The sequence below is a fragment of the Halosimplex rarum genome (assembly GCF_047715405.1).
In the GTDB taxonomy this organism is placed as follows: Archaea; Halobacteriota; Halobacteria; order Halobacteriales; family Haloarculaceae; genus Halosimplex; species Halosimplex rarum.
Window position 1 is genome coordinate 3688303 of the sequence record NZ_CP180412.1, and the last position, 111199, is coordinate 3799501.

The 111199-nt window shown below is 68.3% G+C and carries 110 protein-coding genes, 3 tRNA genes and 3 rRNA genes (2 of these 116 running past the window's edge); 56 read left to right on the forward strand and 60 right to left on the reverse strand.

Annotated elements, in window-relative coordinates:
• Positions 1 to 437: the final stretch of an energy-coupling factor transporter transmembrane component T family protein gene (locus tag ACMGFH_RS17610; protein WP_415379777.1), read on the forward strand. Its footprint begins 523 nt before the window's first position; 437 of the gene's 960 nt are visible here — the last part of the coding sequence; the start codon falls outside the window, past its left edge; its stop codon occupies positions 435 to 437.
• Positions 438 to 451: 14 nt separating this feature from the next.
• Here the strand turns inward: ACMGFH_RS17610 and ACMGFH_RS17615 are convergent, their stop codons facing one another.
• The 6 genes from ACMGFH_RS17615 to ACMGFH_RS17640 form a co-directional block, all read right to left on the reverse strand.
• Positions 452 to 1228 carry a PHP domain-containing protein gene (locus ACMGFH_RS17615; RefSeq protein ID WP_415379779.1) on the reverse strand — a complete coding sequence of 259 codons (777 nt, stop codon included), beginning with the start codon at positions 1226 to 1228 and terminating at the stop codon, positions 452 to 454.
• Positions 1228 to 1965 (reverse strand): 2-phosphosulfolactate phosphatase, encoded by a 738-nt coding sequence (locus tag ACMGFH_RS17620; RefSeq protein ID WP_415379780.1) that lies wholly within the window; start codon positions 1963 to 1965, stop codon positions 1228 to 1230. Before ACMGFH_RS17620 ends, ACMGFH_RS17615 begins: the two co-directional genes overlap by 1 nt.
• Before the next feature lie 108 nt (positions 1966 to 2073).
• Positions 2074 to 3003: a lipoyl synthase gene (gene lipA, locus ACMGFH_RS17625; protein ID WP_415379782.1), complete on the reverse strand. Its 930-nt coding sequence runs from the start codon at positions 3001 to 3003 to the stop codon at positions 2074 to 2076.
• A 107-nt stretch (positions 3004 to 3110) separates the two neighbouring features.
• Positions 3111 to 4736, reverse strand: a complete 1626-nt coding sequence (locus tag ACMGFH_RS17630; protein WP_415379783.1) for a potassium channel family protein — start codon at positions 4734 to 4736, stop codon at positions 3111 to 3113.
• Positions 4737 to 4846: 110 nt separating this feature from the next.
• A complete protein-coding gene (locus ACMGFH_RS17635) occupies positions 4847 to 5674 on the reverse strand; it encodes a class I SAM-dependent methyltransferase (protein WP_415379784.1) in 828 nt (275 codons plus the stop codon).
• 66 nt (positions 5675 to 5740) lie between these two features.
• Positions 5741 to 6937: a M48 family metallopeptidase gene (locus ACMGFH_RS17640; protein WP_415379786.1), complete on the reverse strand. Its 1197-nt coding sequence runs from the start codon at positions 6935 to 6937 to the stop codon at positions 5741 to 5743.
• A gap of 94 nt (positions 6938 to 7031) precedes the next feature.
• On the opposite strand from ACMGFH_RS17640, the gene ACMGFH_RS17645 reads away from it, so the two are divergent.
• The 4 genes from ACMGFH_RS17645 to ACMGFH_RS17660 all read left to right on the forward strand — a co-directional run bounded on the left by ACMGFH_RS17645 (position 7032) and on the right by ACMGFH_RS17660 (position 12266).
• Positions 7032 to 8426, forward strand: coding sequence for an MATE family efflux transporter (locus ACMGFH_RS17645; protein ID WP_415379787.1), 1395 nt, complete (start codon positions 7032 to 7034; stop codon positions 8424 to 8426).
• 92 nt (positions 8427 to 8518) lie between these two features.
• Entirely contained in the window at positions 8519 to 10864 is a 2346-nt protein-coding gene (locus ACMGFH_RS17650) for a DEAD/DEAH box helicase (RefSeq protein ID WP_415383278.1), read from the forward strand.
• Positions 10865 to 11154: 290 nt separating this feature from the next.
• Complete coding sequence (locus ACMGFH_RS17655) at positions 11155 to 11403, forward strand: hypothetical protein (protein ID WP_415379788.1); 249 nt, start codon at positions 11155 to 11157, stop codon at positions 11401 to 11403.
• Positions 11404 to 11546: 143 nt separating this feature from the next.
• On the forward strand, positions 11547 to 12266 hold the full coding sequence (locus ACMGFH_RS17660; protein ID WP_415379789.1) for a DUF91 domain-containing protein: 720 nt from the start codon (positions 11547 to 11549) through the stop codon (positions 12264 to 12266).
• A gap of 27 nt (positions 12267 to 12293) precedes the next feature.
• Here the strand turns inward: ACMGFH_RS17660 and ACMGFH_RS17665 are convergent, their stop codons facing one another.
• Positions 12294 to 12944, reverse strand: coding sequence for an HAD family hydrolase (locus tag ACMGFH_RS17665; protein WP_415379790.1), 651 nt, complete (start codon positions 12942 to 12944; stop codon positions 12294 to 12296).
• Between the two features lie 199 nt (positions 12945 to 13143).
• Between ACMGFH_RS17665 and endA the strand changes: the two genes are divergently transcribed.
• The gene (gene endA / locus ACMGFH_RS17670) at positions 13144 to 14214 is read left to right on the forward strand and encodes a tRNA-intron lyase (protein WP_415379791.1); all 1071 of its coding nucleotides are present in this window, start codon (positions 13144 to 13146) and stop codon (positions 14212 to 14214) included.
• A gap of 76 nt (positions 14215 to 14290) precedes the next feature.
• Here endA and ACMGFH_RS17675 read toward each other — a convergent pair whose 3' ends face one another.
• Together ACMGFH_RS17675 and ACMGFH_RS17680 are read right to left on the reverse strand one after the other, a co-directional pair.
• Positions 14291 to 14998 carry a class I SAM-dependent methyltransferase gene (locus ACMGFH_RS17675; protein ID WP_415379792.1) on the reverse strand — a complete coding sequence of 236 codons (708 nt, stop codon included), beginning with the start codon at positions 14996 to 14998 and terminating at the stop codon, positions 14291 to 14293.
• Between the two features lie 59 nt (positions 14999 to 15057).
• Positions 15058 to 15186: a hypothetical protein gene (locus tag ACMGFH_RS17680; protein WP_415379793.1), complete on the reverse strand. Its 129-nt coding sequence runs from the start codon at positions 15184 to 15186 to the stop codon at positions 15058 to 15060.
• Between the two features lie 271 nt (positions 15187 to 15457).
• Here ACMGFH_RS17680 and ACMGFH_RS17685 point away from each other — a divergent pair, with 271 nt between their 5' ends.
• Complete coding sequence (locus tag ACMGFH_RS17685; RefSeq protein ID WP_415379794.1) at positions 15458 to 17062, forward strand: tryptophan--tRNA ligase; 1605 nt, start codon at positions 15458 to 15460, stop codon at positions 17060 to 17062.
• A 26-nt stretch (positions 17063 to 17088) separates the two neighbouring features.
• Here ACMGFH_RS17685 and ACMGFH_RS17690 read toward each other — a convergent pair whose 3' ends face one another.
• Entirely contained in the window at positions 17089 to 17304 is a 216-nt protein-coding gene (locus ACMGFH_RS17690) for a hypothetical protein (protein ID WP_415379795.1), read from the reverse strand.
• 391 nt (positions 17305 to 17695) lie between these two features.
• Between ACMGFH_RS17690 and ACMGFH_RS17695 the strand changes: the two genes are divergently transcribed.
• On the forward strand, positions 17696 to 19225 hold the full coding sequence (locus tag ACMGFH_RS17695; RefSeq protein ID WP_415379796.1) for a phenylalanine--tRNA ligase subunit alpha: 1530 nt from the start codon (positions 17696 to 17698) through the stop codon (positions 19223 to 19225).
• Positions 19225 to 21075, forward strand: a complete 1851-nt coding sequence (locus ACMGFH_RS17700; protein WP_415379797.1) for a phenylalanine--tRNA ligase subunit beta — start codon at positions 19225 to 19227, stop codon at positions 21073 to 21075. Before ACMGFH_RS17695 ends, ACMGFH_RS17700 begins: the two co-directional genes overlap by 1 nt.
• Positions 21076 to 21803: 728 nt before the next feature.
• Here ACMGFH_RS17700 and ACMGFH_RS17705 read toward each other — a convergent pair.
• Positions 21804 to 23147 carry a bifunctional metallophosphatase/5'-nucleotidase gene (locus ACMGFH_RS17705; protein ID WP_415379798.1) on the reverse strand — a complete coding sequence of 448 codons (1344 nt, stop codon included), beginning with the start codon at positions 23145 to 23147 and terminating at the stop codon, positions 21804 to 21806.
• Between the two features lie 10 nt (positions 23148 to 23157).
• Positions 23158 to 23472, reverse strand: coding sequence for a MazG nucleotide pyrophosphohydrolase domain-containing protein (locus ACMGFH_RS17710; protein WP_415379799.1), 315 nt, complete (start codon positions 23470 to 23472; stop codon positions 23158 to 23160).
• 96 nt (positions 23473 to 23568) lie between these two features.
• Between ACMGFH_RS17710 and ACMGFH_RS17715 the strand changes: the two genes are divergently transcribed.
• Both ACMGFH_RS17715 and ACMGFH_RS17720 read left to right on the forward strand, forming a co-directional pair.
• Entirely contained in the window at positions 23569 to 24591 is a 1023-nt protein-coding gene (locus ACMGFH_RS17715; protein ID WP_415379800.1) for an ABC transporter ATP-binding protein, read from the forward strand.
• Entirely contained in the window at positions 24584 to 25378 is a 795-nt protein-coding gene (locus ACMGFH_RS17720) for an ABC transporter permease subunit (protein ID WP_415379801.1), read from the forward strand. Before ACMGFH_RS17715 ends, ACMGFH_RS17720 begins: the two co-directional genes overlap by 8 nt.
• 28 nt (positions 25379 to 25406) lie before the next feature.
• Here the strand turns inward: ACMGFH_RS17720 and ACMGFH_RS17725 are convergent, their stop codons facing one another.
• Positions 25407 to 26462 (reverse strand): quinone-dependent dihydroorotate dehydrogenase, encoded by a 1056-nt coding sequence (locus ACMGFH_RS17725; protein ID WP_415379802.1) that lies wholly within the window; start codon positions 26460 to 26462, stop codon positions 25407 to 25409.
• A 39-nt stretch (positions 26463 to 26501) separates the two neighbouring features.
• On the reverse strand, positions 26502 to 26699 hold the full coding sequence (locus ACMGFH_RS17730; protein WP_006882158.1) for a hypothetical protein: 198 nt from the start codon (positions 26697 to 26699) through the stop codon (positions 26502 to 26504).
• Positions 26700 to 26966: 267 nt separating this feature from the next.
• On the opposite strand from ACMGFH_RS17730, the gene ACMGFH_RS17735 reads away from it, so the two are divergent.
• The 6 genes from ACMGFH_RS17735 (at position 26967) to ACMGFH_RS17760 (ending at position 33284) form a co-directional block, all read left to right on the forward strand.
• Positions 26967 to 27314: a non-histone chromosomal MC1 family protein gene (locus ACMGFH_RS17735; protein ID WP_415379803.1), complete on the forward strand. Its 348-nt coding sequence runs from the start codon at positions 26967 to 26969 to the stop codon at positions 27312 to 27314.
• 633 nt (positions 27315 to 27947) lie between these two features.
• Positions 27948 to 29422: ribosomal RNA gene (locus ACMGFH_RS17740) — 16S ribosomal RNA — on the forward strand.
• Positions 29423 to 29513: 91 nt separating this feature from the next.
• Positions 29514 to 29585, forward strand: a tRNA-Ala gene (locus ACMGFH_RS17745).
• A gap of 286 nt (positions 29586 to 29871) precedes the next feature.
• Positions 29872 to 32794 (forward strand): 23S ribosomal RNA (locus tag ACMGFH_RS17750).
• A gap of 116 nt (positions 32795 to 32910) precedes the next feature.
• Positions 32911 to 33032, forward strand: a 5S ribosomal RNA gene (gene rrf, locus ACMGFH_RS17755).
• Together the 16S, 23S and 5S rRNA genes with 2 tRNA genes alongside form the textbook arrangement of a ribosomal RNA operon.
• 176 nt (positions 33033 to 33208) lie before the next feature.
• Positions 33209 to 33284: transfer RNA gene (locus ACMGFH_RS17760), tRNA-Cys, on the forward strand.
• Between the two features lie 297 nt (positions 33285 to 33581).
• Here ACMGFH_RS17760 and ACMGFH_RS17765 read toward each other — a convergent pair.
• Entirely contained in the window at positions 33582 to 34583 is a 1002-nt protein-coding gene (locus ACMGFH_RS17765) for a linear amide C-N hydrolase (protein WP_415379804.1), read from the reverse strand.
• 456 nt (positions 34584 to 35039) lie between these two features.
• Between ACMGFH_RS17765 and ACMGFH_RS17770 the strand changes: the two genes are divergently transcribed.
• Positions 35040 to 36098 (forward strand): hypothetical protein, encoded by a 1059-nt coding sequence (locus ACMGFH_RS17770; RefSeq protein WP_415379805.1) that lies wholly within the window; start codon positions 35040 to 35042, stop codon positions 36096 to 36098.
• A gap of 146 nt (positions 36099 to 36244) precedes the next feature.
• Here ACMGFH_RS17770 and ACMGFH_RS17775 read toward each other — a convergent pair whose 3' ends face one another.
• The 6 genes from ACMGFH_RS17775 to ACMGFH_RS17800 form a co-directional block, all read right to left on the reverse strand.
• Complete coding sequence (locus ACMGFH_RS17775) at positions 36245 to 36451, reverse strand: hypothetical protein (RefSeq protein ID WP_415379806.1); 207 nt, start codon at positions 36449 to 36451, stop codon at positions 36245 to 36247.
• A gap of 51 nt (positions 36452 to 36502) precedes the next feature.
• Positions 36503 to 37108, reverse strand: a complete 606-nt coding sequence (locus tag ACMGFH_RS17780) for a hypothetical protein (protein ID WP_415379807.1) — start codon at positions 37106 to 37108, stop codon at positions 36503 to 36505.
• A gap of 115 nt (positions 37109 to 37223) precedes the next feature.
• Positions 37224 to 37652, reverse strand: a complete 429-nt coding sequence (locus ACMGFH_RS17785) for a group I intron-associated PD-(D/E)XK endonuclease (protein ID WP_415379808.1) — start codon at positions 37650 to 37652, stop codon at positions 37224 to 37226.
• Between the two features lie 301 nt (positions 37653 to 37953).
• A tRNA-Lys gene (locus ACMGFH_RS17790) sits at positions 37954 to 38065 on the reverse strand.
• Between the two features lie 41 nt (positions 38066 to 38106).
• Complete coding sequence (locus ACMGFH_RS17795) at positions 38107 to 38778, reverse strand: hypothetical protein (RefSeq protein ID WP_415379809.1); 672 nt, start codon at positions 38776 to 38778, stop codon at positions 38107 to 38109.
• Positions 38779 to 38883: 105 nt separating this feature from the next.
• A complete protein-coding gene (locus ACMGFH_RS17800) occupies positions 38884 to 39021 on the reverse strand; it encodes a hypothetical protein (protein WP_274321743.1) in 138 nt (45 codons plus the stop codon).
• 197 nt (positions 39022 to 39218) lie between these two features.
• Here ACMGFH_RS17800 and ACMGFH_RS17805 point away from each other — a divergent pair, with 197 nt between their 5' ends.
• The 9 genes from ACMGFH_RS17805 (at position 39219) to ACMGFH_RS17845 (ending at position 47545) form a co-directional block, all read left to right on the forward strand.
• Positions 39219 to 39557, forward strand: a complete 339-nt coding sequence (locus ACMGFH_RS17805; protein ID WP_415379811.1) for a hypothetical protein — start codon at positions 39219 to 39221, stop codon at positions 39555 to 39557.
• Between the two features lie 90 nt (positions 39558 to 39647).
• Entirely contained in the window at positions 39648 to 41423 is a 1776-nt protein-coding gene (locus tag ACMGFH_RS17810; protein WP_415379812.1) for a nitrite/sulfite reductase, read from the forward strand.
• 103 nt (positions 41424 to 41526) lie between these two features.
• Positions 41527 to 41814, forward strand: coding sequence for a DUF6360 family protein (locus ACMGFH_RS17815; protein WP_415379813.1), 288 nt, complete (start codon positions 41527 to 41529; stop codon positions 41812 to 41814).
• 446 nt (positions 41815 to 42260) lie between these two features.
• On the forward strand, positions 42261 to 43067 hold the full coding sequence (pheA, locus tag ACMGFH_RS17820; protein ID WP_415379814.1) for a prephenate dehydratase: 807 nt from the start codon (positions 42261 to 42263) through the stop codon (positions 43065 to 43067).
• Between the two features lie 121 nt (positions 43068 to 43188).
• Positions 43189 to 43593, forward strand: a complete 405-nt coding sequence (locus ACMGFH_RS17825) for an Hsp20/alpha crystallin family protein (RefSeq protein WP_415379815.1) — start codon at positions 43189 to 43191, stop codon at positions 43591 to 43593.
• A gap of 118 nt (positions 43594 to 43711) precedes the next feature.
• Positions 43712 to 44167: a peroxiredoxin gene (locus ACMGFH_RS17830; protein WP_415379816.1), complete on the forward strand. Its 456-nt coding sequence runs from the start codon at positions 43712 to 43714 to the stop codon at positions 44165 to 44167.
• A gap of 137 nt (positions 44168 to 44304) precedes the next feature.
• Positions 44305 to 44940, forward strand: coding sequence for a protein sorting system archaetidylserine decarboxylase (locus ACMGFH_RS17835; protein ID WP_415379817.1), 636 nt, complete (start codon positions 44305 to 44307; stop codon positions 44938 to 44940).
• Positions 44941 to 45083: 143 nt separating this feature from the next.
• Positions 45084 to 47162 (forward strand): bacterio-opsin activator domain-containing protein, encoded by a 2079-nt coding sequence (locus tag ACMGFH_RS17840; RefSeq protein ID WP_415379818.1) that lies wholly within the window; start codon positions 45084 to 45086, stop codon positions 47160 to 47162.
• 41 nt (positions 47163 to 47203) lie between these two features.
• On the forward strand, positions 47204 to 47545 hold the full coding sequence (locus ACMGFH_RS17845) for a hypothetical protein (protein ID WP_415379819.1): 342 nt from the start codon (positions 47204 to 47206) through the stop codon (positions 47543 to 47545).
• A 77-nt stretch (positions 47546 to 47622) separates the two neighbouring features.
• Here ACMGFH_RS17845 and leuS read toward each other — a convergent pair whose 3' ends face one another.
• A complete protein-coding gene (leuS, locus tag ACMGFH_RS17850; RefSeq protein WP_415379820.1) occupies positions 47623 to 50322 on the reverse strand; it encodes a leucine--tRNA ligase in 2700 nt (899 codons plus the stop codon).
• 136 nt (positions 50323 to 50458) lie between these two features.
• On the opposite strand from leuS, the gene ACMGFH_RS17855 reads away from it, so the two are divergent.
• The gene (locus tag ACMGFH_RS17855; RefSeq protein WP_415379822.1) at positions 50459 to 51400 is read left to right on the forward strand and encodes an ABC transporter substrate-binding protein; all 942 of its coding nucleotides are present in this window, start codon (positions 50459 to 50461) and stop codon (positions 51398 to 51400) included.
• Between the two features lie 49 nt (positions 51401 to 51449).
• Entirely contained in the window at positions 51450 to 51722 is a 273-nt protein-coding gene (locus tag ACMGFH_RS17860) for a hypothetical protein (RefSeq protein WP_415379823.1), read from the forward strand.
• A gap of 233 nt (positions 51723 to 51955) precedes the next feature.
• Here ACMGFH_RS17860 and ACMGFH_RS17865 read toward each other — a convergent pair whose 3' ends face one another.
• A complete protein-coding gene (locus ACMGFH_RS17865; RefSeq protein ID WP_415379824.1) occupies positions 51956 to 52333 on the reverse strand; it encodes a hypothetical protein in 378 nt (125 codons plus the stop codon).
• 168 nt (positions 52334 to 52501) lie between these two features.
• On the reverse strand, positions 52502 to 53317 hold the full coding sequence (gene ubaA / locus ACMGFH_RS17870) for an SAMP-activating enzyme E1 (RefSeq protein ID WP_415379826.1): 816 nt from the start codon (positions 53315 to 53317) through the stop codon (positions 52502 to 52504).
• A gap of 92 nt (positions 53318 to 53409) precedes the next feature.
• On the opposite strand from ubaA, the gene ACMGFH_RS17875 reads away from it, so the two are divergent.
• Positions 53410 to 54015 carry a YIP1 family protein gene (locus tag ACMGFH_RS17875; protein ID WP_415379827.1) on the forward strand — a complete coding sequence of 202 codons (606 nt, stop codon included), beginning with the start codon at positions 53410 to 53412 and terminating at the stop codon, positions 54013 to 54015.
• A gap of 41 nt (positions 54016 to 54056) precedes the next feature.
• Here the strand turns inward: ACMGFH_RS17875 and ACMGFH_RS17880 are convergent, their stop codons facing one another.
• From ACMGFH_RS17880 to ACMGFH_RS17900, 5 genes are all read right to left on the reverse strand, one after another.
• On the reverse strand, positions 54057 to 55034 hold the full coding sequence (locus tag ACMGFH_RS17880) for a methyl-accepting chemotaxis protein (RefSeq protein WP_415379828.1): 978 nt from the start codon (positions 55032 to 55034) through the stop codon (positions 54057 to 54059).
• A gap of 74 nt (positions 55035 to 55108) precedes the next feature.
• Positions 55109 to 56629, reverse strand: a complete 1521-nt coding sequence (locus ACMGFH_RS17885) for a carboxypeptidase M32 (RefSeq protein WP_415379829.1) — start codon at positions 56627 to 56629, stop codon at positions 55109 to 55111.
• Positions 56630 to 56798: 169 nt separating this feature from the next.
• Positions 56799 to 57005: a cold-shock protein gene (locus ACMGFH_RS17890; RefSeq protein ID WP_415379830.1), complete on the reverse strand. Its 207-nt coding sequence runs from the start codon at positions 57003 to 57005 to the stop codon at positions 56799 to 56801.
• Positions 57006 to 57102: 97 nt separating this feature from the next.
• Entirely contained in the window at positions 57103 to 57738 is a 636-nt protein-coding gene (locus tag ACMGFH_RS17895) for a DUF192 domain-containing protein (protein WP_415379831.1), read from the reverse strand.
• A gap of 83 nt (positions 57739 to 57821) precedes the next feature.
• Positions 57822 to 58952: a M20 family metallopeptidase gene (locus tag ACMGFH_RS17900; RefSeq protein ID WP_415379833.1), complete on the reverse strand. Its 1131-nt coding sequence runs from the start codon at positions 58950 to 58952 to the stop codon at positions 57822 to 57824.
• Positions 58953 to 59516: 564 nt separating this feature from the next.
• On the opposite strand from ACMGFH_RS17900, the gene ACMGFH_RS17905 reads away from it, so the two are divergent.
• The 3 genes from ACMGFH_RS17905 to ACMGFH_RS17915 all read left to right on the forward strand — a co-directional run bounded on the left by ACMGFH_RS17905 (position 59517) and on the right by ACMGFH_RS17915 (position 61880).
• On the forward strand, positions 59517 to 60530 hold the full coding sequence (locus ACMGFH_RS17905; protein ID WP_415379834.1) for a DUF368 domain-containing protein: 1014 nt from the start codon (positions 59517 to 59519) through the stop codon (positions 60528 to 60530).
• A gap of 102 nt (positions 60531 to 60632) precedes the next feature.
• Positions 60633 to 61193 carry a DUF6438 domain-containing protein gene (locus ACMGFH_RS17910; RefSeq protein WP_415379835.1) on the forward strand — a complete coding sequence of 187 codons (561 nt, stop codon included), beginning with the start codon at positions 60633 to 60635 and terminating at the stop codon, positions 61191 to 61193.
• An 81-nt stretch (positions 61194 to 61274) separates the two neighbouring features.
• Positions 61275 to 61880, forward strand: coding sequence for a DUF6438 domain-containing protein (locus ACMGFH_RS17915; protein WP_415379836.1), 606 nt, complete (start codon positions 61275 to 61277; stop codon positions 61878 to 61880).
• Between the two features lie 7 nt (positions 61881 to 61887).
• Here the strand turns inward: ACMGFH_RS17915 and ACMGFH_RS17920 are convergent, their stop codons facing one another.
• The 11 genes from ACMGFH_RS17920 to ACMGFH_RS17970 form a co-directional block, all read right to left on the reverse strand.
• The gene (locus ACMGFH_RS17920; RefSeq protein WP_415379837.1) at positions 61888 to 62577 is read right to left on the reverse strand and encodes an urease accessory protein UreF; all 690 of its coding nucleotides are present in this window, start codon (positions 62575 to 62577) and stop codon (positions 61888 to 61890) included.
• Positions 62574 to 63194, reverse strand: a complete 621-nt coding sequence (locus ACMGFH_RS17925) for an urease accessory protein UreE (RefSeq protein ID WP_415379839.1) — start codon at positions 63192 to 63194, stop codon at positions 62574 to 62576. The genes ACMGFH_RS17920 and ACMGFH_RS17925 overlap by 4 nt, the downstream gene beginning before the upstream one ends.
• Positions 63194 to 64186 (reverse strand): urease accessory protein UreD, encoded by a 993-nt coding sequence (locus tag ACMGFH_RS17930; protein WP_415379840.1) that lies wholly within the window; start codon positions 64184 to 64186, stop codon positions 63194 to 63196. Before ACMGFH_RS17930 ends, ACMGFH_RS17925 begins: the two co-directional genes overlap by 1 nt.
• Before the next feature lies 1 nt (position 64187).
• A complete protein-coding gene (gene ureG, locus ACMGFH_RS17935) occupies positions 64188 to 64811 on the reverse strand; it encodes an urease accessory protein UreG (protein WP_415379841.1) in 624 nt (207 codons plus the stop codon).
• A complete protein-coding gene (locus ACMGFH_RS17940; RefSeq protein ID WP_415379842.1) occupies positions 64808 to 65164 on the reverse strand; it encodes an urease subunit gamma in 357 nt (118 codons plus the stop codon). The genes ureG and ACMGFH_RS17940 overlap by 4 nt, the downstream gene beginning before the upstream one ends.
• Positions 65165 to 65174: 10 nt before the next feature.
• Positions 65175 to 66893, reverse strand: a complete 1719-nt coding sequence (ureC, locus tag ACMGFH_RS17945; RefSeq protein WP_415379843.1) for an urease subunit alpha — start codon at positions 66891 to 66893, stop codon at positions 65175 to 65177.
• Positions 66890 to 67333: an urease subunit beta gene (locus ACMGFH_RS17950; RefSeq protein WP_415379844.1), complete on the reverse strand. Its 444-nt coding sequence runs from the start codon at positions 67331 to 67333 to the stop codon at positions 66890 to 66892. Before ACMGFH_RS17950 ends, ureC begins: the two co-directional genes overlap by 4 nt.
• A gap of 159 nt (positions 67334 to 67492) precedes the next feature.
• On the reverse strand, positions 67493 to 68317 hold the full coding sequence (locus ACMGFH_RS17955; RefSeq protein WP_415379845.1) for an energy-coupling factor ABC transporter ATP-binding protein: 825 nt from the start codon (positions 68315 to 68317) through the stop codon (positions 67493 to 67495).
• Entirely contained in the window at positions 68314 to 69108 is a 795-nt protein-coding gene (cbiQ, locus tag ACMGFH_RS17960) for a cobalt ECF transporter T component CbiQ (protein WP_415379846.1), read from the reverse strand. The genes ACMGFH_RS17955 and cbiQ overlap by 4 nt, the downstream gene beginning before the upstream one ends.
• Before the next feature lie 15 nt (positions 69109 to 69123).
• Entirely contained in the window at positions 69124 to 69441 is a 318-nt protein-coding gene (locus ACMGFH_RS17965; protein WP_415379847.1) for a PDGLE domain-containing protein, read from the reverse strand.
• Positions 69441 to 70079, reverse strand: coding sequence for an energy-coupling factor ABC transporter permease (locus tag ACMGFH_RS17970; RefSeq protein ID WP_415379848.1), 639 nt, complete (start codon positions 70077 to 70079; stop codon positions 69441 to 69443). Before ACMGFH_RS17970 ends, ACMGFH_RS17965 begins: the two co-directional genes overlap by 1 nt.
• 151 nt (positions 70080 to 70230) lie before the next feature.
• On the opposite strand from ACMGFH_RS17970, the gene nikR reads away from it, so the two are divergent.
• From nikR to ACMGFH_RS18020, 10 genes are all read left to right on the forward strand, one after another.
• On the forward strand, positions 70231 to 70641 hold the full coding sequence (gene nikR / locus ACMGFH_RS17975) for a nickel-responsive transcriptional regulator NikR (RefSeq protein WP_415379849.1): 411 nt from the start codon (positions 70231 to 70233) through the stop codon (positions 70639 to 70641).
• Between the two features lie 379 nt (positions 70642 to 71020).
• The gene (locus ACMGFH_RS17980) at positions 71021 to 72328 is read left to right on the forward strand and encodes an urea ABC transporter substrate-binding protein (RefSeq protein ID WP_415379850.1); all 1308 of its coding nucleotides are present in this window, start codon (positions 71021 to 71023) and stop codon (positions 72326 to 72328) included.
• A gap of 2 nt (positions 72329 to 72330) precedes the next feature.
• Positions 72331 to 73281, forward strand: a complete 951-nt coding sequence (gene urtB, locus ACMGFH_RS17985) for an urea ABC transporter, permease protein UrtB (protein WP_415379851.1) — start codon at positions 72331 to 72333, stop codon at positions 73279 to 73281.
• Positions 73271 to 74416, forward strand: a complete 1146-nt coding sequence (locus tag ACMGFH_RS17990) for an ABC transporter permease subunit (protein WP_415379852.1) — start codon at positions 73271 to 73273, stop codon at positions 74414 to 74416. The genes urtB and ACMGFH_RS17990 overlap by 11 nt, the downstream gene beginning before the upstream one ends.
• Complete coding sequence (locus ACMGFH_RS17995) at positions 74413 to 75261, forward strand: ABC transporter ATP-binding protein (RefSeq protein ID WP_415379853.1); 849 nt, start codon at positions 74413 to 74415, stop codon at positions 75259 to 75261. Before ACMGFH_RS17990 ends, ACMGFH_RS17995 begins: the two co-directional genes overlap by 4 nt.
• Entirely contained in the window at positions 75258 to 75959 is a 702-nt protein-coding gene (locus ACMGFH_RS18000; RefSeq protein ID WP_415379854.1) for an ABC transporter ATP-binding protein, read from the forward strand. The genes ACMGFH_RS17995 and ACMGFH_RS18000 overlap by 4 nt, the downstream gene beginning before the upstream one ends.
• Before the next feature lie 159 nt (positions 75960 to 76118).
• Positions 76119 to 76340 (forward strand): phage terminase large subunit family protein, encoded by a 222-nt coding sequence (locus ACMGFH_RS18005; protein ID WP_415379855.1) that lies wholly within the window; start codon positions 76119 to 76121, stop codon positions 76338 to 76340.
• An 88-nt stretch (positions 76341 to 76428) separates the two neighbouring features.
• Positions 76429 to 78354, forward strand: a complete 1926-nt coding sequence (locus ACMGFH_RS18010) for a PINc/VapC family ATPase (RefSeq protein WP_415379856.1) — start codon at positions 76429 to 76431, stop codon at positions 78352 to 78354.
• Positions 78355 to 78500: 146 nt separating this feature from the next.
• Entirely contained in the window at positions 78501 to 79436 is a 936-nt protein-coding gene (locus tag ACMGFH_RS18015) for an acyl-CoA thioester hydrolase/BAAT C-terminal domain-containing protein (RefSeq protein WP_415379857.1), read from the forward strand.
• 81 nt (positions 79437 to 79517) lie between these two features.
• Positions 79518 to 80663 (forward strand): AI-2E family transporter, encoded by a 1146-nt coding sequence (locus ACMGFH_RS18020; protein ID WP_415379859.1) that lies wholly within the window; start codon positions 79518 to 79520, stop codon positions 80661 to 80663.
• A gap of 34 nt (positions 80664 to 80697) precedes the next feature.
• Here ACMGFH_RS18020 and ACMGFH_RS18025 read toward each other — a convergent pair whose 3' ends face one another.
• The gene (locus ACMGFH_RS18025) at positions 80698 to 82824 is read right to left on the reverse strand and encodes a PQQ-dependent sugar dehydrogenase (RefSeq protein ID WP_415379860.1); all 2127 of its coding nucleotides are present in this window, start codon (positions 82822 to 82824) and stop codon (positions 80698 to 80700) included.
• Positions 82825 to 83244: 420 nt separating this feature from the next.
• Positions 83245 to 83511 carry a winged helix-turn-helix transcriptional regulator gene (locus tag ACMGFH_RS18030; RefSeq protein ID WP_415379862.1) on the reverse strand — a complete coding sequence of 89 codons (267 nt, stop codon included), beginning with the start codon at positions 83509 to 83511 and terminating at the stop codon, positions 83245 to 83247.
• A 204-nt stretch (positions 83512 to 83715) separates the two neighbouring features.
• On the opposite strand from ACMGFH_RS18030, the gene ACMGFH_RS18035 reads away from it, so the two are divergent.
• Positions 83716 to 84018, forward strand: coding sequence for a hypothetical protein (locus ACMGFH_RS18035; protein ID WP_415379864.1), 303 nt, complete (start codon positions 83716 to 83718; stop codon positions 84016 to 84018).
• Between the two features lie 2 nt (positions 84019 to 84020).
• A complete protein-coding gene (locus ACMGFH_RS18040; RefSeq protein ID WP_415379865.1) occupies positions 84021 to 85853 on the forward strand; it encodes a ribosome biogenesis/translation initiation ATPase RLI in 1833 nt (610 codons plus the stop codon).
• 405 nt (positions 85854 to 86258) lie between these two features.
• Here ACMGFH_RS18040 and ACMGFH_RS18045 read toward each other — a convergent pair whose 3' ends face one another.
• Complete coding sequence (locus ACMGFH_RS18045) at positions 86259 to 86900, reverse strand: hypothetical protein (RefSeq protein WP_415379866.1); 642 nt, start codon at positions 86898 to 86900, stop codon at positions 86259 to 86261.
• Between the two features lie 219 nt (positions 86901 to 87119).
• On the opposite strand from ACMGFH_RS18045, the gene ACMGFH_RS18050 reads away from it, so the two are divergent.
• From ACMGFH_RS18050 to ACMGFH_RS18060, 3 genes are all read left to right on the forward strand, one after another.
• Positions 87120 to 88076: a TIGR03557 family F420-dependent LLM class oxidoreductase gene (locus ACMGFH_RS18050; protein ID WP_415379867.1), complete on the forward strand. Its 957-nt coding sequence runs from the start codon at positions 87120 to 87122 to the stop codon at positions 88074 to 88076.
• A gap of 108 nt (positions 88077 to 88184) precedes the next feature.
• Complete coding sequence (locus tag ACMGFH_RS18055; RefSeq protein WP_415379868.1) at positions 88185 to 88982, forward strand: SDR family NAD(P)-dependent oxidoreductase; 798 nt, start codon at positions 88185 to 88187, stop codon at positions 88980 to 88982.
• Positions 88983 to 89063: 81 nt separating this feature from the next.
• The gene (locus ACMGFH_RS18060; protein WP_415379869.1) at positions 89064 to 90029 is read left to right on the forward strand and encodes a WD40/YVTN/BNR-like repeat-containing protein; all 966 of its coding nucleotides are present in this window, start codon (positions 89064 to 89066) and stop codon (positions 90027 to 90029) included.
• 18 nt (positions 90030 to 90047) lie between these two features.
• On the opposite strand, the gene ACMGFH_RS18065 is transcribed toward ACMGFH_RS18060, so the two are convergent.
• Positions 90048 to 91415, reverse strand: coding sequence for an aspartate aminotransferase family protein (locus ACMGFH_RS18065; protein WP_415379870.1), 1368 nt, complete (start codon positions 91413 to 91415; stop codon positions 90048 to 90050).
• A gap of 202 nt (positions 91416 to 91617) precedes the next feature.
• On the opposite strand from ACMGFH_RS18065, the gene ACMGFH_RS18070 reads away from it, so the two are divergent.
• Positions 91618 to 92385 (forward strand): PHP domain-containing protein, encoded by a 768-nt coding sequence (locus tag ACMGFH_RS18070; RefSeq protein WP_415379871.1) that lies wholly within the window; start codon positions 91618 to 91620, stop codon positions 92383 to 92385.
• A gap of 9 nt (positions 92386 to 92394) precedes the next feature.
• On the opposite strand, the gene ACMGFH_RS18075 is transcribed toward ACMGFH_RS18070, so the two are convergent.
• A complete protein-coding gene (locus ACMGFH_RS18075; RefSeq protein ID WP_415379872.1) occupies positions 92395 to 92595 on the reverse strand; it encodes a hypothetical protein in 201 nt (66 codons plus the stop codon).
• 135 nt (positions 92596 to 92730) lie between these two features.
• Positions 92731 to 93252 (reverse strand): archaemetzincin family Zn-dependent metalloprotease, encoded by a 522-nt coding sequence (locus ACMGFH_RS18080; protein WP_415379874.1) that lies wholly within the window; start codon positions 93250 to 93252, stop codon positions 92731 to 92733.
• 40 nt (positions 93253 to 93292) lie between these two features.
• Here ACMGFH_RS18080 and ACMGFH_RS18085 point away from each other — a divergent pair, with 40 nt between their 5' ends.
• From ACMGFH_RS18085 to npdG, 3 genes are all read left to right on the forward strand, one after another.
• A complete protein-coding gene (locus ACMGFH_RS18085) occupies positions 93293 to 93682 on the forward strand; it encodes a UPF0146 family protein (protein WP_415379875.1) in 390 nt (129 codons plus the stop codon).
• A gap of 117 nt (positions 93683 to 93799) precedes the next feature.
• A complete protein-coding gene (locus ACMGFH_RS18090) occupies positions 93800 to 94699 on the forward strand; it encodes a TIGR01548 family HAD-type hydrolase (protein ID WP_415379876.1) in 900 nt (299 codons plus the stop codon).
• 80 nt (positions 94700 to 94779) lie between these two features.
• Positions 94780 to 95448, forward strand: coding sequence for an NADPH-dependent F420 reductase (gene npdG, locus ACMGFH_RS18095; RefSeq protein ID WP_415379877.1), 669 nt, complete (start codon positions 94780 to 94782; stop codon positions 95446 to 95448).
• Between the two features lie 28 nt (positions 95449 to 95476).
• Here npdG and ribH read toward each other — a convergent pair whose 3' ends face one another.
• Both ribH and ACMGFH_RS18105 read right to left on the reverse strand, forming a co-directional pair.
• Entirely contained in the window at positions 95477 to 95881 is a 405-nt protein-coding gene (gene ribH, locus ACMGFH_RS18100) for a 6,7-dimethyl-8-ribityllumazine synthase (RefSeq protein WP_415379879.1), read from the reverse strand.
• Between the two features lie 145 nt (positions 95882 to 96026).
• A complete protein-coding gene (locus tag ACMGFH_RS18105) occupies positions 96027 to 96293 on the reverse strand; it encodes a thioredoxin family protein (RefSeq protein ID WP_415379880.1) in 267 nt (88 codons plus the stop codon).
• Positions 96294 to 96436: 143 nt separating this feature from the next.
• On the opposite strand from ACMGFH_RS18105, the gene ACMGFH_RS18110 reads away from it, so the two are divergent.
• From ACMGFH_RS18110 to ACMGFH_RS18120, 3 genes are all read left to right on the forward strand, one after another.
• Positions 96437 to 96595 carry a preprotein translocase subunit Sec61beta gene (locus ACMGFH_RS18110; RefSeq protein ID WP_415379881.1) on the forward strand — a complete coding sequence of 53 codons (159 nt, stop codon included), beginning with the start codon at positions 96437 to 96439 and terminating at the stop codon, positions 96593 to 96595.
• 101 nt (positions 96596 to 96696) lie between these two features.
• A complete protein-coding gene (locus ACMGFH_RS18115) occupies positions 96697 to 97071 on the forward strand; it encodes a hypothetical protein (protein WP_415379882.1) in 375 nt (124 codons plus the stop codon).
• A complete protein-coding gene (locus tag ACMGFH_RS18120; RefSeq protein ID WP_415379883.1) occupies positions 97068 to 98612 on the forward strand; it encodes a DUF402 domain-containing protein in 1545 nt (514 codons plus the stop codon). Before ACMGFH_RS18115 ends, ACMGFH_RS18120 begins: the two co-directional genes overlap by 4 nt.
• Before the next feature lie 9 nt (positions 98613 to 98621).
• Here ACMGFH_RS18120 and ACMGFH_RS18125 read toward each other — a convergent pair whose 3' ends face one another.
• Positions 98622 to 100229, reverse strand: coding sequence for an LVIVD repeat-containing protein (locus ACMGFH_RS18125; protein ID WP_415379884.1), 1608 nt, complete (start codon positions 100227 to 100229; stop codon positions 98622 to 98624).
• A gap of 46 nt (positions 100230 to 100275) precedes the next feature.
• Entirely contained in the window at positions 100276 to 102012 is a 1737-nt protein-coding gene (locus tag ACMGFH_RS18130; RefSeq protein WP_415379885.1) for a hypothetical protein, read from the reverse strand.
• Between the two features lie 168 nt (positions 102013 to 102180).
• On the opposite strand from ACMGFH_RS18130, the gene engB reads away from it, so the two are divergent.
• Positions 102181 to 102798: a GTP-binding protein EngB gene (engB, locus tag ACMGFH_RS18135; RefSeq protein ID WP_415379886.1), complete on the forward strand. Its 618-nt coding sequence runs from the start codon at positions 102181 to 102183 to the stop codon at positions 102796 to 102798.
• A 293-nt stretch (positions 102799 to 103091) separates the two neighbouring features.
• On the opposite strand, the gene ACMGFH_RS18140 is transcribed toward engB, so the two are convergent.
• From ACMGFH_RS18140 to ACMGFH_RS18185, 10 genes are all read right to left on the reverse strand, one after another.
• The gene (locus ACMGFH_RS18140; protein WP_415379887.1) at positions 103092 to 103238 is read right to left on the reverse strand and encodes a hypothetical protein; all 147 of its coding nucleotides are present in this window, start codon (positions 103236 to 103238) and stop codon (positions 103092 to 103094) included.
• Positions 103239 to 103296: 58 nt separating this feature from the next.
• A complete protein-coding gene (gene yciH / locus ACMGFH_RS18145; protein WP_415379888.1) occupies positions 103297 to 103590 on the reverse strand; it encodes a stress response translation initiation inhibitor YciH in 294 nt (97 codons plus the stop codon).
• Positions 103591 to 103753: 163 nt separating this feature from the next.
• Complete coding sequence (locus ACMGFH_RS18150; RefSeq protein ID WP_415379889.1) at positions 103754 to 106003, reverse strand: transglutaminase TgpA family protein; 2250 nt, start codon at positions 106001 to 106003, stop codon at positions 103754 to 103756.
• The gene (locus tag ACMGFH_RS18155) at positions 106000 to 107019 is read right to left on the reverse strand and encodes a DUF58 domain-containing protein (protein ID WP_415379890.1); all 1020 of its coding nucleotides are present in this window, start codon (positions 107017 to 107019) and stop codon (positions 106000 to 106002) included. Before ACMGFH_RS18155 ends, ACMGFH_RS18150 begins: the two co-directional genes overlap by 4 nt.
• Entirely contained in the window at positions 107019 to 107987 is a 969-nt protein-coding gene (locus ACMGFH_RS18160) for an AAA family ATPase (protein ID WP_415379891.1), read from the reverse strand. The genes ACMGFH_RS18155 and ACMGFH_RS18160 overlap by 1 nt, the downstream gene beginning before the upstream one ends.
• Before the next feature lie 258 nt (positions 107988 to 108245).
• Complete coding sequence (locus ACMGFH_RS18165; protein WP_415379892.1) at positions 108246 to 109043, reverse strand: TrmB family transcriptional regulator; 798 nt, start codon at positions 109041 to 109043, stop codon at positions 108246 to 108248.
• Between the two features lie 135 nt (positions 109044 to 109178).
• On the reverse strand, positions 109179 to 109610 hold the full coding sequence (locus ACMGFH_RS18170) for a hypothetical protein (protein WP_415379893.1): 432 nt from the start codon (positions 109608 to 109610) through the stop codon (positions 109179 to 109181).
• A 25-nt stretch (positions 109611 to 109635) separates the two neighbouring features.
• Positions 109636 to 110094 (reverse strand): luciferase family protein, encoded by a 459-nt coding sequence (locus ACMGFH_RS18175; RefSeq protein WP_415379894.1) that lies wholly within the window; start codon positions 110092 to 110094, stop codon positions 109636 to 109638.
• Between the two features lie 104 nt (positions 110095 to 110198).
• Positions 110199 to 110849: a bifunctional 4-hydroxy-2-oxoglutarate aldolase/2-dehydro-3-deoxy-phosphogluconate aldolase gene (locus tag ACMGFH_RS18180; RefSeq protein ID WP_415379895.1), complete on the reverse strand. Its 651-nt coding sequence runs from the start codon at positions 110847 to 110849 to the stop codon at positions 110199 to 110201.
• Between the two features lie 46 nt (positions 110850 to 110895).
• Positions 110896 to 111199: the 3' portion of a cupin domain-containing protein gene (locus tag ACMGFH_RS18185; protein WP_415379897.1), read on the reverse strand. The gene runs 83 nt beyond the window's last position; only the last 304 of its 387 coding nucleotides appear in the window; the start codon falls outside the window, past its right edge; its stop codon occupies positions 110896 to 110898.

Genomic DNA, 111199 nt, shown 5'->3' on the forward strand with positions numbered 1-111199 from the left:
TCAGCCTCGCCGTTTTCTCGGCGATGAGCCCGCAGAAGCTGGCCAAGGGGATGCTCCGACTGGGCGTCCCGCGCCAGCTCACCTTCGCCATCGCCTACGGCTACCGGATGATGCCGCTGCTCGTCGAGGAGTACCACGCCCTGGTCAACTCCTTCCGCCTGCGCAGCCAGGTGCCCGAGAACACGGGCGTTCTCAAGTGGCGGTACTACTACTACCTGCTGAAGCTCTCGGTGAAGGCGTTCTATCCGCTGATATTCAACGTCGCCAAGCGCGCCCGGGTCACCGTCGAGGCGATGGAGACGAAGGGCTTCTCCCGGTCGCTCGGCGACGAGAAGAGTCGGGCTCTCCGGACGGAGGGGATGATGATCCGGACCCGGGACGTCTCGTTCGTCTTCGGCTCACTGTTTTTCGTCGCGGCCGTCTGGGCGTTCACCTGACGGCCGTCCGGCGGTTATTTCACGACCGCTGCCGGCTCGAACGTCGTCACCGGGATCGCCTGTTCGTCGGCGACCGTCCGGAGCGCGGGGACGCGGCGTTCGATCTCGTCTGGTGAGTGACTATCGGAGCCCAGGACGAACCGCACGTCCCGGTCCAGAAAACAGTCGAGCATCGCGGGATCCGGGTGGACGCGACCGAGCGAGTCGTGGACGCGGCCGGCGTTGATCTCCGGGACGGTCGCGGACTCGCTCAGCACTGCGGCGACGCGCTCGTAGTCTTCCTCGCGGGAGTAGCCGCGGAGCGCATCCATCCGCTCGGGCAGGTCGAGGTGACCGAGCACGTCGAACAGCCCCGATTCGACGGCCGCGACGACGGCGTCGTAGTAGCGCTCGACGACCGCCCGGCGCTCGGCGTCGGAGGCGTCGGCGTACTGCGCACTCGAAGTGTAGTCGTACTCCCCGGCGAAGTGGACGCTTCCGATCGCGTAGTCGAAGTCGGCCGCGGCGAGGAGGTCGGCCGTCTCCGCCTCGGCGCCCGCGACGTAGCTGACCTCGGCGGCGTCCCAGACCGTGAGGTCGGTCCGCGGGCGGACCCGCTCGATCGCCTCGCGTCGGCGCTCGTACGTCTCGACGAGGTCGTAGCGCTCCCGGCGGCCGAAGTCGTCGTCGACGGCGATGCAGTGGTCGGTGAAGCCGACCGCGTCGAGGCCCGCTCGCTCGGCTGCCCGGCACATCGCGGGCAGCGGCGACCCGTCGGAGTAGGTGGTGTGGGCGTGCAGGTCGGCGCGCATCACTCGCTGCCCACGTCGTAGAGCTTCTGGCCGTCGAGCTTCGGCACGACCGCGCTCTCGCTGAAGCGCAGGTCGTACTCGACAAGGTCGTTCAGCCGGATGTCGGCCTTCTGCTCGTACTTCGGCGCCTTGCCGAGCTTCGCGATCTGCCGGTAGAGGTCGCGCTCCTCGTCGGTCGGCGAGTCGCCGTAGACGTGGCGGCCGATGACGACGGCGCCGACGGTGTCCTCCGGCGAGGGCTTGCCCTTCGACCCCGCGGCGACCAGGTACGTGGGTTTCTCGGCGCCGTCGAGGTGGTCGGCGACCGCGCGGGCGTTAGCGAGGGTGCCGACGTAGACGTGGACGTCGTCGCCGCTGGCGAGTCGGAGATCCGTCACCGCCGCGCCGCCGTTGGTCGACGTGAGCGCCGTCGGTCGACCGGTGACGTCGACGTCCTGCACCCACGTCGGCGAATTGAAGAAGTCGTACCCCTCGGTGGGGGTGTACTCCTCGCTGGAGCCGCCGCCGATCTTCGCCTTGGGGTGTTCCTCGGCGAAGGCGTGCTCGTCGCCGCGCTCCTCGGTGACGTGGACGTACTCGGCGCCGTTCTCGAACAACTCGACGACGGTCGTCGAGAAGTGGGTCACGTCGATGACGACGTAGTCGCCGGCGGGCGGGTCCTCGGGGATGCGGGCGCGCGACGGCAGGATGCGGTCTGTGAGCTGTGCTTCGAGGTCGGGGTCCGCGAGCGAACGCATACGCCAGTCGGCGCGGAGCGGAGGGAAGACCCTGACTAAGAGTGCTATTGTCGGATCCCGTCCGGTAGGGAGCGATATTGACGGCTCGCGATCCGGCGGCGCGTCCGTTTAGTCGCCGGCCCGCGCCTCGGCCCGCGCCCGCTCGACGCTCTCGCCGTCCCGCAGGACGGCGTCGACGAACAGCTCGCCGGCGCGGTACGACGACCTGACCATCGGACCGGACGCGCAGTAGAGAAAGCCCAGTTCCTCCTCGGCGACGCGCTGCCAGGTGTCGAAGGCGTCGGGGTGGACGTAGTCGGCGACCTCCAGATGCGACCGGGAGGGCTGGAGGTACTGCCCGAGCGTCACCACGTCGACGCCGACGCTCCGCAGGTCCGCGAGGGTCTGGTACACCTCGTGGTCGTACTCGCCGACGCCGAGCATGAGGCTCGTCTTGACGTACGACGCCGATTCGGCGGCGGCCTGCCGCAGGACCGACAGCGACTGCTCGTAGCCCGCCCGGCGGTCCCGCACCGGCCACTGGAGCCGTTCGACCGTCTCGAGGTTGTGCGCGAACACGTCCGGTTCGGCGTCCAGCACTTGCCGGACGAGTCGCTCCTCGCCCTGGAAATCCGGGACGAGCGCCTCGACGAGGATGCCCGGGTGGCGGTCCTTGATGGCCTCGATAGTTCGAGCGAAGTGGCCGGCGCCCTGGTCCGGCAGGTCGTCCCGGTCGACGGAGGTGAGGACGACGTAGTCGAGGCCGATCTCGGCGACGGCGTCGGCGACCTGCTCGGGTTCGTCTTCGTCCAGCGGGTCCATCCCGCCGGTCTCGACGTCGCAGAAGTTACACCCCCGCGAGCAGGTGTCGCCCATCAGCATGAACGTCGCCGTGCCCGGGCCGTCGCGACCGCTCCAGCACTCTCCGAGGTTCGGGCAGTTGGCCTCCTCGCAGACCGTGTTGAGATCGCGGTCGCGGAGCGACTGCTTGATCTCCGTGAAGCGCTCGCCCGACGGTGGTCGCATCTTCAGCCACTCGGGCTTGCGGGCGCGACTCATTGGCGAGGGTTAGGTTCGGTCGCTGAAAAGGGTGCGGGAGTCCGACCGGGTATCAGACGCCGCCGACCGATACCGGATTCCCGTCCCGTCGCCACCGGCAGCTACCGTCAGACGAACGCCGCCTGGAACCGACTGATGTTCTCGTCGGTCCCGGCCACCACGAGTTCGTCACCGGGTTCGATCACGAACGACGCTTCGGGGTTGGTGACGACGCGGCCGTCCCGTTCGGCGGCGACCACGGTACAGCCGGTTCGGTTCCGAACGTCCGCGTCGGCGAGCGACTTCCCGACGGCGCCCGGGGCCGTCGTCCGGACGAGTTTGAGCTGCGTTCCCGACGAGAGGACCTCCTCGCCGAGGACGATCGACGCGAGCATCCGTCCGCTGACAGCCGAGAGCGAGAGCACGGAGTCCGCGCCGGCGCGATACAGCTTCGACACGTTCTCGTGTTCGTTCGCCTGGGCGATGATCTCGATGCCAGGGTTCAGCTCGCGGATAGCGAACGTCGCGAAGACCGTCGCCGTATCGTCCGGCAGCGCGAGGACGACGGTGGCGGCGTCGGCGATACCCGCCTCCTGGAGGATCTCTCGATCGGTCGCGTCGCCGACCACGTCGACGGTCGAGCCCGCCGCGACGTCGATAGTCGTGTACTGGAACCCGCCGTTCGAGAGCGCGGTCGTGACGGCCCGTCCGACGACGCCCATCCCCGCGACGACGACGTCTCCCCGCCGGCGACGCCCCTCGGAGAGCGTCATCTCCTTCAGTCGGTCGAGTTCGGCCTCCCCGCCGGTCGCGACGAGGACGCTCCGGGCGTCGAATCGGGCGTCCGGCGGCGGTGGACTCCGGAACTCTCCCTGGACCCACACCCCGATGACGACCGCTCCCGTTCGCTCCGCGACGTCGCTCTCGTCGATGGTCTGGCCGATCAGCTCGCTCCCGTTCTGGAGCGGGAACTCAGCGATGTCGAAGTCCTCGTCGATCTCGACGGCTTCGATGGACTCCGGATCGAACGTCCCGACCACCTTGGCCGCGAGCTGCTCACCCAGTATCTGTTTCGGCGAGAGTACGTGGTCGGCCCCCGCGTACCGGTGATAGTCCGCTGCGTCCGGGTCGTCGGCCAGGCTGACCGTCCGGACGTCGGGGCCGACCGCCCGGGCGGAGAGGAGGACGCTCGGGTTGGCCTCGTCGTCGACGTTGGCGATCAGCGTGTCGGCGTGTTCCAGCCGGGCGCGTCGGAGCGCCGCGTCCGACTCGGGGTCCCCGAACATCACCGTGTACCCCGCCGCGTACAGGTTGTTGGCGCTCGCCCGGTCGGCGTCGACGACGACGTACTCGACGCCGCGTTCGGTGAGTTCGTCGATGAGGACCTCCTCACGGGGCCCGTAGTCACAGAGGACGACGTGCTCGTCGACATCGCGAACCGACGAGGGGGCACTGGACCTGAACGCGTCCTCGAAGAGCGGCACGACGAGCACCGGGAGCGCCGCGAAGATGAGCACGAGCCCCGAGAGAGACATGAGCGAGACGAGGTAGTTCATCTGCGGGCTCGACCACGGGGCGTCGCCGCCGTATCCCACGGTGGTGACCGTCTGGACGACCGCTTCGATCGACCGATACAGCGGCTGCGGTCGTCCCTCCCACGTGGCCATCCCGTAGTTGTACAGGACCGCGAACCCGGAGAGCACGCCGACGACGAGGACGAGGTAGTAGACGGTGAGGCGCGTTCGCCGATCCATGCTATCTAACATCACGGAGCCAGCCAGTAATAGCCACCCCCACAGCGGTTCGCGATTCGCAGAAGCGACTGGCGGATCCCGTGACGGCCACGGTGCCGGACAGCGCCCTCTCACGCGCGACAGACGGCGAGCATGTGGGCGGACATATCCGCGACGGTGCGGTCGTCGCGGAGTTCGTCAACGAGTCGACGGACGCCAGCCAGTTGGCGTTCGGAGAGGTCGTCGGTCCGGTCGCGGAGCGGCCCGGCCGAGAGGACCGAGGCCAATCCCTCCAGACCCACCAATCGCTCGACGTCAAATCCGACACCCCCCAGCAGGTCCTCGAACTCGGCGGCGCGGAAGAAGTGCGTCTCGGTGAACGCCGAGTCGTAGTCGATACGGTCGACGAACGCGCGGTCGTAGTCGCCCGACTCGGCGAGTTCGGCCGCGTGCGCGAGGTGCTCCGTCCCGGCGGCCAGGTAGAGGACCAGCCAATGGAGCCGCCCCATCACCGAGGCGAAGACCGGACTTCCAGGAGCGGTCACCCGGCGGAGCTCCCGCGCGGCGGTCGCTCGCTCGTCGGCGTCGAGGACGTGTGAGAGCGGGCCGCCGAGACACAACGTCGCGTCGAAGGTGTCCCGGTCGAAGTCGAGGTCCCGGACGTCGCCGGGCCGGATGGTCACCCCGTCACCGAGGTCCCGCTCGGCGATTTTCTCGCGGGCGAGTTCGCGCTGGCCCGCGCTGGGGTCGACGAGCGTCACGTGGTAGCCTCGTTCAGCGAGCCAGACGGCGTAGCGACCGGCGCCGCCGCCGACGTCGAGAACTCGCCCGCTCTCGGGCAGTCCGTCTTCCAACTGATCGACGGACCCCTCCCACTCCAGACGACCGTGGAGGGTCGCGGTCAGCCGGTCCCACTCGGCCTCGTCGTGTTCGTCGTAGTAGGTCACCGGGTCGTCCATGGAACGGTCGGGTAGTGTCGGCTGTCGGCGATAATCTTTCTGTGGGGGCAGTCCCGGGTCCGCCGCTCACCCCGACGGTCGGCCTCGAAGCCGAGTGATCCGTTCGCCGAGCGGCGGGTGATACGAGAGCAGACGCGACGGGCCGGTCGCCTCCACGACGTAGCGGTTCTCGGCGAGCGTCTCCAGCGCGCTCGCGAGCGCCGCTCCGCTCACGGCCTCGGCGGCGTAGGCGTCCGCCTGTTCTTCGGTCCGGCGGACGACCCAGGCGAGGGCGACGGCAGCGGGCGCCGTGCCGACCACGAGCGCCCCGAGCGCGACCTCCGGCGCGACGGAGGCGACGCCGAGCGCGGCGCCCGCGGCCGTCGCGACCAGCGAGTACCGCAGGAGGACGTGCTCGCGCTCGTGGTGACCCACCTCGTGGGCGACCACGGCGCGCAGTTCCTCGTCGTCGAGCACGGCGAACAGCGACTCGGTGCAGAAGACGTACTCGGCGCCGGGGACGAACCCGGCGGCGACGGCGCTGCCGAGGCGCGTCCGGTCGTCGACGACACGCAGATGGACGCCGCGGGGGAGCACGTCGCCGACGGCGGCTCGCTCGTCGTCGGTCGGCCAGCGGGTTTGCAGGGCGACGACGAGTGCGAAGGGCGTCAGCGCCGTCGCGACTAACCCCAGGCCGACGGCCGCGAGGACGCGCGGCCACCCCGCGGGGACCAGCGCGATGGCGCCGGCGGCGAGCAGAACGCCGAGGAGTCCGACGCCGTCGCGTTCGAGTTCCCAGGCGGCTGCGTCGCGGTAACGCAGCCGAAACCCGCGGGCGGCGCGCCGGTAGGGAACCGTCGCCAGGCGGACGACGACCGCGAGGGCGACGACGGGCAGGGCGTAGACGGCGACCGCGACCAGGACGCCCCCGACCGCGCCGGCCGTCGGCGCTCCCGTCGCGTCCGCGAGCGCGTCCGCCGCGCCGGCCTGTGCCGTCCGGGCGAGACCCGTTCGGAAGGTGACGAGAGCACCGACGGCCGCGCCCACGAGTACCCCCCTGTGGCGGAGTCCCCGCAGTTCGGCGGCGGTCTCGGCGTCGCCCGCGGGCCCCTCGTACGACGTGCGAGCGCGCCGATGGACCGCGACACCGACGACCAGAACGACGACCGCGTGGGCGGCCAGGGCCGCGACATGGGGTGGCGAGAGGTCGACCGGGAAGCGGAGGGCGACCGGGAAGGAGAGGGCGTCGGGGAGGGTGAAGCGGGGGATCACTCCCGGAGCCACGGCCGGGGAGTACAAAATGTCACCGAACAGTCCTGTACTCTGCTCAAAACATCGATACAAATATTTAACATGTAGTAGGAACTGAGGATACGGCATGTTCGATGTGTCGCGCGAGGATATCGTGGGTGGGTCGCTGCCTCGGGCGCTCGTGATACTGGCCGGGCCGCTGGTCGCCCAGAACTTCGCGCTGGTCGCCCAGTCGGTGGTCGACCTCTTCTGGGTAGGTCGTCTCGGCGGGCAGGCCGTGGCGGCAGTCGGTCTCGCGACCGTGGTCGTGGCGCTGCTGACGGTCCCGCTCCGGGGTTTCTTCGCGGGGGGGCAGATCGTCACCTCCCAGCGCGTCGGGGCCGACGAGGTGGTCGCGGCCCGGCGAGTCCCGTTCACGGCCGCGGCCTGTGCGATCGCCGTCGCCGCGGTGCTCGGCGCCGGTCTCGTCGTCGCGGCCGATCCCATCGCGGCGGCGTTCGTAGACGATTCGACGGTCCAGTCGTACGCTGTCAGCTACCTCACTGCCTACGCGCTCGCGCTCGTCGCCGTCGCCGCCAGCGACACGCTGGAGAGCGGCTTCACCGGCTGGGGCGACACGCGGGCGGCGCTGTACGTCAACCTCACCGCCATCGTCGTCAACGTGATCGCCGACCCCTTCCTCATCCTCGGCTGGTGGGTGTTCCCCCGGCTGGAACTGTTCGGCGCGGCGCTCGCGACCGCCATCGGGTACGGCTGCGGCGCCCTGTTCGCGCTCGCGCTCGCCGCCCGCGGTCGACAGGGATTCGTCCTCACCCGCCAGGCGCTCCGTCCGCACCTCGACACCGCCCGTGAAGTGGTCGACGTCGGGCTTCCGATCGCCGGACAGGGTGCAGGCCGGCAGGTCGCCCGCCTCGGGATGATCGCCGTCGTCTCGGCAGTCGGCGGCTCCGCGGGGCTGGCGGCCTACCACATCGGATCGCAGGTCGCAACGATCGCGTTCGTCCCGGCCACGGGGGTCGCACAGGCCGCGACGAGCATCGTCGGCCAGAACCTCGGCGCCGAGCAGCCCTCACGCGCCCGCAGGGCCACCTGGATCGGCGTCGCCATCGCGGTGGTCGGACTCTCCGTGTTCGGCGCGGTCCAGTGGCTCGTCCCCGCGCCGATAGCGCAGGTGTTCGTCCCCGACCTGTCCGGGCAGGCGCTGGAGTACACTGTCCTCTACCTCCAGATCCTCGCTTACGGTTACTGGGCGCTGGGCGCCATCTACACCGTCGAGGCCGGGTTCAACGGCGCCGGCAACACGGACGTGAGCATGTACTCGACGCTCGCCCAGTACTGGGCGGTCCGCCTGCCGGTCGCGCTCGTCGGCGCGTACATCCTCGACCTCGGAGTCGCGGCCGTCTTCTGGGGCGTCACGCTCTCGAACGTCGCCGCGGCGCTGTGGCTGGCGGCGTACTTCTACCGCTCGGCTGACCGCGGAATGCTCCACCAGGCGGCCGACGAGGCCGCCGCCTCCGATTGACGGCGGACCACTTTCACTCCGGCATAGAAACGCATATGCCGACGGGGCCCCCGCCTCCTGTCGTGTCACGCCACGCCGACGGCGAGACGGAACTGGCGGTCGCCGAGGTGTTGCCCGACTACGCCGGCGCCTTCCCGTTCGAGCGGTTCAACGCCATGCAGTGTTCGGTGCTGCCCGCGCTGCTCGACTCGACCGAGAACGTCGTCGTCAGCGCGCCGACCGCCAGCGGCAAGACCGCCCTCGCCGAGGTCGCCATCTGCGAAGCCATCGAGGCCGACGGCACGGCCCTCTTCCTCGCGCCGCTGCGCGCTCTGACCAACGAGAAGGAGAGCGAGTGGGAGCGCTTCGAGGACCTCGGGTATTCGGTCTACGTCGTCACCGGCGAGCGCGACCTGAACCCCCGCCGCGCCGAACGGGCCGACATCCTCGTGATGACGCCCGAGAAGGCCGACTCCGCCACCCGGAAACACGACTCGCCGCGCTACTCCTTCATCACCGACGTGGACTGCTGCGTCATCGACGAGGTCCACCTGCTCGACTCGGAGAAGCGCGGCTCCGTGCTGGAAGTGACGGTGTCGCGCCTGCGCCGCCTGTGTGACCCCCGGGTCGTCGCGCTCTCGGCGACGATGCCGAACGTCGACGACGTCGCCGGGTGGCTCGACGCACCCGCCGACAACACCTTCGAGTTCGGCGACGAGTACCGCCCGGTCCCGCTCCACGCCGACGTGCGCACCTACACCCACGGCGACAACGCCTTCGCCGACAAGTACCGCCGGCTCTACCGCGCGCTCGACATCGCCGAACCGCACATCCGGGACGAGGGGCAGGCGCTCGTGTTCGTCTCCTCTCGCCAGGACACCGTCCAGGCCGCCAAGAAGGCCCGCGACGAGATCGTCGAGCGCGACATCCCGATGGGCGCCCGCGGCGACTACGACTTCCACACCGACGCTTCGGAGCTCTCGAACGACACGCTCCGCCAGTCCGTCCTCGACGGCGTCGGCTTCCACCACGCCGGCCTCTCGAAGGAGGACAAGAACCTCGTCGAGCAGTGGTTCAAGGAGGGGAAGCTCCAGTTGCTCTTCTCCACGTCGACGCTCGCCTGGGGCGTGAACCTCCCCGCCCGCTGTGTCGTCATCCGCGATACGAAACTGCACGACCCCCTGGAGGGCGAGGTAGACATGAGCCCGCTCGACGTGCTCCAGATGCTCGGCCGCGCCGGTCGGCCGGGCTACGACGACAAGGGGTACGCCTGGGTCGTCTGCGACTCCTCGGACGCCGACAAGTACCGCAAACTCCTCCGCGAGGGCAAGGAGATCGAGTCCCGCCTCGCTGAGGACCTCGACGCCCACCTCAACGCCGAGATCGCGCTGGGGACGATCGGCGACATCGAGGACGTGATGGACTGGTTAGAGACCACCTTCTACTACGTCCGCGCCCAGAGCGCCCCCGACGAGTACGCCTCCGAAGGCGCGCTCCGCGAGCGCGTGAGCGACACCCTTCGGTCGCTGGTCGCCACCGGATTCGTCGAGCGCGAGGACATGCGTCTCGAACCCACGCCGCTGGGCCGCCTCGCCTCGAAGTTCTACCTGCGGCTCGACACTGCCCGCGAGTTCGCCGATCTGGCCGAACGGGCCGACGAGGAAGGCGAGATCGACCAGGACGGGATCTTACGAGCCATCGCCACCGCCGCGGAGTTCGACAGCGTCAGCGCGCGCTCGGACGAGCGCGACGCCGTCGCGGCCGTCCTCGGACAGACCGAGGACCTGGACCCCGGCGGTCGGAAGGTGCTTGCCATCCTCGAATCGCGGATGCGCGGGACGACGCCCGGCGAACTCCAGAGCGACGCCTGGGTCATCACGCAGAACGCCCTGCGCCTGCTCGCCGCGCTGCGGGCGTTCCTCGACCGCCTCGCGGGCGCCGAAGCCGCCAACCTCGCCTGTCGCATTGAGGCTCGCATCGAGAACGGCATCAGCGACGACGCGGTCGGGCTCACGGCGATCGACGGCGTCGGCCCCGGTCGCGCGAGCAAACTCGCCGCCGAGGGCATCACGACCCCCGCCGACGTCCGCGAGGCCGGCGTCGAAGGCCTCCGATCCGCGGGGCTCTCGGAGGGCGTCGCCGAGCGCGTGATCGAGAGCGCCGGCGAACTCCCCAACGTCGTCGTCGAGTGGGGCGATTTCCCCGACACCGTGGCCGCCGGCGAGAACGACATGCAGGAGGTCACCGTCCGGAACGTCGGCGGCGACGCCCGCGCGGGCCTGCGCGTGACGGTCAACGCGGTCGAGATGACGTCCATGAACCGCTACCTCGGCGAGGCCGACCTCCCGGTCGGCGTCTTCGGCGGCGACGCCGACGAACTGGAGTACGCCATCGAGGTCGCGTTCCCCGAACTCCCGCTCCACCCGGTCGTCGAGACTCGCTCGGTCCGCGTCGAGTGACCGACCCGCGTCGAACCGGCAGTCGACGTCGGGCGTCTCCGTGCGCCCCCGTGCACCTCCGATTCGATGCCGGGGACATCTTCTCGTCCGCCTGAATGGGTTATCAGTTTAGATCCTGTTTTAAACGTTCTGTGCAGTTTTGAAACGGTTATAAAACGTTAGAAAACCAATTGAAAGGTCCGATCGGGAGTGGCTAAATCGGACGATTCGCGTCAAACGGCGCGAAATCACCCTAGCGGTCTGTCCTTTATATGGGGTAGGGGATGCAAGTGGGTAGTAGGTGACAACAGATGTCCAGTGCTTCCCCGTTCCGTCGCTCCGTCCCCGAACTCTCCACCAACCGTGGCGCACAGCGCCTCCAGTCGCTGCTGGTCGGCTCCGCCCAGTTCGCCGGCTTCTGGTCGGCCGTCGCGTTGCCCTTCGCGATGCTCGCGGTCGTCGCGTCGGGCTCGGCCGCCCAGCGGGCGCCGCTGTTCGTCGCGCTGCTGATCGCGAACGTCGTCGCGCTCCGGATCGGCCACGGCTACAACCAGGACTGACACGCGAAGGCGCGCCCTCCACCGCAGTCCCCCTCCGAACGCCCCCGCCTCGACTCCTGCCCTCCGTTTTCTCTCCCTCTCCCGTCTCCCTCCGTGCCCTCGCTCCCTGACGTTTAAGTCCGAGAGCGCGACCACGCCGGCCCATGCACGACGAGGTGCGCGTCGTCGCTGGCGACTGCACGACGACGTTCGACGGGCGCAGCGAACGCGAACATCGCGGCGACGTGGTCACGGTGGTCAAGCCGGACAACACCGTCCTTGTCCACGACGCCGACGGCTACCAGCCGGTAGCGTGGCTCACCCGGGCGGACAGCGTCCAGTTCGTCGACGGCGTGCTCGACGCCCGTGAGGGCGACCAGCGACTCCGCGTCGAGATCCACGACGAACACGGGAGCGCGCGCCACCCCGTCTCGCGGGCGGGCGTCCCCGTCGGCGACTGCCCGGTCTGCGACGGCCAGCTCGTCCTCGCCGGCGGGGCCGTGCGCTGCGGCGACTGCGACGACGAGTTCTCGGTCCCGCGGGACGCGGCCGTCCTCGACGAGACCTGTCCCGTCTGCGGGCTCCCCCTGTTGCGGGTCGAGCGCGGCGAAGCGTTCGAGGTCTGCGTGGATCGGGACTGTGAATCTATCGACGACCGCGTGACCGAGCGGTTCGACCGCGAGTGGGACTGTCCGAACTGCGACGGCGAGTTGCGTGTGCTCCGTCGGGGCGGCCTCATCGCCGGCTGCGAGCGCTATCCGGACTGCGACACCGGGTTCGGCATCCCGACCGGGGTGATCGACGGCACCTGCGACTGCGGACTGCCGGTCTTCGAGACGCCTTCGGGCCGCCGCTGTCTCGATACGGGGTGTGAGAAGACCTGAGCGGCCGCGGACCGGCGCTGTCGGCGGCTACGTGCCCTCGCCCGCGCGGGCGAGTACGTGCTCGCGCAGGTCGGCCGGCGAGTCCGCGACGTAGTCCGCGGCGCTCCGGTCGGTCTCGTCCGCGCTGCCGTGGCAGAAGCCGACGACGTGCATCCCTGCGCGGCTCGCTGATTCGATCCCGTGGACGGAGTCCTCGACGGCGACTGCGTCGGCGGGGTCGACCCCGATCTCACTCGCGGCGTGTTCGTAGACGGCGGGTTCTGGTTTGCCCGGGCCGTCCAGCGCGTCGGCGCTGATCACCGCGTCGAACTCGAGGTCGAAGCGGTCGAGGACGAGGTCGATCCAGTCGTGGGGCGACGAAGAGACGAGCGCGATGGTCACGCCGCGCTCGTCGAGCGCCGCGAGCAGGTCGTCGGCGCCGTCTAACAGGCGCACCTCCTCGCCGTAGATGGTCGTCGCGGCCTCGTCGTACCACCCGAGGAACGCCGCTCGTTCCATCTCGATCTCGTAGGTCTCGACCAGGTAGTCGTAGATCTCCCGGTAGTTCATCCCCGTGATCTCGTCGAGATCGAGGTCTTCGAGGCCGATCCGCGGGAGGAGGTCGTCCCGTTCGTGAGGGTGCCAGTAGTCTTCCGAGTCGACCAGCACTCCGTCCATGTCGAAACAGACCGCGTCCATGACTCGTGGTCTCGCGGGTCTGTGGAGTGTCTTTTGGAGGGCCGTCGCGTTCCGGCTATCACGGCGAACAGTGCCGGCCGAAACACGTGACCGGGTCCGGACGCTCCCGCGCTGTTCGCGGCGGCGGTGTTGGCGACTTAACGGCCACTTTCGACCCGTGATCGCAGGTGCTTTCAGCGCAGACGGGTACCGATGACTCATGCAAGCGACGCTCTCGGGTGACGCTGTGCGGGCGGGGGACCAGGCCCGCGAGCGATTCTACGACTCCAGCGGGTACGGCCACCCCGTCGACGCCGGCGCGCTCGAACTCGCGCCCGTCGAAGCGGCCCACCTCCTCTACCGCGGCGACCTCGACGCCGTCGAGGGGCCGGACGGCGAAGCGATGGACTTCCGCGCGTTCCTCGCTTCCGCGGCCGTCTCGGAGACCGCCTTCCTCGTCTACAAAGACCTGCGCGACCGCGGGTTCTACCTCTCGCCCGCCCGCGCGGGGTGGACCGATTCGGCGGCCGCCCGGAGCGCCATCGACGACCCCGCGGTTGACTTCGTCGTGTACCCTCGGGGCTCGGGGCCGTGGGACGACGAGGTGGCCTACCGCGTCGCCGTCGTCAGCGAGCGCGAGGACGTTCCGTCGTCAGATCTCGGCGACCTCGTCCTCGCCGTCGTCGACGAGGAGAGCGAACTCACCTATCTCGAGACCGAGCGGCGGGACGTCTCGGGGACGAGCGACGCCGATCTGCACGAAGGCGTCTCGGGCGAACTGCTGTCCGACCGCGTCCTGTTGTGGGACCCCCCGGACGCCATCTACGACCGCGGGTTCTACGGACAGCCCCTGGACGACCAGCGCGGCGACGTCATCCAGCTCTCGCTCCTCGAAGCGGCGTATCTCGCTCGCGAGGGGGTGCTGGTGGTCGACGGGGGCACCGAAGCGGTCGTCGCGCGCGGCCGCGAGGTCGAGGGCGAGCGATTCGACCGACGCCTGCGCGTCTACGAGTCGTTGCGCGACCGCGGCGTGGTCCCCAAGACCGGCTACAAGTTCGGCGCCGACTTCCGGACCTACGCCGACGTACAGTCGGTCGAGGACCTGGGCCACTCCGAGCTGTTGGTTCGGGTGTTCCCCGCCGGACACACCTTCTCGCCGCGGGACCTCGCGCTCGACGTCCGGCTGGCCCACGGCGTGCGGAAGACGATGATGTTCGCGCTCGTCGGCGACGACGGCGCGGCCGGCGGCGGCGACGTCGAGTGGCTCTCGGTGACCCGGCTGACGCCGTGAGTCCCTCGATCGGTCTGCTCTGAGTCGCCCTGTCCCGGCCGACAGCACGCGCTATCGCGGCTGAATCCTCGATCCACTACTTCGGCACGTACACCAGCGGGTGGTGACGCCACGCCCACCGCACGTCCGGCTTGTCGACGACCGACCAGACGCTCTGGGGCCAGGTGCCCAGCGCGTCGTGGATCCGCTCGTAGGACAGCAGGTTCTCGCCGTCGAGCAGGAGCCTGAATCGCTCCTCGAAGCGGTCGGCGTCGAACTGGGAGTCCTCGCCCAAGAACTCGTCGGGATTGTCGGCCATCCGCTGCCAGTGGGCGCGGGCGAGCCGGTTCTGGTAGTTGAAGACCAGATACCCGCCGGGGGCGACCGCGTCGTACATCGCGCGCAGCGCGTCCTCGATCTCGCGCACGTAACAGAGCGTGAAGTACGAGAAGACGACGCCGAACTCCCGGTCGGGGTCGAACGCCGGGAGGATCGTCCGCTCGAAGGCGACGTTCTCGACGCCGTCCTCTCGGGCGCGCTCGCAGTTTTCCTCCAGAACCGGTTCGGCGGCGTCGTAGCCGACGACGCGGGTGTCGGGATAGCGGTCGGCGACCGCGAAGGCGACGTGGCCGGGGCCACAGCCCACGTCGGCGAACGCGTCGGGGACGCCGGTCTCGTCGAGGAACGCCGCGACGGCGTCGGTCGCGTGGTGGGCGCTCGGGCCCGCGTCCGCGCGGTCGCGCGCGTCGGCGTCGGTCCAGAAACGGTGCCAGTCGATTGTATCGTCGTGAGTTGCGTCGCTCATGGAGTCGAAATCGTCCGCCAGTCGTCCGCAGCGATACCGCAGTCCGATCGGCCGTTAGGTCAGGTCGGCCCGCCCGACCGCCCGCTCTCGGCGTCGTCGAACTCTCCGCCCTCGTCTTCGGATTCGTCGGTGTCGTCCGTCTCCGATCCGTCGTCCGCCGGGAAACCGTAGGGTGCGTGCACTGTCATGTGGGGGTGCCGTGACTGGTCGCCGTGCGGTGCGTCCGTACCCGTCCGACCGAGAGACCTCGCTACTCCCGGGAAACTACCGTAGCTGGTGCTCCCGAATAAAACTTACTACTTCGATTAAGTTTACTCTTCACTTACAACTTCACACGCCCGGGATTTAAAACTTGCGGCGGTGGCGTCTCCAGGAGGGAGTCGGCGCCTCGGCGCGGACGGAGCGAGGTGGGCAAAGCGAACGGTATTAGTGCGTGTCGGCGCGAGTGTATCGCAATCGATGACAGCCGATTCGCCCGATTCTGACTTCGAAGACCTGGGGCCGGAGGGCGTCGTTACCGACGGAGGGGTCGACGCCGAGGGGGCCGACGACGTGGCGCTGGACCCGTGGGGGTCGGCCACCGTCTCGGACTACCGGAAACTGTTCGCGGAGTTCGGCATCGAGGAGTTCGACGAGTTGCTCCCCGAGGTCCCCGACCCGCACTACCTGATGCGCCGCGGTGTCATCTTCGGCCACCGAGACTACCGCCCCGTCGCCCGCGCGATGCGCGAGGGCGAGGACTTCGCCGCGCTCTCGGGCTTCATGCCCACCGGCGACCCGCACATCGGCCACAAGCTCGTCTTCGACGAGATAATCTGGCACCAGCAGCAGGGCGGGGACGCCTACGGCCTCATCGCGGACCTGGAAGCTCACAGCGCCCGCGGGCTCACCTGGGACGAAATCGACACGCACGCACGCGACTACGTCCTCTCGCTGCTCGCGCTCGGGTTCGACCCCGAGGAAGGGGAACTCTACCGACAGTCTACCAATCGCGACGTGCAGGATCTGGCCTTCGAACTCGGCGTCGAGGCGAACTTCTCCGAACTGCAGGCGATCTACGACTTCGACGGCGAGACGGACGTCTCGCACATGCAGAGCGTCGTCACGCAGATGGCCGACATCCTCTACCCACAACTCGACGAGCCCCGACCCACCGTCATCCCCGTCGGTCCCGACCAGGACCCGCACATGCGGCTCGCCCGCGACCTGGCGGCGCGGATGCGCTACTTCCGCGTCACCGAGGCCTTCGCCGGCTTCGAGGTGGGCGAGGAGGACGAGCGCGACCTGCTCGGTGCGGTGTACGAGTCGCTGGACGAACCCGCCGACGACGCGCTCCGCTGCGAGGACGCTGCCGAGGCCCTGCGCGCGGACCGCGCGGACTACGAGTCGGCGGGCTACGACGCGGCCACCGTCGAGGGGGTCCTCACCAAGCTCGAAAACGCCGGGATGGAGCCGATCCGCCGGCGGACTCGCTTCCTCGGACGTAACGCCACCGACGAGGCCTTCGACGCGCTGATCGAGGCCGTCGACGGCGAGAAGCGCGTCTACGACGAGCACGTCGACGCCTTCGACCTCTCGCGCGCCGAAGCCGAGGACCTCGCCCGCGAGATCGAGGTCGACCACGGCGGCTACGGCTTCCGCGCCCCCTCCTCCATCTACCACCGGTTCATGACCGGCCTCACCGGCGGCAAGATGTCCTCGTCCGTTCCGGCGTCGCACATCTCCCTGCTCGACGACCCCGAAGACGGCTACGACAAGGTGAAGGCGGCGACCACGGGCGGCCGCGAGACCGCCGAGGAACAGCGCGAACTCGGCGGCGAGGCCGACGAGTGCCCGGTGTACGAGCTGTACGCCTACCTGCTCGCGGGCGACGACGACGAGTTCGCGACGGAGGTCTACGAGGAGTGCGTCGGCGGCGAGCGGTTGTGTGGCGGGTGCAAGGAGCAGGCCGCCGAGCTCATGGCCGAGTTCCTCGAAGACCACCAGGACGAACGCGAGGATTGGGCCGAGAAACTCGACGACCTGGACATCGATCTGGACGTGGCCGCCGACCGCCGCGGATAAGGCGCGGGGGCCGGACGCAGGCGCGGTTATCCGTCGATCTCTATCTCGATCGGTTCGGACGTGGGTTCGACGCGGATGTCGTCGAACCGTCCGCTCAGGCGCCAGCTGGCGACGGCGCCGAGGCTCCCGAGCGCCATCCCGACGCGGACGCCGGCGTCTCGGCCTTTCAGGAGTCGACCGAGGACGTAGCCGACGAGGAAGTTCGTCGCAAACGTGAACAGGGCGCTGCGAATGCGGTCCATACCCGCCCTTTGCGGTCGGTCCCCATAGACGTTGCCACGGCGGCGCGGCGGCGAGCGTCCGAACCGTCGAGTCCGGAACGCTTTTCGGCGGCGGTGCGGATCAGTGACGTATGGCACCCGAACCCACGACGGGACGCATCGCCCGCAGACCCCCAGCGGCGCGGTCCGGGTTCGGGTTTTTCTTCGGCGCCTGACGGACGGCGGACGCCCGGGCCCGAACGGTCCGTGTCGAAGCGGACTCCGGTGGCCCCGGCGGAAACCGTCCACGCCGACCGGCGTCGATCCGCCCGATCGGCGCCGATCCGCGCTCCCCGCGCGCAGCCGTCCGTACCGACGCGCTCGGCGCAACAAGAATCGTTAACTGACGACCACGCAGATACAGCGACAACGAATGAAACTCCCGGAAACGCAGGTCGCCGTGCTCGAGGCCGCGAGCGCGGACGACCCCACACCAGTCGAACAGATCGCCGACGAGACCGGTGAGCAGGAGGCCGCCGTCCGCGGCGCCGCCTTCGACCTCGAAGAGCGAGGGCTGCTCACCGTCTCCGAGCGCACCGAGACCGATCTCGTGCTCACCGACGAAGGTGAGGAGTACGCCTACGAGGGGCTGCCCGAACACACCCTCTGGGTCGGCGCCCTCTCGAACGACGCCCACGAGGAGCCGATCGAACTCGGCCAGGCCCTCGGCCGCGGGGGCCTGGAGGACGACCAGGTCGAGATCGCCCTCTCGAACTTCGCCCGGAAGGGCATGGGCACTATCGACAGCGGGACAATCGAGGTCAACGAGGACTACGACCTCGAGGCCGACCCCGAGCGCGCGCTCCTCGAGACGCTGCGCGGCGAGGAGGGCGACGTCGACTCCGACGAGGTCGACGAGGAGGCCGTCGCCGGGCTCGAACGCCGCGGGCTCCTCGAGGAACGCGAACACACGGTCCTCGAGATCGCGCTGACCGACGAGGGCGTCACCGCCCTGATGGAGGGGCTGGAAGTCGCCGAGACCGTCGGGCAGGTGACGCCCGAACTGCTGACCTCCGGCGAGTGGGAGGAGGTCGAGTTCGCCGAGTACAACGTCGAGGCGGACGCCGAGACGGTCCACGGCGGCAAACCGCACGCGCTCCGTGAGATGTCCGAGCGCGTCAAGGACGTCCTCGTCGGGATGGGCTTCGAGGAGATGCAGGGCCCCCACGTCGACGCGGACTTCTACATCCACGACTGCCTGTTCATGCCCCAGGACCACCCGGCCCGGGACCACTGGGACCGCTTCGCGCTCGAAGAGCCCGCCCGAATGGACCGGGAGGACCTCCCCGACGACCTCGTCGAGGCCGTCGAGTCGGCCCACCGCAACGGCGTCGGCCCCGACGGCGAGGGGTACAACTCCCCCTGGGACGAGGACTTCGCCCGCGCGCTCGCCCTGCGCGGCCACACGACGAACCTCTCCGTGCGCCACCTCGCCGGCGTCGCCGAGGGCGACATCGAGCCGCCCCAGCGCTACTTCTCCATCGAGAAGGCCTACCGCAACGACACGCTCGACGCGACCCACCTGCTGGAGTTCTTCCAGATCGAGGGGTGGGTGATGGCCGAGGACCTGTCGGTCCGTGACCTCATGGGCACCTTCACCGAGTTCTACGAGCAGTTCGGCATCACCGACGTCGAGTTCAAGCCCCACTACAACCCCTACACGGAGCCGAGCTTCGAGCTGTTCGGCCGCCATCCTGAAACTGGGGAACTCATCGAGATCGGCAACTCGGGCATCTTCCGCCCGGAGATGCTCGAACCCCTGGGTGTGGAAGCCGACGTGATGGCCTGGGGGCTCGCCCTGGAGCGGCTGTTCATGCTCGCCACCGGCGCCGAGGATATCCGCGACGTCCACGGGACGCTCGTCGATCTCGACTTCCTGCGGAACGAGGAGGTGGTGTACTGATGCCCACCGTCGAGATCGATCCCGACGAGCTTCGCGAGCTGACCGGCCACGACGACAAAGACGACGACGCACTCCGCGAGGATCTCTTCGCGCTCGGCCTCGAATACGAGGGCGAGACCGACGACGGCGAGTTCGAACTGGAGTTCGCCCCCGACCGGCTGGACCGGCTGTCCGTGGAGGGCGTGGCCCGCTCGCTGCGCTACCAGTACGGCGACGACCGCGGCGTCTACGTCCCCAACACGAACGACGCCGAGTGGACGATCGAGGTCGACGCCGACGTGCCCGACGAGCGCCCGTACGTCACGGGCGCCGTCGTCCGCGGGCTCGACATGGACGAGGCCGCCCTGGAGTCGCTCATCCAGCTCCAGGAGAAGCTCCACGCGACGATGGGGCGCCAGCGCGCCAAGGGCGCCATCGGCGTCCACGACCTGACCATGCTCAAAGGCCAGGTCGCGGCCACCGGCGGCGAGAACACGCCCGAAGAGGAAGACGACCCGCGGACCGAGACCGCCTCCCCGGGCGGCAAATCCGTCAGGTACACGGGCATCGGCAAGCGCGAGGACACGTTCGTCCCGCTGGAGGAGAACCACGAGATGAACCCCCAGGAGGTGCTGATGGGCCACCACACCGCCCACAAGTTCGCCGACCTCGTCGAGAGCTACGAGCGGATGCCGGCCATCTACGACGACATCGGGCTGTTCTCGTTCCCGCCGGTGATCAACGGCAAGCGGACCGAGGTGACCACCGACTCCCGAGATCTCTTCATCGAGATGACCGGCACCGACCAGCGGACGATCGACCAGATGCTGTCGATCGTCTGCTACGCGCTCGACGCCCGCGGCGGCCGCGTCGAGGAGGTCGACGTCGAGTACGCCGACGACGCCTCCGGCGACTACGCCGGCCACACGCTCACCCGCCCGCTGTTCGAGACCAAGACCAAGACCGTCGCCCACAGCGACGTCGAGTCGACGCTCGGTATCGACCTCGACGGCGAGGAGGTCGTCGAACTGCTGGAACGGGCCGGGCTGGGCGTCGTGGCCGTCGACCCCGACACGGACACCGACGCCCTCACCTACGAGGTCGAGATCCCGCCCTACCGCGTCGACGTGCTCCACCCCGTCGACGTGATCGACGACGTGGGCCGCGCCTACGGCTTCAACGAACTCGAACCCCGTTACCCCGACGTCTCCACCGTCGGCGGTCGCCACGAGCGCTCCCGGCTGGAGCGAGCGGCCCGGACGGCTCTCGTCGGCCTCGGGTTCGAGGACCTGCTCAACTTCCACCTCATCAGCGAGGAGGCGAACTACGACCGCCTCGACGTCGAGCGGCCGGAACGGAGTTCCGGCGACGGCGCGAGCGGTGAGAACCGCGAGCGCGGCAGCGATGTGCTCGGGGCCGGCGACCCCGCCGTGATCCAGGAACCCTACAGCGAGGACTACGAGATCGTCCGGACCTGGGCGCTCCCCTCGGTGATGCTCGTCCTGGAGAACAACACCCATCGTTCCTATCCGCAGGACCTCTCTGAGGTCGGCTTCGCCGCCGAGCAGGACGGCGACGAGGCGACGAAGATGGCCGAGCGCCAGACCGTCGCCGCCGCGCTCGCCCGCCACGACGCCTCCTACGAGGACGCCAAGGGGCGCCTCCAGGCGCTCTGTCGCTCGTTCGACGTCGAACTCGCGACCCCGCCGACTGAGCACCCGTCGTTCGTCTCCGGCCGCACCGCCGACGTCGTCATCGACGGCGAGAAAGTCGGCGTCATCGGCGAAGTCCATCCGAAGGTGCTCGTCGAGTACGACCTGGAAGTGCCCGTGGCGGCCTTCGAGTTCGATCTGGACGCGCTTCGGGAGTAACTGGAACGCTTCTCGACGTTTTCGACGTTCTTTGCGGTGCGCGCTGTCGCGAGTCTTGTCTTCCTCGTGAACGAAGCGAACGAGGGTCAGCGAGAGCGGAGCTCTCGCCCGACGCGACAGTACCGTGCGAGGGATGAGTAGCGAGGAACCGAAGGTCCCTCGGGCCGTGCGGGCGACCCGCGGGTCGCCCGCACGACACCGCAATCGGTTGGGGAGGCGTGAGGCGCGGTGCAGTGGTTGATCCGGGTGGAACTGAAAGGGCTGTCCGTTCGAGGAAGGCCGGCGACGTAAGCACTGGACCGAGCGAAGCGAGGGAAGCGCGCAGCGAGCCGCCCGACTCGAACGGTCAGGGGCTTTCAACTCCTGATCAGGGATCGAAGAGCGCTGAAAGCCCCGACGTGGTCGGCGGCTGCGACTCGCTGTCTCCGAAAATCTCCGATTTTCGGGATGACGAGAGAGCTTCGCTCTCTCGAACCACGCTCCTCACTCCGTTCCGGTGCTTACGTCGTCTCGCTCGACGACCACGTCGCCCCTTTCATTCCCGGCCTGATCCACCACAGCACCGCGCCTCATGCCTCCCCAACCGACTGCGCGTCTCGCTCACTCCGTTCGCTGCGATGCTCATCCCTCGCACGGCTCCGCCTCGCGGCCCTCACGGTGTTCGGGCACGCTCGCCAGCGCGCGCCACCGCACTCGTCTCGTCACTCTCACTCATCGACTCCAGTCACTCACCCGTCCACGTACTCGATTCGGCCGTCGGGTTCGACTGTCAAATCGTCCACACCGCGGGCGTATTCGACGAACGCGCGGTACTGCAGGCCGTGAAACTCCCGAACGTCTTCGGGCCCGACGGTCTCGAACTCGTCGGTGTAGACGACGTAGCCGTTGGTCGCGAGCCGCAACTCCCGCTCCGGGCCCACCGGATCGCCGTCGAACGACACCTCCGTTTCGTCTGCGCGGCGGTCTCGCCGAATCTCGATCCCGGAAAACTGCCCGGTCCAGACCTCGCCGTCGCGGCCGTCGACGCCGTCGGGGTGGACGGATTCGTCGACAAGCGAGCGCAATTCGCTGCCCGAGACGGTGGCGACGAAGACGCCGGCCTCGAACGGGGCGATCCCCTGGAGGTCGGCGACGGTCACGTCGGGGCCGATGGGCGGGCCGTCCCGGAGTCCGCGCGTGTCGACGTGGACGACGTCGGCGTCGGCGACCCAGCGCAGGGCGTCCGTCGCGAGGGCGGCGAGCGCGCACTCGCCGCGGAGACAGCGGGCGCGCTCGCGCGACACGGGGTCGTCGACGGTCGCGACCACTTCCGCCAGGCCGGTGTCGGCCATGTGTTCGCGAACGGCGGCGGCCATCGTCTCGTCGAGTGGACCGTCGGGCACTGCGTGGCGAGTCGCGGCCGCCCCCTCGTCGGTCAGTTCCACGTCCCAGACGACGCGCCCGTTGGCGCCGGGGCGGACGAGGAGGGTACCGTCGACGCGGTCGCGGGTCACGTCGTGGACGTGGCCGGCCAGCACGGCGTCGGCGGCGGTTTCACGAGCGATTTCGCGGGCGACGGCGTCGCCGGTGTGCGCGAGGACGACCACCCAGTCCGGGTCCGCGTCGAGGTCCCCCACGGCCTCCCGGACGGCCACCACGGGATCGGTCACCTCGATAGCGCGGGAGAGCGCGAGGCCCGGGCCGCTCACGCCGACGAGGGTCACCCGCTCGCCGCCGCGCTCGACGACGGTCGCGGGGTCGACGCCGGCGAATCGCTCCCCGTCGACGCGGACGTTGGCGCTGACCCACGGGACCGCCGACTGTTCGACCACGTCGTGCGTCTCGGCCAGCGAGAAGTCGAAGTCGTGGTTGCCGAACGTCTCGGCGTCGGGTTCGACGCGCTCGAAGAACGGGAGGGTCTGACGGCCGCGCTCCTCGATGGCGAGCGCACCCGGCGCGAGTTCGTCGCCGGTGCCGACGACCAGCGTCTCCGGGCCGCGGCGGGCTTCGATCGTGCCGACGAGGCGGCCCACGCGCTCGGGACGGTCGAAGGCGTTCTCCAGATCGGAGTAGTGGAGGAGTCGCGGGGTCATCGTCGGGCTGTCACCCCGGGGGCCCCGCGGACCCCGCGTCCCCCGACTCGTCCAGCCGGCGTTCATACTTCGCCAGGGACGTCTCTAGCGCGGCCTCGGCGTCGATATCGAGGGCGTCGGCGGTCGCGAGCAGGGAGAACAGGGCGTCGCCGAGTTCGTCCTCGCTGACGGCCAGCTCGTCGGGGGCGGCGCCGTAGTCACTGGTCTTCGCGGCATCGGCGGCGATCTCGCCGATCTCGGCGGTCAGATCGAGGATCCGGTAGGCCGGGTCGGCGTCCATGTCGTGCTCGTCGACGAACGCGGCGACGCGGTCCTGGGCGTCCATGCGAGGCGGTTCGACCGTCGCTGGCATAACTCCGGTGGCGTCGGCAGGCCCGGGGCCGCCCGTAGCTATATCCCGCGACCGGGAGGATAGGGGGCCATGGCCGCAATCGAGGTCGAGGGGCTCACTAAGGACTACGGCGAGGTCCTCGCTAACGACGACGTCACCTTCTCTGTCGCGGAGGGCGAGGTGTTCGGCTACCTCGGCCCGAACGGTGCCGGGAAGACGACGACCATCCGGACGCTGATGGGGTTCCAGTCGCCCACCGACGGCGGTGCGACGGTGCTGGGCCACGACGTGACCGACGAAGCGGACCTGATCGCCGCGAAGCGGCGGATCGGCTATCTGCCCGCCAATCCCGCGTTCGACGAGGACGTGACCGGCCGGGAGATACTCGACCTCCACGGGGAGATCAAAGGCGAGCAGCGCCGTGAGGAACTCCTGGAGACCTTCGACCCGCCCGTCGACCGCAACGTCCGCGACTACTCGACGGGGAACGTCCAGAAGCTCGGCCTGGTCCAGGCGTTCATGCACGACCCCGACCTCGTCATCATGGACGAACCCACGAGCGGCCTCGACCCGCTCATGCAGCGGGCGTTCAACGAGTTCGTGGACGTCGAGAAGGAGCGAGGCCTGACGGTCTTCCTCTCCTCGCACGTCCTCAGCGAGGTCCGGCGTGTGTGCGACCGCGTCGGGATCCTCCGCGGGGGGCGCCTCGCGACGACCGAGCGTGTCGAGGACCTGCTGCACCGCACCGGAAAGTTCGTCCGTGTGCGCGTCGCGGGCGACGTCGGCGCGACCGCGTTCGACCTCGACGGCGTCCACGACGTGTCCTGCAGCACGACCGCCGAGAGATCCGCGTCCGGCGCCGACAGCGGGGATTCGACCGTCGATGCTCCGGCGGATGCCGATCCAGCGAGCGACCCTTCGGCCGGCGACGTTCCGCTGGACGGCGACCGCTCGCCGGTCGACGGCCCGGTCACGGAGTGTACCTTCACGTTCACCGGGGACGTGAACGCGCTGCTCGACCGCCTGGGCGAATTGACGCTGATCGACCTCGACGTCGAGGAGGCGCCGCTCGAAGAGGTCTTCATGCGGTTCTACGGGGGTCCCGATGCTTGAGATCGCCCGCTACGAGGGGCGCCACCGCATCCGCGGGGCAGCGGTCGCGACCGCTGCACTCAGCGCGTTCGCGCTTCTCTACATCTTCGTCTACCCCACGTTCGCCGAGAGTCTGGGATCCGACATCGATCAGTTACTCGAAGCCTATCCCGAGGCGCTCTCGAAGGCCTTCGGCGTCCAGTCGCTCGCGACCATGGAGGGGTATCTCGCCTCCGAACTCTACACCTTCGGCTGGCTGCTGATCGTCGGTCTCTACTTCGCGTACGCCGCGGCGTCGCTGATCGCCGCCGACGTCGAGCGCGAGCGGATGGACATGCTCCTCTCGCTGCCGGTTTCGCGCGCTCGCGTCGTGCTCGAACAGTTCGCCTCCCTCGCTGTGCCGCTCGTCGCGCTCTCGGCGGTCGTTCCCGTGGTGGTCGTCCTCGGGACCGCCGCGGTCGACTATCCGGTCCCCGCTGCCGACGTCGCGGTGCTGCACCTCCTCTCGCTTCCATATCTGACGACCTGCGCCGGCATCGGGCTGGTCGCCTCCGTGATCTTCGACCGCGCGAGTCTCGCCCAGCGCGCCGCAGTGGGCGTTCTCGTGGCCCTCTTCTTCGGCGAGTCGCTCCTGACCGGCACCGACTACGAGGCCGCCGGCGCCGTCTCGCCGACGCGCTACGTCGACCCCAACGCCGTCCTCCGGGAGAGCGAGTACGCGGTCGCCGACGCGCTTGTCCTCGTCGTCGCGACGCTCGCGCTCGTCGGTCTCGCAGTCGTCATTTTCCGACGGACGGACATCGAGTAAGCGGCGGCCGACGGGTCTCGCTCGCGACTCAGTCCAGGTCCGCGCCGACGGCGTCCTCGACCGAGTCGAAGCCGTCGCGCGCCAGCAGGTCGAGCAGGCCGCGGTTGATCTCGCGGGCGATCGACGGCCCGCGGTAGAGGAAGGCGGTGTACAGCTGGACGACGCTGGCGCCCGCGCGGATCTTCCGGTAGGCGTCTTCGGCGGTGGCGACGCCGCCGACACCGATCACAGGCACGTCGACCCGCTCGGCGACGAAACGCGTCGTCTCCGTCGCGCGCGCCTCGATCGGCGCGCCGGAGAGCCCGCCGGTCTCGACGCGGTTGGGGCTCCGGAGCGTGTCGGGACGCTCCGTGGACGTGTTCGTCGCGACGACGCCGTCCAGCCCGAGTTCGGTGACCAGATCGAGCGTGTCCGTGATGGCCGGCTCCGGCAGATCCGGCGAGAGCTTGACGAGCAGCGGCGCGGCCCCCGCGTCCTGGAGTTCGGTGAGGATGGCCGTCATCGCCTCGCGATTCTGCAGCTCCTCGAACCCCTGGGAGTTCGGACAGGAGACGTTGACGACGAAGAAGTCGCCCCCGGCGGCGACTTCTTCGTAGGTGGCCCGGTAGTCCGCGGGCGCGCCCGCGGTGTCGACGTGTTCCGACTTGGCGATGTTCACGCCGACGGGGACCGGCGCGTCCAGGTTCGCGAGGCGCCGACCGACGGTCGCGGCGCCGTCGTTGTTGAGACCCATGCGGTTGATGACGGCGTCGTCCTCGCGGAGTCGGAACATGCGCGGGCGCGGGTTGCCCGACTGTGGGACGGCGGTGACGCCGCCGACCTCGACAAAGCCGAAGCCCAGCGCGGCCAGCCCGCGGGCGGCTTCGGCGTTCTTGTCGAAGCCGGCGGCCACCCCGACCGGGTTGGGGAACGACTGGCCGAACGCGTCGACGCGCAGGCGGTCGTCGTCGACGGCGTAGTGGCGCGCGAGCGCCCGACCGAACGGGCGCGTTCCGGCGAGCCTGACGGCGCCGTGGCCGAGGGTGTGGGCGGTCTCGGCCGGGAGTGAGAACAACAGTGGTTTGGCGATGTCGTAGGCGTGCATGTGTGGAGGCCCCGGAAGCGGGGCTGGACCGGCCCGGGGTCAGAACTCGTGTTCCACGTCGTCCGGGTCGGCTTTCTGAATGATGATCTTGTTGTCGCGGACCCGGACGAACACCTCGTCGCCGATCTCCATCCCGGCGACTGCCAGCTCGTCCTCGTGGATGTTGATGTGGACGTTGTGGTACTCGCCGTCCTCGTCTTTGGCGCCACTCGGGCTGAGCTTCTTCTTTCGCACCATCGCGCTATCCTATTCGGCCCTTCGCCGCAGGATGCACTTAAGTCTACCGTGCGCGCCCGGGTGTCCGCCCGAACGTCGGCCGCGAGGCCTGTCGATCGGCGCGCGCGAGATTAATTCCCGTCACTCGACCCGGAAATCTGGGCCGGTTCGACCGGGTCGCGCGGTCGTTTCGGTCCGCGTATATAAACGAACCGCCAGCACGCGCCGCGATCCGGGGGTATTTTTATAATGAATCATGTGCTGGGTTCGCATGGAGCGGTCGAATCAATGGCACCCGACAGCGATAAGCGCAACTTCGCGCTCAGGACGGAGAACGGCGAGGAAGACAGCGTCTTTTCGGGGAACACACCTCGGCAGGCGGCACTGAAGGCCGCGCGGCGACTCAGCCCGGCCAGCAGCGAGGAGGCGGCGGATCGGGAGTCGATCCGGCTACGGGAGAAAGGCACCCACAAGGTGCACGTCTACGAGGGCTGGTCCTGGAAGGAATCACCGCCGGACGTCGACATGAACGAGTGGGACGCAGACGACCCCTCAGACGTCTGGATGAACGAAGTCGACGAGATCACGAAGGCCAACGTGTCGAAACAGGGCGTCGAGCACCTGGACGAGATTTGAGTCGGTCAGGCGGTCACTCCTCTCCGAGTACCCTCCTCGACGCATCGCTGCCGAGCGGCAGGTGCCGGCGCGGACACTCGTCCGCGTGCGTGAACTACATAGGGATCGGCCACCGAGCGACACACGCGTGGCTTCCACTCGGCCGGACCGAGCGCGCGACGCGCGGGATGACCGGCCGCTCTCCTTCCACGCGACATTCCGACCCGGGAGCGGTGCCGCCGTGGGCCCCGTTCTCCTGTGATCCCGTCCCATGAAACCCCGTGACGAAGCGGGTGCCGATCCGACGGCCTTAAGTAAAACACCCCCATCGAATCTGGTACGAAGCGGCGCGGGGCACACGACCCCGCCGGGCCCTCGGACGACCGAACGGCCCGGTCGGGTTGCGGTAACCCGCCCGTCGGACCCGTCTGATGCCGAAGGCGTTATATATCGCCGTCGGCTTAGATCAGGGTCCGAAGGAATGAGGATTCCACCCCTGCGGTCCGCCGTACAGATGGAATCTGATGTTAGCCCTGGTAGTTCGGTGATACCCGGTCTGTGACCGTGTGTCGCCGGACGCTACACGACGATAGCGATAGAGATCACACTCATTACGAGTGTGTTCCCGCCTAACCCCCCTGCTCTGCAGGGGACATTCCGGTTGATCCTGCCGGAGGCCATTGCTATCGGAGTCCGACTTAGCCATGCTAGTTGCACGGGTTCAGGCCCGTAGCAAATAGCTCAGTAACACGTGGCCAAACTACCCTACAGACCGCAATAACCTCGGGAAACTGAGGCTAATAGCGGATACAGCTCTCAGGCTGGAGTGCCGAGAGCTGGAAACGTTCCGGCGCTGTAGGATGTGGCTGCGGCCGATTAGGTAGATGGTGGGGTAACGGCCCACCATGCCGATAATCGGTACAGGTTGTGAGAGCAAGAGCCTGGAGACGGAATCTGAGACAAGATTCCGGGCCCTACGGGGCGCAGCAGGCGCGAAACCTTTACACTGCACGACAGTGCGATAGGGGGACTCCGAGTGCGAGGGCATACAACGCCCTCGCTTTTCTGCACCGTAAGGTGGTACAGGAACAAGTGCTGGGCAAGACCGGTGCCAGCCGCCGCGGTAATACCGGCAGCACGAGTGATGGCCGATTTTATTGGGCCTAAAGCGTCCGTAGCCGGCCGAGCAAGTCTGTTGGGAAATCCACGCGCCCAACGCGTGGGCGTCCAGCGGAAACTGTTCGGCTTGGGGCCAGAGGACTCGAGGGGTACGTTCGGGGTAGGAGTGAAATCCTGTAATCCTGAACGGACCACCGATGGCGAAAGCACCTCGAGAAGATGGACCCGACGGTGAGGGACGAAAGCTTGGGTCTCGAACCGGATTAGATACCCGGGTAGTCCAAGCTGTAAACGATGCTCGCTAGGTGTGCCGCAGGCTACGAGCCTGCGCTGCGCCGTAGGGAAGCCGAGAAGCGAGCCGCCTGGGAAGTACGTCCGCAAGGATGAAACTTAAAGGAATTGGCGGGGGAGCACTACAACCGGAGGAGCCTGCGGTTTAATTGGACTCAACGCCGGACATCTCACCAGCACCGACAATGTGCAGTGAAGATCAGGTTGATGACCTTATTGGAGCCATTGAGAGGAGGTGCATGGCCGCCGTCAGCTCGTACCGTGAGGCATCCTGTTAAGTCAGGCAACGAGCGAGACCCGCGTCCGTAATTGCCAGCAGCACCCTTGTGGTGGCTGGGTACATTACGGAGACCGCCACGGCTAACGTGGAGGAAGGAACGGGCAACGGTAGGTCAGCATGCCCCGAATGTGCTGGGCAACACGCGGGCTACAATGGCCTGGACAGTGGGTTACAACACCGAGAGGTGGCGTTAATCCCCTAAACCGGGTCGTAGTTCGGATTGAGGGCTGAAACTCGCCCTCATGAAGCTGGATTCGGTAGTAATCGCGTGTCAGAAGCGCGCGGTGAATACGTCCCTGCTCCTTGCACACACCGCCCGTCAAATCACCCGAGTGGGGTCCGGATGAGGCTCGGATACCCGAGTCGAATCTGGGCTCCGCAAGGGGGATTAAGTCGTAACAAGGTAGCCGTAGAGGAATCTGTGGCTGGATCACCTCCTACTGACCGGGACTGGGGCGACGCCCCAGCCCACACGTAGCGTCCGCCGACCGTTCGCAGTCCGGGCACCTACGAACTACCAGGGCTAACACGGGCCCATAGCTCAGCGGCAGAGCGCCGCCTTTGCAAGGCGGAGGCCCTGGGTTCAAATCCCAGTGGGTCCATGTCACGTACGGCGGTTCGAACCGTGTCCCTTAAGTGGGGCACGCCGTTCGAATCGTAGTACGAAGACCGGTGCACCATCCCGTGTGAACGCGGATGGGAAGGGTCGATGCAGACACCACCTCACTCGTGGGTGTGCAAATGAGACTGTGTGTACGTGCGATCCAGGCGTCCACTGGACTCGTTCATCGAGTCCAACGATGACGTAGGAGATCCATCCGGATCTCCACACATTCGGAGGTCCCTCACCGGACCTCCACATTGAAGGTCCTCACCGGACCTTCTCCACTAACGTGGCTGCTATGCCACCTGGTGAATAGCTCGGCTCGAGTGCCGACGAAGGACGTGCCAAGCTGCGATAAGCCTGCGGGAGCTGCATGGAAGCGAAGAACGCAGGATGTCCGAATGGGAATCCCCACCGCAATTGCTTCGCGCAATGGGGAACGCCGGGAATTGAAACATCTTAGTACCGGTCGGAAAAGAAATCAACCGAGATATCGTCAGTAACCGCGAGTGAACGCGATACAGCCCAAACTGAAGGCCTCACGGCCAATGTGGTGTATTGGGCCGGCTTGCATCGTCGGATCGTTTCTGTGAAGTCTCCTGGAACGGAGCGCGATACAGGGTGAAAGCCCCGTAACAGAAACCAGTACGACGTGTGCCGGTTCCGGAGTAGCGGGGGTTGGAAATCCCTCGTGAATACAGCAGGCATCTACTGCTAAGGCTAAATACTCCTCGAGACCGATAGCGAACAAGTAGCGCGAGCGAACGCTGAAAAGTACCCTCAGAAGGGAGGCGAAACAGGGCTTGAAATCAGGTGGCGATGGAGCGACGGGGCACGAAAGGTCCCGTGGAAAACGACCTATCCGCGAGGATACAGTAGGACCCACGGGAAGCCGGTGTTCCGTCGTACGTTTTGAAAAACGAACCAGGGAGTGTGTTTGTTTGGCGAGTCTAACCCGTTCATCGGGGAAGGCATAGGGAAACCGACATGGCCGCAGTGCTTTGCACCAGGGCCGCCGTGTTCAAGCGCGGGGAGTCAAACTGACACGACCCGAAACCGGACGATCTACGCGTGGGCAAGACGAAGCGTGCCGAAAGGCACGTGGAGGTCTGTTAGAGTTGGTGTTTTACAACACCCTCTCGTGACCTACGTGTAGGGGTGAAAGGCCCATCGAGTTCGGCAACAGCTGGTTCCGACCGAAAAATGTCGAAGCATTACCCCTGCCGAGGTAGTTCGTGGGGTAGAGAGACTGATTGCGCGGACCGCCCTCGAGAGAGGTCGGCCGTGCTGTCAAACTCCGAACCTACGAACGCTGTCGACGCAGGGAGTTCGGTGCGCGGGGTAAGCCTGTGTACCGTGAGGGAGACAACCCAGAGTCGGGTTAAGGTCCCCAAGTGTGGACTAAGTGCGATCGAAGGTGGTCTCAAGCCCTAGACAGCCGGGAGGTGAGCTTAGAAGCAGCTACCCTCCAAGAAAAGCGTAACAGCTTACCGGCCGAGGTTTGAGGCGCCCAAAATGATCGGGGCTCAAGTCCACCACCGATACCTGACCACGCCCGTAAGAGGGCGATTGTGTAGGTCGGCGTTCTGATCGGGTGGAAGCACGGCCGAGAGTTCGTGTGGACCGATTAGAAACGAAAATCCTGGTCATAGTAGCAGCGAAAGTCGGGTTGAAATCCTGACGGCCAAAAGGGCAAGGGTTCCTCAGCACTGTTCGTCAGCTGAGGGTTAGCCGGTCCTAAGATCTGTCGTAACTCGCACAGATCGAAATGGGAAACAGGTTAATATTCCTGTGCCACCGTCCACTCAAAGTCGACGCCCTGGGGTATACCGAGCCGGGCAATCGCCCGGTCGAACTGTCCAACTCCGTGGAAGCCGTAATGGCACGAAGCGGACGAACGGCGGAACAGAGAAATTCGGTTCAACCTGGGGCCCGTGAAAAGACGAGGACGGTGTCCGTACCGAGCACCGACACAGGTGCCCATGGCGGAGAAAGCCTAGGCCTGTCGGGAACAACCGGCGTTAGGGAATTCGGCAATCTAGTCCCGTAAGTTCGCGATAAGGGATGCCTGCCCCGGGAAGGGGCAGGTCGCAGTGACTCGGAGGCTCCGACTGTCTAGTAACAACATAGGTGACCGCAAATCCGCAAGGACTCGTACGGTCACTGAATCCTGCCCAGTGCGGGTATCTGAACACCTGGTACAACAGGACGAAGGACCCGTTAACGGCGGGGGTAACTATGACCCTCTTAAGGTAGCGTAGTACCTTGCCGCTTCAGTAGCGGCTTGCATGAATGGATCAACGAGAGCCTCGCTGTCCCAACGCTGGGCCCGGTGAACTGTACGTTCCAGTGCGGAGTCTGGAGACCCCCAAGGGGAAGCGAAGACCCTATAGAGCTTTACTGCAGGCTGTCGCTGGGACGTGGTCGCTACTGTGCAGAGTAGGTAGGAGCCGTTACACAGGTACCCGCGCTAGCGGGCCACCGAGGCACTCATGAAACACTACCCGGTAGTGACTGCGACCCTCACTCCTGGCGGAGGACACCGATAGCCGGGCAGTTTGACTGGGGCGGTACGCGCTTGAAAAGATATCGAGCGCGCCCCAAGTCCATCTCAGCCGTGTCGGAAACGCGGCGAAGAGTGCAAAAGCAAAAGATGGACTGACAGTGATCTTCCCAACGAGGATCGCTGACGTGAAAGCGTGGTTTAGCGAACCAATTCGCCCGCTCGATGCGGGCCATTGCTGACAGAAAAGCTACCTTAGGGATAACAGAGTCGTCACTCGCAAGAGTACATATCGACCGAGTGGCTTGCTACCTCGATGTCGGTTCCCTCCATCCTGCCCGTGCAGAAGCGGGCAAGGGTGAGGTTGTTCGCCTATTAAAGGAGGTCGTGAGCTGGGTTTAGACCGTCGCGAGACAGGTCGGCTGCTATCTATTGGGGGTGTCATTGGTATCTGACGGGAACGTCCGTATAGTACGAGAGGAACTACGGATGGTGGCCACTGGTGTACCGGTCGTCCGAGAGGGCGCTGCCGGGCAGCTACGCCACACGGGGTAACGGCTGAACGCATCTAAGCCGGAAACCCACCTGGAAAAGAGATACCGCCGAGGTCACTCGTAGAAGACGAGTTCGATAGACTCGGGGTGTACGCACCGAGGCAACGAGGTGTTTAGCCCGCGAGCACTAACTGACCGAAGCCACCAATCATAACCGCATTGTGACTCGACGGAACGAGTCCAGGCGCAATCTGGATCGCACGTATACACAGTCTCGGAGACCACCGATCGCAGGCCACGCGCGGTTCGATTCCGCGGATCGGCGTTAGGGCGGCCATAGCGGCGGGGTTACACCCGTACCCATCCCGAACACGGAAGTTAAGCCCGCCTGCGTTTCGGCGAGTACTGGAGTACGAGAGTCTCTGGGAAACCTGATTCGCCGCCTCCATTCATCTCCGGCCACATCCGGCCGGGCCCGTTACCCTCGACCAGTCTCAACGCTGGTCGAGGGTTTCTGTATTTAGTTCGGGAGTGCCGACAGTGTCGATCGGGCTCATGGGAGCGACCGACGGACGGGCCAGAATCCGATGGGCTTAAGCGACGCAGGCGGATACTGTCGAACGCGCCAAGGTGGCAGAGTCCGGCCGAACGCAGCGGCCTGCAGAGCCGCCCACCGCCGGTTCAAATCCGGCCCTTGGCTTATATTAGCGTGAAATCTGAACGGAGAGTGCCAACAGTAGACGCCTTCGCGGATTTCATAACTCCGTCTTGTGGACGTTGTTGACTCGCGTGACTCGTCCAAGAGCAATGAGGTGGTAGTTCGTGGATCACCCGATGTGTGTCGTCTACAACAGCGCGTACTGCCCATGAAGTAATTCTACCGCGGTATCGCGATTCACTGTGGCCGTTCCGGTGAACACGCCGGTAACAAATGCGTGCTCGTCGGGGCCTGATGGGTCTAGAACTGCCAACGTGCCCGTAGTGAGCCCGGGACCGGCTAAGAACAACCCGATGGAGAAGGGATGCCGAGAAACGCGAACGGTTCAGTCTCGACGAGTGCATCAGAGGCGTCGCCAGCGAAGACGTTCGCCTGGTTCTCACCGAGCGACAGTGATCGAACGTCGGAATCTGCGGCGAAGTCGATCCCATCGAAGTCCAACCAGAAGACGGTCGGTGAGAGTGCCGATTCGAAGTAATAGCGTCGGTCTCGGTGATCGGCGACCGTGCGCCAGCGCGTCGAGGAGATATGTGGTTCGTCCGGTGTACTGATGCCGTAGGGGACGGAGACGTTGCGGATCACGCCGAAAACGCTCGCCGTTGCGGTTCGTCGGTTCTGGGTCCGCGGTATCGCGTCCACGTAGAAACTCGCACGGGCGAATCGGTCGGCCGGCCGATTCGTCCCCGGTAGCATGACAGTTCCACCGATCTCCGACCAGTATTCGTCGAGCGCGAGTTGCTTGTCGAACGGTGGGGAGTTCGTCATCACCTGATACTCTCTTTCGTGATGGATCCGCAACTCGCCGTCGACGTACTCGAAGATGGCGCTGTCACCCGTAGCGTCCGAGACAGATAGGTGTAGGGTCGCGAACCGGCCTTCGTCCGGGATCTCGTCGGAGACGACGACGAAGTCTTCGTTCCGGTGGTTCTCGACGGCCTCGGCGACTGTCGCGAAGTTGTCGAGAACGTACTGTGCCCACAGGGAAATCGACAGTCCGGGCCTGTCACCGTTCCAATCGGGATAGTCGGATTCGGTGAGCCACAGGACGTTCGCAACTAGCCCCGCCTCGTTCATCCCGTCGGTTGTCGCGATGTCGTACGCAGACGCGACGACACTGCCGTACTCGGCGGTCCACTCCATCGAGGCCGAACCGACGTTGCCAGTTCGCTCCATTCCTCGTGGGAACACCCAGACGTTTGTTCCGATGTCGCTGTGCCAGTCCATCGACCGCGCAGTTAGTACGACGTCCTCGGGTCCGAGATACACCAGTCGCGTACACATCTACGGTCCCTCTCCCGGTCCCCGATCGTTGCATCGCAACGACATATTCAGATGGCACGTCGAGCAGAAGAATAAGTCCGATGTTGGAAAATTAATGCGTTCTCCCTGGGCGGCGAGTCGTCCTCCGAATTCGGAAGCGAACGTACGGCCTGATCGCCGGCGTGATCGACCTGGCCTACTTGATACACGATCTCGGGCAGAACCGATTCAGGAGGAAGGGACCGAAGAGCACGTGTCGGATACTCCGCCGGCGATCGAGGCTCGACCCACGACGACCGAGAACAGGAAGCCGATCGCCGCATGACACAGGAGATGCGGGAACGGAAGCAGCTGCAGCATCACCACGACCAGTGCGCGGAAATCCGTGGTACGCGAACACATTCGTGCGGCGGTTTCACCCCCTGGTTTCGGCGGAATTGGTAATCATTATACGCGGGGGCGCCCGACCACCCGGGTATGCAACGACGCGCCGCGGCGATATATTTCGTATTCTTCCTCGTCATCGGGGCCGGTGCGTACGGCCTGCTCCAGACGGCGGAAGAGCCGACCATCACCATGGAGGGCGACGCGTACACCGCGGGCGACACGGTGACGCTCGACGACCGCGAGTTCACCGTCGCCTCGGCGGACTCGGGGAGCGGCGAGCTCTCGTGGGTCAACGAGTCCGCGGTCATCTCGAACACGATCGACAACGGCTCTGAGGTGCCCGTGACTGACGTGCGCTGGGAGGACCAGTCCGCGCGCATGGAACAGACCTTCGAAGCCGGATCGACGGTCGAGTACAACGACAGCGAGTATCAGGTCAGCGTCAACGCGAGCGCCGGCACGTTCACCCTCACGCAGGCTGACGACGCGTCGATCAACGAGAGCTATGCCGCCGGTGACACGGTGAACTACCGTGGCAACGAGGCGACGGTGACGAGCGTCGACTCGGACGCGGCGACGATCGTCTGGGGCGGTCCGTACCAGCTTCTCGTGCAGACCGAGAACGTGTCCGACCCGACCGACGCGGTGTTCGTCGAGCAGCGTGACATCGGCGCGATGGTCGACGCGGACCCGGCACTGTACAACGAGACGATCACGCAGGACGGCATCGAGAAAGTCACCTACCGCGCGAACGACACCAACGTTCCGGTCGACGAGTACTTCCCGCCGGTCGAGCGCCACACGATCTCGGAAGGCGAGACGCTCGTCTACCAGGGCAACGAGACGGACATCGATGCGGTGTCCAACGAGAGCGTCGAACTGACGCGCCCGGGTGAGGTGACGAACTCCATCAGCTTCTCCGAGGGAGCCAACTTCACCGTCGGCGACGAGCAGTACTTCGCGCACTTCCAGGACAACTCCTCGGTCCTGCTGGAACAGACCGACGAGCGCTACCACGAGTACCGCGCGGAAGAGAACGAGATCGACTCGTACAACGACCGCGTCGTCGGCCTCTGGGGCATCGCGGAACTCAGTCTCCTGGCAGCCATCCTGCTGCTCGCGACCGCGTACCTGCCCGTTCGGGGCTGACTGCGGCGGGACGCGCGACGACTGCGGCCGATTTTCGCTGGATCTTCTTCAGAGACCGTAGCGGCGCGACTCTCGACGGTGACGCCCACAGAACTGATGACGGTGGCTGACGAGAGCGACTGACTGACGAGGAAAAGCGGCGGGACTCAGTCGGTTCGGCTGAGCCAGATCAGTAGCGCGCCGATGCCGGCGGTCGCGACGGCGCCGACAACCTGGATCGCAGAGGCGAGCATGTCGCCCTTGGTCGTCCACGGGGCGCCCGCAAGCGTTCCGAGAGCGACGAGCACCAGCAGGACGCCGACGGCGATGCCGACCGGCTCCAGCCGATCCGAGAAGCGGTTCGTGACGTTCATACTCGTCACCTCGCGGCTCACCGTGGTAAACTTCGTGGTTCGAAGTTCTCGTCAGTTCGACCGCTGGTCTCCGTCGGGCGTCCAGTCGGGAGCGTCCGCGCTCGAACCGGGTTCTGCCGTAGCATCGTCCGACTCCGACGTCTCGGCACGTTCCGAATCGCCGGCGATGTTGTCGGCGACCAGCTCGGCGAGCGGATCGATAGCGACGGAGAGGCGGGCCGCGACGACCACCAGTGGGACGAGCGCGAGCAGCAGGAACGCCACGTCGTAGGTCCAGCGGGCGCCGTCGAGCAGCGGCGTCACCGCCGGTGCCAGCCCGGCGTGGGCGACGAGGGCGGCGACGAGCACGACCAGCCAGTGGACGACTGCCGCGACGTGTTCGACGACCGCGGCCGGCCCGTCGAGCGCCAGTCGCGTCAGCGCCGCCAGTCCGGACGCCAGGTACAGCAGCAAGCCGACGACTGCCAGTGTCGCCAGCGCGCCGATGACAGCGGTCAGTGTCACGGGCGTCTCCGGGAGTAAGCGGTCCAGCCCGGGCAGCAGGGACGCGAGCAGGAGGACGAAGACGAGCGCGCCCGTCCCGAGGAGAACTTTGCTGGCCGATTCCACCGTCTCCGGTCCGACGGCGCTTCGGACGGTGTCTCTGTCGAGGTTCATGATTGCGTCCGATTCGACGCGCCGGGGCAGATTATAGGGCCCCGTTCGTGAGGCTGGATTTCGTCGAATTAAGGCGATTTAACGGCTGATTGTGGCTAATCGTTGTTGTGCACTCTCAAAATATCTGCTCGTGCCATCCGTCTATCTGGTAGTTCTCTGCCCAGTTGATGTTCGGTGACTGCTTTTCGGCTTCTTCCACACGGAGCCCCATCGTCGTCTCTGGCGCGTCAGCAACCGGGACGATGAACGTCTCTTCCATGTCAGGAGAGTACACTGCAAAATAATCGATGTCTCCGCTGTATCCCTCTTTCTCGACCTTTCGGGTAAGCGTTCCCGAACTCCGGGTCTCGAACTGAATCCGTCCATCTTCAAGTCGCCCAGTCTTGATCTGAATTCGGTGGAAGGTTCCATCTATTTCCACTACTACATCGTATCTTTCGTTGTCTCCGAAAGGCTCTAAGACGGTGATATCTCGCCGAATCAATTCATAGATGACAGCGGCTTCGCTTTTTTCGCCCCTTTCTTTCGGATCTGCGTCAGCCATGTCGCTTGGTTGATTGGATGCCTTTTAATGTTGGTCTTTACAGGTCCCATCGAAACAATGAGGACACGGGCGCCCGGTCTCTTCGTCCTCAACGTCCGTTCAGCGGGCAGCCACTCTAAGCCGTCGCTCGTACCGTTCGTGACGATTCCGCAAAAACGGGCCGGGAGGGAGTTGAACCGGAGCCAGAGGGTCCGGGCCTGCGGCCTCGCTCCGCTCGGCCGTTCCGGGCTGGCCCTGGCAGGGTTCAACTCCTTCCTGCCGGTTCACTCACCACCTCGTTATAACTCGGTGGCTCGTTACACGGGCCGGGAGGGAGTTGAACCCCCGACCATCTGGTCTCTCCCGCGGCCACGCGGATCGAACGCGTAGCCACGATAAAAGCCAGACGCTCTGCCTAACTGAGCTACCGGCCCTTCGTCTGTGATTGAGAGAGACTCGGGTTAAGACCTTACGATCACCCGCGCTCGAAGCGCCGTTCGAGCGCCGTCGCGACGATGTCGTCGGGCTCGACGTCTTCCAGCGCGGCGCGTCGGCGGAGTTCCCGGTAGATCTCCGGCGGGAGTTCCATCGTCAGTTCGCCGAGGGTGATCCCCTCCGCGGCGAGCGCCCGTTCGACGGGGACGCCGTCGTTGACGTCGCTGGCGACCGAACGGACCTGACGGACGGTCATATCGTGGTCGAGGACGGCCCAGGCGAGTTGGAGTCGGGCCGCGCCGGCGACGCGAGCGATGTGTTTGGCGGCGGTGGGTGCGATCTCGCCCATCGCGACGTGCTTGCGGATCGAGCGGGGGAGGTCGTGGACGCGGGACCACTTGCGGATGAACGCGACGGTGGCCTCGCCGCCGGCGCGCTCGGCGGCGGCCTTGTAGGAGCCTTCCCCGCGGACGAGGGCGGCGCAGGCCGCGGCGCCGCGGAGCATGAAGACGGTGTCGGCCTCGCCGGCGGCGTCGCTGGCGAACTGCCGGACGGTCTGGGCGGCGGTCTCGAGGCTCTCCGGGTCGTCGGGGTCGAACTCGACGGCCTCTTCGGGCCGCTGGCCGGTGACGCTCGGGTCGCCGCGGATGACTGGCGCGCCGACCGGCGACTCGCGGTCAGTCGGCGGCTCTCCTGGTCCCTCGTCGCTCATCACTCGCCTCTTCGGAATGGTGTGTCAAAAGGGTCCCGTCTGTTGGTACGGGGAACGCACGCCCGCGCGGCGGCCATCGCCGCGCTGGGACGGGCTACTGCGCCCTCAGTCGTCGGCTTCCGCGCGCTCCTCGGAGAGGTGCTCCCAGACCTCGGCACAGCCACAGCCGTCGTCGACGTCGTCGAGGTGGCTGGTGTCCGGCTCGGGCGCTTCGTCGTCGTGCGTGTCGGTTGCCTGCGTCATCTGTGCTTCGTGTCCCTCCCTATTGCCCGTTCCCCCTTAACCCCGCGCGCTCCCGTAATTGCTACCCGGGCTTCGACGTACCGGCAATCGCTTCACCTATCTCGGACGCCGGGATCCGGGCACCGAGCCGGTCGAACTGTCGGCGAGTGTTGACCGGGCCGACAGGCTCTGGGTGATCGGGGGCGTAGCGACGACCAGTGACCACCGACGTTCACCAGCTCGACGACGGTGCCTGGATCAGCGTCAACGACGAGCGCCGGATCAGCGTCAGCGATCTGTGGCCGCTCGCCCGGCAGGACGTCTGTTCCTGCGAGACGGCCGACTTCCTCGTCGAGGGATTCGCCGAGGTCGGCGTCGACCACCCGGACGTCCAGGCCCGGGTCGCCGGCCGCTGTATCACGTGCGGCACCGAAGGCGTCACCGACTGGATCACGGTCGGCCGCGTCATCGACCCCGAAAGCGGCGACTTCTCGCCGATCGACCCCCAGAGCGTCCGCATTCCGGACAGACGGCACCGTCTCGCCCGCCCGGAATAACCGGCAACAAAGCCCGGTTTGCACGAGAGGTGGGGTTGCTTGTCGAGATGCGCGCGCGTATAAGTACGGATGGCTTTGGGAGAGTTACGAATGCCGACGAAAGTCGAAAACTGGAAAGACGAGATCTACGGGAACGAGATACGCGAGCACCTGATGGAGTTCGCCGAGGAGGGCTGGGACGCGATTCCGGAGGACGAACACGACGCCTGGTTCGAGCGCTTCAAGTGGTGGGGCCTGTACCACCAGCGGAAGGGACAGGAGTCGTATTTCATGATGCGCATCGGGACGCCCAACGGCGTCCTCGAACCGGGACAGCTGGAGGTCGTCGCCGAGATCGCCGACGAGTACGCCCGCGGCCCGGTCGACAACCCGGAGTTCGGCGGCGCCTACTGCGACTGGACGACCCGCCAGTCCATCCAGCTGCACTGGATCAAACTGGAGGACATCCCGGACATCTTCGAGAAGCTCGAAGCCAACGACCTCGGAACGCAGCAGGCCTGTGGCGACTCGTGGCGCAACATCGTCGGCTGCCCGGTCGCCGGCAAGGACAAACACGAGCACATCGACGCGTGGCCGGTCGCCGAGGAGCTCCACGAGACGTTCAAGGGCAACGACGACTACTCGAACCTCCCGCGCAAGTGGAAGGTCGCCGTCACCGGCTGTGACCAGGGCTGCGGCCAGGGCGACATCAACGACCTCGCCTACGAACCGGCGACGAAGGAGGTCGATGGCGAGGAGAAGCTCGGCTTCAACATCCGCGTCGGCGGCGGGCTCTCCCGCAAGGAGCCGCGCTTCTCCCGGTCTATCGACGTCTGGGTGCCGCCGGAGCAGGCCGCGGACATCGGCCACGGCATGTCGGCGCTCTTCCGCGAGTACGGCGACCGCGACGACCGCTTCAACGCCCGCATCAAGTTCCTCGTCGACGAGTGGGGGACCGAGAAGATGCGCGACGTGCTCCAGGAGGAGTTCGTCGACTTCGAACTCGAAAGCGCCGGCGAGAACATGCGCGAGAGCTACACGTACAACGCCGGCGGCGAGGAACACGGCGACCACGTGGGCGTCCACGAGCAGCCCGACGGCAACTACTACGTCGGCCTCGACGTCCTCGTCGGCCGGATGGGCGTCGACGACGTCTACGAACTCGCCGAACTCGCCGACGAGTACGGCTCCGGGGAGGTCCGCCTGACCCAGCGCCAGAACATCATCGTCACGGACGTCGAGAGCGACCGACTCGACGAGTTCCTCGACGAGCCGCTGCTGGAGACCTACTCGCCGGACCCGCACCCGTTCATGCGCGGCTCCATCGCCTGCACGGGGACGGAGTTCTGCTCGCTCTCCATCGTCGAGACGAAGAACCGGCAGGTCCGCTACGCTCGCTGGCTCAAGGACAACGTCGAGCTTCCGGAGGGCGTCGAGGACTTCCACATCCACCTCTCGGGCTGTACGGCCTCCTGTGCCCAGCCGCAGATCGCCGATATCTCCCTGCGCGGCATGAAGACGCGCAAGGACGGCGAGCCGGTCGAGGCGCTCGACATCGGCCTCGGCGGCGGCCTCGGCGAGAACCCCCACTTCGCCGACTGGGTCGAGATGCGCGTCCCCGCCGACGAGGTGCCGGGATACATCGAGAACCTGCTCGCCACCTTCGAGGACGAGCGCGCCGAGGGCCAGACGTTCCGCGAGTTCGTCGCCGAGCGCGACGAGGAGACGCTTCAGGACCTGGCCGAGGCGGAGGAGACCAGCTACGAGGACCCGTACATGCACAACACGAAGATGACGTGGTACCCCTACGCCGACGAGGACGACATGACCGACTCGCCGGCCCCGACCGACGGCGACGGCAACTCGCTCGCCCCCGCCGACGACTGAGGGCACTTTCTCAGTTCTCCTCCCGCCGGTTCGACCGTGACGCCCGCGCGGTGGCTTTTGCCAGTCGACGGCCGTTTAAGTAGCTGCGCCGTCGACTGCCGGTATGGTCGACCGCATCCTCGCCGTCAACGCCTACACGACCTTCGACCTCCTCGACGGCGTCGTCGAGGGCCACGGCTTCGAGACCGAAGCGCTGACCGTCCTGAACGTCACGACCGACGACCGCGACGACCCGAACTACGTCGAACTCCAGGTCGAGATGGACAACACGGATCTGGAGGAGGTCCAGGCCCACGCCGACAAGGTGGAACTCTCGGCCGAGCAGGCCCGCGAACTCGCCGGCGAACTGGAGAAGTACGCGAGTCGAGTCGAGGCGGCAGAAGAGGACTAACCTGCTTTTGGGAGCCGGGAGTGCGACAACACAGCCGCTCGAACGGGGGTCGCGAACAGCGTGAAAGCCCCCGGCCGCTCCGGTCCCGGGGCTCGCCGTGCGCTTCGCTCACTGCGTTCGCTGCAGTGCTTACTTCGCCCGGGTTCCCGGAGCGGCCGGCCCCTTTCATTCCCACCCGCATAGACTGGTCACTCGCCGACAGGGCGGGGATGAAAGGGGCGACGCGTTCGACGAAGGACGACGACGCAAGCACTGGACCGAGCGAAGCGAGGGAAGCGCACAGCGAGGCGCCCGAGTCGAACGCGTCGGGGCTTTCACGCTGTTTGCGGCGGTAATTCTCGACGCAATCGGACCAGCATCTGAGCTCTCTCCACCCGACCAACCGGGGAAAAATCACTACTGGGCGACCACGACGCTTTTCACGGCGACCGGCAAATCAGGGGGTAATGGAAGCGCTCACGCTCGGTCCCGCGGGGACCTACTCCCATCGCGCGGCGAAGGCGGTCGCCGACGAGGTTTCCTTCGCGGAGTCGAAGACGGGCATCGTCGAGGCGGTCGCCAGCGGCGAGTACGACCGCGGCGTCGTCCCGGTCGAGAACAGCACGGAGGGGTCGGTCACGGAGTCGCTCGACGCCTTCGCCGACTACGAGGTGGCGGTCGTGAAGGAACTCATCACACCCATCCGTCACGCGCTGCTCGCGCAGGGGCCCGAGTTCGACACCGTCGCCAGCCACCCGCAGGCGCTCGCGCAGTGTCGCGACTACCTCAGCGAGAACTACCCGAGCGCGACGCTGGAAGCCGTGGCCTCGACAGCCCGCGGCGTCGAACGTGCCCGCGAGGACCCGACCATCGCAGCCATCGGCCACCCGGAGAACGCGGGCGACGAACTGCGCGTCGTCGCCGAGGACATCCAGGACGAGTCGTCGAACGCGACCCGCTTCGTCGTCGTCGCGCCGGCGAGCGAGCGCAGCGAGGCCGGCTCGAAGACCTCGTTCATCGTCTACCCGGACGTCGACTACCCCGGGCTCCTGCTCGAACTGCTCGAACCGTTCGCCGAGCGGGACATCAACCTCACCCGCGTCGAGTCGCGGCCGAGCGGCGAGCGCCTGGGCGACTACGTCTTCCACATCGACATCGCCGCGGGTCTCTACGAGGAGCGCACCCAGGAGGCGCTCGCGGAGATCGAGGCCATCGCCGAGGACGGGTGGGTCCGGCGGCTGGGCTCGTACGACAGCGAGACGGTCCTGAACTGACGGCCGCGCCCGCGGTCGGTGCGGCCACTTGCCGCGGGCCGCGAGCGGACGCGTCTCGACCGGCTCGCCGCGAGTCCCGGCGCGCGCCTTAAGGCAGACGGGGACGTACAGTCGGAGTGACATGGCACGCGGAACCGATCCCTTCGGCGATATCGAGGAACTGATCGACGTGATGACTGGCGGGCTCGAGACGGGCGGCGAGGTGCCCGTCGACGTGGCCGACGCGGGCGACGAGTTCGTCGTCGTCGCGGACCTGCCCGGCTACGACCGCGAGGACGTGCAGGTACAGCTGACCGACGCGACGACGCTCTCGCTGTCGGCGCGGCGCGAGACCGAGACCGTCGAGGAGGCCGACCGCTACGTCTCCCGCGAGCGGACCAGCCAGTCGGTGAGCCGCAGCGTCGGCCTCCCCGAACCGGTCGTCGAGTCCGAGGCCTCGGCCACCTACGAGAACGGCGTCCTGACGGTCACGCTGCCCAAACAGACCACCGAGTCCGACAGCGGCACGGACATCCCGGTGAGCTGACGGGGCGAGACGAGCGAGCCGCGGTCTCGCCGCGACGCTGCGTCGGTGCCAGCCCGCCTGGCCCGGCGGGGAGGCCCTGAACCGCAAACGGCTTTCGCCGGGCGGCCGTCGAGCGGGTATGGCACTCGAACCCGGCGACCCGGCGCCCGCGGTGCGCGCACCGAACCAGGACGGCGACGCCGTCGAACCCGACTGGACGGGCGTCTCCGTGGTCTACTTCTACCCCAAGGACGACACGCCAGGCTGCACCACCGAGGCCGAGCAGTTCCAGGCCGAACTGCAGAGCTACCGCGACGCCGGCGTCACCGTCTACGGCGTCTCGACAGACGGCGTGGACTCCCACGCCGACTTCGCCGAGGAATACGACATCGAGTTCGACCTGCTGGCCGACCCCGACGGCGAGGTGGCCGACGCCTTCGACGTGGACCGGTCGGGCGGCGTCGCGAGTCGGACGACGTTCGTCGTCGTCGGCGAGTCGATCCAGGCGGTCTACACCGGCGTCGACCCCGACGGCCACGCCCGAAACGTCCTCGCGGACCTGATCGAGACAGGCGTCGTTTCGCTCGACGACTGACGGGAGCGCAACCGCGCGGTCGTGGCCGTCGATGCGAACGTGACGGTCCTCTATCGGTGCGGGCGTGACCGGCCGCCGTCTGCCGATGAGCGTGCGCTTCGGAAGACTTATAGCCGAAACGCGTCGAAATTCTGACAGTGAGGATCGCACGCCCGAGCTACCGGTACGCGCTGCTCGCGGTGGTCGTCGCCGGAGTCGCGTTCCCGTTCTCGCGGATCGCGAGCGCGGCCTGCGTCGTCGCGGCGGTCGGTGTCGTCTACTTCCACCGCGACCCCGCGCGCGTCGTCCCGCCGCAGGGCATCGTCTCCCCCGCCGACGGGGAGGTGACCGTCGTCCGCGAGGAGGAGGACGGACTGCGCCTGGGCATCTACATGAGCGGCTGGGACGTCCACGTCAACCGGGCGCCGATGGACGGCGTCGTCGAGAACGTCGAACACGTCCCCGGTGCGAACAGACTCGCCTTCACCAAGGACGCCGAGGAGAACGAGCGTCTGCGCTTCGAGTTCGAGGACTACACGGTCGAACAGATCGCGGGCACTTTCGCCCGGCGGACGTACTCGTACGTCGACCCCGGCGACGAGGTGGCCCGCGGCCAGCGCATCGGCCACATCTCCTTCGGAAGCCGCTTCGACGTGGTCTTCCCGCCGGAGTACGACCCCGAGGACCTCACCGTCGACGTCGGCCACCGCCTCTACGCCGGCGAGACGGTCATCGCGCCCCAGCGCTCCGCGGTGACCGACGATAGCGAGCGCACGGTCACGGCCTCAACCTGACTGACCGGAGGCGTGCGGTCGACTGCCTCCTGCAGATCGATTGCGTGCCACCTCCGTGCGTCTCCGTCCCGAGTACCGATCCGACGTTCACAACTTAATATCCTGACATATTTAGGCCCGGAGCGAGCAGTAGCGGCCGAGGGATGTCTGGGACTGGTGAAGGGGGGGAACGAGCGCGTTCGGACCGCGAGTGCGCGTACGACCCGTCGGTGGTCGCACGCGACGACACGTTCTTCCGGACGCTCGTGGAGAGCGCCTCCGACGCGATCGTGACGGTCGACGAGACGGGTGGGATCGTCTTCGCGAACCCGGCCGTCGAATCGACCTTCGGATACGGCCCGGAGGCGCTGGTCGGCCGCTCGGCGACGGCGTTCGTGCCTCGTGAGCAGCGCGCGCGCATCCGTGGGGCGTTCGAGGCGCTCCGGTCGAACCCGGACGCGGGGGCGGAGTGGGGGAGCGTCGAGACGGTCGGCCGACATCGAGACGGGCGGCTGATCCCGGTCGAGCTCTCACTGCGCGCACACGAACACGACGGCACGCCGCTGCTGACGGCCATCGTCAGGGATATCTCCGACCGTCACGCCGAGCGCATCGAGCGCCGCCGTGAGCGCGACCTGGCCGAGCAACTCCTGCGGACGGCGCCGACGGGGATGCTCGTGCTCTCGAACGAGGGCGTCATCGAGCGGATGAACGACCGCGCCGGCGAGATACTCGGCGCCGACCCGTCGCGGGTCGTCGGCGAGTCCCGGGAGACGGACGCCTGGCGGTTGCTCGACGCCGACGGCGACCCCATCCCGCTCGAGGAGCGCGTGTTCCAGCGGGTCCGCGACACCGGGCGCCCGGTCACCGAGGTCGAACAGCAGGTCGTGCGGACCGACGGCGAGCGCGTCTGGGTGCAGGTCAGCGGGGCCCCGCTTGCGGGCGGCGAAGACGGCGACCGCGTCGTGATCGCCGTCGACGACATGACCCGCCAGAAGGAACGCGAGAGCCGTCTGCGCGAGCAGAACGAGCAACTCGAACGGCTCGACCGCATCAACGCCGTCATCCGCGGGATCGACCAGGCGCTCGTGCGCGCGACGACGCGCCGGGAGATCGACGAGGCGGTCTGCGACGCGCTCGCGGCGGCCGACCCGTACACGGCGGCCTGGATCGGTGACGTGACCGCCCGAAGCGACGAGGTCGAACCCCGGGCCACGGGCGGGGACATCGACGAGTACCTCGACGCGATCACGGTCACCCGGTCGGAGGAACCGCACGGAAACGGCCCCGCGGGACGGGCCATCCGGTCGCGATCGGTGCAGGTCACCCACGACGTGACCACCGACGGCGCCTTCGAGGGCGTCCGCGAGACGGCGGCGGCCCACGGCGTCCGGTCGGCGGCGAGCGTCCCGCTCGTCTACGACGAGACCGTCTACGGCGTGTTGACCGTTTACGCCGCCGAAGTCGGCGTCTTCGACGCGACCGAACAGGACGTACTCGCCGAACTCGGCGCGACGATCGGCCACGCGATCAACGCCGTGGCGACCCGCCAGGCGCTGGTCGCCGAGCGCGTGACGGAACTCACGCTCGCGTTCGACGACGATTCGAACTTCTTCTCGGCGCTGTCGGCCGCGGAGGACTGCGAGGTCGCCTTCGAGGGGGCGACGGTCCAGTCCGACGAGGCGTTCCGCTACTACCTCACCGTCGCGGGCGCCGACCCCGATGACGTGGTCGCGTTCGCCGAGCAGCATCCGGGGGTCGCGTCCGCCCGCGTCGTCAGCGTCGGCCCGGAGGGCGACTGCCTCCTGGAGGTGTCCCTGGAGGGGACGACCGCGTTCGGCGTCGTCGCGCGACACGGCGGGTCCGTCCGGTCGGCCCGCGCCGTCGACGGCGAGTGCGAGTTCGTCGTCGAACTGCCGCTCTCGGCGGACGTGCGGACGGTCGTCGACGCCCTGGGGAGGCACTTCGACGGCGTCACGGTGCGCGCCCAGCAGGACCGCACCCGCGCCGAGGACGGCCCGCTCCCCTCCCGGGCGACGCTCGGGACGGACCTGACCGACAGGCAGCGCACCGCGCTGGAGACCGCCTACTACGCGGGATTCTTCGAGTGGCCGCGGGAGTCCACCGGCGAGGACGTCGCGGAGACCCTCGGCGTCTCGGCGCCGACCTTCCACAAACACCTCCGGGTCGCGGAGCGGAAACTGTTCGACGCGCTGTTCGACGGCGAGCGAACGGTCGAGTGACACTAACCGTTTAGCCACGGAACTGAAGGCGGTACACGGGTATGGTCGAGATACACATGGGACGAAGCCACCACGACGCCCTCGAACCGGGAACGGACGCGACCTCGACGGCCGAGACGGACGAACTGTTCGCCGTCCTGTCGAACGCGAACCGGCGGTTCGTCCTCTCGCACCTCTCCCAGCGGGAAAACTCGCCCGCCCTCGACCCGCTCGCCGCCGCGATGGCCGAGTGGAGCGACGACCTCGACCGCGAGGACGCCCGGATCGCGCTCCACCACGTCCACCTCCCGAAACTCGAGGAAATCGGCTTCGTCGAATACGGTGACACCGTGGAACTCACCGACGACGCCCCCGACTCGCTGGACGCCGTCGACCTGCTGTAAGCGAATCGCGAGAAGACGCGGAGACTGCGGGTCGGCGATTTTTCGGGACGCGACTGCTGCTACCGGCGGGTCGACGCTCAGTCGATGCGGATCGCCGGTCGGCCGGGCTGTGCGTTGCCGGCGAGGTCGGCGTCGGCCTCCGCGGCCGACTGGACGACCACGTCGGCGTCGAACTCCTCGGCGACGAGCCACGCGGCCCGGTCCAGCGCGGCCTTCTCTTCGTCGGGCGCGAGCACCTCGCCGAGCGCCTCGCGGTCGGCCTGCAGGTCCTGTGCGAACGAGGCGGCAGCGTCGCCCTGCTCGCGGATCTCGTCGTGACCCATCAGGTCGCCGATCAGGTTGTCGGCGTCGGACTCGCGGGCGAGTTCGTGCGCGCGGTGCTTCCACGCGGGCGCGACGGCGAGCGTGATCGTCTCGGGGTCCTCGATGCCGACGGTCTCGACGATGTCGCGCACGTCCTCGCGGGTGTTCTCGACGAGGCGGCGCGCCACGTCGTAGTCTGCGGGCAGGTCGGCCTCGGGCCACTCGGCCTCGGCGAGCAGCCCCTCGCCGTCGAACAGGGCCCAGACCTCCTCGGTGACGTGGGGGGCGACCGGCCCGAGCAGTTTCGCGACGGTGCGGACGCCGCGCTCGACGGTCGCGGGGTCGGCGCCGTCGCGCTCGTGATAGCGGCGCAGCAGCGAGACCAGGTCGCGGACCGCCTGGAGCGCGTGGTTGAACCGGAACGCCTCGAACTCTTCGGTGACGGTCGCGGCGGCCGCGTCGATCTCGCGGTCGACGTAGGCTGCGACCGCGTCCCCGTCGGCGGACCCGCCGTCGGCGCCTCCCTCGGCGACCTCCTCGGCCAGGCCGTAGAGGTTCTGGAGGAACTGGTGGGCCGACTCGACGCCCTCGGGACTCCAGGCGAAGTCCTTCTCCGGCTGGGCGGCCTCCATGATGAACAGGCGGGCCGTGTCGGCGCCGTACTCCTCGACGATGCGGGTCGGCGAGACGCCGTTGTCGCCGGACTTGGACATCTTGTTGCCGTCCTCGCCCAGCACCATCCCCTGGTTGGTCAGGTTCGTGAACGGCTCGCGGACGCCGTCGACGAGGTCGACGTCGTCGAGCACCTTCGTGAAGAAGCGGGCGTACAGCAGGTGCATCACGGCGTGTTCGATGCCGCCGACGTACTGGTCGACGGGCATCCAGTCGTTGGCCCGCTCGGTGTCGAAGGGCGCGGAATCGAGGTCCGGCGAGAGGAACCGCAGGAAGTACCACGAGGAGTCGACGAACGTGTCCATCGTGTCCGTCTCGCGCTCGGCCGGCCCGCCGCAGTCGGGACACTCCACGTGCTTCCACTCCTCGGCGGCGTCCAGCGGGTTCCCCGTCGTCTGGACGAACTCCGGCAGTTCGACGGGTAGGTCCTCGTCGGGCACCTCGACGTAGCCACACTCCTCGCAGTGGATCATCGGGATGGGCGTCCCCCAGTAGCGCTGGCGGGAGATGCCCCAGTCCCGGAGGTTGTACTCGGTGCGCTGTTCGCCGTCGAAGACGTCGACGAACGTCTCCCTCGCTTCCTCGCTCGTGAGGCCGTCGTACTCACCGCTGTTGACCAGCACACCGTCTTCGGGGTAGGCCGCTTCCTGGACGTCGACGTCCGCCGGATCGACCTCGGCGTCCTTGGCGGGTTCCACGACCTGCACGATGTCGATGTCGTGGGCCTCGGCGAACTCGTGGTCGCGCTCGTCGTGGGCCGGCACGGCGTACAGCGCCCCCGTCCCCACGTCGGTCAGCACGTAGTCGGCCACGTACACCGGGATCTCCTCGCCGGTGGCGGGGTTGACGGCGTACTCGCCGGTGAACACACCGGAGGTCACGTCGAGTTCGTCCTCGTCGGCCTGCTCGGCCTCGCGGACGTACTCGGCGACCTCGTCGTTCTCCTCGGCGATCGCCTGTGCCACCGGGTGGCCCGGCGCCAGCGAGAAGTAGGTCGCCCCGTAGATAGTGTCGAGTCGCGTCGTGAAGATGTCCACGTCGCCGTACCCGGGAATCTCGAAGGCGACGCTCGCGCCCTCCTGCTTGCCGATCCAGTTGCGCTGCATCTCGCGGACGTTGTTGGGCCACCCCTCCAGGTCGTCCAGCGCCTCCAGCAGTTCCTCGGCGTAGTCGGTGATCGTGAAGAACCACTGGTCCATCTCGCGGTGGTCGATAGGGGTGTCACAGCGCCAGCAGATCTCGGCGCCGGCGGCGTCCTCCTCGACCTGCTCGTCGGCCAGCACCGTCTCGCAGGAGGGACACCAGTTGAGTTCGGCGGCCTGGCGCTCGACGAGGCCCTCCTCGCGGAAGCGCTTGAACAGCCACTGGTTCCACCGGTAGTAGTCGGGGTCGCAGGTGGTGATCTCCCGCTCCCAGTCGTAGCCGAACCCCATCGATTTGAACTGCTCGGTCATCGAGTCGATGCAGTCCATCGTCCAGTCGCGGGGGTTGGTATCGCGCTCGTTGGCGGCGTTCTCGGCGGGGAGGCCGAAGGAGTCCCACCCCATCGGGTGGAGGACCTCCTCGCCGCGCAGCCGCTCGAAGCGGGCGTAGGCGTCCGTGATCGTGTAGTTGCGGACGTGGCCCATGTGGAGGTCGCCCGACGTGTAGGGGAACATCGCGAGGACGTACTCGGGGTCCTCGGCGTCGTCGGGGATGCGGAACACACCCTCCTCGTCCCACGTGCGCTGCCATCTGGGTTCGACCTCGGCGTGGTCGAACCCCCGCTCTCGCTCGCGTTGCTCTCCGGTCCCGGCGGTCATGGTCTCACGTCGGACAGCGACGTTGCTATACCTTTCCCTTCGCTGGGACGGGTACACACGGACGAACGGACCGAACCGGTCGTCCCCGCCTCGCCGGCCACCGTGGTTTTACGTCCGACCGCTGCCTCGGTCCGGTATGCGCGTCGTCTCCCTGCTGCCGTCGGCCACCGAGATCTGCGACGCCCTCGGGGTCGAACCCGTCGGCGTCTCCCACGAGTGCGACTGGCCGCCCGAAGCCGAGGAGGTGCCGTCGATCAATCGCTCGCGGATCGACCCCGACCAGGACAGCGCGGACATCAACGAACAGGTCGCGCAGGCGGAGCAGGAACACGGCGGCGTCTACGAGATCAAACTCGACGCCCTCGAACGAGCGGACCCCGACGTGATCATCACGCAGGGTGTCTGTGACGTCTGCGCCGTCGACACGCTGCTCGTCGAGGACGCCGTCGCGCAGACGGACGTCGACGCCGACGTCGTCACCAGCGATATCCACAGCCTCGACGACCTCTTCGCCGACGTCGAGGCCCTGGGAGAAGTCCTCGACCGCGAGGACCGCGCCGCGGAAGTCGTCGCCGGCCTCCGCGAGCGAGTCGAGGCGGTCCGCGAGCGGACCGACGCTATCGAACCCGACGACCGACCGAGCGTGGCCGTGCTGGACTGGCTGGACCCGGTGATGGTCGCCGGCCACTGGATGCCCGAAGTCGTCGAGGCCGCCGGCGGGACGTACCCGCTGGCCGACACCGGCGACCGCTCGACGCCGCGCGAGTGGGCGGAGATACTGACCGCCGACCCGGACGTGCTCGTCGCCGCGCCCTGCGGGTTCGAACTCGACCAGACGCTCGACACCCGTGACGACCTCACCGATCGACCCCGGTTCGAGGACCTCACCGCTGTCGAAACGCAACGGGTCTCCGCGATGGACGGCCACCACTACGTCAACCGGCCCGGTCCCCGCCTCGTGGACACGCTGGAGCACCTCGCCGGCCTGTTACACCCCGACCGGTTCGACGCGCCGCCCGACGGGGTTGCCCGTAACCTGCTCGGCGACAGACCGGTCAGAGAAGGGCCGAGACCCTGACACTCGGGTACCGGGAACTACTTACGGCCGCCGGGGGACGTCCGACTGAATGCCCTCCGCAAAGCCGTTCATCGATCCGACGACGGGTGACCCCGACACTGACCGGATCCTCTCGGAAGCGGTCCCGCTCGCCAAGCTGATCGGCGTGTTCGTCGCGCTCAGCCTCGTCCCGTTCGCCCTCGCGTTCGTCGCGTTCGGGCACTCGATCCTTGGCGCGATACTGACGCTCGTCGGACAGTTCGTCCTCGCGGTCGGCACCGGAGTCGTCCTGCTGTACGTCGTCGCCCGCGGGATCCAGCTATCCGGCGAGGACGCACCGTGAACTGACCGCCGTCGGCGTCGACTGACCGCTCGGGTCGGCCCGGGCAGGAAACAGTGGAGGGGTGGGTGGTGGGTGGGGAATAACCCCCGAACGAAGTGGATGGCTTCGTTGACCCGTGTGTGCGGGCATGTTCCCGATTACCCGCAGTTGGCATCAAGATTGGGCCAATGTACTTAGGTAGTCCCGGCGACGACGCCCCGCCGGTCGGCTCCAGGGCGTCGAGGCGGGGGCTCTCAGGCGGCCGCGACGGCGGCCAGTCCGACGTAGACGTTCGTGAGGACGACGGCGGTGCCGAGGCCGATGACGGCGAGGAACCACGCGCGCCAGCCGGGCACGCGCTCGACGACCGCCCGGCACTCCAGCAGCACGACGCCGGCGTACAGGACGACGGCGGCCTTCAGCGCGACCATCAGCATCGGGTCGTGGACCAACAGGAGGCGGATCCACGGGTTCGCTTCCAGCGACGGCCCGGCGAACGTCGCGGCGACGAGGGTCGAGACGGCGTCGCCGAACCCCCAGACGACGACCAGCGAGAAGACGAGTTCGACGTAGCCGGGCGCTTCGAGGCGTATCTCCGAGAGGTCGAGCGCGTCGGCGAGTGTCTCTGTCATGGTTTCGAAAGCGGGTACCACTCCGCTCGCACCTCTCCGTCGGTTCGACATAAATCCTCGCGGCGGAGTATCACCGCTGAGAGTCGTCGCTGAAGTGGGATCACCCTCCCGTACCGGTCCGGTCACCCTCCCGTACCGGCCCGGATCAGCTGCCCATACCGGTCCGGATCAGTCCGCCCGCACGGCGCAGCTCTCGGCGTACTCCACGTCCCGCACCGACTCGATGGGGTCGTCGCCGCAGACGGGGCAGTCGGGGTTGGGACGGACGGTCACCTCGTCGAAGGTCATCTCGGCGGCGTCGTAGACGACCATCCGGCCGTCCAGCGACTCGCCGACGTCGACGAAGTGCTTGACCGTCTCGGTGGCCTGAATCGCCCCGATAGTCCCTGGCAGGACGCCCAGCACGCCCGTCGTCGCGCAGTCGGGCACGGCGCCCTCGGGCGGGGCCTCGGGGAAGAGACACCGGTAGCACGGCCCGTCGCCGGTGAACGTCGTCACCTGTCCCTCGAAGCGGTAGATAGCGCCGTGGGAGAACGGGACGCCGGCGAGCGTGCAGTAGTCGTTGAGCAGGAAGCGCGTGGGGAAGTTGTCCGACGCGTCGACGACGAAGTCGTAGCCGTCGACCAGGTCGGCGACCGTCTCGGGCGAGACGGCGGTCTCGTGGGTCTCGACGGTCACGTCGGGGTTGAGTTCGCGGACGAACTCCGCCGCACTATCGACCTTGGGCCGGTCCACGTCCGCGTCGCCGTGGACGACCTGTCGCTGGAGGTTGGACCGCTCGACGACGTCGTGGTCGGCGACCCCGAGGGTGCCGACGCCCGCGGCGGCGAGGTACTGGAGGACGGGCGAGCCGAGGCCGCCCGCGCCGACGACGAGGACGCTCGCGTCGAGGAGGGTCGCCTGCCCCTCCGGCCCCACGTCGTCCATGATGATGTGCCGGGAGTACCGATCGAGTTGCTCCGGGTCGAGGTCCGGCGCGCTCATACCCTCGAGTACCGGGCCGAGCGGAATAAGCGGTCCGCTCGCGCTCGCGGCAGCGACGGAAAACTTATCGCCGCGACGTCACCAATCGGGGTATGGCGCCCTCCACTCCGCTCGTCGACCCCAGTACCTACTTCCGCCGCCACGACCGACCCTCGCTGGCCGTCGCGGCCGGGATCGTCTTCGCGCAAGCGATCGGCGTCTCAGTCGCGATGTGGCTGTTCCTCCAGCGCGTGATCGCACACGTCGACGTGCCGCCCGAGGAGCGGGCACGGGCCCAGGGCGTGCTGTTCGGCGCGCTCGTCGGCGTCTTCGTCGCCATCTTCCTCGGCTGGCTCCTCCTCGCCGCGATCCTGCACCTGTTCGTCTGGCTGGCGGGCGGCAGCCGCGGATTCGGGGCGACGCTGGCGGTCACCGGCGAGGCCGAACTGGCCGGCGTCGTCCTGCTGCCGCTGACTGCGGTCGGTCTGTTCACCCTGCTCGGACAGGCCCCGAGCGACCCCGCCGCGTTCACGGATTTCTTCGAGCGAGCGACCTCGTTCAGTTCGCCGGTGTTGCTCGTCTCGTCGCTCCTCGGCACGCTCTGGACGGCCGCGATCCAGGGGTTCGGGCTCGCCGAATCCCACGACCTCCCCGTCGAGAAGATGCTCGTGCTGGCGTTCGTCGTCGGTGTGGTCGGGTTCCTGTTGAACCTGCTCTGAGGAGCGCACGAACCGTCGAGAGTGGGAGAGCGCGTCCGGTCTCAGTCGTCGACGAGCCGTTCGACCGCCTCGTTGATGTCGGCCACCTGGTCGGTCTGGTCGTCGGCTTCGCGGGCGATCTCCGCGGTCGAGTCGGCGATCTCCTCGGCGGCGCTCGTGGACTGGTCGACCATCGACGCGACCTCTTCGGTGGAGGCGGCCTGCTGGTCGGTGGCGGCGGCAACCTCCTGGATGCCGTCGTTGACCTCCTCGACGGCCCGGTGGATGTCTTCGAGCACGCCGATGGCCTCCTCGACCATCTCGATGCCCTCCTCGATCTGCTCGTTCGACTCCTCGATGGTCTCGACGGCGTTCGCCGTGTCGTTCTGGATGCCCGCTACCATCGTCTCGATCGTCCCGGCCTGGCTCTGGGACTCCTCGGCGAGGCTCTTGACCTCGTCGGCGACGACCGCGAAGCCCTCGCCGGCCTCGCCGGCGCGCGCCGCCTCGATCGACGCGTTGAGCGCCAGCATGTTCGTCTGGTCGGCGATGTCGTTTATCACCTCGACGACCTCGTCGATCTCGCTGACGCCGTCCTGGATCGTCAACACGTCGTCGGCGACGCTCTCGGAGGCGCCCTGGATGTTCTCCATCGCCGCAGAGATGTCGGCCGCCGACGCCTGGCCCTCCTCCGCGAGTTCGCGGGCCGTCGTGCTCGCCGAGGAGACCTCCTCGGAGGAGGAGGCGATCTCCTCGACCGCGGCGCTCAGGTTCGACACTTCGTCGGCGACCTGGGACATGCCCTCGTACTGCTCTGCGGCGTGCTCGCGGATCGCGTCTATCTCCTGGGCGATCTCCACCGAGGAGTCCTGTAGCTCGGCCAGCGAGGTCTGGATCTCGCTCGCGGCCTCGGAGTCGTACCCCTCGTCGCGGTCGACTCCCTCCGCGATGTTGTCCTGGATGTCCCTGTCGATGTCCTCGTCGATACCGCCGTCCCGATCGACTGATACCTCCGCCGGGCTCGTACCGGGATCTACCATCGTACTCGCACCGCAGGAGTACCCCTCCTAAAAAGTACGCACCCGATTATTGGGCGTGAAAACGAGGCGGCGGCTCAGAGGTCGTAGAGGGAGCCGAACTTGTCGGTCGCGTAGTCGAGGAAGTAATCGGCGGTGAACGACTCGCCGGTCGCCTCGCGAACGAGGTCGTCGGTCTCGTAGCGACAGCCGTGGCGGTGGACGTTCTCGGTGAGCCAGTCGTGGAGCGGGTCGAACTCGCCGGCGCGGATCTTCGCGTCCAGATCGTCGACGGCGTCCTCGGCGCTGGCGTACAGCTGGGCGGCCATCACGCTCCCCAGCGAGTACGTCGGGAAGTACCCGAGCGAGCCGTGGGTCCAGTGGATGTCCTGCAGGCAGCCCTCGCTGTCGGTGTCGGGCCGCACGCCCAGGTACTCCTCCATCTTGTCGTTCCAGACCTGGGGCACCTCCGCGACGTCCAGATCGCCCGAGATGAGGTCGCGCTCGATCTCGAAGCGGAGGATGATGTGCATGTGGTAGGTCAGCTCGTCCGCCTCGACGCGAATGAGGTTGTCCGGGTAGATCTGGTTGGCCGCCTCGTAGAACTCCCGTGGCGTCGCGTCGACGCCCAGCGTCTCGTTCACGGTGTCGGCGAAGTGCTCCCAGAACGGCAGCGACCGGCCGACGTGGTTCTCCCAGAGCCGCGACTGCGACTCGTGCACCGAGAGGTCGCGGGACTGCCCCAGCGGCGTCCCGTAGTGCTCGTCGGGCAGTCCGAGCGTGTAGGTGGCGTGGCCGAACTCGTGGATGGTCGAGCCGATGGCGCCCATCGGGTCCGCGGGGTCGAAGCGCGTCGTCACGCGCGCGTCGAACTGCGTCCCGGTCGAGAACGGGTGCGCGGCGGTGTCGAGTCGCCCGCGGTCCCAGTCGTAGCCGAGCGTGTCAAGCGCCGCCCGCACGGTCTCTTCCTGTGCCTCGGGGCTGTACTCACCGCCCGCGAAGGGGTCGGCCAGGTCCGCGTCGCTGTCCTCGATCTCGTCGATGAGCGGAACGAGTTCGTCGCGCAGACGCTCCAGCACCCGCTCCGCGGTGTCGAGGCCCAGATAGGGTTCGTACTCCTCGAAGAGCACTGCGTAGGGGTCCCGGTCGGGGTCGATCGCCTCGGCGTACTGGCGCTTGAGGTCGATCATCTTCTCCAGCGTCGGGGCGAAGGCGTCGAAGTCGTCCTCGGCCTTGGCCTCCTCCCAGACCGGCAGGGCGTTCGAGGAGGTCTCGGAGATCTCCGAGACGAGTTCCTCGGGGACTTTCACGGCGCGCTCGTGCTCGCGGCGGATCTCGCGGACGACCGCTCGCTGGCCGTCGTCGAGGTCCGCGTCGTCGAGGTCGTCGAGCCACTCGCCGACGCGGTCGTCGGTCAGTCGCTCGTGGGTGACCGCGGAGAGGGCGGCCGACTGCTTCGAACGGGCGGGCGTACCGCCCTCGGGCATCGTGACCTGCTGGTCCCACCCCAGCACCGAGCCGATGTTGTTCAGGTACGTGAGTTGTTTGACGTGCTCCTCGAAGGCCGGATAGGGCTCCGGTGCGGATTCGGACTCCGTTTCGGGGGATTCCGTCGTCATCACTCCCTGATAGCGGCCCTGTCCGTATCAAAACACGGGTACAGTCCCGGTCGCTTCGCCCGTGGGGCCGCTCAGTACAGTGCGTACAGAGAGCGGTCGCTCGGACGCGTTGCCGGCTGAAAAAGCGAGATCGATGTCTGTCGCTGTGAACGACAGCTGTGTCTCGGTATTACTGTCGGACGACGTTCGCCGCGCGAGGCCCCTTGGCAGAGGACTCGATGTCGAACTCGACCTCAGTACCTTCCGTGAGGTCTTCGCCGCCGACATCCTCCATGTGGAAGAAAACGTCTTCGTCGTCGTCGAGGTCGCCGTCGTCAGTCGAAATGAAACCGTAGCCGCCAGTGTCGTTGAAGAAATCAACCTTACCGTTTGCCATTACAAACAAACAGAGGGTTAGAGAGGGGATAACCCTTCCGAGGGTCGAGGTACCACGACTCCCCACATCACATTCGCAGCGCGATCGGACGAGCCACTCACAACTCGAACTCCAGCACGTCGCCTTCCGCGACGTCGCGCTCGGTCGTCCACCCCTCGTTCACCTCCAGCACGTACTGCCCGCGGCCGGGGTAGGTCTGGTCCCCGCCGTCCTCGTCGGGGCCGGGCGCGGGCGCGTGGTGGATGCGCGTGATCTCCCCCTCGTCGTCGGCGTAGACGATGTCGAGGCCGAAGTCCATCTCACGCATCACGTAGGTGTGGTCGCCGACCTCGTCGTAGACGAACAGCATCCCCCGGTCTTCGGGCAGGCTCTCGGTATCGCTCAACCCGGTGTACCGCAGGTCTCCGGTGTCGGCGATAGCCGCCGAGACGGAGCCCAACTGCTCGCCCTCAGGTGTCGTCACCCGGACCTCGGTAGTCTCGTAGCCCGGGAACAGCGGCGTCCCCGTGGGCGTCGACGGCGTGGGTTCTGGCGTGGCCGTCGGCGACGGAGTCGGCGTCGGCGCCGGGCTCTCCGTCGAGGTTTCGGTGGCCGTCGCCGTCGACCGATCGGGTGCGTCAGTCGGTCCAGCCGTCGTCGCGGCGCCCGGGCCGCCCTCGGACTCGGTCCCGTCCCCCAGACAGCCCCCTACGCCGGCGGCGGCACACGCCGCGAGAAACGCTCGACGTCGCATACCCGCCGCTACGAGCCATCGACTGATAAGGACGACGGGCGAACACGTCGACGCCGTTCCCACCGGCTCGGGCGGGCCGCCACTCACCCGGACCACGACTCGGCGACGGCGCGGTAGATCTCGTAACACCGGTCGAGCACGGCGAGGGAGACGCTCTCCGACGCGGTGTGGGCCTCGCCGGGTTCGGCGGGACCGCAGACGACGCAGGTCGTCCCCGCGTCGGCGAGCCACCCGGCGTCGGTGGCGTGCGGCTTGACGACGTGCGCGGGCTCGCCGTCGCCCGGCGCGTCGACGCCCTGGGCGGCCTGCGCGTCGCGAGCGGCCGACAGCACCGCGTCGGCGAATTCGGGGTCGTCGCAGGCCATCGGCGGGAGGTCCTGGTCGACGGTCCAGGCGACGCCGTCGATCGATTCGGTCCGCTCCAGCGGCGCGCGCTCGCCCGGCACCGTCCGCTCGTCGACGGTCACCTCGCACCGCTCGGGGATCACGTTCCACGCGGACCCGCCCTCGATCTCCGTCACGGCGACGCTTCCCGACAGCTGGTGGCCCATGACCTCGCTCTCGGGGAACTCGAGATCGCGCACGACGTCGATGGCATCGCTGGCGCGGTAGATGGCGTTCGCGCCGCTCTCGGGTTCGCTGGCGTGGGAGGCGCGCCCTTTTGCGACGAGCGTCGACCCGCGACGGCCCTTGTGCGCGACCGCCACGTCGGTGACGCCCGGGGCGGAGTAGCCCGTCGACCCCTCGCCGACGACGGCGTAGTCGGGCGCGAACCCGCGGTCGATGGCCGCTCGCGCGCCCACGCCGCCGACCTCCTCGCCGACGAACGAGGCGAAAATCAGTTCCACGCCGTCCGGGAGATCCGCGTCGCGGAACGCGCACAGCGCCGCGGCGACGGCTCCCTTCATGTCTGCGCTCCCGCGACCGCGGAGTCGACCCGCGGACTCCCGGACGACGTAGCCGCCGTCGTCGGTGACCTGCGACTCGTCCGGCGGGACGACGTCGTGGTGGCCGACGAGCGCGAGCGACGTCTCGCCGGTCCCCTTGCGGGCGACGACGTTCCCGCCGCGCCCCGCTTCGGCGCCGGCGTCGTCGCGCGTCACAGCCGCGTCCGTGTGTTCGCGGAGCCACTCCTCGATGAAATCGCCCGCTGTCTCCTCGCGCTCGTGGCTCGGGATCGAAACGAGGTCGCGGGCGACGTCGGCCACGTCCATACTCCTGTCCTCGGACGGCGAGAACTTCAACCCTCTCGGCGATCCGTGTCTCTCCGATATCGTTCGCCCGCGGTGCACGACCGTGTCGACTGGCGGAATAGTTCAACAGGCCAACTTATTGCGGAAGTATTTCAGAAAGATTTACATTACTGGGTGACTCAATCGAAGATGGGATGGTAGCGAGCGAGACCGTCGCGTCGCCCGGGACCGCCACGCGGTCAGGGGGGTTCCGGCGCGGTCGATCCGTCACTGGGACGGTCGATCGCGCCGGTGACAGCATCCCGGCACCGTCGATCCCTGCGACGCGCGGGCTCGGCAGCCATTCCGAATCCACACCCATTCCGAACCCACTTCCGTTCCGAATCCGACCCACTCCGAATCCACACCCGCTCCGAACCTGACCCGTTCCGGACGCGGACGAGGTCCGGGTCCACCCCCCGGACCTGTCGGTCGCCGGATCGGTACCGCGTACATCGATCGGCCGCGGCCGTTCGAGGCCGGCCGAGGCCATTCGACGATCGCCTCCACAAGAGACTTCCCGCCGATAGCCGAACGTATCTTCCAATGACAACGGCCCCCGAACGGGCACGTGACGACGTGTCGCTCCGAGAGTCGATCCCGCCGCTACACGTGTGGGCGAAGACGTTCGTCGTCGGCCTGTTCATGGGTACCGCCGACGCGGTCCCCGGCGTCTCCGGCGGCACCATCGCGCTCATCGCCGGCGTCTACGAGCGCCTCATCGCCGCGATCACCGCCGTTACGCCCCGCCGCTTCTTCGACGGCGTCCGCGCGCTCACGCCGCTCGACGGCGGCGTCTCGCTCGACCGCGCCGCCGCGGTCCTCGAAGAGGTCGACGGCTGGTTCCTGATCGCGCTGCTCGCCGGCATCCTCTCGGCGGTCGTCGTCGTCACGCGGATCGTCGACATCGCCAACGAGGCCGCACCCGTCCTCCTGTTCGGGGTCTTCTTCGGCCTGATTGGCGCGTCCGCGGTCATCCTCTTCCGGGCCATCACGGTCCGGACCGTCCCGGAGATCGTCGCCGCGGCCGCGGGCTTCACCGTCGCGTTCGTCGTCTCCGGATACGGGGAAGTGCTCGATTCCGGCGGCCTGATCGTGGTCTTCGGCGCCGGCGCGCTGGCGATCAGCGCGATGATCCTCCCCGGTATCTCGGGCTCGCTCGTCCTCGTGATCCTCAGCCAGTACGAACGGATGTCGACGACGCTGAGCGAGTTCGTCAGCGCGCTGGCCGGCGCGGTGACCGGAAACGGACTCGCGCCGGTCGTCGAACACGGAACCGTCGTGGTCACGTTCGTCTGCGGCGGCCTCGTCGGACTGTTCACCATCTCGCGGGTCATCCGCCGAGCGCTCGACGCCAACCGCGAGGTGACGCTCGCCTTCCTCGTCGCGCTCGTCCTCGGCGCGCTCCGGGCACCCATCGTGACGCTCGGAGGCGACGAGTACGACGTCGTCTGGAACACCGCGACCATGGAGGCCTTCGCCGGCGCGGCGCTCGTCGGCGCCGTCGTCGTCTTCGTCCTCGACTGGTACGCCGTCGACCTCGATCTCGACGCCGTCTGACCGGGCGAACCGGCGGCGCCGTCGGACGCTCGCCTCGCGACCCGGTCAAACGACCGTTTGATAGTCCGACAGGTTATCCCCCTCTCCCGGTGACTTCCGGCCATGCGCACCGCATTCGCCGCCCTGGCGGTTCTCGTCCTCCTCGCCGGCTGTCAGGGGATCCTCGGAGAGCGACTCGTCGACGACCCGGCCGAACCCGCGTATCCCGACGACGCCGACGCGGTGTCTATCGAGTACCGGAACGGCCTCTGCAACGGGAGTTGTCCCGCGTTCTCGGTCGAGATCTGCGGGAACGGGACGGTGTTCTACACCGGGTTCGCGAACGTGAACGCGACCGGGCTCCACCGCTACAGCGTCCCGCAGTCGAACGCGACTGCGGTCCTCAACGCCTCCTACCGCGCCGACTTCTTCGCGCTGAACGAGAGCTACCCCGCACAGGCGGACGACATCTCCTCGCGGTGGACGCGAGTCTCCATCGGGAACAACTCGCACAGTATCCGGGACTACGGTTCATCGTGGGGAACGTCGCCGGAGCGACTCGGCGAGTTCCAGGCGACGCTTCTCGAACGGGCGGCCGTCGGGCCGCTGATCCGCGGCGGCGACCGCGATATCGACGACGAACGGTACGACGAACTTGAGGGGCGGATGCCGTTCTGCGCATGATGGTGACCGTCCGACGTCGGCGTCCGAACTGTTCCGGGCTGTCAATTACCGGCTGGATGTCTCTCGGAGAGGTGCGCTAGAATGCCTGTAGGACGCTCGACGTTCGCGTTCTGTTTCGCAGGTCTGTTCCTGCTCTCGGGGTGTCTCGGTGTCGTCCCCTCCGGTGACCAGGCGGCGACAGCGTCGCCGTCGGCGGAAGCGCTGGGCGCGCGGTCCGGTGTTCCGGACTATCCGGACGGGACCGAGACCGTCTCGATCCGCTACGAGTCGAGAATCTGCGGCGGCGGCTGTTCGGCGTACGTGATAGAACTCTGCGGGAACGGGACCGTCTACTTCGCGGGCTTGAAAGACGTGAACGTGACCGGGCTCCACCGGTACGAGGTTCCCCAGCGGAACGTCACTGCGGTCCTCAACGCCTCGTATCGGACCGAGTTCTTCGCGAAGGACAAGAAGATGGGCGGCGACGGCGAAGCACACGTCGAGCAGTTGACCGTGCGGGTCGGAAATCGCTCCAAGACGGTCTACTACGTCCATCCCTGGCCGTCGGAGTCGACCGGGGACCTCTCCGCACTCGAGTCGACCTTGGTCAACCGAACGAACGCTCGACCACGCATCGGGGACAGCCCCGACACCGAATTCGCGGGGGACGGTCGAGCGCTGTACGAACGGATGCCGTTCTGTTCGTAACCGCCCTTCAACTCAGGAACAGCCGCCGATCGGCCCGCTCGTGCTCGGCCGAGCGGACGTCGACGAGCGGTGCGAACGGCGTCATGTCGTCGAGCGAGCGGTCGGCGCTCTCCTCGACGGCGTCGACCATCGCCGGCCGGAGGTCGTCGAGGACGCGCTGGACGTCGGTGTGTCCCAGTCGCAGCAGCCGCTGTGCCGCGGCCAGCTGCGCCGTCGCGAACTCGTGACAGGCGAGCAGACAGGCCTCGCGGACGGTCACGCCGGCCAGCCCGGTGACGACGCCGAGCGCGACCGCGTAGTTGCCCGGCGCGTCGCCGGCGTCGACGGCTTCGCCGTACCGCTCCAGCAGGTCGTCCTCGCGGAGGTCTCGCTGGAGAGTCAGCAGTCGGTTCCCCGTCCGCTCGGAACTCTCGCGGAACTCCGCGGGGAGCGTGACCGCGGTGAGTCGTCGGTCGGCTCGTTCGACGGCGACCGGATCCCCGCCCGACGCGGCGGCGTGGGCCGCGCGGAGCGCGACCAGATCCGCTCGGCCGTGCTGGCGCCGGAGGACCGTCGAGACGAGGTCCCGGAGGTCGTCGGCGTCCGCGACGCTGTCGGCCGCGACGAACTGCTCCAGCGCGTAGGAGACGCTGTCGGTCCCGACCGGGAGGAACGAGTCGGCCAGTCGCAGCGATTCGAGGGTCGCCTCGTCGCTCACGACTGCTCGCCTCCGTCGGAATCGCCCCCCGGTTTCGGGTCGAGCGTCCGCACGCCGTGGTCGTGAGCGTGGGAGTGGCCGGCCTCATCATGATTGTGCGTGTGGTCACCCTCGCCGTGGCTGTGCGAGTGGTCGGCAGCGTCGCCCTCGTCGAACAGCGTCGGCGGGACCTCGTCGTATTCGATCGTCGCGCCGTCGGGAAGGTGCGGTTCGACGGTCGACTCCATCCGCTCGCGGGTGTCGGCGAGCGGCAGGTAGGCGCGCTCGCCCTCGACCGCGAGATCCCAGTGGCGGTTCCCGACGGCGTGACCGAGTTCGAGCGCCGTCGTCACCGCCGCCCTGTCCGGGTCTGTGACGGCGCCGAAGTCTATCGCCATCGCCTCGACGGCTTCCAGTGAGACGACGACCAGTCGGTCACCCGTCGAGAGCACGTCGCCGTCGCGCAACTCGCGGGCGACGACGACGCCCAGGTCCGTCCCGTCGTCGGCCGTCGTGCGGAAGCGCGAGCGGCGGCGCTCGGTCCCGTCGACGGCGACCGCGAGCGGGTCGCCCGACTCGACGCGCTCGGCGACCGCGTCGTCGTCGAGCGTCCCCACGAACGCCTCGGCGACCAGCATCAGGGCCTCCTGGAGTCGGGAGCGCCGACGCCGAGCAGTTCGGTTCGTGCCTCGTCCCACGCGGCGCGGAGCGCGGCCGTCACCGTCTCCGCGCGGTGGCCGAGCGCGCGCACGGCGACGCCGGCGTCGTTCGGCAGTCGCGTCGCGCCCGCTCGGACCGCATCGGCGTCTCCGTCCGTATGGTCTCCTGAGTCTGCCTCGGCGTTCGCGACTTCGTGGAGTCGGTCGCTCAGGTCGGTGCCGTCGGGGGCGTCGTCGCCGGCGGGTGTGAGGACGTACAGCGTCCCGAGGACGGTGAATTCGCCCATGACCCCCGGTCCCGAGGGATCGGCGTCGGCGGGCCGGAGGTGGGTGGCGTCGTCGACGAGCAGGTCCCCCTCGCGGCGGACGCGCAGGCGCGAGAGGTACCGCTCGAAGTCGAAGCGCTCGCCGCGGGCCAGCCGGCCGGGGACGACCACGTCGCCGACGACGGCGCTCGCGTCGGGCGCTACTTCGAGGTCGACTCCCTGGAAGAATCGCGAGTCCTCGTGGAGGATCGTCGGTTCGGGCACGTAGTCGAGGTGGCCGCCGCTCCCGACGGCGAGCGACACGTCCGCGGCGGCGTAGTTGCGCGCCATCGAGAGCACCTTCTGGGAGCTCTGCGTGGAGACGTGCGCGACGGCGTCGGCGCCCACGACGACGTCGACGTCGTGCCGGTCGCCCTGTGCGACGCCGCCGGTGGGCGACTGGACGTACACCGTCTCGGCTTCGGGCAGCGGGTCGTGGCCGAGCGTGCCGCTGACGTGGAACGGCGCCCGCGCGAGGTCTCGCACGAGGTTCGTCTCGCCGCCGGCGTCGGCGGCGAAGGCCAGTTCGAGGCGGCCGTCCTTGCCGGGCGAGCCGACCGCCGCGGCGGGGACGGACTCGGCGGCGTACTCGGCGAACGCGGGGTGCGGCGGCTCGTCCCCCTGACGTGGACCGTCGGACGGTCGGTCGGGCGTGTCGGCCGCCATCTCAGGCGAACAGCACCCCGTCGCTGACGTGATCCTGTACTGCCTCGATCCCCTCGCCGGCCCTGCAGTTCGTGAAGACGAACGGGCCCTCCCGCACCTCGTCGGCGTCGGCCTCCAGCACGTCGAGGTCCACGTCGACGTGAGGGGCCAGGTCGGTCTTGTTGATGACGAGCAGGTCACAGTCGACGACGCCGGGGCCGCGCTTGCGCGGGATGTCCTCGCCCTCCGCCACGCTGATGACGTACAGCGAGTAGTCGGCGAGTTCGGGGTTGAACGTCGCGGCGAGGTTGTCGCCGCCGCTCTCGACGATCACCAGGTCGAGGTCGGGGTGGTCGGCGAGGAAGTCGTCGATCTGCGCGAGGTTCATCGACGGGTCCTCGCGGATGCCGGTGTGGGGGCAGGCACCCGTCTCGACGCCGGCCACGAGGTCCTCGGGGACGACGCCGGCGAACCGTTGGCGCAGCGCGTCGGCGTCCTCCTGGGTGAGCACGTCGTTGGCGATGACGCCGACGTCCAGCCCCCCGTCGCGGAGTCGGGGGACGAGTTCGCTGACGAGCGCGGTCTTGCCCGAGCCGACGGGGCCGCCGATGCCGACCGTCGCCACGTCGCGGTGGGTGAGACTCACGATTTCGCCTCCGGTTCGTCGGAATCGCCAGACTGCTCCGCCGCGTCCGCCGACCGGATCGGGTCGTGGACAGTCACGAGCTTCGTCCCGTCGGGGAACACGGGTTCGACCTGGATCATGTCGACCATCTCGGGGACGCCCGACATGACGTCCTCGGGGTCCAGTAGCTGGGTGGCCTCGGCGCGGATCTCGGCGACGTCCCAGCCGTCGCGGGCGCGCTCGACGCACCAGTCGGAGATGTACGCAACAGCCTCGGGGTGGTTCAGCCTGACGCCACGCTCCTTGCGGCGCCGGGCGAGTTCTGCGGCCATGAAGACCGTCAACCGCTCCTCCTCTTTCGGTGTGAGATTCATTCTGAGACTCCTAGAGCATGTACCGCTGTGCGAGCGGCAGTTCTTCGCTCGGTTCGCAGGCGACGACCTCGCCGTCGACTTTCACCTCGAAGGTCTCGGGGTCGATCTCGATGTCGTCGGGGCAGTAGTCGTTGTAGTGCATGTCGCCCTTGCCGGGCGTGCGAGCGCCGGAGACGGGGACGACCGGTGTGTCGAGGCCGTACTCGTCGCCGACGTCTGCCTCGGCGGCCGCCGGGCTGACGAACGACAGCGAGAGGGCGTGTTTGGCCTTGCCGACGGCGCCGGCGCGGGGCCGCTGTTTGATCGGTTCGCAGGTCATCAGCGAGCCGTTGGCCTCGCCCATCTCCGAGTAGACCGGGAATCCGCCCTTGAACGTCATCGCGGGCTTGATGCCGAAGAACGCGGGGTCCCACAGCACCACGTCGGCGAGTTTCCCGGGTTCGAGCGTGCCGACGTAGTCGTCGATACCCGCGGAGATAGCGGGGTTGACGGTGTACTTCGCGAGGTAGCGCTTCGCGCGGAAGTTGTCGGAGCCGTCGCGGGTGTCGGCGGCTTTGTCCTCCGGCAGGGGGCCGCGCTGGGACTTCATCTTCGAGGCGGTCTGCCACGTCCGGGAGATCACCTCTGCCTGGCGGCCCATCGCCTGGGAGTCGGAGGTCATCATCGAGATGGCGCCCTCGTCGTGGAGCACGTCCTCGGCGCCGATGGTCTCCGCGCGGACGCGGGACTCGGCGAACGCCACGTCCTCGGGCACGTCGGGGTTGAGGTGGTGACACACCATCACCATGTCCAGGTGCTCGTCGAACGTGTTGACGGTGTAGGGCATCGAGGGGTTCGTCGACGAGGGGAGCATGTTCGACTGGCCGACCATCTCCATGATGTCTGGCGCGTGGCCGCCGCCCGCGCCCTCGATGTGAAACAGGTGCATGGTCCGCCCGTCGACGGCGGCGAAGGTGTTCTCGACGAACCCCGCCTCGTTGAGGGTGTCCGTGTGCATGCACACCTGCACGTCCGCTTCCTCGGCGACGTCGAGGCAGGTGTCGATGGCGTCGGGCATCGACCCCCAGTCCTCGTGGAGTTTCAGCCCGCAGGCGCCCGCCTCCAGTTGCTCCCGGAGGGGGCCGGGCTTCGAGGCGTTGCCCTTGCCGTAGAAGCCGACGTTGACCGGCCACTCCTCGGCGGCCTGCAGGAAGCGTTCGACGTTCTTCGGCCCCGTCGTGCAGGTCGTCGCGCCGCCGCCGTAGCCGCCGCCGAGCATCGTCGTGATCCCGGAGGCGAGCGCGTGATCGGGCAACTGCGCCGAGTTGAAGTGGACGTGGATGTCCAGCCCGCCAGGTGTCGCGATCTTCCCCTCCGCGGGGTAGACGTCCGTGGAGGGGCCGACGACCATGTCGACGCCGTCCATCGTGTCGGGGTTACCGGCCTTCCCGATCCCCGCGATCTCGCCGTCGCGGATGCCGACGTCCGCGGCGACGATCCCGTGGATGGGGTCCATCACGAGCGCGTTCGTCAGCACCCAGTCGAGGGCGCCCTCCTCCTGGGTCGTGCCCGGGGACTGCCCGAGGCCGTCGCGCAGCGTCTTCCCGCCGCCGAAGACCGCCTCGTCGCCGGGCGTCCGGAGGTCCTCCTCGACCTCGACGAGCAGTTCGGTGTCGCCCAGCCGCACCTGGTCGCCCTCGGTGGGGCCGTACAGCTCCGCGTACGCCTCACGGTCGACCTCGCGGGTCACGACTCGTCCTCCTCGTCGTCCGTTTCCTCGCTCGCTCCATCGCCGTCGAGTTTCCCGGCCTGGGACGGGATGCCCCCGAAGCCCTGCCGTTCGGCGCGCTCGACGGCCGCGGCGGCGTCCCCGTCGACGCTCCCGTTCACGAGGCCGTTCATCCCGTGGGCGACGCGCTTGCCGCCGATGGCGACGAGATCGACTGTCTGCTCGTCGCCTGGTTCGAACCGCACCGCGGTCCCGGCGGGGACGTTCAGTCGCATCCCGAACGCGGCCTCCCGGTCGAACTCCAGGGCGGCGTTGGCCTCGAAGAAGTGGAAGTGCGAGCCGACCTGCACTGGCCGGTCGCCCGCGTTCCCGACCGTCACCTCTGCTGTCTCGCGGCCTTCGTTTATCGTCACCGTCCCCTCGCCCGCGATCACCTCGCCGGGGATCGCGTCGTCATCCATACCGTACCACGTCCGTCGATAGTTCCGACTGATAGTCGATCATCTGCGCGATTATTTGCGGAGGCTCCATTAGTCGATTGGCCTCAGCGCAAATACCACCGGGCGCCGCCGAGAGTAACCGCGATCGTTTGAATATCGGAGTCTATTGTGGTCGTTCGATCAACTATCGTCGGTGTCGTCGAGCCGCGTCTCGGCTTCCGTGACCGTCAGCGGGACGTCGTCGGTCAGCCCGTCGAACAGGCGGACGACCTGGGGCGGGCGGAGGTCGCAGTCGGTCAGCAGGTCGGCGTCGGTCAGAATCTCGCGGGTAGACCCGGTCGCGGCCACGCGTCCGTCCGCGTCGAGCAGGACCACGCGGTCGGCGACGTGGGGGACGAGCTCCGTCTCGGGGGTCGAGACGACGAGCGTGACCCCCTCGGCGGCGAGCTCGTCCAGCAGGTCGAGGATCGCCGCGCGGTTGGCGGCGTCCACGTTGCTCACCGGTTCGTCGAGGAGGAGTGCGTCGGGCTCGACGGTCAGGGCGCTCGCGAGCGCTGCCCGCCGCTGCTCGCCGCCGCTGAGTCTGAACGGCGGCTTCGATAGCAACTCGCCGAGATCGAGTCGGGCGGCGACGCGGTCGACCCGTCGGTCGGTCTCGCCGTCGGGGAGGTCCTGCTGGGCCGGGCCGTACGCCAGGTCCTCGCGGACGGTCGGGTTGAACAGGTAGTCGGCGGGGTCCTGCGTGAGGACGCTCAGCCGGTCGCGGACGGCGTCGGCGTCGCCCGTCTCCCCGAAGTACCGGACCTCCCCGTCGTCGGGGTCGATCAGCCCGCCGAGGATCTGGAGGAGCGTGCTCTTGCCGGCCCCGTTCGGGCCGAGCAGCGCGACCCGTTCGCCCTCGGCGACGGTCACGTCGACGCCGTCGACCGCGGGGGTCCCGTCCGGGTAGGCGTAGCGGAGACCGGTCGCCTCGATGGCCGGGGGACCGCCGCCGTCGTCGGTCACGCGAGCACCACTCCCAACGCGGTGCCCGCGACTATCAACGCGAACGCGGCGTCGGCGGCGCCCGGGGTCGCTCGCGGACGGACCGGCGTCGTCCCGCTGGCACCGCGGGCGCGAGCGGCGCGCTGGACGCGCTCGCCCCGCTCGACGCTGCGCAGGAGGAACGTCCCGAGGAAGTTGCCCGAGTCGCGCCAGGTCCGTCGCAGGTCCGGATCGGTGACCGTCCGCCCCCGCCGCGCCCGCACCATCCGTTCGAGCTCGGCGAAAAACAGCAGGAGGTAACGATAGGTGATCGAGAGCAGGGAGACCGCGATGGCCGGGGCGCGGAGGCGACGGAGCCCGGCGAGCACGTCCGCGAACGTCGTCGTCAACAGGAGCAGGGAGAGGAAGCCGACGCAGGCCGCGACGCGGACGGTGAAGACGGCGACGTACTCGACGCCCGCGACCGACAGCGGAGTCGAGCCAAGGGTGGGCCCGCCCATCAGCAGAACCTGCGGTGCGACGGCGACCAGCGCGAACGCCGGCGGACCGACGAGCCGGCCGGCGAAGGTCCGTGCGGGCACCCGCGACGCGAACGCGAGCGCGACGGCGAGGGCCGTCAGCGCCAGGACGGAGGGCAGGTCGCGCCGGCTGACCGTCAGCGCGACGAGCGCGACGAGACCGACGAGCTTGACGCTCGGCGCGACCGCCTGCAGGAAGCCCGGTCGCTGGGGGACGTCCTCGGCGAGCAGGAACCAGCGGGCGCGGTCGGCCAGCGCGGCGAGCGTCCGGTCGAGGGAGTCGGCGTGGCGCATCGGCGTCGGCGCTCCTCAGCGCGGCCCCTCGGGGTCGGTTCCGAGCAGGCGGCCGATGCCGAGCGCGACCAGGAGCGTCAGCGCCGTCCCGACGACGGCGGAGACGAACGTGCTCGCGGCGGTCCCGAGCCCGGGGACGCTGTAGTCGGGGAACGGCGCGGCGTCGACGGGCTCGGCGTCGTCGGTCGCGCCCGTCGCCTCGGCGGCGTTCTCCAGGGGTTCGGCGTAGCCGACCTGTCCGGCCGCCCAGCCGAACACCGGCGCGAGCAGGGCGAGGACGAGAAGGACGGCGAGCGCCCGGGTCGCCCACTCGGGTATCCACTGCGGTGCCATCAGGCGCTCACCTCCGGCTGCCCGATCGGCCGCAGGTCAGGGCGAGCCTCGACGAGATAGCGGTAGACGACGGCGGTGATGGCGCCCTCGACGAGGCCGAGGACGAGGTGGCCGACGCCCATGATCGCCAGCGTCGCCAGTAGCTCGTACTGGAAGGCCGACGAGAGGCCGATCTGGAGGCCGGCGGTGAGCGCGCCGGCGGTGATGCCGAGCCAGCCGGCGGCGAAGGCCGCGCGGAACTCGCCGTAGGGAGCGACCGCGCGGTAGACCGCGTAGCCGACGTACACCTCGACGATGGCCATATTGAACACGTTCGCGCCGAGGACGACGAGGCCGCCGTCGCCGAACACCAGCGCCTGGATGGAAACGACGGTGGCGACGCAGAGCGCGCCCAGGTGGGGGCCGAGCAGAATCGCCGCGAACGCGCCGCCGACGAAGTGGGCGCTCGTCCCGCCGGGGATCGGCCAGTTGAGCATCTGCGCAGCGAATATCCCCGCGGCGACGACGCCGAGCAGCGGCGCCCGGGCGTCCGATACCTCGCCGCCGACGCGCCGCGCCGCGACCGTGAGGACCGCGACCGAGAGCGCGGCGAACAGCAATGCGAGCGGCAGATCGACGTAGCCGTCCGGAATGTGCATACGCACCCTCCCCACCCCCATCTAATAATACTTCATCTTCGTGCAGTATTACTGGGGCGCCAAGCGGCGGTGTGCGCCGTCCGCGCTCGTACCCGCGGCGGGCTGCCCGCGTGTGACCAGCCATATTACCCACAGCGTCGTAGCCGGGGTCATGGGAGACGACATCGACCGGATCAGTCTGACGCTCCCGTCGTCGATGGTCGACCGGCTCGACGGCATCGTCGACGACTGGGAGTACGACAGTCGGTCGGAGGCCATCCGGGACTCGCTGCGTGACTTCTTCGCCGACTACGAGTGGGAGGCCGGCGGCGATACCCAGCACCACGGGACCGTCGTCATCGTCCACGACCACCACGTCGACGGCATCGCCGACGACCTCCAGTCGATCCAGCACGAGATGGCCGACGCGATCACCTCTGTCCAGCACATCCACCTCTCGCACGACACCTGCATGGAGACGCTCGTCGTCGAGGGGTCGGCCGCCGATATCACCGAACTCGCCAATCGCCTGCGCGCGCTCGGCGGCGTCCAGCAGGTGAAGGTCGTCGTCGTCGACGAGTGATCGCCGGGATCTCCGGACCCGTCGAATCCGGCGATCGTTCTGATCGTTCGTTCATTGTCACTTCTGCGTCGGCGGTCTCGACGAGTCCGCGAGACTCCGCTCTCACGCTCGAATCGTCTGGAACACAACGTTCAATCTATTTCGACCGATCGATTTCGAATATCAACTAATTATGGACAGTCCTAACACATCCTAATATTCAAGCGAAGGGTATTGGACATCTATAATACGAGAGTGCAAACCCTTATTTACCGGCTGGGAAATCGAAGGAACGTACGAATATGATGGACGCTCGTGCGGGTATGTTCCGAGACAGTGGTGAAAAGTGTGAAATTTCGGCCCGGATTGTTTCAGATCGTAACTCTGTAGGTGTGGCAGAATGAGCGACAGCGGGATCAGTCGCCGGCAGTTCGTGACGGCGGGCGGTGCGGCGATGGTCGCCGGGCTGGCCGGTTGTTCGGAGACCGGGGGCGCGACGACCGACACGGCGAGTAGCTCCGACACGGTGAAGATCGGTGTGCTGGAGGACCAGTCGGGCAACTTCGCGCTGGTCGGTGACCCCAAATACAAGGCGTCGATGCTCGCCATCCAGGAGATCAACAACAACGGCGGCATCGACGGCAAGCAGATCGAACCGGTCACGCGCGACCCCCAGTCGGACAACCAGCGCTACCAGGAGCTCACCCGCGAGTTCATCAACGAGGAAGGGGTCGACGCCCTCTGGGCGGGGTACTCCTCGGCGACGCGGGAGGCGATCCGGCCGATCATCAACCGGAACGAGCAGCTGTACTTCTACACGACCCAGTACGAGGGCGGCGTCTGCGACAAGACGACCTTCGCGATGGGGCCCACGGCCCGCCAACAGCTCGGCACCGTCCTCCCGTACCTCGTCGAGGAGTACGGCCCGAAGATCTACACGATCGCGGCGGACTACAACTTCGGCCAGCTCTCGGCCGACTGGGTCGAGGTTCTGGCCGACGAGAACGACGCCGAAGTCGTCGCGGATCCGGAGTTCATCCCGCTCAGCGAGTCCAGTTTCGGCTCGGTGATCAACAACATCCAGGACGCCGACCCCGACTTCGTGATGTCGATGCTCGTCGGCGCGAATCACACCTCCTTCTACGAGCAGAAGGCCTCCGCGGGGCTGGACGTCCCCATCGGCACGTCGACGGCGATGGCGCAGGGCTACGAGCACGAGCGCCTCGACCCGCCGGCGATGGCGAACATCTACGCCGGCGTCAACTACATGCAGGAGGTCCCGACGACGAGCAACACCGAGGACGGCGGCTTCGTCGACCGCTACTTCGAGAAGTACCCCGACGCGCCCTACCTCAACGAGGAGGCCGAGACGAACTACTTCTCGACGTACATGTACAAGGAGGCCGTCGAGCAGGCCGGCACGCTCGAACAGCCGGAGGTCATCGAGGCGCTGGAGTCGGGCATCACCCTCGGCACCGAGCGCGCGCCCGAAGCGCCCGAGGGCGAGGAGATCGCGCTCGACGGCGCGACCCACCACGTCGACCACCACATGTGGGTCATGCGCGCCGACGACGAGCACAACGTCGAGGCGGTCGAGAACCGCAAGGTGCCCGAGCAGTTCCTCTCGGAGACGGTCGGCTGTAACCTCCCCGAGGAGTCCGAGCAGACCCAATACACGCCGGTCGACTACTTCGAGGAGGCCGAATAGGGATGGTCAACGGCCTGAACCTCGCGTTTCAGTTCCTCGATAGCTTCGCGCTCGTCGTGCTCGCAGCGGCGGGGTTGGCCGTCATCTTCGGCATCATGGGCGTCATCAACCTCGCTCACGGCGAGTTCATCCTCGTCGGCGCGTACGCGACCACGTTCGCCGTCACGTGGGCGGGGCTCCCGCTGCCGGTCGCGATGGTCGTCGGAACCCTGGTGACCGCCGCCTTCGGCGTCGTCGTCGAGCGGACGATCATCTCGGGGTTCGTCCCCAACTGGATCGGCCAGCGGATCGCCGGCCGCGACCTGATGGAACCGCTGTACGACCGACTGGCCGACTCGATGGTCGCGACCTTCGGGTTGAGCCTCGTCATGGTTCAGGGCGCTCGGATCGTCTTCGGGAACTCCATCGACACGGTCGGGACGCCGTTCGGAAACGTCGCCTACGGCGAGTTCTCCTACGCGACCTACCAGCTCGTCCTCGCCGGCGTCAGCGTCGCCGTCCTCGCCGCGACCTACGTCGTGTTCACGCGCACGACGTTCGGCACGCGGGTCCGCGCGACCATGCAGGACGAGCAGACGGCGAAGGCGCTCGGCGTCGACACCGAGCGCACGTACATGCTGACGTTCGCCATCGGGTCGGGACTGGCCGGGCTGACCGGCGCGCTGTTCGCGCCGATCCGGGCGATGCAACCGACGCTGGGCGACGGGTTCCTCATCGAGGCGTTCGTCGCCGTCGTCGTCGGCGGCCCGAGCGTGGTCCTCGGGACGGCGCTGTCCGGCGGCGTGCTCGGCGCCGTCAGCGCGACGGTGACGAACGTCACCGACTCGACCACGTTCGGCAGGATCGCCCTGCTGCTGGCCGCGATGCTCGCGCTCCGGTTCCTCCCCGACGGTATCACCGGGTTCATCGATCGGGTTCGCGCCCGCCGCCAGGAGGCCAACGATGGCGACTGAACCGACGGACGGACCGTCGGGGGCCGCCCGCGGTCCGCTCGCTCGCGTCCGCGGCCGTCTCGAAGGCCCGAACACGGTCGGCAACTCGCGGGGCTTCTGGGTCGGCTTCGCCGTCGCCGTCCTCGCGCTCGCGGCCCTGCCGGCGTTCGCCAGCAGCGGGCAGTTCTCGCTGTTCCTCGTGCTCGCGCTGCTGGGACTGTCGCTGTCGCTCGTCTGGGGCTACTCGGGCGTGCTCAGCTTCGGGCAGGTCGTCTTCTTCGGCGTCGGCGGCTACACCTTCGGAATCGTCTCGATCAACCTCCCCGACGCGACGGGGATCACGGCCGCCGTCGTCGCCGGCGTCGCGCTGGGCGCCCTCGCCGCCGCGCTGCTGGGGTACTTCATGTTCTACGGCGGCGTCAGGGACGTCTACGTCACCATCATCACGCTCGTCGCGACGATGGTGATGAACACCTTCATGGCCCAGACCGCCGGCTCGGAGTGGACCATCGGCGAGGCGCCGCTCGGCGGGTTCAACGGGATGCCGGGCATCCCGCTGCTCGAACTCGGGATCGAGGGCGTCGCCTCCTTCCAGTTCGTGTTCAACGAGCTGTCGTTCCTGGGCCTGTTCGCGTTCGACCCGTTCTACTATCTCGCGCTCGTCGCGCTCCTGGCGACGTACCTCGGCCTGCGCGCGCTGGTCAACTCCGATTTCGGCCGCGTGATGGTCGCCGTCCGGGAGGACCAGGACCGCACCCAGATGTTCGGCTACGACGTCAAGCGCGTCAAACTGCTGACGTTCACGCTCGGCGGCGCGCTCGCGGGACTCTCGGGCGTGCTGTACGCCGCGCGAAACGTCTACATCGACCCGCAGGTGTTCGCGCTGTGGTTCGCCACGCTGCCCGTCATCTGGGTGAGCGTCGGCGGCCGCAAGAGCCTGCTCGGCGCCGTGATCGCCACGATCGGCATCGAGTACTTCCGGCTCTCGACCCAGGGCGAGATGGCGCTGGTCGTCCTCGGGGCGCTCCTGCTCGTCTTCATCCTCGCGCTGCCCGGCGGCATCGTCCCGTGGATCGCCGACCGGTTCGCGGGCAGCGCCGTCCCCGTCTCGGAGATCGACGACGCCGACGCGCCCAGGGAGGTGACCGACTCGTGAGCAGCGATGCCGACCGCAGGGAAGCATCGGGGAGCGGGGACGGAGGACCCGCGAGCGACACCGCCGACGAGGGCCTCCAGCCGAACGTCCGCGAGACGCCGGCCGGGCGGGCCACGGGCCCGCGCACCGACACCCTGCTCCAGACCGACGACCTGGTCAAGCGCTTCGGCGGGTTCACCGCCACCGACTCGATCGACTTCAGCGTCGACGAAGGCGAGCTGCGCTGCCTGATCGGTCCCAACGGCGCCGGGAAGTCGACGCTCCTCAACCTCGTCGTCGGGACGCTCAGTCCGTCGGAGGGCAGCATCTACTACGACGGGCAGGACGTCACGGACCTGGAACCCAACGAACGGGTCCGCAACGGCATCAGCATGAAGTTCCAGGTCCCCTCGGTGTACGGTGACCTCTCGGTCCGCGAGAACGCCCGCCTCCCGATCCAGCAGTTCGCCGACGGCGAGGAGCGCCGCCGGCGCGTCGACGAGGCCATCGCCGACGCGGGGCTCGCGGGGTACGAGGACGTCGAGGCGAGCACCCTCTCGCACGGCCAGCAACAGCAGCTGGAGATCGGCATGGCAGCGTCGCTCGAACCGGACCTGCTCCTGCTCGACGAGCCGGTCGCCGGCCTCTCGGTCGACGAGCGGGCGGAGATCGCCGACCGGATCCAGCGGCTCAACCGCGAGGAGGGGATCGCGTTCGTCGTCATCGAGCACGACACGGACTTCGTCGGCGAGATCGCCGACAAGGTGACCGTTCTCCACCAGGGCGATATCTTCCGCGAGGGCCCGATCGAGGAGATCGAAGCGGACCCGGAGGTCAGGCGGATATACCTGGGGGGCGAGCAGTGACGCTCCTCGAACTCGCCGACGTGACCGTCGGCTACGATGCGCCGGTGCTCCGGAACGTCGATCTGTCCGTCGAGGAGGGCGAGATCGTCGGCGTCGTCGGGAAGAACGGCGTCGGCAAGACGACGCTCATGAAGACGGTCGTCGGCCTCCTCGAACCCGATACCGGAACCGTCGCCTACCGCGGGACGGACGTGACCGGGCAGTCGGCCGACGAGCGCGCCCGCGCCGGGATGGGCTACATCCCGCAGGGCCGGGACATCTTCCCCGGCCTGACCGTCGAGCAGAACCTGAAGATGGGCGAGCACGTCAACGCCGGCAGCGACGAAACGCGGTACGAGGAGGTCTACGACCTGTTCCCGGTGCTCGAAGACCGGGCCAACCAGGACGGCGAGACGCTCTCGGGCGGCCAGCAGCAGATGCTCGCCATCGCACGGGCGCTGGTCGCCGACCCCGACCTGCTCCTGCTCGACGAGCCCAGCGAGGGCGTCCAGCCCTCGATCGTCGACCAGATCAGCGAGGACATGCGCGCCATCAACGAGGAACTGGGGACGACAATCCTCTTCGTCGAGCAGAACCTCGGCGTCATCCGCTCGATGGCCGACCGCTGTTACGCCATGGAGCGCGGCGAGATCGTCGACGAACTCGGCGCGGAGGCGCTCGACGACGAGGACACGATCGCGAGTTACCTCGCCGTCTGAACGGGCCACCAGATCCCGCAGACGCGGTCGGGACGGACGGGGCGAGCGCCCCGTCCCCGCCGCCGCGAGTGTGCGACACAATTCCACGGTTTCGGGGTCTGTACCGAATGATAATAGGCAAAAGGGGTTATCCGTCTCCAACCGTTACGTCGAGGTACAGTGAGCGTCCACACCCCCTCCACGCCCGGCCGCGACAGCCGCCGGAAAGCGACGCTGTTCTGCCCGGAGTGTGGACACGAGAGCGAACCGACCGGCGACTGGGTGGTTCGCGAGAGCGAGGAACCGAGCGACGACCACGCGAGCGGCGCGGCCTACGAGTGTCCCGACTGCGACACGGTTATCACGACCCGCAGTCGGGCGGAACTCCCGCAGTACGCCTGACCGTCCGCCCTACTTCTGCTGACCGCTAGAGACCGACCCACCCCCGCACATCAGGGACCTTTTCACGGCCGGACGCCGTACGAACGGTATGAACATCGTTCCGGACACGAGCGTGGTCATCGACGGCCGCGTGTCCGAGCAGATCGAAGCCGACGCCGACCCCGATTCGGAGGCGGTCGGCGAGGGATTCGCCGGCGCCACCGTCTACGTCCCCGAGGCGGTCGTGGGCGAACTCGAAGCGCAGGCCAACGACGGCCGCGAGAGCGGCTGGGACGGGCTGGGAGAACTCCAGCGGCTCGCCGAACTCCACGACGAGGGCACCGCCTCCGTCGAGTACGTCGGTCGCCGCCCCGCCGAGGTCGAACAGCGCGAGGCCGGCGAGGGCAAGATCGACGCGATCATCCGCGACCTGGCCGAGGAACACGACGCGACGCTCGTCACCAGCGACGTCGTCCAGAGCGAGGTCGCGAAGGCCAAGGGTCTCGACGTCGTGTACCTCGAACCGCGCGGCCGGGACACCGAGTCGCTCGACATCGAGCAGTTCTTCGACGAGACGACGATGAGCCTCCACCTCAAGGTCGGCGTCGCGCCGATGGCCAAGCGCGGCGAGATCGGCGACATGCACTACGAGACGATCCGCGAGGAGATCTCCACCGAGACCGACCTCAAGGAGTGGGCCCAGGACATCGAAAACTCCGCGCGCGCCAGCGCGAACGGGTTCGTCGAACTCGACGAACCGGGTATGACCATCGTCCAGTTCCGCCAGTACCGCATCGCCATCGCCCGGCCGCCGTTCTCGGACAAACTGGAGATAACGGCGGTCCGCCCCATCGTCAAGACCGACCTCGACGACTACGAGCACGCCGACGAACTGCGCGAGCGCCTGCTCGAACACCAGCGCGGCGTCCTCATCTCCGGCGCGCCGGGGGCCGGCAAGTCCACCTTCGCCCAGGCCGTCGCGGAGTTCCTCGCCGACTCCGATTTCGCCGTCAAGACCATGGAGAAACCGCGCGACCTGCAGGTCGGCGACCGGATCACCCAGTACACTGAACTCGGCGGGTCGATGGCCAAGACGGCCGACTCCCTGCTGATGGTCCGGCCGGACTACACCATCTACGACGAGGTGCGCAAGACCGACGACTTCGAGGTCTTCGCCGACATGCGCCTCGCGGGCGTCGGCATGGTCGGCGTCGTCCACGCGACGCGAGCCATCGACGCACTCCAGCGCCTCGTCGGCCGCGTCGAACTCGGGATGATCCCGCAGGTCGTCGACACTGTCGTCTACATCGAGGCCGGCGCGGTCGACACCGTCTACGACGTGACGACCGAGGTCAAGGTCCCCGAGGGACTGATGGAGGAGGACCTCGCGCGCCCAGTCATCATGATCCGCGACTTCGAGACGGGGCGGCCCGCCTACGAGATCTACACGTTCAACCGCCAGGTCGTCACCGTCCCGATCGGCGAGAACGCCGCCGACGGCGGGGCCGGCGCCGAGAGCGGCACCGAGCGCATCGCCAAACAGGAGGTCGAGCGGGAGATCCGCTCGATCGCCCACGGCCACGTCGAGGTCCAGATCCGCGACCCCAACACCGCCGTGGTGTACGTCGAGGACGACGACATCTCCGCGGTCATCGGCAAGGGCGGCGGTCGCATCTCCGACGTGGAGAACCGCCTGGGCATCGACATCGACGTCCGCACCTTCAGCGAACAGCCCCAGGGCGCGGGCGGCCCCGGCGGAAGCGGCGGTAGCGGTTCGGGCGGTGGCGGCTCGGGCGGTCCCGGCGGTGCGGGCGGCGGCGAGATCGTCTCTCCCGAGATCACCTCCCGGCACGTCGTCATCCCGATGGACGGCTACGAGGGCGACACCGTCGAGGTGCAGGCCGACGGCGAGTACCTCTTCACCGCGACCGTCTCGCGCGGCGGCGAGGTGCAGGTCTCGCGCGGCTCGGCCATCGCCGAAGAGCTCGAACGGGCGATCGACCGCGGCAAGACGATCACCGTCAGCCCGTCGTAAGCCGTCTCTCAATTTCTGTCGGGTGAGGGGTCGAACTGTCGAATCTCTCCACCGTTTCGCAGGCGGCGTGCCACAGTCGACATAGTTCCGACGCTGTGGACGGTGTCAGCACAGCGATTATCACGCCGCTCGCGGGAGACCACGACGTGACAGAGCGATTCGTCTCGGGTGAGACGGTCCGGACGGAGACAGTGACTGGCCGCCGCTATCGCGGTCTCGGGCCGGGGCCGCACCAGGGCGTACTCGTCTTGCACGGCGGTGGTGGCGCGGGCGGGTACGAGCGGGGATACGCCGCGCTGCTCGCCGAGCACGGATACACCGCGCTGTGTGTCGAGTACTTCGGCGCGCCCGGGGTTCCAGACGTTCTCGAACGGATCCCGCTGGAGACGTTCGGCGCTGCGGCGCGCTGGCTCCGGGGCCGACCGGACGTCTGCGACGCCCCGGTCGGGGTCGTCGGGTTCTCTCGCGGCGGTGAAGCGGCGCTGCTGTCCGGTTCGCACTTCGACGCGTTCGGTGCGGTCGTCGCGTACGTCCCGAGTTGCTACGCGTTCCCGGCGCCCGCGTGGATGGACGGCGTCGCCGAGGGGCGAGCGGCGTGGACGCTCGACGGCGAGCCGGTGCCGTTCCTCCCCATCGACGAACACGTGACCGATGCGGACGGGATCGACGCCCCGCTCGGGGAGGAACCGCCGAACGCGGCGACGCTTGCCCTGGACCGTTCCACGGCCGAGCAACGAGAGCGGGCGGCTATCCCCGTCGAAGACATCGACGGCCCCGTGCTGCTGGTCTCCGGCGGCCGGGACACGGTGTGGCCGGCGACCGCGTTCTCGGAGCGAGTCGTCCATCGTCTCGAGGCGAACGACCACCCCTACTCGGTCGAACACCGGTCGTACTCCGATGCCGGGCACGCGATCAGGGTTCCCTACCGGTTCGACGAGAGCGACGACCGCGCCGACGAGCACTGGCTGGGCGGGACGAACGAAGCCAACGCACGCGCCGCTGCGGACGCCTGGCGGCGAACGCTGGAGACACTCGCCGTCGTCGGACGAGGAGGCCGGTTCTGGACTGACCGCTGCGAGTGACGGCGCTCCAGCGCCCGAAGCCCGTCGAGGACGACCGGTCGTATCAGTAGAATAATCTGATCCGGTGCTGCATTGCGGGACATGTCAGACGGCTACACCCGGCCGGACTGGATCGACAGGCAACCCGGGCTGACCGCGTTCGCGGTGGTGAGCGCCGTTCTCGCGCTGTCGGTCCTCCTGCCGTATCTCCAGTTCGTCCTGTTCGGCGTCGTGCTCGCGTACATCCTGTACCCCGTCCAGCGGCGGGTCGAGCGCTACGTCAGACCGACGTTCGCGGCGCTGGCGCTCGTCGCGGCCACGTTGCTCCTCGTGTTGATCCCGCTCGTCTACGTGGTCTCCATCGCCGCTCGGCAGGCGTTCGGGGTGGTGCGAGCCATCAGAGGGGGCGAACTCGACCTCGCGACCATCGAGGGGCTGCTTGAGACGAACGGATACGCCGTCGACCTCGTCGCGCTGTACGAGGCGAACCAGGAACGGATCGCTGCGGGGATCCGGCAGATCACGATGGGGGCGCTCGACCTCGCCGGCAGTCTCCCGGGACTGTTCATCGGGGTAACCGTCACGCTGTTCGTCCTCTTCGCCCTGCTGCGCGACGGCGAACGGCTGGTGTCGTGGTTCCAGTGGGTCCTGCCGGTCGAGGACCCGATCCTGGACGAACTCCGCGAGGGGCTGGACGACCTCATGTGGGCCTCCGTCGTCGGGAACGTCGCCGTCGCGGCCATCCAGGCGGTCATGCTCGGGGTCGGACTGGTGGTCGCCGGCGTCCCGGCGGTCGTCTTCCTCACCGTCGCCACGTTCGTCCTGACGCTGCTCCCGCTCGTCGGCGCGTTCGGGGTCTGGATCCCGGCCTCGGTCTACCTGGTCGCGAACGGACAGCAGACCGCCGGCGCGGCGCTCGCCGTCTACGGCCTGTTCGTCACCTTCTCGGACTCGTACCTCCGTCCGGCGCTCATCGGCCAGACCGCCGCGTTCAACTCCGCCACCGTCGTCGTCGGCATCTTCGGCGGGCTCGCCGTCTTCGGCGCGGTCGGCCTGTTCGTCGGCCCCGTCGTCCTCGGCGGTGCGAAACTCGCGCTCGACTGCTTCGCCCGGGCGTCGACCGAGAGTTCGGCCGCCGCCGACGCTCTCGGACGCACGGGAGGCGGGTCGGGTTCCGCCGACGCGGTCGACGAGCCGGCGAGCGGCCCCGACGAGGAGGGAGCCGACGAACGAAACGAGCCGAGCTAAAAACCGGGTGCGTGGAGTCGGGCCGCCGACCGACTCAGCTTCCGCCGTCCGTCTCCGTCGCGGTCACGTCTTCTCCCTGCTCGGGCGGGACGATCTGCAGGACGGCGCCGGTCTCGCCGTCGGGGACGCCGCGTCGGTTCACCAGGACGTAGATCTCGCCGTTCCGGTCCTGACCGAACTGCCTGACGAACCAGTCGAACCCGTCGACGAACTGGAGTTCGGCCATCTCCCACAGGTCCTCGCGCGGCACGTCGTCGGGGCCGATCTCCGGCGCCTCCTCGCCGCCGGGCGTCTCGGTCTCCTCCCCGGCGGCCGTCTCGGTTCCGGCAGGCGTCGCGGTGTCCGTCGGGGTCTCCGTTCCGGTTCCCGTGCCGTCGGCGCCGAAGTCGTCCGGTGGCATCGCGGTGAACACGCGACCGAGCGGTTCGGACCGCGCGGGGTCGGCCGACCAGTCGCCGAAGACGTACGCGCCCTGGAGTTCGGCGACGGTGTCGTTCTCGTAGCGGTGACCGCCGACGATGGTGATCCCGACGCTCTGGCCCTGGTAGACGTGCGGGTACTCGACGACGGGGTCGATCAGGTCGCTCCCGTCGTAGGGCGCCTCGTCGGGTTCCGACTCGGGACAGTCGGTGATCGCCTCCACGTCGCTGGGTTCCTCGGTGCTGAAGCAGTGGGTCCCCTCCTTGACGTTCCAGCCGTAGTTGCCGCCGCGCTCGACGACGTTGGCCTCCTCCCAGAGGTTCTGCCCGGCGTCGGAGACGAACAGGTTCCCCTCCGAATCGAAGTCGATGCCGAAGGGGTTGCGGAACCCGTAGGCGTAGATCTCGTCCATGACGTCGTCCTCGTCGACGAACGGGTTGTCGTCGGGGATGCCATAGGGTCGCTCTTCGTCAGTGTCCGCTCCGGTCGGCGTTCCGCCGGGCGTTGCAGTGCCGTTGTCAGCTCCCTCGTCGACGTCGATGCGGATGACGTCCCCGAGCAGGTTGTGTCTGAGGTCCTGCCCGTTGCCGCCGTCGTTCGTCTCGTACCAGTCGTCGGCGTGGCCGTACATGTCGTCGTTGGCGCCGCCGCCGTCGCCCATCGGGACGTAGAGGTAGTCGTCGGGGCCGAACGCCATCGGGCCGGCGTCGTGGTTGTACTGCGGGTGCGGGATCCGCAGGAGCTGTCGCTCGGAGTCGGGCTCGACCGAGTCCCCGCCCTCGCTCATCGCGAACTCCGAGACCACCTCGACGTGGTCCCAGTGAATCGATCGCAACTCCTCGGTCGGCGGGGCGCTGTAGTGGAGGTAGAGCAGTCCGTTGTCGCCGAACTCCGGATGGGTCGCGACGCCGAGGAGGCCCCGCTCGTCGTAGTCCTGCGTCTGGCTCGCGTACAGGCCGTAGAACGTCCCGAGTTCGACCATCCGGTCGCTCACGTCGATCAACGGCTCGTCGCGGACGCCGTTCTCGCGGACGAGGTACAGCTCGCCGGTCTGGTCGGTGACGAAAAAGCGGCCCGTGCCGTCGTCCGGGTCGGCGAAGTCCGTCGGCGCCGTCAGCGGCCCGTCGGCGACTTGCTGGACGCCGACCTCGGCGCCGGCCTCGAAGAACCCGGCGCCGACGCCGGGCGTCCCGGTTTCTGTCTCGGTGTCGGTGTCAGTGTCGGTCGCGGCCTCGGTCCCGGTCGCCGTTTCGGTCTCCGCCCCCGGTGTAGCCGTGGCGCCCTCCGTCACCTCGATGTCGCCGATCATCGTGTTCGGGTGGACGGTACAGATGTACTGGGCCATCTCCGTGGTCGCCGTGAACGTCAGCGACCGGGTCGCGCCCTGCTCGGACATCGTCTCCGTCGCCGTGATCGTCTCCCCCTGGTCGTCCTGGATCGTGAAGTCGTGGGCCGCGCCGTCCAGGTTCTCCCAGACGACCTCGTACTCGGTCCCGGCTGTCAGTTCGAGGGTCGGGTTCTCCTCGTCGGCGATCGACTCCGGTTCCTGGCCCGTCCAGGCGGACACCTCCCCGCCGAACCGGTAGGTCTGCGCCTGGCGACCGAACGCGAGGTTTCCGAACCCCGCGATCGCACCGGTCGCCGCGCCGACTTCGAGGAGGCGCCGCCGCGAGGGCCGCCAGCCGCTAGTCTCGCCAGTCTGATCCACTGATCGGTCTGTCTCGTCCGAACTGTCTGTCATGTGTTACCACGTCAATCACTCGGCGGGCGCGATGAAAACGGCCAAACACCGTTTTCTCGGTATCCCCGGAAAAACTTCGATAGAGCCGGCCTATCGGGTGGCGGGTGCCGAATGTGACCGCGGATACCGAACGCGATAGGCGCCGGGCGACAGGCGGTCGGTCCGAAGAGAGCGGGTACGCTTACACGTCTGCGGCCGGGGAGGTGCTGCGCATCCGCCCGTCGGCGGTAAGTCGTGCCGACCGGACGGGTCGCCTCGCCCGATTTCGAACGAAACGTCGCCTTACGCGGGCTCGGAGCGCGTCCGAGTATCGGGTCGAAGGCGTCTCAGATGCGAAATACGTTCGGTCCGACCGGCGCCGGGGAACGACTGCTTACTGCGCGCGGCGCTGCCGGCCCCAGCGTGAGAAAGCGGACGCAGTCAGTCGGCGGAGGCGGGGGCCTCGCACTCGCAGTCGGCCTTGTCGATCTCGTAGAGGTTCTGTCGGGCGTCCGCGAAGTAGACGTCTTCCTCGACGACGCCGATCGCTTCGAGCCGTTCGAGGGCGTAGCGGACGGTGCGTGCGGAGAGCATCGACTCCTCGACGATCCCTTTCTGCGTCAGTGGGCCGTCGTACTCCAGTACTTTGTAGACGAGTTTCGCGCTCGGCGGCAGATCGCTGAGGTCGTCCCCGTCTGTGTCGGGCATCGATAGGACGGAGGGACGCGCGTACAATAAAGATTGACACTGGAGTTAGCCAAGATCCGTCGGACGCGCCGGATCGCGGCCGAATCGGGGGGCTATCCCGGGCGCGGTCTCGTCCCCCGTTCCGGCCGCTGGTCGCGCTCCTGATCGGCGGTCCGCGGGGAGGGGAACGAACGGCTTTTTAGCCCGCGTGGCCGAGACGGACGTATGGCTACCGAAACCGCCGAGGGCTGGGACGACCACCTCCGGGGGCTGACGGTGACGACGTTCGCCTCCCTGCTGGGGCTCGGCGCCGGCGTCGCCGCCGCGGCGCTCGCGGCCGGGCCGGGCGACCGGCTCGGGCTCTACCTGCTCGGGGCGGCCGTCCTCGTCCAGATCCCGGTGTACTCGGTGATCGGCATCGACGTGGACGACTTCGGCGCGAAGGAGTACCTCTACGTCGCGTTCATCACCTTCTCGCTGTGGTTCGTCTCCTGGGGAATCCTGCTGACCGCGGAGACCTCCCTGTAACGATGGCGGACGATTCGATCGCGGTCGTCGACCTCGACAGGTGCCAACCCGACCGCTGCAACTACGAGTGTTCGAACTTCTGCCCGCCGAACCGCTCGGGCAAGGAGTGTATCGTCACGCGCGAGGAGCGCTTCGGCGAGGACGAGCCCTACGAGGGCGCCCCCGACCAGATCCACATCTCCGAGGAGATCTGCCTCGGCGAAACCTGTGGCATCTGCGTCAACAAGTGCCCGTTCGACGCCATCGAGATCATCAACCTCCCGCAGGAACTGGACGACGACCCCGTCCACCGTTACGGCGAGAACGCCTTCGCGCTCTACGGCCTGCCCGCGCCCCAGCAGGGACAGGTCACCGGTATCCTCGGCCCGAACGGTATCGGGAAGACCACCGCCGTCCGCATCCTCGCCGACGAGATGGCTCCGAACCTCGGCCAGGTGTCTGGCGAGGCGCCCGGCTGGGAGGCCATCATGGAGGAGTACCGCGGGACGGAACTGCAGAACTACCTCGAAGCGCTGCGCGCCGGCGACGTGACGGTCGCGCGCAAACCGCAGTACGTCGACCAGATCCCCGACCAGTTCGACGGGACGACTCGCGAACTGCTGGAGCGGACCGACGAGCGCGGCGCGCTCTCGGAGTTGATCGAGCGAGTCGGCATCGGGCCGGTCGTCGACCAGGACATCGACACGCTCTCCGGCGGCGAGCTCCAGCGCGTCGCCCTCGTGGCCTGTCTCGCCCGCGACGCCGACTTCTACTTCCTCGACGAGCTGACCCCCTACCTCGACATCGGCCAGCGGATGACCGCCGCGCGGCTCGTCCGCGAACTCGCCGACGAGGAGGATCGCTCGATGCTCGTCGTCGAGCACGACCTGGCCATCCTCGACCTGCTCGCCGACACCATCCACGTCGCCTACGGGTCGCCCGGCGCGTTCGGTGTCATCACGAGCCCGAAATCGACGAAAAACGGGATCAACGAGTACCTCGGCGGCTATCTGGAGAACGAGAACATGCGCGTCCGCCAGGAGTCGATCACCTTCGAGGAGCACGCTCCCCGCCAGACCGCGGAGGGCGACGTGGTCGTCGAGTACCCCGACCTCACGAAGTCCTACGGCGACGGCGAGTTCTCGCTCGAAGTCGAGGGCGGCACCATCGAGGAGAACGAGGTCCTCGGTGTCGTCGGCCCCAACGGCATCGGGAAGTCGACGTTCGCCAAGCTGCTCGCCGGCCGGCTCGAACCCGACGGGGGCACGGTGGACGCGAAGCTGGACATCGCCTACAAGCCCCAGTACGTCGAGATCGACCAGCCGATGCGCGTCGACGCCTTCCTCGCCTCCATCACCGACGACTTCGGCACCTCCTACTGGAACACGGAGATCGCCGACCCCCTGCAGTTGGACCGCATCATGGAGCAGGACCTCACCGACCTCTCGGGCGGCGAGCGCCAGCGAGTCGCCATCGCGGCCTGCCTGTCGGAGGACGCCGACCTCTACCTGCTCGACGAGCCCTCGGCCCACCTCGACGTGGAACAGCGGGTGCGCGCCACGAGCGCCATCCGGCGCTACGCCGAGAACCACGACGCCACCGCGCTGGTCATCGACCACGACATCTACATGGTCGACCTGCTCGCCGACCGCCTGCTCGTCTTCGACGGCGAACCGGCCGAACACGGCCACGCCTCGCCGCCCGTCGGCATGCGCGACGGCATGAACGAGTTCCTCGCCAACCTCGATATCACCTTCCGCCGCGACGAGCGCACCGGCCGCCCGCGCATCAACAAGCCGGGCAGCCAACTCGACCGCGAGCAGAAGAACGCCGGCGAGTACTATTACTCGGACTGATCGGGGCGAGGCGATCTGCTTCGTCTCGCTTGTGCAATGGTGTTCAGTACAGCCCGCAGAGTGAACAATTGCAGTGGCGCGCGCTGTCGAGCGTGCCCGCGTCTCACGCGGGCCGCTCGAAACAGCCGCGCGAGGGATGAGCGAATGAGCGGCGCGAACGAGCGAATCGGCTGGGGAGGCTTGTGGCCGTCTGCGGTGCTGTGCGGGTGCTGTTGCGGTGTTGTCCCTGGTGGATTGAAAGGGCGAGGTGGGCTCGCGTGCAGTTTAGTCGCCTGAGCGACCCCTATCCGAAGCGGCCGCAGGCCGCGAGGATATGTCGCTCAGCGACCGCGAGCGCGCCGAGGGCTTTCAACTCACAGTATTCACTGCGGTAGCATCTCCGATGAGCGAGCGCGCCGAGGGCTTTCAACGCCTGCTGTACTCTGTGGTCGCCGACGCGAGCACGCGGGCGACGTACTGCTGTCGCCAGAGCAGCCAGCCGCCGAGACACACCGAGAGCAGGCCGAGGGCGGTGACGCCGACGGCGTCCCAGTGGGTCTTCGCGAGCGCGCAGGACAGCGTCTCTCGCGCGCACGCTCCGAACAGGGGCTGGGCGACGGCACCGAGGTACACCAGCCCGACTCCCGCCGCTACGACCCCGACTCCCGCGAACGCTTTCAGCAGCATCTCCCGACCGCTCGGTGGATCGGCGAGGATCGACTCTCGCACGCCTTCGCGCGGACCCGCCGCCTGCGAGAACCCGGCGGTCAGGAGTAACAGGAGCGCGACGGGGGCGACGAACAGCCCGATCGACATCATGCCCAGGATCGCCAGCCCGATCGTCGGGAGGGCGGCAGCCCAGACGAGCGGCGTCCGGTTCGTCCACGCGCCGACCGCGGCGACGGCGGCGAGCGCGACGACGGACAGCACCCACGCCGCGAAGTACGCGTCGGCGAACGGGTCCGGGGAGAGCAGGGCGAACGCGGCCGCGCCCGAAGCGACGACGGCGAGCGCGCTCGACCGGCGGGCGGCCGTCTCGGGCGACGGGACGCCGATCGCGAGCGTCACGAGCGCGGAACACCCCGATTTTCGTCTCGCAGGTCGACGGCTGTGCTCACACCCGATGACGGCTCCATAACGAACCCTACGAGGAACGGGACCGTTACGTCACCGCCGGTCGCTGGCGCCACCCCCTGTCGGGACGGCCACCCCTATAGGGACCGCCCTTCGTACGCCGGCATCGCGCTTACCGCTCCGACGGGAGTATCGACCGCAGAGCCCTCGAATATGCCCGAAATCGGATACACGCTGTCGAGCGAGGAGCACCACCCGAACGACCTCGTCGAGTACGCGAGCCGCGCGGAGGAGGTCGGGTTCGACTTCCTCTCGATCTCCGACCACTTCCACCCGTGGAACAGCGAGCAGGGCGAGTCGCCGTTCGTCTGGTCGACGCTGGGCGGCGTCGCGACGGCGACCGACGACATCGACGTCGGCGTGGGCGTCTCGGCGCCGATCGTCCGCTACCACCCGGCGATCTACGCGCAGGCGGCCGCGACGGCGGCGGCGATGTTCGACGGCCGCGACTTCTACGCCGGCGTCGGGACCGGCGAGGCGCTCAACGAGCACTTCGTCGGCGACCGCTGGCCCGAACACGAGGTCCGCCTGGAGATGCTCGAAGAGGCCGTCGAGGTCGTCGACAGGCTCTGGAGCGGCGAGCAGGTCAGCCACCACGGCGAGCACTACACCGTCGAGAACGCGAAGCTGTTCACCCTGCCCGAGGAGCGCCCGCCGATCTGCGTCTCGGCCTACGGCGAGCGAACCGCGAAGGCGGCCGCCGAGTTCGGCGACGGCTTCTGGTCGGTCGGCCCCCAGGAGACCGTCCAGACCTGGGAAGCGGAAGGCGGCGACGGCCCCCGGCTCTGTCAGCTCCAGGCCTGCGTCGCCGACAGCGAGGACGAGGCCGTCTCGACCGCCCACGAGCTGTGGCCGAATTCGGGGCTGCCGGGGGAGATGAGCGCCATCCTCCCCACGCCGACGCACTTCGAGCAGGCGACGCAACTGGTCTCCGAGGATGACATCAGGGAGGGATCCATCCTGACTGGCCCGGACGCACAGCAGCACATCGACGCCATCCAGGAGGCGCTCGACGCGGGCTACGACCACGTCTACACCATGCAGATCGGCGACGACCAGGAGGCGCTGTTCGACCTCTACCGCGAGGAGGTCCTGCCCTCGTTCTCGTAGGTCGCGACCGACCGCGGACGGGACGGACGCACTGCCCGCGGTCGCGCGGCGCTCGCGACCGTTGCCGCCCACCGAAACCCCGTTGGGTCTGTGGCCCGACCAGCGTCCATGGGCACGATCAGCGCGGACTTCTCCGAGGACACCGTGATCGTCACCGGCGCCAGCTCCGGCATCGGCCGCGCGGTCGCGGTCGGCTTCGGCGAGGCGGGCGCGACGGTGATCAACGCCGACGTGCGCGCCGACCCGAAAGACCGGAACCCGGATGCGGCGGCCGGCGACGCCGAGACGCCGACGCACGAACTCGTCGACGCGGAGACATCGGGCCGCGGCGAGTTCGTCGAGACGGACGTGGCCGAGTACGACGACCTCGCCTCCGTCGTCGAGGGCGCCCGCGAGTTCGGGGGCGTCGACGTGATGGTCAACAACGCCGGGATCCACGTCAGCCGCGAGTTCCTCGACGTGACGCCCGAGGAGTACGACCGCCTCCACGCGGTCAACGCCCGCGGCGCGTTCTTCGGGACGCAACTCGCCGCACAGGACATGATCGACCGCGACGAACCCGGGACGGTCGTCAACACCGCCTCGACCACCAGCGAGAACGCCGAGTGGGAGCACTCTCACTACGCGACGACCAAGGGGGCAGTGAAGATGCTCACCCAGAGCGCCGCGCTCGAACTCGCCCGGCACGGCGTCCGCGTCAACGCCGTCGCGCCCGGACCCATCGCCACCGAAATCACCGAGGGCTGGTCCGAACGGGCCGAAGACTCCGTGAACGAGGGCCGCGAACCGCCCACCCGCGCGGGCCGCCCCGCGGACCTGAAAGACGCCTACCGCTACCTCGCCAGCGAAGGCGCCGACTACGTCACCGGCGAGGTGCTCTGGGTCGACGGCGGCAGCAACATCTGATGGGGCGGCCAGATCAGTAACGGAGGTTACAAAAACGCGGTTCAGCGAGCGCTTTTGGGTGACTTCGCCGTGGATCCAAGTATGCTCCTCGCCGGCAGCGACGACGGGGTGTATCGGCTCTCCGATCTGGACGACTCGGCGGAGACGACCGCCGAGCAGGTCCTCGACAGCGCCCGCGTCGAGCGCGTCCGACAGTTCGACGCAGTAGAAGGGGTGTTCGCGGCGACGAAGACGGGTCTGTTTCACTCACGCGACGGCGACTCGTGGACAGACCTCGGCGTCCCGCAGGAACGGGTGTACTCGGTCGGCGCGAGTCCGTCCGGCGACAGACTCTACGCGGGGACGAAACCGGCCCACGTCTACGTGGCCGAACTGGCGGACGCCGACGGACTCGACGACGTCGAGTGGCGGGACCTCGACGACTTCCAAGAACTCCCCTCCCGCGAGGAGTGGCGGCTGCCGCGCCACGAGAACCTCGCGCAGGTTCGGGACCTCCACTTCGACCCCGCCGAACCCGATAGAATCGTCGCCGGCGTCGAGGTGGGTGGGGTCCACGCCAGCGACGACGGGGGCGAGACCTGGGAAGAGCGGCGCGACGGGGTGAACGACGACATCCACGAACTCCACGTGGTCGGGCCCGGCGAGTACGTCGCCGCGACGGGATTCGGCCTGTTCCGGTCGACTGACGCGGGCCGGTCGTGGACGCGGCTCGACGATGGGGTCGACCAGCGGTACTTCCGGACGGCGTTCTCGCTGGACGGGACGATATACGCCGGGGGCGCGCTGGAGAACTCCTCGACGTGGGAGGACGACGACGCCGACCCCGAACTGTTCGCGGTGCGGGACGGCGGGCTCGAACCCGTCGACTTCCCGACGGCCGACGAGACGGTCACGGGGATGACCTCCGTCGACGGCGACCTCGTCGTCGCGACTCACCGTGGATCGGTCCGCGCGGACCGGTCGGACGGCTGGGTCGCCGTCGGCGAGGTGCCCGTCACCGACGACTTCACCGGTCGATACACGCCGCTGACGTGGGTCGAGGGCTGACCCCCGCCCGGACCGCGCCTACTGCCGCCGCTCGTCGGCCACGGTCTCGATGGTGTCACAGACGATATCGAGACCGGTCTCGGCCTGCTCGCGCGTCATCACGAGCGGCGGGAGCAGCCGCAGGACGTTGTCGTCGCGGCCGCCGCCCCACGCGAGGACGCCCCGCTCCATGCAGCGCCGGCGGACCTCGCTCACGGCGTCCGGGGCCGGACGCCCCTCCTCGTCAACGAACTCGGCGCCGACGAATAGGCCGAGTCCCCGGACCTGGCCGACGAGCGGATCGTCGACGCCGCGGAGCCGTCCGCGGATGTACTCCCCGAGCCGGGTCGCGTGGTCGAGCAGGTCGTGGGCCTCGATGTACTCGATAGAGCGCAGGGCGGCGCGCATCGCGACGTTGTACCCCCGGAACGTACCGGTGTGACCGCCCGGTCCCCAGGTGTCCAATTCCTCGCGGTAGACCGTCGCCGAGAGCGGGTGGCCGTTGCCGATGCCCTTCCCGACGGTCATCGCGTCGGGCGTCACATCGAAGTGGTCGCTGGCCCACCACTCGCCGGTGCGGCCCATCCCGGTCTGGATCTCGTCGACGATCAGCGGCACGTCGTAGTCGTCGCAGAGGTCGCGCAGCCCGGACATGAACCCCTCCGGCGGGACGACGACGCCGCCCTCGCCCTGGATCGGTTCGACCCAGACGCCAGCGGGGTTGGGCATCGCGCCGTAGCGGTCGCCCAGCAGGGTCTGCACGTCGTCCAGCGCCCGGTCGACGGCCGCCTGCGGCGTCCCGTCCTGCCGGAAGGGGTAGGGGTACTGGGCGTGTTCGACCTCGGCGAGGAGCGGCGTGTAGTCGCGCTTGTACTTCCCGTCGGCGCTGAGGCTGAAGGCGCCGGAGGTCTCGCCGTGGAACGCGCCGTAGAAGGCGATCATCCCGCGATTCCCGGTGTACTGTTTGGCGAGTTTGATAGAGCCCTCGACGGCGTCGCTCCCCGTGGGACCGCCGAAGACGACCCGACTCGCTCCGGCGAGCCCGCCGGGTGCGATCGATTCGAGTTTCTCGATCAGGTCGAGTCGCGGCTCGGTCGGGAAGTCGAGCGAGTGCGGCAGGGTGTGGGCCTGCTCGGCGGCCGCCTCGGCGACGTAGGGGTTGGCGTGGCCGACGTTGAGGACGCTGATGCCGGCGAAGAAGTCCAGGTAGCGGTTGCCGTCCACGTCCTCGATAGTCGCGCCCTTGCCCTCGCGGAACCCGATGGGCATCTCGGTCGGGTACAGCACCGCGGAACTCTCCGCGGCGCGCTGGCGCTCGCGGAGCCGCCGGGACCTGGGGCCGGGGACCTCGTCGACGGTCGGCGCGTCGTCGAAGTGCAGCTCCTCGATGGGTGGGGGCGCGGTCATGCCCGTCCTTGGGTTTTGGATGGTTTTTCAGTTGGTTTCCCCGACTGATTTTCCGCTTCTCCGGCGAGCGCTCGCGCCGGTCCCGTGGCACGGCGGAGGACCGGTGGCTCCCGCAGCCGAGGCGCTGTCGGCTCGCGCGATCGAAGTCAGGGGCTCTCGGACCCCCGAAAGGCCCTTCGCCGTGGCCGACCGATGAACGCCCGTGCACGACTACCACGTCCACTCGTCGTACTCCGACGGCGAGTTCCTCGAGGGGATGGTGGAGGCGGCAGCCGACGCCGGCCTGGACGGGGTCGGGTTCGCCGACCACTGCAACGTCTCCGAGCGCGAGCATCTGAGGCGGTACAAGAAACGGTTCGGCTTCAACCTCGACCTGACCTACGAGCGACGCCGCGAGGCCATCGCGGAGCTGCGCGAGGAGTTCGGTCTCCGGATCTTCGACGCCGTCGAGGTCGACTACCACCCCGCGGACGAAGCCGAGATCAGAGCGTTCCTCGCCGAGGCCGACTTCGACTACGTCGTCGGGAGCGTCCACGAGATCGAGGAAGCCAACGTCCACTGGGACTACTTCGCCGACCGCACCGACGAGCAACAGCACGCCGCAGTCGACGAGTACTTCCACCGGGTGGTCGATCTGGTCGAGTCGGGGCTGTTCGACGTGGCCGCTCACCTCGACATCGTCGAGCGCAACCCCGCGCTCCGGGGGTACGCGACTCGCGACCACTACGAGGCGGTGGCGGCGGCGCTGGCCGACTCGAAGACCGTGCCGGAACTCAACGCCGGGCGGATCCAGGCCGACTACGGCGAGTTCCATCCGGGCCCCGACTTCCTGTCGGTCCTCGCGGAGTACGACGTACCGGTGACCATCGGGTCGGACGCTCACTCGCCGCGAGAACTGCGAGAACGGATCCCGATCCTCTCCGACGGGCTCGACGCCGCTCCCCTCGACGTCGTCGAACTGTCGGTCTGACCTCCCGTCTCAGTTCGACGCGGTGTCGAGGTCGGCGTCGATGGCGCCGTCGAGACCGTCGTCGCCCACGACGTACTCCTCTTCGTCCGACTCGTCCGCGACCCTCTCGCCCTCGGGCTCCTGGGACTCCGTCACCGTGTCGTCGCCGGTGACCGAGACGAACAGTTCACCGAGCTCGCGCGTGCGTTCGTTCTGCTGGGATTCACTCATTACGACCGTTCTTGCGCTGGACCGAGGATAGCGCTGGCGCCTAACTATGTTGGTCCTCTCGCGAGTCGCCGAAGAATCGCGTGGAGAAGCGCCCTGGACGTGCTGTGCCGGTGTTTCAGCAGTGCCCGGAACGGGTCACATAACCTCTCGCTGGCAGGTGCCACAGAGGGCCTCGTCTTTGATGTCGACCTCGCGGACGGTGGGGGAGAAGCTCATCACGCAGCGCTTGTTGTCGCAGTGTTCCAGGCCCATCGTGTGGCCGATCTCGTGGATGACTTCCTTGCGGACGCGGTCGGAGAAGACGTCTTCGTCCGAGCGCCGCGAGATGCCGCCGTCGGAGGAGGTGTTGAGCCGGTAGGTCGAGATGACCGAGCCCTTGCCGTCGAGGTAGGCGAGGCCGAAGACGTAGTTGCGGCGGTGGTAGAACAGGTCCTTCGGGGTGATGGCGATGTTCTTGTCGCCGTCGCCGACGCGGGTGGCGAGTTTGATGAACGCTTCAGCGCTGTACTGGTCGCGACTGCGGTCGTACGCGCCGGAGGGGATCGATTGGGTGTCGTGCATCGTCACGTCGCTCTCGTAGACGGCCCGCAGGCTCGCCGAAGCCTCCCGCTTGACCTCGGCGCGGACGTCACCCACCGGCACGATGTCGACGTGCATACGGGATGCTTATGAGAGGGGACGTGATAAATACCCCGACGTGATCTCCGAGACGCTGGACGCACTGGTCGATCGATTCGCCCCTCACGACGTCGCCGTCGAGGTGGGGATCGGTCGCCGGACCGTCGTCGCCGAGGCGCTCGCCGACGCCGGGACCGACGTGGTTGCAACGGACCGCCGCACCAGACCCGTCCCCGAGAGCGTGCGATTCGTCCGCGACGACGTGACCGATCCCGACCCCTCGGTCTACGCCGACGCGGACCTCCTGTACGCGCTGAACCTCCCGCCCGAGCTCCATCGACCGACGCTGGCCGTCGCCCGCGAGGCCGACGCGACGTTCGCGTTCACGACGCTCGGGACCGACCAGCCGCTCGTGCCCGTCGAGCGTGAGACGCTCCCCGCGGAGACGCTGTTCGTCGCCCGCGGTTGACCCTGTCGACCGCTCGTTCGTCCGATTCCGGCCGTCCCCGCTTTTCCGGCGTTCGCGCGGGGACGAGATGGCGAGTCGGAACGGATTTTTGCGAGGAGCGCTTCCCCGGAGACACTCATGAACGCGGACGCGGTCGTGCTCGACGTCGACGGCGTGCTCGTCGACGTCGCCGACTCCTACCGCCGTGCGATCGTCGAGACAGTCGCGCACGTCTACGACGACACGATCGAGAAGGCCGACATCCAGCAGTTCAAGGACGCCGGAGGGTTCAACAACGACTGGGAACTCACCGACGCCGCGGCGCTGTACGTCCTCGCGCGCCGCGAGGGGCTACAGCTCTCCCTCCCGTCGTTCACCGACCGAGTCGCGGCCACCGGCGGCGGCGTCTCCGCCGCCGAGACGGTCGTCCTCGACGCGCTCGGCCCCGCCGAGCGCGAGCGCGTGATGAGCGAGTGGGACCCCGACCGGCTCCGCGAGGTGTTCCAGCAGCTGTACCTCGGGAGCGAGCTGTACCGCGACCTCGCAGGCGCCGAACCGGACATGGACACGGCGGGGTACATCAACGACGAACCCCGCATCCTCGCGGCCGAGACGATCGAGGCGCTCGAAGCCCGCTACGACGTGGGCGTCCTGACGGGCCGCCCCGCCGCCGAGGCCGACATCGCACTGGATCGCGTGGGCCTCGACGTCTCCGCGGAACACCGCTTCACCATGGACGACTGGGACGAGGGCAAGCCCGACCCGCACGCGCTCGTCACGCTCGCCGAGCGCTTCGACGCCGACTCGGTCGTCTTCGTCGGCGACACGCTCGACGATATCCGCACGGCGGTCAACGCCGCCGAGGCCGACCCCGACCGAACCTATCGCGGCGTCGGCGTGCTCACGGGCGGGCTGACCGGCGAGGACGGCCGACGGAAGTACGAGCGGGCCGGCGCGGCCGCCGTGATCGACGCCGTCAACGACCTGCCGGAACTCCTCGACGGGGTCGACTCCGAGAGCGAGCCCGCCGACGACTGATCGGTGCGAGCGTCGGGCCGTTCGGCTCTCCGGGCGCGGGAATCGACAACGCTTATCCTGATATCGTCCGAGGCATCGGTATGGACATCGCACTGCTGGGCGGCACCGGCGACATCGGCGAGGGACTGGCCCTTCGGTGGGCCTACGACACGTCCCACACCGTGATCATCGGCTCGCGCGACGCCGAGCGCGCCGAGAACAAGGCCGAGGAATACGCGACCGAACTCGACAGCCGCGGCGTCGAGTCGTCGGTCGCCGGTTACGAGAACGGCGAAGCGGCGGCGCGCGCCGACGTGATCGTCTGCGCGGTCCCGGCCTACCACCTCACGGACACCATCGAGGCGGTCGCCGACGACCTCGAGGAGGACGACGTACTCGTCTCGCCGGCCGTCGGGATGAAACGCGACGAAGAGGGCATGCACTACAACAAGCCCGGCGCGGGGAGCGTCACCGCGCTGGCGGCCGGCGCGGCGCCGGACGACGTGTCGGTCGTCGGCGCGTTCCACAACCTCGCCGCCGACCGCCTCGCCAACCTCGACGCCGAACTCGACGTGGACACGCTCGTCGTCGGCGACGACGAGGACGCCGTCGACACCGTCTCCGCGCTCGCCGACGCGATCGACGGCCTGCGCGCCGTCTCCGCCGGCGGCATCGCTAACGCCGCGGAGGTCGAGGCGGTCACGCCGCTGGTCATCAACATCGCGATGAACAACGAGGGTATGCACGACGTCGGCGTGAAGTTCCACTGAGACGGCTCTTCTCCCGAGTTCGTTCCCATCAGGGGAGCGCTTCTATCGTATCGAGCGCCGAGTGAACGGCGTCGGCGCCCTTCTCAATGCGCGCCCGAGCCTCGGCCCCGCTCATGTTCGGCCCCTGGACGCCGAACGCGACGGGCGTGTCGCGGTCGAGACTCACGCGACTCAGTTGCCGGGCCGCCGCGTGCGCGACGACCTGGTCGTGATCAGTGTCGCCAGTGATGACGACGCCGAGGACTGCGACGGCGTCGATGTCGTCGCGGCGGGCGAGTCGGTCGGCGGCCAGGGGCGTGTCGTAGACGCCGGGGACGCCGACTCGTTTCGCCACGCTCGCGTCGCGCTCGTCAGCGGCCGCTCGCGCCTGTGCTTCTAACTCCGCCGCGAGGTCGTCGTAGAACTCCGCGACGACGAGTCCGAGCGTCGACATGGTCGACGGTTCGGACACGTGTATCAAGACCGTTATCGTTAACGGATGTGTTATGCAGGTGGGCCGTCCGAGATCGAATCGATCCGCGCGACTGTCCAGTCGGTGAGCGGAGAGCGGGGACGAGAGGACGGAGAACTGTCGCGATTCAGGCGTTCGCTTGCTGGAGCGCGGTCTCGATGTCGTCGGCCTGCGTGACGCCGACGAAGCGCTCGACGATGCCGTCGTCGTTCTCGACGATGAGCGTCGGGAGCGAGCGGACGTGGTACTCGTTGGCGACGTCCTGCTCCTCGTCGACGTTGATCTTCTCGAACTCGACGTCGCCCCACTCCTCTTCGAGGTCCTCCAAGATAGGGTCCTGCGTCTTGCAGGGGCCGCACCAGTCGGCGTAGAAGTCCTTGAGCGTGACTGTCATGGGTCATCGAATCTTGCGAATCATGGGGGATAAGGGTTTCCACTACCGGCGTTCGCGGCTCGCTGTCGGTCGGTTCGGCGACACGTTCGGGCACCCAGTCGCAGGACGAAAGGCTTAGGCGGACGGCCGCGAGACTGGTTCGTATGAGCAGCAGCGACAGCGGCGGACTGATGTCCAGTGCCGGCCTCGTCCGGTACTTCGACGCCGAGGACCGCAACGCGATCCGCATCGACCCGCGCACGGTCATCGCCTTCGGCGCGCTCTTCGGCTTCCTCGTGCTCGTCCTCCGCGCGACGATCTGAGACTGTCCCGCCCCACCGGTCGCGATCGCCCCCGGCGGCCGCGAACCGCGCCGTCAGTCGTGACCGCGACGTTTTCAAGCCCCGACTGCGAACCCGCGAGCATGCACTTCGACCAGCGGACGCAGGCGGCGCTGCGGGACGCCGGGCTCTCGACCGACGAGATCCGGGAGGTCTCCGAGGCCGTCGTCGAGGCGACCCGCGAGGACGCCGACGCGCTCGAATCGTTCTTCACCGGACTCGACGTCGTCTACTCCGACATGGACCAGGCCCACTCCAGCGCGGAGTTCCCCGAACACGCCGTCGAGTACCTCGATCTCTTCACGCACGCCGACGACATCCGCGGATACCTCCGCTTCGACTCGTGGGGCGTCCCCGTCGAGGGCGGACGGGTGCTGAGCGACGACGTTGTCGAACTGACGCTCGGGTCGACGGTCGACGGCCGGGTCCGATTCGCCGCCGACCGCGACGCGCTATGAGCGACGACGAGGGCGCGTCGGGGAACGACGCCGGCGAGAGCGACGCCGCGAGCCCAGACGACGATGCCGTCGACGGCGTCCCCACCGTCCGCGTCCGCGGCATCTACACGACGGCGCTGACTCGCCTGTTCGAGGACGAGGGCCTCTCGGTCGTCCAGGCCTCGCCGCCGATCCGCGACCGCTTCGCCGACGAGTTCCGGGTCGCGCCCGCGGACGCGTCGGTCTCGACGACCGAGGACAGGCAAGGCGTCGGGATCACCGGCGACGGTACGGCGGTCGCGATCGCTGCGACGGAAGCCCGGTCGGTCGGCCGCGACGCGATGGCGTGGCGCGATCCGACGCCCCGCGGCGCGGTCTGCGCCGGCGAAGTGACGGAGACGCTCGGGAGGGGTGCGGTCGTCGAGCTGGGAGACGGCGCGGCCGAAGACTCGGCTGACGGAGTCGAGGGCGACGAAGGGGCGGGTCTCCCGCCGCTCGCCGGCACTGACCGCGAGGGATTTCTCCCCTACTCCAAGACCGCCGCCCACGTCGAGACGGGTGACCGCTTGCGCGTCCAGGTGAAAGAGGCCGCACCCCCGTGGGGGAACGGCCGACCGGTCCTCGACACGACCGTCCGCGTCCAGCGCGGCCTCGCCGCCCTCGTTCGCGGGTCGTCCCCCGACAGCAACGGGCCGGAACTCGCTGACCTCCTCCCCGTCGATCCGCCCGAGGGCTGGGGGATCGACTGGTCTCCGGTGGCCGACGACGCCGACCTCGACGCGCTCGGCGACGCGCTCGACGGACTCCGCGAGCGAGCGCAGGCCCTCGACGACGCGTTCGCCGACGCACCCGCGCCCGACGACGCCGCACCGCACTGCTACTGGCCGGGCGAGGCGACCGTCTGGGTCTGGTTCGGTCGCGAGTCCCGCTTCGGCCTCGACGAGCGCCGGCGGGCGGTCACGGCGACGATGGGCGGCCACCATCGGACGAAGGCCGCGACCAACAGCGCCAGCGCGGCGGTCGACTTCGTCGAAGCGGTCTGCCCCGACGCGGGCGGGGAGGCGGACTTCCCGTTCGACGCCGTCACGCGACAGTTCGGTCCGATGGAGGGCGACCGCGTCCGGATCGACCACGGCAAGCCCGACGGCCGTCTGTTCTCGCTGGGGACGGGCGAGGTGATCCGCCGCGATTCCGACGGGACGGTCGTCGTCGAGCGGGCGATGTCCGGCCGCGGCACCTACGACGCCCTCGGCGTCGACCAGCAGCCCGGCGACGTCGCGGTGACGAAACTCACCGAGGGGAAGTGGTGGTACCCGACGGTCTATCGGGGCGAGGACGGCGACAAGCGCGGGACGTACGTCAACGTCTGCACACCCGTCGAGGTGTTCCCGTCGGCGGTCCGGTACGTCGACCTCCACGTCGACGTGGTGAAACACGCGGACGGACGGGTCGAGCGCGTCGACGACGACGAACTCGACGCGGCCGTCGACGCCGGCTACGTCCCCGAGGAACTGGCGGAGAAGGCCCGGAGCGTCGCCTCCGCGGTCGAAAACGCCCTCTGACCTGACCGATCAGTCTTCGGGTTCGACCGCGGCGTCGACGCTCCCGAGGAGCCGCCAGGCGCCGATACCGAGCCCCGTCAGCGCCGCGGCCGGACCGAACCCGGGGCCGTCGGCTGCCGTCCCGTCGCCCGTGGTTCCGTCGCCCGTGGTTCCGTCGTCGGTACCGTCCGGATCCGTGCCGCCCGTCCCACCGCCGCTCGCGTCGGTCGGGGTTCGACCGCCCGAGTCGGTCGGCGAGCGCGTCGGGTCGGGCGTCGGCGTCGCGCGGGTCACGTCCGGGAAGACGTAGAGCCGCGCGGGCGCCTCGGGGGCTGAGGGGTTCGCGCGGCTCGACGCGATGACGGCCTCTCCGGGCGCGGCCAGCTGTGCGGTCCAGAAGCTCGTCTCCGACGACCGCCGGAAGTACCGCACCCGCTCGGGGTCGGTCGGGTCCGACAGGTCGTGGACCATTACGCCACCGCGGTACCACGACGAGTAGAGGTGGCCAGCCGCGATCTCGAAGTTGTGGGCGGTCGTCCAGACACCGTTGATGTTCGGGTCCGCGGTCGTCGGCGGGTCGATGGTCGACAGGTGTTCAGGGCGTTCGGGGTCCGACAGGTCGTAGAGGTCGATCCCGCTGGGTCCGCCCGGGTCGTCTGGCCCCGGAGTCGTCTCGTCCTTCCCGAAGTTGGAGTTCCAGGTCTCCTTCCCGACGGCCAGCAGCGACCCGTCGGGGTCGGTCGCGGCGTAGTGGTCGTTGCCCGGCGGTTCCTTGCCCTCGCGGGCGACCGCGAGGCCGCGCAGGTCGGCGAGTTCTTCGGGCGACCGCTCGCGGACGTCCGCGACGTACGTCGGGTTCGCGGGGTCGGAGACGTCGAGGATCCACGTCCCGGCGTCCCAGTACGCGAGGTAGGCGCGCCCGTCGCTGACGAACACGTCGTGGAGTGTCCGGAGCCGCAGCGGAACCGACTCCCACACCGGGTCGTGGTCGAACAGCGACCACCGGGCGACTTCCGCGGGCTCGTCGCGGTCCACGTCGACCACGACCAGCGGGTTGTCGTCGCGGTTGTTCCCGGTGAGGTAGGCGTACCCACCGTCCAGGTCGCAGTTGTGGATTGGATAGGCCGTCTGGAAGGCGCGCAGGAGGTCGGGGTTGGCGGGATCGGACACGTCGTAGAGCGCGATCCCGTGGAAGCCGTCGGGGTCGTAGTTCGCCGGCGCGGCGACGAGCAGGCGCCCGTCGTCGTACTTCACGTCCTGGATCCCCTGCATGACCTGCGTGGTGCCCGGTGGGGAGATGTCACGCTTCTCGACGAGGATTGTAGGCTCGGCGGGGTCGGAGAGGTCCACGGCGGCGAACCCGTCGAACGTGGCGACGAAGGCCGTCTCGCCGTCCGGGGAGGTGACCGCCTCGGTGGCGCCCTCGACGGCGACGCTCCCGACCGGTTCGTAGCCGGAGGTCGGCGTCGCGGCGGCCGCGGTCGGCGTGGGCGTCGGGGTCGACGTTCCGGTCGCCGTCGTCGTGTTCGACTCGGTGGATTTGGTCGGGTGAGCCGTGCCGTCGCGGGAGGACAGGGCGCCGACGGCCGCCGGGACGCCCAGGCTGGCGGTCGCGCGGAGGAACTGGCGTCGGTGCACGTCACCCGCCTAGCGGCCGGCGGGTATCAGTTTCCCGGTGGGACGGTCACTCCCCGTCGTCGGACCCGCGGAGCCGCCAGGCGCCGATACCCAGCGCGGCGATCCCGGAGAGGACGCCCAGCCCGGGGCCGTCCCCGCTGGTGGTGTCCGTCGCGGTCGATTCGTCCGTCGGGGCGTCCGTTCCGGGGTCGGTCCCGCCGGCCATCGGGGTCTCGGTCGCCGTCGACCGCGGCGTCGCGGTCGGCGTGGAGGCGTCCGTCGGCGTGGCTGTCTCGGTGGCCGTCGGGATCTCGGTTCTGGTCGCCGTCGGCGATTCGGTCGGGGCCTCCGTCGCCGTCGTCCGGATGTCGTCGGCCGTCGTACCGCTGCCCGTCCCGGAGTCGACCGACCCGCCCGACGGCGTGACCGTCGCCGTGTTGTCGGTCGGGTCGGGGAAGGTGAAGAACCCGCCCGGGCTGTCGGGCTCGGTCGGATGGGTGTAGCTCGTCGCGATGAAGTACTCGCCCGGAACGCCCACCCGAGCGGTCCAGAAGCTCGTCTCGTCGCCGTTCTCCCAGTGGGCGAGTTCCTCGGGGTTCGCGGGGTCGGAGATGTCGTGGACCTTCACCCCGCCGCGGTACCACGACGAGTAGAGGAAGTCGCCGGCGATCTCGAAGTTGTGCGAGGTGGTGTAGTAGCCGCCGCGGCGGCGCGTCGTCTCCCCTTCCGGGGGCATCGGCGGCTCGATCTCCGACAGCTCCTCGGGATTCGCCGGGTCGGAGATGTCCCAGAGGACGATCCCGCTCGGCCCGCCCAGGTCCTCCTCCTCGGGCTCGTCGGTCTCGATCGACTCGGCCTCGAGGTCCCAGCTCTCGCCGCCGACGGCGAGCAGGTCGCCGTCGTCGTCGGGCTGGACGTAGTGGTCGTTGCCCTCGGGCTCGATGCGGTACTCGGAGATCTTCGTCCGGTCGAGATCCGCTAGCTCCTCGGCGGTGTAGTCGGCCACGTGACCGACGTACTCGGGGTTCGCCGGGTCCGAGACGTCGAGGATCCACGACCCCGCGTCCCAGTACGCCAGGTACGCCCGTCCGTTCTGGACGTACATGTCGTGGAGGTTGCGAAGTCCCCTCGACACGTCCTCGTAGGCGTCGTCGTAGTCGGTGACCGACCACCTGGCGACCGGCTCCGGCTCGTCGGGCGCCACGTGAACGATTTCGAGCTCTGAACCCGTCGTCAGGTACGCGTACTCGCCGTGCAGGTCGGAGTTGTGGATGCTGTAGCTCGTCTCGTAGGTCTTGAGCGGTTCGGGACTGGTCGGGTCGGAGACGTCGTAGAGGGCGATGCCGCGGAACTGGCTCCCTCCCTCGGTCACGAGCATGAGTCGGTCCTGATTGTACTTCAGGTCCAGAATCATCTCGATGGGTCGGCCGTCCGGGCTCTCGATCCCCGTGTAGCTCCCGATCTCTTCCGGATTCTCCGGGTCGTCGCAGTCGACGACGTAGAAGCCGTCGACTCGCGAGGCGAAGGCGTACCGACCGGACGGCTCCATCACGGCCTCGGTGGTCTGATACGCCCCACTACCGTTGGTGACGTCTATCCGCGCGAGCGGCGAGAAGTCGTCGCCGTCGTCCGTGCCGGTCCCGTCGGCGGTCGTCTGCGGGGGCGACGTGGCCGCGGTCGCGGTGGTCGGTTGCGTGGAGGGCGATGCGTCGTCGTCGCTGCCGGCGGCGGAGAGGGCGTTCCCTGCGATCCCCACCAGGCCGGCGGCGCCGACTGCGGAGCGGAGGTATTCACGGCGGCGCATGCGGCCCTACCTCCGTCCGGCGGTCGTTTAGTCTTGCTGATTGATGGGTCCCCCGGCCGCTTCGGCGACTCCCCGGCGGGAACGGCGACGACCCCGGCCGGCGCTCGGCGAGACCGCGCCACGGCCCAGAGCGCGTCGCTTTTCCACGCCCGCGCAGTAGGACCGGTCATGTTCGAGTCACGGCCGGACCGCGACGCGGAGGTGGCGCTGGTCGGCCGGTCCAACGTCGGCAAGTCCACGCTGATGCGCGAGCTCACGGGCCACACGTTCGACACCGGCCAGCGGCCGGGCGTCACCCGCTCGCCCAACCACTACGACTGGGCCAGCCAGGACTTCGTCATCACCGACCTGCCCGGCTTCGGCTTCATGGAAGGCGTCCCCGAGGACGTCCGCGAACAGACCAAGACCGACATCGTCCGCTACATCGAGGAGAACGCCGAGAAGATCCTCGTCGGCGTCCTCGTCGTCGACGGCAAGGCCGCCATCGACATCATCGACCGCCACTCCGGCCCCGACGAGGTCCCCTACGACGTCGAGATGTTCCACTTCCTCCGCGACGTCGGCGTCCCCGTCGTCGTCGCCGTCAACAAGATGGACAAGGTCGACGACCGCGACGAGCGCCTGGACGAACTCTGCGAGCGCCTCGGCCTCCCCACCCCCTGGAAGCAGTGGCAGGACACGATCGCCCCCATCACCGCCAAACGCGGCTCCATCGAACCCATGAACGAAGCCATCCGCCACCACCTCCACGAGGCCGGCCGGGACGACCTCTTCCAATTTTTCTAACCCATCTTTTTCGCGAACGGGTTTCCTCGCGCGCCTGCGGCGCGCTGCGGGAACCCGTCCGCCAAAAACATGGGTGAAAAAGGCGCGGCCTCACTTCGTTCGGCCGCGTGAACCGCGCTCGCTCCGCTCGCGCGGATGCTCCGGATTGACCGTAGACTCCGACTGCTTCTCGGCCAGCCCCCCCGCCCACTACTCCTCGCCTCGTCACTCGATGCATACGCTCCCCTCTCGGCAATCGGAAACTCGAACTTCGAAACATCTGTAAGCGGGGACGAAGACTCGCCGGGACGCGACTACCGCTCGATGACGCCGGCGTTGCCGTCGCCGGGGATGGTGACGTCGTACCCGCTGTCGGTGAACTCGACGGATCCCCCGGGAGCGTCGGACGGTCGGGCCACGCGCCCCACGGCGCTGTCGCTCTCCGACGGACCAGTTTTCACCTCGTAAAAGCGTTAGGAGGTGCTCTTCACGCGGGCGCTCGGCCCGGTGGCCGGGGGATCAGGCGACGTTGAAGCCTTTGTCCCGGAGGAAGTCCTCGACGCGACCCGTGTGGTTGCCCTGGAGTTCGATGGAGCCGTCTTCGACCGTCCCACCGCACGCGAACTTCGATTTCAGGTCAGACGAGAGCGTGTCCATGTCGACGTCCTTGGGGTCGAATCCCTCGATTATCGTTACCTCTTTCCCGTATCGGCGCTCGTCGATGCGGACGCTGATCTCCTGGGAGTCCTTGGCGACGTCCTCGCAGACGCAGAGCTCCTGGGGGAGCCCGCACGTCGAGCACACCTCAGACATCGTCACCCGAGCGGCTCGTTCCGACGGTCACCTGTCTGACGGCCCTGACTTGCGGCGTACTCGCCTTGGGGAGCGAGCAGACTTCCGACATTACGCATCGGCATACGAAATCGACCTATTAAACACTGTCGGGACTCCCCACGGTCGCTCCCGTTTGCGGCGGTCAGACGCCCCGCCACCCGACGATGTCGTCCACCAGCGAGACGGCCTCGTCTGCCTCCTCGCGAGTGACCTTGCCGGCGTAGCGGGCGCGCTCGCGGATGTACGCGACCTGCGTCGCCCGCTCGTCGGCGCCGATGGCCGTGAGGTACTGCCGCGGCGTCTCCTCGGGTCTGCGCGGTCGGTGGCGCTCGGCGAGGACGTACTCCAGGCGCTCGAACGCCCGCTCGGCGTCGGTCTCGGGGTCTCTCGTCGGCTGGTACCGCAGCCAGACCGCCCGGTACGCCCGGCCAGTGAGGCCGCTCCGGCGGAGGCCGACCACCAGTCCCAGCAGGACGATCGCGCCCAGCGTCGCCTCCTCGCGGGTCGGCGGGCGACCGCCGAACGGTCCCGACGATTCGTCGCCGCCGGAGCCGCCCGAACCGTTCGTCGGCGCGGTGGTGACCGACGGATTCGACAGCGTCAGATCCTGTTCGGGCTCCCCGCCGGGGCGAGTGATGCGGTCGGGGATGGTCATCTCGCCGGGCGCCTCCTGGGCGGGCTGTTCGGCCCGCGGCGTCAGCGGCGCCGGCGTCGCGGTCGGCGTCGGCGTCCACTCGTCGCCGCCCGTGTCGGTGAGGTCGACGTCGGTCCGGTTGTTCTCGCGGGCGTTCGTTAGCTCCTGTTGCTCGGCGGCCTGGCGTGGGCCGGCGGGCGTCGGGTCGAAGCGGACCCACCCGACCTCGGGGAAGTACGCCTCGACCCACGCGTGGGCGTTGTACCCGCGGACGACCCACTCGTCTTCGGCGACGCGCTCGCCGGGCGTGTAGCCGACGGCCATGCGCGCGGGGATGTCCTGCGTCCGCAGCATGACGACCATCGTCGTCGCGAAGTAGGTGCAGTAGCCGGCGTCCATCTCGAAGAGGAACTCGTCGGCGACGTTCTTGCGGGGGCGCTGCACGTCCAGCGAGTATCCCTTGTTGTTCTCCAGCCACCGCTCGACGACGCGCGCGGTGTCGTAGGGCGTCTCTGCGCGGGCGGTGATCCGTTCGGTCCGCTCGGCGACGCGGTCGGAGGTGCTCGACGGCAGCCGCGTGTAGCGCTCCGCGACCGAGGAGGGGTAGTCGGTGCCCGCCGCGCGCAGTTCCTCGGCGCTCGCGACGGGGACCTGACTCGTCACGCTGAAGCTATCGCCCTCCGAGAGACTCCCGTCGAGTTCGAGCCCGTCGAGGTCGTTGACCCGCGCGTCGTCGGCGACGCTCTCGCTCACCGAGACGGGTTTCCAGGCAGCGGGGATGACCTCCAGCTCGTCGACGGCGGTGTAGGTCTGCCTGACGGTCTGGCTCCGGCCCGGCGGTCTGTCGAGGCCGCCGCGGTAGGAGTCGGTGCTCCCGGTCCGGACCCAGCCGTCGCCGGTGTAGCGGTCGTAGGTACCGACCTGCCAGTACGACTCGGTGTCGCTCTCGACGCGGAAGCGGACGTCGGGCGACAGCGAGAGGTTGCCGGCGATACCGAGCTGGTTGTCGGCCTCCAGGAGGTTCGCCTCGACGGTCCCGCCGCCGGCGCCGGCCCCGCCGGTCTGGAACCGCGACCACGTGTCTGCGGTCCGCGAGGGGCCGGCGGGCACGACCGGCGCGATCGCCGAGAGGACGATGAGGGCGGCGAGCAACACCGCGAGGGGTTCGGCGGCTTTCAGCGAGTCGCCGCGGCGGTCCATGTCGCCGACGGCGACGGCGACGATGGCGCCGACCACGCCGAGTAGCGTCGTCACCGTCGAGGCGTCGGTGGTCAAGACGAGGAAGGCGAGCGTCCCGCCGCCCGCCAGCACGCCGGCGACGTAACGGCGGCGCATCGCCAGGTACCACGTCAGGAACAGCGGCCCGGGCGAGACGCCCAGCACCCAGAGGTCGACGTTCGTCACCTGCAGCAGCGACCTCCCGGTCATCAGCGCGATGGCGTCGGTCACCAGCGGGATCATCGGCGGCCGGCGCGGCAGACTGAGGACGTACAGTGTCAGCCCCGCGGCGAGCAGGCCCACCGCGACCACCGCCGCCGAGCGGAACCGGATCGAGTCCGACAGCCGCGTCGCCGCCGCCAGCGCCACGGCCGCGACGAGGACGAAGAGGATCGGCTCGCCCGTCACGTCGACGAAGTGGTAGAACACCGAGGCGTACGCGGAGACGAGCAGCGCGATACCGCCGAGCGCGACGGTCCTGACGGGGTCGATCCCGCCCAGGCCGAGCGACGCGCCGCGGGAGCGGGTGTCGGTGCTCACGACTCCACCTCCCGGCGGGCGACCGGGTTCTCGCGGCTGACGGTGATGTCCTCGAACGCGCGGTCGTCGCTCCCGAAGGCGACGCTGACGCCGTCGGCGTCCCCGCGGATCACCACGTCGGCGTCCTCGGTCGCGCCGTCGGGCAGCACGTACGACTTGAACGGCGAGGTGAAGTCGGTGTTCGTCACGGCCAGCGCCTCGAGCAATCGCTGGCGATGCTCGCCACCGCGGCCCATCGGGACCGTCTGCTCCGGGAGCCGCAGTTCGACCGCCAGCCCCGCGTCGAGGGCCATGACGACGACGCTCGCCGCGGCGGCGGCCATCTCGTCGACTGAGCCGGCGTCCGCCGTCGCCGCGACGACGATCCGGTCGTCGTCGACCCGGTTATCCGCGAACTCGGCCACGTAGATGTCGTCCTGGGCCTTCGCGGTCGACTTCCAGTGGACGTCCCGGAGCGGGTCGCCGGGGACGTACTCCCGCAGCGTGTCGAACTCCTGGCGCTCGACCTCCGAGCGCTCCAGGACGTGCCGGAGGATCACGTCCCGCCCGGCGACCTGGTACACCGGCGGGTAGACGAGCACGCGCGTCGTCGACCCGATCTCGTAGGTCGTCTCGACGAGTCCCAGGATGTCGCGCATCCGGACCTCCAGGGGGCCGAGTTCGCGTCGGCCCCGCTCGGCGCACGTCAGCGTGTACGTGAACGTCGTCGGCAGCGTCGCTTCGGCGGTCGCGTCCTCGACCGAGAGCCCCTCGGAGACCGTCTCTTCGATCTCGGCGACGCCGCTCCCCTCGACCTCGACGGTCACCTCGCGGGTGTCGCCGGGGAACGCCGCCGGGACGTAGTCGCGTTCGGCCGTCGGGATCTCGGTGCGCCGCAACTGGACTGCGGAAGCGAGGAGGGCGACCACCGCCGGCGCGGCGATGGCGTTCAGCGCCCGCGCGCCGTACGTGAGCGCGAGTACCTCTGCGAGGACGACGATTCCGAGGACGGCGTAGCCGCGGCGTGTCAGCTCCATCACTCCACGCGGACGGATTCGAGGGCGTTCTCGACGACGGCCCGCGGCGTCGTCTCGTCGGTGCTCGTCCGGATCCGGTGCGGGAAGACCACTTCCGCCTCCGTCTGGACGTCGTCCGGGATCACGTACTCCCGACCCTCCAGGACGGCCCGGCCCTGCGCGGCCCGCAACACCGCGAGTCCGCCGCGGGGGCTCACCCCGAGTTCGGCGTGGCGGCGGGTGAACTGCGCCAGGCGCGTGACGTACTCGCGGACGGACCGCTCGACGGTGACGCCCGCGGCGGCGTCGCGGGCCACCCGCAGGTCGTCGAGCGTCGCCACCGAGTCGAGGTCGTCGATCGGGTGGTGGCCGACCATCCGGTCGAACATCTCCGTCTCCTCGTCGGTGTCGGGGTACCCCAGGCGAAGCTTCTTCATGAACCGGTCGAGTTCGGCCATCGGGAGTTCGTAGGTGCGGTCGCGCTCGACGGTGTTCTGCGTCGCGATGACCGTGAACGGATGCGGCAGGTCGTGGGACTCGCCGTCGACTGTGACCTGCTCTTCCTCCATCGCCTCCAGCAGCGCGGACTGCGTCTTCGGCGGCGCGCGGTTGATCTCGTCGCCGAGGACGACGTTGGCGAACACGGGACCCGGCCGGAAGTCGAAGGTCTCTGACTTCTGGTTGTAGACGTTGACGCCCGTCACGTCGGAGGGAAGCAAGTCGGGAGTGAACTGGACGCGCTTGAACGTGCCCTCGAACGACCGCGAGACGGCACGGGCAAGCATCGTCTTCCCGACCCCGGGCACGTCTTCCAGCAGGATGTGCCCGCGGCCGAGCAGGGCGGTGATGATGTGCTCGATCTCGTGGTGGTGGCCGACGATCACCTCTTCGACGTTCTCGACGACGCGCCCGATAACCGCCTGCGCGTCGTTGACGTCTTCGACCGTGCTCTCCTGGCGACCGGAGACTGTGGTGTCTGTGTCTGTCATAGGTGGCTACGGCTCCGACGCGCCGCCTCGTGTGACTCCACTCGCGACGACCGGTGGGGCGTGGGAGCTGCTCGCACGGGGCGCTCGTCCCGTTGCTAATGGCCGGAGAAACGTAACTTTGCTGCCCACCTGTTTCGCCGGGGGGTCGCCTATGGCGACCACCAGGCCAAAACGTGGGTGAAAAAGCCGACTGCTCGGCCTTCGGCTTCGCGCTCGGGGAACCGGCGCCGTCGGCGCCGGATGCTCAGTACAGGGGACCTATTCACTGGATTCGGATGCGAACGCTCTGAGTCGCCAGGTGAAGATGGCACGCAACACCACCACGAGGCTGTTGCGATGGCCCGTCCCCCAGATGCCCGTCTCGCTGATGCCGTCCGTCGTGTCCCGGTCGACGAGGACACTCACGAGGGCGGTTCGCTTGTCGGTGATGAGCAGGCTTCCGGCTCCCTCATCGGACCACGCCCACAGCGTCTCGAAGAGTTCAACCGTGGGAACCCGCTCCTGTATCTCAGCCTGAACGGATTCGGAAATACCCGCGAGATAGATGTCGACGCCACGCTCTTCGGCCGCCTCCAGGTGGTCGAGGTGCTCGGCAGTGAGGAGTTCGTCGACGGTCATGTAGACGAGTTCGTCTTCGGCGTCGTCGATGAATTCGAGGAGCCGACTGGTGACGGCCTCGTGATCCGTCACCGTCCAGACCCCGAACTCCTCGGGCTGCCGGTCGGCGGGTTCGAGCTGGTGGAACAGTTCGCCCAACTCCGTGATGGTGTTCTCGCGTTGGATGTCGAGTTTGCGGAGGGTACTCTCTCGGGACACCGGCGTGAATCTCTTGGGCGACGAATGTTGTATATCGACCAGTCCAGCCTCGTGGAGGGCGTCGACCGCGTCGTAGACACGGGTGCGAGGCACGTCACTGACCGTTGCGACATCCTTTGCGGTGCCAGTCCCGAGTCGAAGGAGAGAGACGAACGTGTGGGCTTCGTACTCGCTGAAGCCGAACTCTTTGAGCAGACTGGCACACTCGTATTCGAGCTGTTCGGTCGACTTTCCCGCCATACCACCTCGTAGGTGATAGCACCGGAAAAGGAAAGCGGCAGTTCACCTCCGGTGGTTTCCGGGAGCCCCTGCGCCGGAACGGGTTCCGCCGTCGAATGAGACGCGGATGGACTGCTCACGGCTCGAAAGCCCGGCTTACCACTCTTTGCAGTCGGGACAGACGAGCGCGTCGTCCTGTCGCCACCGTCGGTCGACGGTCTCGCCGCAGGCGTCACAGACGCCGCCGTCGCCGCTCCACGTGTACGTCGCCGCGGCCGGTTCGACGGTACCCGGGTCGACGGCCGGTCCGTCGGCGGCCGTCCCGTCGGCAGCGTCGCTGTCGCCGCTCACCGCTCCAGCGTCGTCCGCCGCGGTCTCGTCGTCGCCGTCGCCGCCTTCGTCCATGCCCTCGCCGTCAGGCGATTCTTCGGTCACTGCACGGTCGTCGGACTCGGAACTGGTCGCGCCGGTGTCGGAACCGACCGTCTCGGCGTCGGTCGCGTCGCTCGCGGCGTCGTCCGCCGGTTCGTCGGCGGATTCCGCGGAATCGTCGCCGCCCAGAAAGTCGTCGAGCGACCGATTTCCCATGGAACTCTCTGGTCGTTCGCTCCTCTTATCGGTGACGGGACGCGTCGCGGCGCTCGAACGCGTCGCGGATCCGCTCGCTCACGTCCAACGCCTCCAGTTCGGCTGCGACGTCGAGATCCTCGAACTCCTCCGCGCCCGCCGGGGTCCGCTGTAACACGTTGACGTGGTAGAGATACGACAGCCGCAAGAGCCAGCGAGCGTGCTCGAAGTCGTCGGGGGACTCGACGTACTCCGTCGTCCACCCGGATTCGGACAGCAGGTGGTGAGGCCCGGTTTCGCCGTCATCGACGAGGACGTCCCGTAGCTTCCGGAGGTACGCGATATCGAGCATCCCCCACGCGTGGACGTGTCCGATCTCGCGCGGGCCGACGCGAAACTCCGTTCCGCCGAACCGGTGTTCTCCGACCGCGACGTGCGGCCACTCGTTTACCTCGTCGATGAGCCGTTCGACCGTCTCCGCGACCGCTTCTCGTTCGGACGTCATGCGCGCGCTACGTGCGCGACGGGAATAAACACGTCAGTGGTCCATACACACGCCAGTGGCCCGACCGGACGACGGGCCGAACGCGACGCGCGTGCGCCGACGGGTTACGATCGCGCGTCCTCGACGGCCTCGACGAACGCCGCGGCGGACTCGCGGACGCCGTCCCAGTCCTCGCGTTCGATCGCGTCGTAGTCGACCAGCGCCGACCCGGCACCGACGCCGATGGCGCCGGCCTCGAAGTACTCGGCGACGTTGTCGACCGAGACGCCGCCGGTCGGCATGATCGGCACGTCGCCCAGCGGACCCTGGAGCGCGCCGATGTGGCCCGGGCCGACCGTGGAGGCGGGGAACATCTTCAGGATGTCCGCGCCGGCTTCCATCGCTTGGGCGGCCTCGGTGGGCGTCATGACGCCCGGGATGGCGACGACGCCCTCGCGGTTGCAGACGTCGATGACGTCCTCGTTGAGGTTCGGCGCGAGGACGAACTCCGCGCCGGCCTCGATGACGTTGCGCGCGGCCGCGGCGTCCATCACGGTGCCCGCGCCGACGACGGCGTCGGTGCCCTCCATCGCGCGGTCGACGTCGGCGATCATCTCGCTGCAGCGCTTGGCGTCGGCCGTGACCTCGATAGCCGTCACGCCGCCCTCGTGGATGGCCTCGGCGACCGGCACGATGTCGTCCTCGTCGATCCCGCGCAGGACCGCGGTCACGCCGCTCTCGACGATCTGCTGTCGCACGTCGTCTTTGCTCGTCATGATGCACCCTGCGACCGGCGGGCCCTAAAGGGTATCCAGTCGTCGCTCACTCGTCGGTTCCCGTCTCGGGCTCGTAAGGGCGGGCGATGTCGGACTTCGGCGCGCCCGTCCCCAGCACGCGCACGCTCCCGTCGGCGCTCTCGGGGTTGTACGCGCGGTGGGGGCTCTCGGGTTCGGCGACGAACACCTCGCCGGTCTCGACGACGTACGCCTCGTCGGGCGTCTCGACGTGCAGCGTCCCCGCAATCACGTAGAAGGCTTCCTCTCGCTGGTCGTGGTAGTGGTAGACCCGCGGCAGTTGCTCGCCGGGCGCCATCTCGTAGGTCGCGAGGTGGAGCGCGGCCAGTTCC

Coding starts and splice junctions, on each gene's coding strand:
- ACMGFH_RS17615 (WP_415379779.1), bottom strand. CDS start 1,228: ATGCGCGCCGACCTGCACGCCCACACCACCTACTCCGACGGGTCGCCG.
- ACMGFH_RS17620 (WP_415379780.1), bottom strand. CDS start 1,965: ATGCGTTCGCTCGCGGACCCCGACCTCGAAGCACAGCTCACAGACCGC.
- lipA (WP_415379782.1), bottom strand. CDS start 3,003: ATGAGTCGCGCCCGCAAGCCCGAGTGGCTGAAGATGCGACCACCGTCG.
- ACMGFH_RS17630 (WP_415379783.1), bottom strand. CDS start 4,736: ATGGATCGGCGAACGCGCCTCACCGTCTACTACCTCGTCCTCGTCGTC.
- ACMGFH_RS17635 (WP_415379784.1), bottom strand. CDS start 5,674: ATGGACGACCCGGTGACCTACTACGACGAACACGACGAGGCCGAGTGG.
- ACMGFH_RS17645 (WP_415379787.1), top strand. CDS start 7,032: ATGTTCGATGTGTCGCGCGAGGATATCGTGGGTGGGTCGCTGCCTCGG.
- ACMGFH_RS17655 (WP_415379788.1), top strand. CDS start 11,155: ATGTCCAGTGCTTCCCCGTTCCGTCGCTCCGTCCCCGAACTCTCCACC.
- ACMGFH_RS17660 (WP_415379789.1), top strand. CDS start 11,547: ATGCACGACGAGGTGCGCGTCGTCGCTGGCGACTGCACGACGACGTTC.
- ACMGFH_RS17665 (WP_415379790.1), bottom strand. CDS start 12,944: ATGGACGCGGTCTGTTTCGACATGGACGGAGTGCTGGTCGACTCGGAA.
- endA (WP_415379791.1), top strand. CDS start 13,144: ATGCAAGCGACGCTCTCGGGTGACGCTGTGCGGGCGGGGGACCAGGCC.
- ACMGFH_RS17675 (WP_415379792.1), bottom strand. CDS start 14,998: ATGAGCGACGCAACTCACGACGATACAATCGACTGGCACCGTTTCTGG.
- ACMGFH_RS17680 (WP_415379793.1), bottom strand. CDS start 15,186: ATGACAGTGCACGCACCCTACGGTTTCCCGGCGGACGACGGATCGGAG.
- ACMGFH_RS17685 (WP_415379794.1), top strand. CDS start 15,458: ATGACAGCCGATTCGCCCGATTCTGACTTCGAAGACCTGGGGCCGGAG.
- ACMGFH_RS17690 (WP_415379795.1), bottom strand. CDS start 17,304: ATGGACCGCATTCGCAGCGCCCTGTTCACGTTTGCGACGAACTTCCTC.
- ACMGFH_RS17695 (WP_415379796.1), top strand. CDS start 17,696: ATGAAACTCCCGGAAACGCAGGTCGCCGTGCTCGAGGCCGCGAGCGCG.
- ACMGFH_RS17700 (WP_415379797.1), top strand. CDS start 19,225: ATGCCCACCGTCGAGATCGATCCCGACGAGCTTCGCGAGCTGACCGGC.
- ACMGFH_RS17705 (WP_415379798.1), bottom strand. CDS start 23,147: ATGACCCCGCGACTCCTCCACTACTCCGATCTGGAGAACGCCTTCGAC.
- ACMGFH_RS17710 (WP_415379799.1), bottom strand. CDS start 23,472: ATGGACGCCCAGGACCGCGTCGCCGCGTTCGTCGACGAGCACGACATG.
- ACMGFH_RS17715 (WP_415379800.1), top strand. CDS start 23,569: ATGGCCGCAATCGAGGTCGAGGGGCTCACTAAGGACTACGGCGAGGTC.
- ACMGFH_RS17720 (WP_415379801.1), top strand. CDS start 24,584: ATGCTTGAGATCGCCCGCTACGAGGGGCGCCACCGCATCCGCGGGGCA.
- ACMGFH_RS17725 (WP_415379802.1), bottom strand. CDS start 26,462: ATGCACGCCTACGACATCGCCAAACCACTGTTGTTCTCACTCCCGGCC.
- ACMGFH_RS17730 (WP_006882158.1), bottom strand. CDS start 26,699: ATGGTGCGAAAGAAGAAGCTCAGCCCGAGTGGCGCCAAAGACGAGGAC.
- ACMGFH_RS17735 (WP_415379803.1), top strand. CDS start 26,967: ATGGCACCCGACAGCGATAAGCGCAACTTCGCGCTCAGGACGGAGAAC.
- ACMGFH_RS17765 (WP_415379804.1), bottom strand. CDS start 34,583: ATGTGTACGCGACTGGTGTATCTCGGACCCGAGGACGTCGTACTAACT.
- ACMGFH_RS17770 (WP_415379805.1), top strand. CDS start 35,040: ATGCAACGACGCGCCGCGGCGATATATTTCGTATTCTTCCTCGTCATC.
- ACMGFH_RS17775 (WP_415379806.1), bottom strand. CDS start 36,451: ATGAACGTCACGAACCGCTTCTCGGATCGGCTGGAGCCGGTCGGCATC.
- ACMGFH_RS17780 (WP_415379807.1), bottom strand. CDS start 37,108: ATGAACCTCGACAGAGACACCGTCCGAAGCGCCGTCGGACCGGAGACG.
- ACMGFH_RS17785 (WP_415379808.1), bottom strand. CDS start 37,652: ATGGCTGACGCAGATCCGAAAGAAAGGGGCGAAAAAAGCGAAGCCGCT.
- ACMGFH_RS17795 (WP_415379809.1), bottom strand. CDS start 38,778: ATGAGCGACGAGGGACCAGGAGAGCCGCCGACTGACCGCGAGTCGCCG.
- ACMGFH_RS17800 (WP_274321743.1), bottom strand. CDS start 39,021: ATGACGCAGGCAACCGACACGCACGACGACGAAGCGCCCGAGCCGGAC.
- ACMGFH_RS17810 (WP_415379812.1), top strand. CDS start 39,648: ATGCCGACGAAAGTCGAAAACTGGAAAGACGAGATCTACGGGAACGAG.
- ACMGFH_RS17815 (WP_415379813.1), top strand. CDS start 41,527: ATGGTCGACCGCATCCTCGCCGTCAACGCCTACACGACCTTCGACCTC.
- pheA (WP_415379814.1), top strand. CDS start 42,261: ATGGAAGCGCTCACGCTCGGTCCCGCGGGGACCTACTCCCATCGCGCG.
- ACMGFH_RS17825 (WP_415379815.1), top strand. CDS start 43,189: ATGGCACGCGGAACCGATCCCTTCGGCGATATCGAGGAACTGATCGAC.
- ACMGFH_RS17830 (WP_415379816.1), top strand. CDS start 43,712: ATGGCACTCGAACCCGGCGACCCGGCGCCCGCGGTGCGCGCACCGAAC.
- ACMGFH_RS17840 (WP_415379818.1), top strand. CDS start 45,084: ATGTCTGGGACTGGTGAAGGGGGGGAACGAGCGCGTTCGGACCGCGAG.
- ACMGFH_RS17845 (WP_415379819.1), top strand. CDS start 47,204: ATGGTCGAGATACACATGGGACGAAGCCACCACGACGCCCTCGAACCG.
- leuS (WP_415379820.1), bottom strand. CDS start 50,322: ATGACCGCCGGGACCGGAGAGCAACGCGAGCGAGAGCGGGGGTTCGAC.
- ACMGFH_RS17855 (WP_415379822.1), top strand. CDS start 50,459: ATGCGCGTCGTCTCCCTGCTGCCGTCGGCCACCGAGATCTGCGACGCC.
- ACMGFH_RS17860 (WP_415379823.1), top strand. CDS start 51,450: ATGCCCTCCGCAAAGCCGTTCATCGATCCGACGACGGGTGACCCCGAC.
- ACMGFH_RS17865 (WP_415379824.1), bottom strand. CDS start 52,333: ATGACAGAGACACTCGCCGACGCGCTCGACCTCTCGGAGATACGCCTC.
- ubaA (WP_415379826.1), bottom strand. CDS start 53,317: ATGAGCGCGCCGGACCTCGACCCGGAGCAACTCGATCGGTACTCCCGG.
- ACMGFH_RS17875 (WP_415379827.1), top strand. CDS start 53,410: ATGGCGCCCTCCACTCCGCTCGTCGACCCCAGTACCTACTTCCGCCGC.
- ACMGFH_RS17880 (WP_415379828.1), bottom strand. CDS start 55,034: ATGGTAGATCCCGGTACGAGCCCGGCGGAGGTATCAGTCGATCGGGAC.
- ACMGFH_RS17885 (WP_415379829.1), bottom strand. CDS start 56,629: ATGACGACGGAATCCCCCGAAACGGAGTCCGAATCCGCACCGGAGCCC.
- ACMGFH_RS17890 (WP_415379830.1), bottom strand. CDS start 57,005: ATGGCAAACGGTAAGGTTGATTTCTTCAACGACACTGGCGGCTACGGT.
- ACMGFH_RS17895 (WP_415379831.1), bottom strand. CDS start 57,738: ATGCGACGTCGAGCGTTTCTCGCGGCGTGTGCCGCCGCCGGCGTAGGG.
- ACMGFH_RS17900 (WP_415379833.1), bottom strand. CDS start 58,952: ATGGACGTGGCCGACGTCGCCCGCGACCTCGTTTCGATCCCGAGCCAC.
- ACMGFH_RS17905 (WP_415379834.1), top strand. CDS start 59,517: ATGACAACGGCCCCCGAACGGGCACGTGACGACGTGTCGCTCCGAGAG.
- ACMGFH_RS17910 (WP_415379835.1), top strand. CDS start 60,633: ATGCGCACCGCATTCGCCGCCCTGGCGGTTCTCGTCCTCCTCGCCGGC.
- ACMGFH_RS17915 (WP_415379836.1), top strand. CDS start 61,275: ATGCCTGTAGGACGCTCGACGTTCGCGTTCTGTTTCGCAGGTCTGTTC.
- ACMGFH_RS17925 (WP_415379839.1), bottom strand. CDS start 63,194: ATGCTGGTCGCCGAGGCGTTCGTGGGGACGCTCGACGACGACGCGGTC.
- ACMGFH_RS17930 (WP_415379840.1), bottom strand. CDS start 64,186: ATGGCGGCCGACACGCCCGACCGACCGTCCGACGGTCCACGTCAGGGG.
- ACMGFH_RS17940 (WP_415379842.1), bottom strand. CDS start 65,164: ATGAATCTCACACCGAAAGAGGAGGAGCGGTTGACGGTCTTCATGGCC.
- ACMGFH_RS17950 (WP_415379844.1), bottom strand. CDS start 67,333: ATGGATGACGACGCGATCCCCGGCGAGGTGATCGCGGGCGAGGGGACG.
- cbiQ (WP_415379846.1), bottom strand. CDS start 69,108: ATGCGCCACGCCGACTCCCTCGACCGGACGCTCGCCGCGCTGGCCGAC.
- ACMGFH_RS17965 (WP_415379847.1), bottom strand. CDS start 69,441: ATGGCACCGCAGTGGATACCCGAGTGGGCGACCCGGGCGCTCGCCGTC.
- ACMGFH_RS17970 (WP_415379848.1), bottom strand. CDS start 70,079: ATGCACATTCCGGACGGCTACGTCGATCTGCCGCTCGCATTGCTGTTC.
- nikR (WP_415379849.1), top strand. CDS start 70,231: ATGGGAGACGACATCGACCGGATCAGTCTGACGCTCCCGTCGTCGATG.
- ACMGFH_RS17980 (WP_415379850.1), top strand. CDS start 71,021: ATGAGCGACAGCGGGATCAGTCGCCGGCAGTTCGTGACGGCGGGCGGT.
- urtB (WP_415379851.1), top strand. CDS start 72,331: ATGGTCAACGGCCTGAACCTCGCGTTTCAGTTCCTCGATAGCTTCGCG.
- ACMGFH_RS17990 (WP_415379852.1), top strand. CDS start 73,271: ATGGCGACTGAACCGACGGACGGACCGTCGGGGGCCGCCCGCGGTCCG.
- ACMGFH_RS18010 (WP_415379856.1), top strand. CDS start 76,429: ATGAACATCGTTCCGGACACGAGCGTGGTCATCGACGGCCGCGTGTCC.
- ACMGFH_RS18020 (WP_415379859.1), top strand. CDS start 79,518: ATGTCAGACGGCTACACCCGGCCGGACTGGATCGACAGGCAACCCGGG.
- ACMGFH_RS18025 (WP_415379860.1), bottom strand. CDS start 82,824: ATGACAGACAGTTCGGACGAGACAGACCGATCAGTGGATCAGACTGGC.
- ACMGFH_RS18030 (WP_415379862.1), bottom strand. CDS start 83,511: ATGCCCGACACAGACGGGGACGACCTCAGCGATCTGCCGCCGAGCGCG.
- ACMGFH_RS18035 (WP_415379864.1), top strand. CDS start 83,716: ATGGCTACCGAAACCGCCGAGGGCTGGGACGACCACCTCCGGGGGCTG.
- ACMGFH_RS18040 (WP_415379865.1), top strand. CDS start 84,021: ATGGCGGACGATTCGATCGCGGTCGTCGACCTCGACAGGTGCCAACCC.
- ACMGFH_RS18050 (WP_415379867.1), top strand. CDS start 87,120: ATGCCCGAAATCGGATACACGCTGTCGAGCGAGGAGCACCACCCGAAC.
- ACMGFH_RS18055 (WP_415379868.1), top strand. CDS start 88,185: ATGGGCACGATCAGCGCGGACTTCTCCGAGGACACCGTGATCGTCACC.
- ACMGFH_RS18060 (WP_415379869.1), top strand. CDS start 89,064: ATGCTCCTCGCCGGCAGCGACGACGGGGTGTATCGGCTCTCCGATCTG.
- ACMGFH_RS18065 (WP_415379870.1), bottom strand. CDS start 91,415: ATGACCGCGCCCCCACCCATCGAGGAGCTGCACTTCGACGACGCGCCG.
- ACMGFH_RS18075 (WP_415379872.1), bottom strand. CDS start 92,595: ATGAGTGAATCCCAGCAGAACGAACGCACGCGCGAGCTCGGTGAACTG.
- ACMGFH_RS18080 (WP_415379874.1), bottom strand. CDS start 93,252: ATGCACGTCGACATCGTGCCGGTGGGTGACGTCCGCGCCGAGGTCAAG.
- ACMGFH_RS18090 (WP_415379876.1), top strand. CDS start 93,800: ATGAACGCGGACGCGGTCGTGCTCGACGTCGACGGCGTGCTCGTCGAC.
- npdG (WP_415379877.1), top strand. CDS start 94,780: ATGGACATCGCACTGCTGGGCGGCACCGGCGACATCGGCGAGGGACTG.
- ribH (WP_415379879.1), bottom strand. CDS start 95,881: ATGTCGACGCTCGGACTCGTCGTCGCGGAGTTCTACGACGACCTCGCG.
- ACMGFH_RS18105 (WP_415379880.1), bottom strand. CDS start 96,293: ATGACAGTCACGCTCAAGGACTTCTACGCCGACTGGTGCGGCCCCTGC.
- ACMGFH_RS18110 (WP_415379881.1), top strand. CDS start 96,437: ATGAGCAGCAGCGACAGCGGCGGACTGATGTCCAGTGCCGGCCTCGTC.
- ACMGFH_RS18115 (WP_415379882.1), top strand. CDS start 96,697: ATGCACTTCGACCAGCGGACGCAGGCGGCGCTGCGGGACGCCGGGCTC.
- ACMGFH_RS18120 (WP_415379883.1), top strand. CDS start 97,068: ATGAGCGACGACGAGGGCGCGTCGGGGAACGACGCCGGCGAGAGCGAC.
- ACMGFH_RS18130 (WP_415379885.1), bottom strand. CDS start 102,012: ATGCGCCGCCGTGAATACCTCCGCTCCGCAGTCGGCGCCGCCGGCCTG.
- engB (WP_415379886.1), top strand. CDS start 102,181: ATGTTCGAGTCACGGCCGGACCGCGACGCGGAGGTGGCGCTGGTCGGC.
- yciH (WP_415379888.1), bottom strand. CDS start 103,590: ATGTCTGAGGTGTGCTCGACGTGCGGGCTCCCCCAGGAGCTCTGCGTC.
- ACMGFH_RS18155 (WP_415379890.1), bottom strand. CDS start 107,019: ATGGAGCTGACACGCCGCGGCTACGCCGTCCTCGGAATCGTCGTCCTC.
- ACMGFH_RS18160 (WP_415379891.1), bottom strand. CDS start 107,987: ATGACAGACACAGACACCACAGTCTCCGGTCGCCAGGAGAGCACGGTC.
- ACMGFH_RS18165 (WP_415379892.1), bottom strand. CDS start 109,043: ATGGCGGGAAAGTCGACCGAACAGCTCGAATACGAGTGTGCCAGTCTG.
- ACMGFH_RS18170 (WP_415379893.1), bottom strand. CDS start 109,610: ATGGGAAATCGGTCGCTCGACGACTTTCTGGGCGGCGACGATTCCGCG.
- ACMGFH_RS18175 (WP_415379894.1), bottom strand. CDS start 110,094: ATGACGTCCGAACGAGAAGCGGTCGCGGAGACGGTCGAACGGCTCATC.
- ACMGFH_RS18180 (WP_415379895.1), bottom strand. CDS start 110,849: ATGACGAGCAAAGACGACGTGCGACAGCAGATCGTCGAGAGCGGCGTG.